110 protein-coding genes, 1 tRNA gene and 1 other RNA gene (2 of these 112 cut by a window edge) are annotated in these 110,758 nt (G+C 67.1%); 43 read left to right on the forward strand and 69 right to left on the reverse strand.

Features of this window, described 5'->3' with window-relative positions; genetic code table 11:
- The 4 genes from AC1RPL_RS14950 to AC1RPL_RS14965 form a co-directional block, all read left to right on the forward strand.
- Window positions 1-2,635 carry the 3' portion of a chromosome segregation SMC family protein gene (locus tag AC1RPL_RS14950; RefSeq protein ID WP_493070201.1) on the forward strand. Its footprint begins 773 nt before the window's first position, so only the last 2,635 of its 3,408 coding nucleotides appear in the window; the start codon falls outside the window, past its left edge; the stop codon is at window positions 2,633-2,635.
- Between the two features lie 2 nt (window positions 2,636-2,637).
- Window positions 2,638-2,793: a hypothetical protein gene (locus tag AC1RPL_RS14955; RefSeq protein WP_493070202.1), complete on the forward strand. Its 156-nt coding sequence runs from the start codon at window positions 2,638-2,640 to the stop codon at window positions 2,791-2,793.
- Between the two features lie 106 nt (window positions 2,794-2,899).
- Entirely contained in the window at window positions 2,900-3,376 is a 477-nt protein-coding gene (locus AC1RPL_RS14960) for a hypothetical protein (protein ID WP_493070204.1), read from the forward strand.
- On the forward strand, window positions 3,376-4,374 hold the full coding sequence (locus tag AC1RPL_RS14965; RefSeq protein WP_493070206.1) for a D-cysteine desulfhydrase family protein: 999 nt from the start codon (window positions 3,376-3,378) through the stop codon (window positions 4,372-4,374). The genes AC1RPL_RS14960 and AC1RPL_RS14965 overlap by 1 nt, the downstream gene beginning before the upstream one ends.
- Window positions 4,375-4,404: 30 nt before the next feature.
- Here AC1RPL_RS14965 and AC1RPL_RS14970 read toward each other — a convergent pair whose 3' ends face one another.
- The 5 genes from AC1RPL_RS14970 to AC1RPL_RS14990 form a co-directional block, all read right to left on the reverse strand.
- Window positions 4,405-5,409 carry a glycosyltransferase family 4 protein gene (locus AC1RPL_RS14970; RefSeq protein ID WP_493070207.1) on the reverse strand — a complete coding sequence of 335 codons (1,005 nt, stop codon included), beginning with the start codon at window positions 5,407-5,409 and terminating at the stop codon, window positions 4,405-4,407.
- A complete protein-coding gene (locus tag AC1RPL_RS14975) occupies window positions 5,406-6,983 on the reverse strand; it encodes an alpha-amylase family glycosyl hydrolase (protein WP_493070209.1) in 1,578 nt (525 codons plus the stop codon). The genes AC1RPL_RS14970 and AC1RPL_RS14975 overlap by 4 nt, the downstream gene beginning before the upstream one ends.
- Window positions 6,984-7,098: 115 nt before the next feature.
- Complete coding sequence (locus AC1RPL_RS14980; protein WP_493070211.1) at window positions 7,099-8,220, reverse strand: glycoside hydrolase family 130 protein; 1,122 nt, start codon at window positions 8,218-8,220, stop codon at window positions 7,099-7,101.
- 13 nt (window positions 8,221-8,233) lie between these two features.
- Entirely contained in the window at window positions 8,234-8,935 is a 702-nt protein-coding gene (locus tag AC1RPL_RS14985) for a hypothetical protein (RefSeq protein WP_493070213.1), read from the reverse strand.
- Window positions 8,932-9,216, reverse strand: a complete 285-nt coding sequence (locus AC1RPL_RS14990) for a chorismate mutase (RefSeq protein WP_493070215.1) — start codon at window positions 9,214-9,216, stop codon at window positions 8,932-8,934. The genes AC1RPL_RS14985 and AC1RPL_RS14990 overlap by 4 nt, the downstream gene beginning before the upstream one ends.
- Window positions 9,217-9,293: 77 nt before the next feature.
- Here AC1RPL_RS14990 and AC1RPL_RS14995 point away from each other — a divergent pair, with 77 nt between their 5' ends.
- Window positions 9,294-10,307 (forward strand): polyprenyl synthetase family protein, encoded by a 1,014-nt coding sequence (locus tag AC1RPL_RS14995; RefSeq protein WP_493070217.1) that lies wholly within the window; start codon window positions 9,294-9,296, stop codon window positions 10,305-10,307.
- Window positions 10,308-10,310: 3 nt separating this feature from the next.
- On the opposite strand, the gene AC1RPL_RS15000 is transcribed toward AC1RPL_RS14995, so the two are convergent.
- Window positions 10,311-10,529, reverse strand: a complete 219-nt coding sequence (locus AC1RPL_RS15000; RefSeq protein ID WP_493070219.1) for a hypothetical protein — start codon at window positions 10,527-10,529, stop codon at window positions 10,311-10,313.
- 60 nt (window positions 10,530-10,589) lie between these two features.
- On the opposite strand from AC1RPL_RS15000, the gene hrpB reads away from it, so the two are divergent.
- Both hrpB and AC1RPL_RS15010 read left to right on the forward strand, forming a co-directional pair.
- Window positions 10,590-13,019 carry an ATP-dependent helicase HrpB gene (gene hrpB / locus AC1RPL_RS15005; protein ID WP_493070221.1) on the forward strand — a complete coding sequence of 810 codons (2,430 nt, stop codon included), beginning with the start codon at window positions 10,590-10,592 and terminating at the stop codon, window positions 13,017-13,019.
- An 11-nt stretch (window positions 13,020-13,030) separates the two neighbouring features.
- On the forward strand, window positions 13,031-13,315 hold the full coding sequence (locus AC1RPL_RS15010) for an NADH dehydrogenase ubiquinone Fe-S protein 4 (protein WP_493070223.1): 285 nt from the start codon (window positions 13,031-13,033) through the stop codon (window positions 13,313-13,315).
- Window positions 13,316-13,317: 2 nt separating this feature from the next.
- Here the strand turns inward: AC1RPL_RS15010 and AC1RPL_RS15015 are convergent, their stop codons facing one another.
- The 4 genes from AC1RPL_RS15015 to AC1RPL_RS15030 all read right to left on the reverse strand — a co-directional run bounded on the left by AC1RPL_RS15015 (window position 13,318) and on the right by AC1RPL_RS15030 (window position 16,045).
- Window positions 13,318-13,839, reverse strand: a complete 522-nt coding sequence (locus AC1RPL_RS15015; protein WP_493070225.1) for an NUDIX hydrolase — start codon at window positions 13,837-13,839, stop codon at window positions 13,318-13,320.
- On the reverse strand, window positions 13,836-14,507 hold the full coding sequence (locus AC1RPL_RS15020) for a TPM domain-containing protein (protein ID WP_493070227.1): 672 nt from the start codon (window positions 14,505-14,507) through the stop codon (window positions 13,836-13,838). The genes AC1RPL_RS15015 and AC1RPL_RS15020 overlap by 4 nt, the downstream gene beginning before the upstream one ends.
- 1 nt (window position 14,508) lies before the next feature.
- The gene (locus AC1RPL_RS15025; protein WP_493070228.1) at window positions 14,509-15,363 is read right to left on the reverse strand and encodes a TPM domain-containing protein; all 855 of its coding nucleotides are present in this window, start codon (window positions 15,361-15,363) and stop codon (window positions 14,509-14,511) included.
- Between the two features lie 97 nt (window positions 15,364-15,460).
- Window positions 15,461-16,045 carry a LemA family protein gene (locus AC1RPL_RS15030; RefSeq protein ID WP_493070937.1) on the reverse strand — a complete coding sequence of 195 codons (585 nt, stop codon included), beginning with the start codon at window positions 16,043-16,045 and terminating at the stop codon, window positions 15,461-15,463.
- Between the two features lie 121 nt (window positions 16,046-16,166).
- Between AC1RPL_RS15030 and mscL the strand changes: the two genes are divergently transcribed.
- A complete protein-coding gene (mscL, locus tag AC1RPL_RS15035) occupies window positions 16,167-16,658 on the forward strand; it encodes a large conductance mechanosensitive channel protein MscL (RefSeq protein WP_493070229.1) in 492 nt (163 codons plus the stop codon).
- Between the two features lie 144 nt (window positions 16,659-16,802).
- Here the strand turns inward: mscL and AC1RPL_RS15040 are convergent, their stop codons facing one another.
- Window positions 16,803-17,234, reverse strand: a complete 432-nt coding sequence (locus AC1RPL_RS15040; protein ID WP_180143602.1) for an RrF2 family transcriptional regulator — start codon at window positions 17,232-17,234, stop codon at window positions 16,803-16,805.
- 61 nt (window positions 17,235-17,295) lie between these two features.
- On the opposite strand from AC1RPL_RS15040, the gene ssrA reads away from it, so the two are divergent.
- Window positions 17,296-17,636, forward strand: a transfer-messenger RNA (tmRNA) gene (gene ssrA, locus AC1RPL_RS15045).
- A gap of 338 nt (window positions 17,637-17,974) precedes the next feature.
- On the opposite strand, the gene AC1RPL_RS15050 is transcribed toward ssrA, so the two are convergent.
- From AC1RPL_RS15050 to AC1RPL_RS15065, 4 genes are read right to left on the reverse strand one after another with little or no spacing between them, the layout of a single operon-like run.
- The gene (locus AC1RPL_RS15050; RefSeq protein WP_493070231.1) at window positions 17,975-19,039 is read right to left on the reverse strand and encodes an NAD(P)-dependent alcohol dehydrogenase; all 1,065 of its coding nucleotides are present in this window, start codon (window positions 19,037-19,039) and stop codon (window positions 17,975-17,977) included.
- 25 nt (window positions 19,040-19,064) lie between these two features.
- A complete protein-coding gene (locus AC1RPL_RS15055) occupies window positions 19,065-19,289 on the reverse strand; it encodes a tautomerase family protein (protein ID WP_493070233.1) in 225 nt (74 codons plus the stop codon).
- A complete protein-coding gene (locus AC1RPL_RS15060; protein WP_493070234.1) occupies window positions 19,289-19,783 on the reverse strand; it encodes a (R)-mandelonitrile lyase in 495 nt (164 codons plus the stop codon). The genes AC1RPL_RS15055 and AC1RPL_RS15060 overlap by 1 nt, the downstream gene beginning before the upstream one ends.
- On the reverse strand, window positions 19,780-20,769 hold the full coding sequence (locus AC1RPL_RS15065; RefSeq protein ID WP_493070236.1) for an aldo/keto reductase: 990 nt from the start codon (window positions 20,767-20,769) through the stop codon (window positions 19,780-19,782). The genes AC1RPL_RS15060 and AC1RPL_RS15065 overlap by 4 nt, the downstream gene beginning before the upstream one ends.
- Window positions 20,770-20,877: 108 nt before the next feature.
- Here AC1RPL_RS15065 and AC1RPL_RS15070 point away from each other — a divergent pair, with 108 nt between their 5' ends.
- On the forward strand, window positions 20,878-21,771 hold the full coding sequence (locus AC1RPL_RS15070; RefSeq protein ID WP_493070238.1) for a LysR family transcriptional regulator: 894 nt from the start codon (window positions 20,878-20,880) through the stop codon (window positions 21,769-21,771).
- Here AC1RPL_RS15070 and AC1RPL_RS15075 read toward each other — a convergent pair.
- From AC1RPL_RS15075 to AC1RPL_RS15145, 15 genes are all read right to left on the reverse strand, one after another.
- Window positions 21,759-22,778 (reverse strand): sensor histidine kinase, encoded by a 1,020-nt coding sequence (locus AC1RPL_RS15075; RefSeq protein ID WP_493070240.1) that lies wholly within the window; start codon window positions 22,776-22,778, stop codon window positions 21,759-21,761. The genes AC1RPL_RS15070 and AC1RPL_RS15075 overlap by 13 nt on opposite strands.
- Window positions 22,779-22,949: 171 nt before the next feature.
- Window positions 22,950-23,570 carry an outer membrane beta-barrel protein gene (locus AC1RPL_RS15080; protein WP_493070241.1) on the reverse strand — a complete coding sequence of 207 codons (621 nt, stop codon included), beginning with the start codon at window positions 23,568-23,570 and terminating at the stop codon, window positions 22,950-22,952.
- Between the two features lie 152 nt (window positions 23,571-23,722).
- Window positions 23,723-26,107: a polyribonucleotide nucleotidyltransferase gene (gene pnp / locus AC1RPL_RS15085; protein ID WP_493070243.1), complete on the reverse strand. Its 2,385-nt coding sequence runs from the start codon at window positions 26,105-26,107 to the stop codon at window positions 23,723-23,725.
- A 173-nt stretch (window positions 26,108-26,280) separates the two neighbouring features.
- Entirely contained in the window at window positions 26,281-26,550 is a 270-nt protein-coding gene (gene rpsO, locus AC1RPL_RS15090; protein ID WP_493070244.1) for a 30S ribosomal protein S15, read from the reverse strand.
- Window positions 26,551-26,570: 20 nt separating this feature from the next.
- Window positions 26,571-27,521, reverse strand: a complete 951-nt coding sequence (truB, locus tag AC1RPL_RS15095) for a tRNA pseudouridine(55) synthase TruB (RefSeq protein WP_493070246.1) — start codon at window positions 27,519-27,521, stop codon at window positions 26,571-26,573.
- 39 nt (window positions 27,522-27,560) lie between these two features.
- Window positions 27,561-27,962 (reverse strand): DUF6491 family protein, encoded by a 402-nt coding sequence (locus AC1RPL_RS15100; protein ID WP_493070248.1) that lies wholly within the window; start codon window positions 27,960-27,962, stop codon window positions 27,561-27,563.
- Window positions 27,963-28,020: 58 nt separating this feature from the next.
- Window positions 28,021-28,596 (reverse strand): thymidine kinase, encoded by a 576-nt coding sequence (locus AC1RPL_RS15105; RefSeq protein WP_493070249.1) that lies wholly within the window; start codon window positions 28,594-28,596, stop codon window positions 28,021-28,023.
- Window positions 28,597-28,656: 60 nt separating this feature from the next.
- Window positions 28,657-29,061: a 30S ribosome-binding factor RbfA gene (rbfA, locus tag AC1RPL_RS15110; RefSeq protein WP_493070250.1), complete on the reverse strand. Its 405-nt coding sequence runs from the start codon at window positions 29,059-29,061 to the stop codon at window positions 28,657-28,659.
- A complete protein-coding gene (locus tag AC1RPL_RS15115; RefSeq protein WP_493070251.1) occupies window positions 29,058-29,486 on the reverse strand; it encodes a PaaI family thioesterase in 429 nt (142 codons plus the stop codon). Before AC1RPL_RS15115 ends, rbfA begins: the two co-directional genes overlap by 4 nt.
- 104 nt (window positions 29,487-29,590) lie before the next feature.
- A complete protein-coding gene (gene infB, locus AC1RPL_RS15120) occupies window positions 29,591-32,323 on the reverse strand; it encodes a translation initiation factor IF-2 (RefSeq protein WP_493070253.1) in 2,733 nt (910 codons plus the stop codon).
- A gap of 8 nt (window positions 32,324-32,331) precedes the next feature.
- Window positions 32,332-33,096: a DUF448 domain-containing protein gene (locus tag AC1RPL_RS15125; protein WP_493070255.1), complete on the reverse strand. Its 765-nt coding sequence runs from the start codon at window positions 33,094-33,096 to the stop codon at window positions 32,332-32,334.
- Window positions 33,077-33,304 carry a tautomerase family protein gene (locus AC1RPL_RS15130; RefSeq protein ID WP_280277717.1) on the reverse strand — a complete coding sequence of 76 codons (228 nt, stop codon included), beginning with the start codon at window positions 33,302-33,304 and terminating at the stop codon, window positions 33,077-33,079. The genes AC1RPL_RS15125 and AC1RPL_RS15130 overlap by 20 nt, the downstream gene beginning before the upstream one ends.
- Window positions 33,304-34,956 (reverse strand): transcription termination factor NusA, encoded by a 1,653-nt coding sequence (gene nusA / locus AC1RPL_RS15135; RefSeq protein WP_493070258.1) that lies wholly within the window; start codon window positions 34,954-34,956, stop codon window positions 33,304-33,306. Before nusA ends, AC1RPL_RS15130 begins: the two co-directional genes overlap by 1 nt.
- A complete protein-coding gene (gene rimP, locus AC1RPL_RS15140) occupies window positions 34,956-35,504 on the reverse strand; it encodes a ribosome maturation protein RimP (RefSeq protein WP_493070260.1) in 549 nt (182 codons plus the stop codon). The genes nusA and rimP overlap by 1 nt, the downstream gene beginning before the upstream one ends.
- A gap of 175 nt (window positions 35,505-35,679) precedes the next feature.
- Entirely contained in the window at window positions 35,680-37,551 is a 1,872-nt protein-coding gene (locus AC1RPL_RS15145; RefSeq protein WP_493070262.1) for a S9 family peptidase, read from the reverse strand.
- Window positions 37,552-37,773: 222 nt separating this feature from the next.
- Between AC1RPL_RS15145 and AC1RPL_RS15150 the strand changes: the two genes are divergently transcribed.
- Window positions 37,774-38,997 carry a PQQ-dependent sugar dehydrogenase gene (locus AC1RPL_RS15150; protein ID WP_493070264.1) on the forward strand — a complete coding sequence of 408 codons (1,224 nt, stop codon included), beginning with the start codon at window positions 37,774-37,776 and terminating at the stop codon, window positions 38,995-38,997.
- Window positions 38,998-39,001: 4 nt separating this feature from the next.
- Here the strand turns inward: AC1RPL_RS15150 and AC1RPL_RS15155 are convergent, their stop codons facing one another.
- Together AC1RPL_RS15155 and AC1RPL_RS15160 are read right to left on the reverse strand one after the other, a co-directional pair.
- A complete protein-coding gene (locus AC1RPL_RS15155; protein ID WP_493070266.1) occupies window positions 39,002-39,379 on the reverse strand; it encodes a PaaI family thioesterase in 378 nt (125 codons plus the stop codon).
- Window positions 39,376-39,816 (reverse strand): PaaI family thioesterase, encoded by a 441-nt coding sequence (locus AC1RPL_RS15160; RefSeq protein WP_493070268.1) that lies wholly within the window; start codon window positions 39,814-39,816, stop codon window positions 39,376-39,378. The genes AC1RPL_RS15155 and AC1RPL_RS15160 overlap by 4 nt, the downstream gene beginning before the upstream one ends.
- A gap of 126 nt (window positions 39,817-39,942) precedes the next feature.
- Between AC1RPL_RS15160 and AC1RPL_RS15165 the strand changes: the two genes are divergently transcribed.
- From AC1RPL_RS15165 to AC1RPL_RS15185, 5 genes are read left to right on the forward strand one after another with little or no spacing between them, the layout of a single operon-like run.
- Window positions 39,943-40,104, forward strand: a complete 162-nt coding sequence (locus tag AC1RPL_RS15165) for a hypothetical protein (protein ID WP_493070270.1) — start codon at window positions 39,943-39,945, stop codon at window positions 40,102-40,104.
- Window positions 40,101-41,054 (forward strand): hypothetical protein, encoded by a 954-nt coding sequence (locus AC1RPL_RS15170; RefSeq protein WP_493070272.1) that lies wholly within the window; start codon window positions 40,101-40,103, stop codon window positions 41,052-41,054. The genes AC1RPL_RS15165 and AC1RPL_RS15170 overlap by 4 nt, the downstream gene beginning before the upstream one ends.
- Window positions 41,042-41,920 (forward strand): transposase, encoded by an 879-nt coding sequence (locus AC1RPL_RS15175; RefSeq protein ID WP_493070273.1) that lies wholly within the window; start codon window positions 41,042-41,044, stop codon window positions 41,918-41,920. The genes AC1RPL_RS15170 and AC1RPL_RS15175 overlap by 13 nt, the downstream gene beginning before the upstream one ends.
- 49 nt (window positions 41,921-41,969) lie before the next feature.
- Entirely contained in the window at window positions 41,970-42,569 is a 600-nt protein-coding gene (locus AC1RPL_RS15180; RefSeq protein ID WP_493070275.1) for a response regulator transcription factor, read from the forward strand.
- Window positions 42,570-42,608: 39 nt separating this feature from the next.
- Entirely contained in the window at window positions 42,609-43,397 is a 789-nt protein-coding gene (locus AC1RPL_RS15185) for a crotonase/enoyl-CoA hydratase family protein (protein ID WP_493070277.1), read from the forward strand.
- On the opposite strand, the gene AC1RPL_RS15190 is transcribed toward AC1RPL_RS15185, so the two are convergent.
- Entirely contained in the window at window positions 43,387-43,755 is a 369-nt protein-coding gene (locus AC1RPL_RS15190; protein ID WP_493070279.1) for a DUF427 domain-containing protein, read from the reverse strand. The genes AC1RPL_RS15185 and AC1RPL_RS15190 overlap by 11 nt on opposite strands.
- A 74-nt stretch (window positions 43,756-43,829) precedes the next feature.
- On the opposite strand from AC1RPL_RS15190, the gene AC1RPL_RS15195 reads away from it, so the two are divergent.
- Window positions 43,830-45,023 carry an acetyl-CoA C-acyltransferase gene (locus tag AC1RPL_RS15195; protein WP_493070281.1) on the forward strand — a complete coding sequence of 398 codons (1,194 nt, stop codon included), beginning with the start codon at window positions 43,830-43,832 and terminating at the stop codon, window positions 45,021-45,023.
- 149 nt (window positions 45,024-45,172) lie between these two features.
- Here the strand turns inward: AC1RPL_RS15195 and AC1RPL_RS15200 are convergent, their stop codons facing one another.
- The 5 genes from AC1RPL_RS15200 to rarD form a co-directional block, all read right to left on the reverse strand.
- Window positions 45,173-45,712: an SRPBCC family protein gene (locus tag AC1RPL_RS15200; RefSeq protein ID WP_493070283.1), complete on the reverse strand. Its 540-nt coding sequence runs from the start codon at window positions 45,710-45,712 to the stop codon at window positions 45,173-45,175.
- Window positions 45,705-46,151 (reverse strand): SRPBCC family protein, encoded by a 447-nt coding sequence (locus AC1RPL_RS15205; RefSeq protein ID WP_493070285.1) that lies wholly within the window; start codon window positions 46,149-46,151, stop codon window positions 45,705-45,707. The genes AC1RPL_RS15200 and AC1RPL_RS15205 overlap by 8 nt, the downstream gene beginning before the upstream one ends.
- A complete protein-coding gene (locus tag AC1RPL_RS15210) occupies window positions 46,148-46,543 on the reverse strand; it encodes a VOC family protein (RefSeq protein WP_493070287.1) in 396 nt (131 codons plus the stop codon). Before AC1RPL_RS15210 ends, AC1RPL_RS15205 begins: the two co-directional genes overlap by 4 nt.
- On the reverse strand, window positions 46,540-46,872 hold the full coding sequence (locus AC1RPL_RS15215) for an ArsR/SmtB family transcription factor (RefSeq protein ID WP_493070289.1): 333 nt from the start codon (window positions 46,870-46,872) through the stop codon (window positions 46,540-46,542). Before AC1RPL_RS15215 ends, AC1RPL_RS15210 begins: the two co-directional genes overlap by 4 nt.
- Before the next feature lie 237 nt (window positions 46,873-47,109).
- A complete protein-coding gene (gene rarD, locus AC1RPL_RS15220) occupies window positions 47,110-48,030 on the reverse strand; it encodes an EamA family transporter RarD (RefSeq protein ID WP_493070291.1) in 921 nt (306 codons plus the stop codon).
- A gap of 115 nt (window positions 48,031-48,145) precedes the next feature.
- On the opposite strand from rarD, the gene AC1RPL_RS15225 reads away from it, so the two are divergent.
- Entirely contained in the window at window positions 48,146-49,084 is a 939-nt protein-coding gene (locus AC1RPL_RS15225) for a hypothetical protein (protein WP_493070293.1), read from the forward strand.
- A 204-nt stretch (window positions 49,085-49,288) separates the two neighbouring features.
- Here the strand turns inward: AC1RPL_RS15225 and AC1RPL_RS15230 are convergent, their stop codons facing one another.
- From AC1RPL_RS15230 to AC1RPL_RS15265, 8 genes are all read right to left on the reverse strand, one after another.
- Window positions 49,289-49,588: a YciI-like protein gene (locus AC1RPL_RS15230; RefSeq protein ID WP_493070296.1), complete on the reverse strand. Its 300-nt coding sequence runs from the start codon at window positions 49,586-49,588 to the stop codon at window positions 49,289-49,291.
- Window positions 49,589-49,590: 2 nt separating this feature from the next.
- A complete protein-coding gene (locus AC1RPL_RS15235) occupies window positions 49,591-50,415 on the reverse strand; it encodes a PP2C family serine/threonine-protein phosphatase (RefSeq protein ID WP_493070298.1) in 825 nt (274 codons plus the stop codon).
- A 23-nt stretch (window positions 50,416-50,438) separates the two neighbouring features.
- Window positions 50,439-50,912 carry a GNAT family N-acetyltransferase gene (locus tag AC1RPL_RS15240; protein WP_493070300.1) on the reverse strand — a complete coding sequence of 158 codons (474 nt, stop codon included), beginning with the start codon at window positions 50,910-50,912 and terminating at the stop codon, window positions 50,439-50,441.
- Entirely contained in the window at window positions 50,912-52,201 is a 1,290-nt protein-coding gene (locus AC1RPL_RS15245; protein ID WP_493070301.1) for a dihydrolipoamide acetyltransferase family protein, read from the reverse strand. The genes AC1RPL_RS15240 and AC1RPL_RS15245 overlap by 1 nt, the downstream gene beginning before the upstream one ends.
- Window positions 52,202-52,206: 5 nt before the next feature.
- Window positions 52,207-53,211 (reverse strand): alpha-ketoacid dehydrogenase subunit beta, encoded by a 1,005-nt coding sequence (locus tag AC1RPL_RS15250; RefSeq protein WP_493070939.1) that lies wholly within the window; start codon window positions 53,209-53,211, stop codon window positions 52,207-52,209.
- 35 nt (window positions 53,212-53,246) lie between these two features.
- Complete coding sequence (locus tag AC1RPL_RS15255) at window positions 53,247-54,518, reverse strand: 3-methyl-2-oxobutanoate dehydrogenase (2-methylpropanoyl-transferring) subunit alpha (protein WP_493070303.1); 1,272 nt, start codon at window positions 54,516-54,518, stop codon at window positions 53,247-53,249.
- A gap of 136 nt (window positions 54,519-54,654) precedes the next feature.
- Window positions 54,655-55,308, reverse strand: a complete 654-nt coding sequence (locus AC1RPL_RS15260; protein ID WP_493070305.1) for a hypothetical protein — start codon at window positions 55,306-55,308, stop codon at window positions 54,655-54,657.
- Window positions 55,305-57,443, reverse strand: coding sequence for a M3 family metallopeptidase (locus AC1RPL_RS15265; RefSeq protein ID WP_493070307.1), 2,139 nt, complete (start codon window positions 57,441-57,443; stop codon window positions 55,305-55,307). Before AC1RPL_RS15265 ends, AC1RPL_RS15260 begins: the two co-directional genes overlap by 4 nt.
- 150 nt (window positions 57,444-57,593) lie before the next feature.
- Between AC1RPL_RS15265 and AC1RPL_RS15270 the strand changes: the two genes are divergently transcribed.
- The 4 genes from AC1RPL_RS15270 to AC1RPL_RS15285 are packed head-to-tail and all read left to right on the forward strand — an operon-like array spanning window position 57,594 to window position 64,117.
- Window positions 57,594-58,316, forward strand: coding sequence for an ImuA family protein (locus tag AC1RPL_RS15270; RefSeq protein ID WP_493070308.1), 723 nt, complete (start codon window positions 57,594-57,596; stop codon window positions 58,314-58,316).
- Complete coding sequence (locus tag AC1RPL_RS15275) at window positions 58,231-60,204, forward strand: Y-family DNA polymerase (RefSeq protein ID WP_493070309.1); 1,974 nt, start codon at window positions 58,231-58,233, stop codon at window positions 60,202-60,204. The genes AC1RPL_RS15270 and AC1RPL_RS15275 overlap by 86 nt, the downstream gene beginning before the upstream one ends.
- Complete coding sequence (locus AC1RPL_RS15280; RefSeq protein WP_493070311.1) at window positions 60,201-63,545, forward strand: error-prone DNA polymerase; 3,345 nt, start codon at window positions 60,201-60,203, stop codon at window positions 63,543-63,545. The genes AC1RPL_RS15275 and AC1RPL_RS15280 overlap by 4 nt, the downstream gene beginning before the upstream one ends.
- Window positions 63,546-63,556: 11 nt before the next feature.
- On the forward strand, window positions 63,557-64,117 hold the full coding sequence (locus AC1RPL_RS15285) for a 2'-5' RNA ligase family protein (RefSeq protein ID WP_493070313.1): 561 nt from the start codon (window positions 63,557-63,559) through the stop codon (window positions 64,115-64,117).
- Window positions 64,118-64,212: 95 nt separating this feature from the next.
- On the opposite strand, the gene AC1RPL_RS15290 is transcribed toward AC1RPL_RS15285, so the two are convergent.
- The gene (locus AC1RPL_RS15290; RefSeq protein ID WP_493070315.1) at window positions 64,213-64,785 is read right to left on the reverse strand and encodes a methylated-DNA--[protein]-cysteine S-methyltransferase; all 573 of its coding nucleotides are present in this window, start codon (window positions 64,783-64,785) and stop codon (window positions 64,213-64,215) included.
- Between the two features lie 167 nt (window positions 64,786-64,952).
- Window positions 64,953-65,957 (reverse strand): fumarylacetoacetate hydrolase family protein, encoded by a 1,005-nt coding sequence (locus AC1RPL_RS15295; RefSeq protein WP_493070317.1) that lies wholly within the window; start codon window positions 65,955-65,957, stop codon window positions 64,953-64,955.
- A gap of 218 nt (window positions 65,958-66,175) precedes the next feature.
- Here AC1RPL_RS15295 and AC1RPL_RS15300 point away from each other — a divergent pair, with 218 nt between their 5' ends.
- Entirely contained in the window at window positions 66,176-67,465 is a 1,290-nt protein-coding gene (locus tag AC1RPL_RS15300) for an adenylosuccinate synthase (protein WP_493070319.1), read from the forward strand.
- Between the two features lie 101 nt (window positions 67,466-67,566).
- Here AC1RPL_RS15300 and AC1RPL_RS15305 read toward each other — a convergent pair whose 3' ends face one another.
- From AC1RPL_RS15305 to AC1RPL_RS15340, 8 genes are all read right to left on the reverse strand, one after another.
- On the reverse strand, window positions 67,567-67,830 hold the full coding sequence (locus AC1RPL_RS15305; RefSeq protein ID WP_493070321.1) for a hypothetical protein: 264 nt from the start codon (window positions 67,828-67,830) through the stop codon (window positions 67,567-67,569).
- A gap of 144 nt (window positions 67,831-67,974) precedes the next feature.
- Entirely contained in the window at window positions 67,975-69,045 is a 1,071-nt protein-coding gene (aroC, locus tag AC1RPL_RS15310) for a chorismate synthase (RefSeq protein ID WP_493070323.1), read from the reverse strand.
- Entirely contained in the window at window positions 69,042-69,569 is a 528-nt protein-coding gene (locus tag AC1RPL_RS15315) for a GNAT family N-acetyltransferase (protein WP_493070325.1), read from the reverse strand. The genes aroC and AC1RPL_RS15315 overlap by 4 nt, the downstream gene beginning before the upstream one ends.
- Window position 69,570: 1 nt before the next feature.
- Entirely contained in the window at window positions 69,571-70,374 is an 804-nt protein-coding gene (gene fabI, locus AC1RPL_RS15320; protein WP_493070327.1) for an enoyl-ACP reductase FabI, read from the reverse strand.
- Window positions 70,371-71,246, reverse strand: coding sequence for a YihY/virulence factor BrkB family protein (locus tag AC1RPL_RS15325; protein ID WP_493070329.1), 876 nt, complete (start codon window positions 71,244-71,246; stop codon window positions 70,371-70,373). The genes fabI and AC1RPL_RS15325 overlap by 4 nt, the downstream gene beginning before the upstream one ends.
- 78 nt (window positions 71,247-71,324) lie before the next feature.
- Entirely contained in the window at window positions 71,325-72,272 is a 948-nt protein-coding gene (locus AC1RPL_RS15330) for a DnaJ C-terminal domain-containing protein (RefSeq protein WP_493070331.1), read from the reverse strand.
- Between the two features lie 54 nt (window positions 72,273-72,326).
- A complete protein-coding gene (locus AC1RPL_RS15335; protein ID WP_493070333.1) occupies window positions 72,327-73,229 on the reverse strand; it encodes a transglutaminase family protein in 903 nt (300 codons plus the stop codon).
- Window positions 73,229-75,712 carry a circularly permuted type 2 ATP-grasp protein gene (locus tag AC1RPL_RS15340; protein ID WP_493070335.1) on the reverse strand — a complete coding sequence of 828 codons (2,484 nt, stop codon included), beginning with the start codon at window positions 75,710-75,712 and terminating at the stop codon, window positions 73,229-73,231. Before AC1RPL_RS15340 ends, AC1RPL_RS15335 begins: the two co-directional genes overlap by 1 nt.
- Window positions 75,713-76,115: 403 nt before the next feature.
- Between AC1RPL_RS15340 and AC1RPL_RS15345 the strand changes: the two genes are divergently transcribed.
- From AC1RPL_RS15345 to AC1RPL_RS15355, 3 genes are all read left to right on the forward strand, one after another.
- On the forward strand, window positions 76,116-79,109 hold the full coding sequence (locus AC1RPL_RS15345; RefSeq protein WP_493070337.1) for a TonB-dependent receptor plug domain-containing protein: 2,994 nt from the start codon (window positions 76,116-76,118) through the stop codon (window positions 79,107-79,109).
- A 111-nt stretch (window positions 79,110-79,220) separates the two neighbouring features.
- The gene (locus AC1RPL_RS15350; protein ID WP_493070339.1) at window positions 79,221-79,526 is read left to right on the forward strand and encodes an autorepressor SdpR family transcription factor; all 306 of its coding nucleotides are present in this window, start codon (window positions 79,221-79,223) and stop codon (window positions 79,524-79,526) included.
- Complete coding sequence (locus AC1RPL_RS15355) at window positions 79,523-79,933, forward strand: hypothetical protein (RefSeq protein WP_493070340.1); 411 nt, start codon at window positions 79,523-79,525, stop codon at window positions 79,931-79,933. The genes AC1RPL_RS15350 and AC1RPL_RS15355 overlap by 4 nt, the downstream gene beginning before the upstream one ends.
- Window positions 79,934-79,937: 4 nt before the next feature.
- Here the strand turns inward: AC1RPL_RS15355 and AC1RPL_RS15360 are convergent, their stop codons facing one another.
- Both AC1RPL_RS15360 and AC1RPL_RS15365 read right to left on the reverse strand, forming a co-directional pair.
- The gene (locus tag AC1RPL_RS15360) at window positions 79,938-80,564 is read right to left on the reverse strand and encodes a DUF4198 domain-containing protein (RefSeq protein WP_493070342.1); all 627 of its coding nucleotides are present in this window, start codon (window positions 80,562-80,564) and stop codon (window positions 79,938-79,940) included.
- Between the two features lie 62 nt (window positions 80,565-80,626).
- Entirely contained in the window at window positions 80,627-82,753 is a 2,127-nt protein-coding gene (locus AC1RPL_RS15365; RefSeq protein ID WP_493070344.1) for a TonB-dependent siderophore receptor, read from the reverse strand.
- Between the two features lie 250 nt (window positions 82,754-83,003).
- Between AC1RPL_RS15365 and AC1RPL_RS15370 the strand changes: the two genes are divergently transcribed.
- Window positions 83,004-85,793: a S8 family serine peptidase gene (locus tag AC1RPL_RS15370; RefSeq protein ID WP_493070346.1), complete on the forward strand. Its 2,790-nt coding sequence runs from the start codon at window positions 83,004-83,006 to the stop codon at window positions 85,791-85,793.
- Here the strand turns inward: AC1RPL_RS15370 and ligD are convergent.
- Window positions 85,790-88,207 (reverse strand): DNA ligase D, encoded by a 2,418-nt coding sequence (ligD, locus tag AC1RPL_RS15375; protein ID WP_493070348.1) that lies wholly within the window; start codon window positions 88,205-88,207, stop codon window positions 85,790-85,792. The two genes, AC1RPL_RS15370 and ligD, sit on opposite strands and share 4 nt — an antisense overlap.
- Before the next feature lies 1 nt (window position 88,208).
- The gene (gene ku / locus AC1RPL_RS15380) at window positions 88,209-89,084 is read right to left on the reverse strand and encodes a non-homologous end joining protein Ku (RefSeq protein WP_493070350.1); all 876 of its coding nucleotides are present in this window, start codon (window positions 89,082-89,084) and stop codon (window positions 88,209-88,211) included.
- A gap of 31 nt (window positions 89,085-89,115) precedes the next feature.
- Between ku and pdxH the strand changes: the two genes are divergently transcribed.
- From pdxH to AC1RPL_RS15395, 3 genes are read left to right on the forward strand one after another with little or no spacing between them, the layout of a single operon-like run.
- The gene (gene pdxH, locus AC1RPL_RS15385) at window positions 89,116-89,754 is read left to right on the forward strand and encodes a pyridoxamine 5'-phosphate oxidase (protein ID WP_493070351.1); all 639 of its coding nucleotides are present in this window, start codon (window positions 89,116-89,118) and stop codon (window positions 89,752-89,754) included.
- 10 nt (window positions 89,755-89,764) lie between these two features.
- Window positions 89,765-90,676 (forward strand): cation diffusion facilitator family transporter, encoded by a 912-nt coding sequence (locus AC1RPL_RS15390; protein WP_493070353.1) that lies wholly within the window; start codon window positions 89,765-89,767, stop codon window positions 90,674-90,676.
- Window positions 90,673-91,464 carry a PhzF family phenazine biosynthesis protein gene (locus AC1RPL_RS15395; RefSeq protein WP_493070354.1) on the forward strand — a complete coding sequence of 264 codons (792 nt, stop codon included), beginning with the start codon at window positions 90,673-90,675 and terminating at the stop codon, window positions 91,462-91,464. Before AC1RPL_RS15390 ends, AC1RPL_RS15395 begins: the two co-directional genes overlap by 4 nt.
- 135 nt (window positions 91,465-91,599) lie before the next feature.
- Here the strand turns inward: AC1RPL_RS15395 and AC1RPL_RS15400 are convergent, their stop codons facing one another.
- Window positions 91,600-92,079, reverse strand: a complete 480-nt coding sequence (locus tag AC1RPL_RS15400) for a nuclear transport factor 2 family protein (RefSeq protein ID WP_493070356.1) — start codon at window positions 92,077-92,079, stop codon at window positions 91,600-91,602.
- A gap of 56 nt (window positions 92,080-92,135) precedes the next feature.
- On the opposite strand from AC1RPL_RS15400, the gene AC1RPL_RS15405 reads away from it, so the two are divergent.
- Window positions 92,136-92,933 (forward strand): hypothetical protein, encoded by a 798-nt coding sequence (locus tag AC1RPL_RS15405; protein ID WP_493070358.1) that lies wholly within the window; start codon window positions 92,136-92,138, stop codon window positions 92,931-92,933.
- Window positions 92,934-93,146: 213 nt separating this feature from the next.
- Here the strand turns inward: AC1RPL_RS15405 and mnmA are convergent, their stop codons facing one another.
- Entirely contained in the window at window positions 93,147-94,256 is a 1,110-nt protein-coding gene (mnmA, locus tag AC1RPL_RS15410) for a tRNA 2-thiouridine(34) synthase MnmA (protein ID WP_493070360.1), read from the reverse strand.
- Between the two features lie 193 nt (window positions 94,257-94,449).
- Here mnmA and AC1RPL_RS15415 point away from each other — a divergent pair, with 193 nt between their 5' ends.
- The 3 genes from AC1RPL_RS15415 to AC1RPL_RS15425 all read left to right on the forward strand — a co-directional run bounded on the left by AC1RPL_RS15415 (window position 94,450) and on the right by AC1RPL_RS15425 (window position 95,480).
- Window positions 94,450-94,644 carry a hypothetical protein gene (locus tag AC1RPL_RS15415; protein WP_493070361.1) on the forward strand — a complete coding sequence of 65 codons (195 nt, stop codon included), beginning with the start codon at window positions 94,450-94,452 and terminating at the stop codon, window positions 94,642-94,644.
- Between the two features lie 104 nt (window positions 94,645-94,748).
- Window positions 94,749-95,048 (forward strand): CtrA inhibitor SciP, encoded by a 300-nt coding sequence (sciP, locus tag AC1RPL_RS15420; RefSeq protein WP_116839339.1) that lies wholly within the window; start codon window positions 94,749-94,751, stop codon window positions 95,046-95,048.
- A gap of 177 nt (window positions 95,049-95,225) precedes the next feature.
- Complete coding sequence (locus AC1RPL_RS15425) at window positions 95,226-95,480, forward strand: GlsB/YeaQ/YmgE family stress response membrane protein (protein WP_493070941.1); 255 nt, start codon at window positions 95,226-95,228, stop codon at window positions 95,478-95,480.
- 55 nt (window positions 95,481-95,535) lie between these two features.
- On the opposite strand, the gene AC1RPL_RS15430 is transcribed toward AC1RPL_RS15425, so the two are convergent.
- Together AC1RPL_RS15430 and AC1RPL_RS15435 are read right to left on the reverse strand one after the other, a co-directional pair.
- Window positions 95,536-96,255, reverse strand: a complete 720-nt coding sequence (locus AC1RPL_RS15430; protein WP_493070363.1) for an SIMPL domain-containing protein — start codon at window positions 96,253-96,255, stop codon at window positions 95,536-95,538.
- 80 nt (window positions 96,256-96,335) lie between these two features.
- Window positions 96,336-96,596 carry a GlsB/YeaQ/YmgE family stress response membrane protein gene (locus tag AC1RPL_RS15435; protein WP_493070365.1) on the reverse strand — a complete coding sequence of 87 codons (261 nt, stop codon included), beginning with the start codon at window positions 96,594-96,596 and terminating at the stop codon, window positions 96,336-96,338.
- Window positions 96,597-96,859: 263 nt separating this feature from the next.
- Here AC1RPL_RS15435 and AC1RPL_RS15440 point away from each other — a divergent pair, with 263 nt between their 5' ends.
- The 3 genes from AC1RPL_RS15440 (at window position 96,860) to AC1RPL_RS15450 (ending at window position 102,492) form a co-directional block, all read left to right on the forward strand.
- On the forward strand, window positions 96,860-98,032 hold the full coding sequence (locus AC1RPL_RS15440; protein WP_493070366.1) for an efflux RND transporter periplasmic adaptor subunit: 1,173 nt from the start codon (window positions 96,860-96,862) through the stop codon (window positions 98,030-98,032).
- Window positions 98,033-98,042: 10 nt separating this feature from the next.
- Window positions 98,043-101,198 carry an efflux RND transporter permease subunit gene (locus AC1RPL_RS15445; RefSeq protein WP_493070368.1) on the forward strand — a complete coding sequence of 1,052 codons (3,156 nt, stop codon included), beginning with the start codon at window positions 98,043-98,045 and terminating at the stop codon, window positions 101,196-101,198.
- Window positions 101,199-101,286: 88 nt separating this feature from the next.
- Window positions 101,287-102,492 carry a DUF445 domain-containing protein gene (locus tag AC1RPL_RS15450; RefSeq protein WP_493070942.1) on the forward strand — a complete coding sequence of 402 codons (1,206 nt, stop codon included), beginning with the start codon at window positions 101,287-101,289 and terminating at the stop codon, window positions 102,490-102,492.
- A gap of 97 nt (window positions 102,493-102,589) precedes the next feature.
- On the opposite strand, the gene AC1RPL_RS15455 is transcribed toward AC1RPL_RS15450, so the two are convergent.
- Together AC1RPL_RS15455 and AC1RPL_RS15460 are read right to left on the reverse strand one after the other, a co-directional pair.
- Complete coding sequence (locus AC1RPL_RS15455; protein WP_493070370.1) at window positions 102,590-103,036, reverse strand: pyridoxamine 5'-phosphate oxidase family protein; 447 nt, start codon at window positions 103,034-103,036, stop codon at window positions 102,590-102,592.
- 63 nt (window positions 103,037-103,099) lie between these two features.
- Window positions 103,100-103,771: an HAD family hydrolase gene (locus AC1RPL_RS15460; protein WP_493070372.1), complete on the reverse strand. Its 672-nt coding sequence runs from the start codon at window positions 103,769-103,771 to the stop codon at window positions 103,100-103,102.
- Between the two features lie 61 nt (window positions 103,772-103,832).
- On the opposite strand from AC1RPL_RS15460, the gene AC1RPL_RS15465 reads away from it, so the two are divergent.
- From AC1RPL_RS15465 to AC1RPL_RS15480, 4 genes are read left to right on the forward strand one after another with little or no spacing between them, the layout of a single operon-like run.
- Window positions 103,833-104,945, forward strand: coding sequence for an ABC transporter permease (locus AC1RPL_RS15465; protein WP_493070374.1), 1,113 nt, complete (start codon window positions 103,833-103,835; stop codon window positions 104,943-104,945).
- On the forward strand, window positions 104,942-105,763 hold the full coding sequence (locus AC1RPL_RS15470; RefSeq protein WP_493070376.1) for an ABC transporter ATP-binding protein: 822 nt from the start codon (window positions 104,942-104,944) through the stop codon (window positions 105,761-105,763). Before AC1RPL_RS15465 ends, AC1RPL_RS15470 begins: the two co-directional genes overlap by 4 nt.
- Window positions 105,763-106,728, forward strand: coding sequence for an MlaD family protein (locus tag AC1RPL_RS15475; RefSeq protein ID WP_493070378.1), 966 nt, complete (start codon window positions 105,763-105,765; stop codon window positions 106,726-106,728). Before AC1RPL_RS15470 ends, AC1RPL_RS15475 begins: the two co-directional genes overlap by 1 nt.
- An 8-nt stretch (window positions 106,729-106,736) precedes the next feature.
- Window positions 106,737-107,336: an ABC-type transport auxiliary lipoprotein family protein gene (locus tag AC1RPL_RS15480; RefSeq protein ID WP_493070380.1), complete on the forward strand. Its 600-nt coding sequence runs from the start codon at window positions 106,737-106,739 to the stop codon at window positions 107,334-107,336.
- A gap of 108 nt (window positions 107,337-107,444) precedes the next feature.
- Here AC1RPL_RS15480 and AC1RPL_RS15485 read toward each other — a convergent pair whose 3' ends face one another.
- Window positions 107,445-108,320 (reverse strand): peptidylprolyl isomerase, encoded by an 876-nt coding sequence (locus AC1RPL_RS15485; protein WP_493070381.1) that lies wholly within the window; start codon window positions 108,318-108,320, stop codon window positions 107,445-107,447.
- Between the two features lie 78 nt (window positions 108,321-108,398).
- Here AC1RPL_RS15485 and AC1RPL_RS15490 point away from each other — a divergent pair.
- A tRNA-Ser gene (locus AC1RPL_RS15490) sits at window positions 108,399-108,489 on the forward strand.
- Window positions 108,490-108,501: 12 nt separating this feature from the next.
- On the opposite strand, the gene AC1RPL_RS15495 is transcribed toward AC1RPL_RS15490, so the two are convergent.
- The gene (locus tag AC1RPL_RS15495) at window positions 108,502-108,714 is read right to left on the reverse strand and encodes a hypothetical protein (RefSeq protein ID WP_493070383.1); all 213 of its coding nucleotides are present in this window, start codon (window positions 108,712-108,714) and stop codon (window positions 108,502-108,504) included.
- Window positions 108,702-109,991, reverse strand: coding sequence for an Hsp70 family protein (locus AC1RPL_RS15500; protein ID WP_493070385.1), 1,290 nt, complete (start codon window positions 109,989-109,991; stop codon window positions 108,702-108,704). The genes AC1RPL_RS15495 and AC1RPL_RS15500 overlap by 13 nt, the downstream gene beginning before the upstream one ends.
- Window positions 109,992-110,102: 111 nt before the next feature.
- On the opposite strand from AC1RPL_RS15500, the gene AC1RPL_RS15505 reads away from it, so the two are divergent.
- Window positions 110,103-110,758, forward strand: partial view of a DUF4153 domain-containing protein gene (locus AC1RPL_RS15505; RefSeq protein WP_493070387.1) — the 5' portion only. The gene runs 931 nt beyond the window's last position; the window shows 656 of its 1,587 coding nt (coding positions 1-656); its start codon is at window positions 110,103-110,105; its stop codon lies off the right edge, out of view.

Consider the following 110,758-nt stretch of genomic DNA (forward strand, 5'->3'; position numbering starts at 1 on the left):
TTCGGCAGTGGCGGTGCAGCAGGCCGCGGCGGAGAAGCTCGCCACGTTGCGCGCCGAGGCGCTGAGCGTGCGCGACAAGGCGACCGAGGCGATGCACGGCCTCGCGACTTTGCGCTCCGAACGCGCGACGGTCGAGCGGCGCCTCCAGGAATTGCAGGATTCGGTGCGCCGGCTGGAGGAGGATCGCGGCCGCGAGGGCGCACTCGCCCGCGACGCCGCCGAGGCGCTGGCGCGGCTGGAGGAGGAGACCAAAACGCTCGACCGGCGCATCACCGACGCAGCGGTACGGATGCCCCATCTCGATGCGGCGCTGACCGAGGCCGAGCGCGCCGCGCGCGATGCCGAAGTGGCGCTGGCCCAGGCGCTGGCGGCGCAGGCGAGCGAAGCAGCCGAGGCCCGTGTTGCCGAAGCCGCGCTGGCGGCGGCGCGCACGCGGGCCGAGCGATCGGAGCGCGACCGGGCGCGGATCGATGCCGAGCTGAAGGCGCTGCCCGACCCCGAGCCTTTACACGCCGAGAAGCAGCGCGCCGCCGAGGCGCGGGCCCAGGCGGTCCGCCAGGCGGAGAGTGCGCGCACGGGGCTCGCCCGCGCCGATGCCGAGGAACGCACCGCGATCGAGGCGCGCAACCATGCCCAGGCCGGGCGCGCCACGGCGCATGCCGAGCTGGCCCAGCTCGACAGCGAAGCCGCTGCGCTGGCCAAGGCGACGCGACCTTCGGACAAGGACCGGCTGCTCGACAAATTAAAGGTCGATGCGGGATACGAGCGCGCGCTGGCGGCAGCCTTGGGCGACGATCTCGAGGCCGGGCTCGATACCAGCGCCGAGCGCTATTGGGCCGGGGCCGAGCCTCAGGCCGGCGATCCGGGTGCGCCTGCGGATACTTCGCCGCTCGGCCGGCATGTCCAGGCGCCGGCGGGGCTGGCACGACGGCTGGCGCAAGTGCTGGTTGCCGAGGAGGACAAGGGCCAGATGCTCGCGGTCGGGCAAAGGCTGGTTACGCTTGGCGGAATCCTGCGGCGCTGGGACGGCTATGTCGCCAGATCGGGCGGTGCGGCGGCAGCCGAGCGGCTGGTGCGGGTCAACCGCCTCGCGGCGATCGAGAAGGCGCGGCCGGCGGCAGTGCGCGCGGTCGAGAGCGCCGACAAGGAACTGGCGCGGATCGAGGAGAACATCACCGAGGCGCGCCGCGCGGCCGCGGATTGCCGGCGGGTGCTCGAACATGCCGACAATGCGGACCGCGAGGCGGGGCGCGCCGAGGACCGCGCTACCTCGCAGCTCGAACGGCTCGATTCGCAGCGCGCCGATCTCGACACGCGCATCCGCCGCGTCGCCGCCGAGCAGGACGAGGCCGCCACCGAGAGCAACCGCGCCGAGGCGGCCAAGGCGGCTTTGCCCGACGGCACCGAAACGCGCGCACGGGTGGCATCGCTCTCCGCCGACGCCGAGACCAAGCGCGCCGCCGCCGCTTCCGCCCGCGCCGAGCGCGGCACGCTGGAGCGCGAGATTTCCGCCGCGCGCGAGCGCCATGCCGCGGCGGGCGCCGAGGCCAAGAGCTGGAAGTCGCGTGCCGGCGAAGCGGTGCGGCGCGGGGCCGAGATGGAGAAGCGCGCGGTGCAGCTCGCCGAGGAGAGCGCAGCGCTTGCCGGCCGCCCCGCCCAGCTCGACGCCCAGCTCGCCGAAGCCGAAGCCGCGACCGAGAAGGCGCGGATCGAAAGCGCCGCCGCCCAGGCCGCCGAGCGCGAAGCCGAGATGGCGGTGCGCGAGACCGAGGGCGCGGTGCGCGGCGCCAACGAGATATTGGCCCAGGCCCGCGAAGCGCGCGCCGGTGCGGTCGCTCGCGCCGAGAACCAGGAGATGCGCAGGATCGAGATGGGCCGCATCTCGGGCGAGCGCTTCGAATGCCCCCCTCCCCTCCTCCCCCAGAAAGCCGGATTCGACGAAGCCACGGTGCGTGCGCCCGAGGAGGAGTCGACCGCCCACGAACGGCTCAATGCCGAGCGCGAACGTATCGGGCCGGTCAATCTGGTCGCGGAGACCGAGCTGGCCGAGCTCGAAGCCGCCTTCACCACCAATGCCGCCGAGCGTGACGAGCTGCACCAGGCGGTCAACCAGCTGCGCGGCTCGATCGGCACGCTCAACCGCGAAGGGCGGCAACGATTGCTGGCCGCATTCGAAGCCGTCGACCAGCATTTCCGCCGGCTGTTCTCGACGCTGTTCAATGGTGGCCAGGCGCATCTTGAGCTGATCGATTCGGACGATCCACTGGAAGCCGGGCTCGAGATCATGGCGCAGCCGCCGGGCAAGAAGCTCCAGTCGTTGACCCTGCTTTCGGGCGGCGAGCAGGCGCTGACCGCGGTTGCGCTGATCTTCGCGCTGTTCCTGACCAACCCGGCGCCGATCTGCGTGCTCGACGAAGTCGATGCGCCATTGGACGACGCCAATATCGACCGCTTCTGCGACCTGCTCGAAAAGATGACCGAAGAGACCGCGACCCGCTACCTGATCGTCACCCACAATGCCGCGACGATGAGCCGCATGCACCGGCTGTTCGGCGTGACGATGGTCGAGCGCGGGGTGAGCCGGCTGGTCTCGGTCGATCTCGGCGGCGCGGAGAATCTGCTGGCGGCGGAGTGATCGTGATCGAGTTCGTGTTCGAAGCGATCGTCGAGACCCTGACTTGGCTTGTCTCGGAGCGTTTCGGCCGCCGCGCCGAATGGCTGGTGGTGATTGGCAGCATTTGTTTCGTCGCGCTGTTGCTTGCGCTCCTCTATTGGTGGGCATCGCAACCATGAACGGCTTTCCCCAGATCGCCGTTTCAATGCGCCGAGGCCGATCCAGCGACGCGCCTCGGTCGATCTCGGCGGCGCGGAGAATTTTGCTGGCAGCGGAGTAGACAGGATGCGATCGAATCTTTGGATCGGCTTGGCCTTGGCGGCATTCTCCGCTGGCCCCGCCTTCGCGCAGGACAAGCCGCAATCGACCAGCAAGCAGGCCGAGGATATCGCCGCGCAGCCCGCCAAGGATGTCGGCGTGGTCAAGACCAAGATCCCGCCGGCGCTCCAGCGCGCAGGCGCCGACCCCTATGGCCTTTCCGGCCTGTCGAAATGCCGAGCCATCGCCGGCGCGTTCAATGCACTGAGCGAGGCGCTCGGGCCCGACCTTGTGGCGGACAGCGACCCCAGGAAGAGCCATAAGCTCAAGGTCTCCGGCGACACGGTGGCGGGGCTGATCGTGCCGTTTCGCGGCATCGTCCGCGAAGTGAGCGGCGCGGCATCGGCGCAGCGTCAACTGGAGGCGGCGATCGCGGCGGGCTTTGCGCGGCGCGGCTTCCTGCGCGGGGTCTACCAGACCCGCGGCTGCAAGCCGGCGCTTTGATGGGCCGCCAGCAATTCCCTCGCGTCCCGCTGTTCGATGCGCCGACGCCGATCCAGCGGCTGGAGCGGATCGAACAAGCTTTGGGGCTGAAGGGCGCGCGGCTGTTCGTGAAGCGCGATGACCTGATGGGGCTGGGCGGCGGCGGCAACAAGCTGCGCAAGCTGGAATATCTGCTCGGCGCGGCGATCGAGCAGGGTTGCGATACCTTCATCACCACCGGCGCGCGGCAATCGAACCACGCCCGGCTGAGCGCGGCGGCCGCCGCGCGGATGGGTCTGGCGGTCGAGCTGATGCTGACCGACACGGTGCCGCGCGCGGACGACGCATATCTCCATAACGGCAACCAGCTGCTCGACGCGCTGTTCGGCGCGGCGGTGCATCATTTGCCGCGCGGGAGCGACGCACTCGCGGCGGCGCATATGCGGGCCGAGGAACTGAAGGCTGAGGGCCGCAAACCCTATGTGGTCGGCGCGGGCGGCTCCTCCCCAGTGGGAGCGCTTGGCTATGCTTCGTGCGCAACGGAGATCCGGGCGCAGGAGGCGGGGCTGGGATTTTCCTTCGGGACGATCGTGGTCGCCAATGGCAGCCATGGCACCCATGCCGGGCTGGTCGCGGGCATGGCCGCTGCGGGGGACGATCCGCGGCGCGTGCTGTCGTTCACAGTGCTCGCCGAGCTGGCCGAGGCCGAACGCGGCACGCTCGCGCTCGCCCATCAGACCCACGCGCTGCTCGGCGGCTGGGAGATACGGCCCGAGGCGATCCGGATCGACGGTTCGCAGCGGGGCGAAGCCTATGGCATCCCGACCGAGGCAATGCTCGCCGCGGTGCGGCTGATGGCACGGCAGGAGGGGCTGCTGATCGATCCGGTCTATAGCGGCAAAGCGTTCGCAGGCATGCTCGCCGGCTTGCGCGAAGGGTCGCTGCAGGGCGATGTGCTGTTCGTGATGACGGGCGGGACGCCGGGGTTGTACGCGTACCAGCCGGCGTTTGCCGCCTGATCGTCATCCCGGCGAAGGCCGGGATGACGGTTATTGACCGAGGATCCGCCGGTAGAGCTGGATATAATTCTCCGCCATCGCCTCGACCGAGAAATGCGCCGCCACCCGCGCACGGCAGGCGGCGCGGTCGATGCGCTCGACCTGGCCCAGCGCGGTGATCGCTGCCCCGACCGAATCGACCAACAGGCCAGTCTCAGGCGTGATCAGTTCCGGCATACTCCCCCGATCGATCGCGATCACCGGGGTGCCGCAGGCCATCGCTTCGACCACCGACAGGCCGAAGGGCTCGTCGAAATTGATCAGATGGAGCAGCGCCTGCGCCTTGCCGAGCGCGCGCAGCCGCTCTTCGCCGCCGACGGGGCCGTGATAGACGATGCGCTCGTCCAGATGCGGCGCGACTTCTCGGTCGAAATAGCCCTGGTCCTGGATGATGCCGTAGAGGTTGAGCCGCCGCCCGGTCGAGCGCGCGACCTGGATCGCTTCGGCCGCGCCCTTGTCCGGGTGCATGCGGCCGAAGAACAGCAGATCCTCGCCGCCGTCCGCTTCGAAGGGGAATTCGGCGAGGCGAATGCCGTGATGGATCGTCGCGGCATATTTGAGCGCGGGGTGCCGATCGGCGTCGCTGATCGCGACGAAATGCACGCGATCCTCGAACGGCTTGTACATCGGCAGGATGCGGTCGCTGGAAAAACCGTGGATCGTCGTCACCATCGGCGTGTCGATGAGCGGGGCATAGGCATGGGCCGGGAAGTCGGCCTGGTTGTGGATCAGGTCGAACTTGCCGGCCTGGGCGAACAGATGCGACTGATGGGCATATTCCCAGACCTTGGCATCGACCGACGGGTCTTCCTCATAGCCCGCCGGGACCACGCCATCGAGCGTGGCGGCGGTGATCGAGTCCTTCGTGGCGAACAATGTCACGTCGATCCCGCGCGCGACCAAAGCCTCTGTGAGCAGGCTCGTCACCAATTCCCACGGGCCATAGTGCCGCGGCGGCGTGCGCCACGCGATCGGCGCCAGCATTGCGATTTTCATCCGAGGATAAAGCCTTCGTTCGGGGAGAGCAGCGCGGGATCATTGCCGCCGCGCGCCGAGGCGAGGACAGTGAAACCCTCCGCCCATTCGGGAATGGCGAAGCCCTGGGGCTTGTCGCCGAGATTGAGCACCACCAGCATGCGGTCATGCTCGTGGCGGCGCTCGAATGCGAGCAGGTCGCCGTCGCAATCGACGGCATGATAATCGCCCAGCGCCAGCGCGGGATGCTCGTGGCGCAGGAACAGCAGCTTCTGGGTGAGGCGCCATATCGAGGCGGGGTCGCCGCGCTGCGCCTCGACATTGCGCTCCAGCCAATCGGGATGAATCGGCAGCCACGGGTCGGCGGCGCTGAAGCCGGCGTTATCGGTCGCGTCCCAGGCCATCGGGGTACGCACCGGATCGCGGCCCATACCGATGCCGGGCTCGCGCAGCTCGCGCGGGTCCTGGACCATATCGGCAGGGATGCTCACATCCTGCATCCCGATCTCGTCGCCATAATAGAGCGTCGGCGTGCCGCGCAGGGTGAGGAGCAGCATCATCGCGACGCGGGCCTGCGCGGAGCCGACGCGCGTGGCGATGCGCGGGCGGTCGTGATTGCCGAGCACCCAGTTCGGCCAGCCGTCCGCCGGCAGCGCCCCTTCATAGTCGGCGATCCTAGCGGCGAGGCTGCGCGCGTCCCAGTCGGCACCGATCAGCTGGAAGTTGAAGGGCAGGTGGACGCCCGGCTGCTCGGCGGTGCCGTAATAGCCGACCAGCTTGGGCACCGGCAGGTAGATCTCGCCGATCAGGACGCGTTGCTCACCTTTGGCGCCGTATTCGTCGGCGATGACGCGCATCTCGCCGGCAATGTCGTGCACTTCGGGCTGGTCGGTCGAGTGGAGTTGGTGGACGCGCGTGTAATCGGGCTGGCCCGGCGCCCATTCGTCGTTCGCCGGATTATCCGGCAGGTCGATATGCTTGACCATGTGCCACAGCACGTCGATCCGGAACCCGTCGATCCCGCGCGCGAACCAGAAGCGCAGCACGTCGAGCATCGCCTTTCGCACCGCCGGGTTGCGCCAGTTGAGGTCGGGCTGCTCCTTCAGGAAGGCGTGGTAATAATATTGGCCGGTGGCCTCGTCCCATTCCCAGGCCGAGCCGCCGAAATCGCTGATCCAGTTGTTGGGCGGCGAGCCATCGGGCTTGGGATCGCGCCAGATATACCAGTCGCGCCGCGGATCGTCGCGCGCCGAGCGGCTCTCCTGGAACCAGGGATGCTGGTCCGAGGTGTGGTTGGGCACCAGGTCGAGCAGCAGGCGGATGCCGCGTTCGTGCGCTGCCGCCAGGAGTGCATCGAAATCCTCGAGCGTGCCGAAGCGCGGATCAATCCCGCAATAATCGGCGACGTCATAACCGAAATCCGCCATCGGGCTGGGAAAGATCGGCGAGATCCAGATCGCATCGACGCCGAGCGCCTTGAGGTCGTCGAGCCGGCTCTCGATGCCCTTGAGGTCGCCGATGCCGTCGCCGTTCGAATCCTGGAAGGAGCGCGGATAGATCTGGTAGATGACGGCCGATTTCCACCATTCGGTCATGCCGCGCTTCCTCCTACTTCGTCATCCCGGCGAAAGCCGGGCCCCAAAGCCAAGCAGCGCAGTCCCTTGTGACCCTGGGCCCCGGCTTTCGCCGGGGTGACGGAAGGGAGTGAAGTCACTTGAAACGCTCCTTCGAAATGCGGGTGATCCGACAGGCGAGATCGGCCTCGCCGCTGGCCGCGATATAGTGGTCGCCGGCATCGGCCACGCCGGTGGTGAACACCACGGGGGTGGGCAGATAGAGCTGGTGCGCGATCGGATCGGTGAGCGCGGGGCTGGCCTCGATCAGCGGCACCTCGTCCTCCAACCGGAGGATCTTCGAAGGATCGTCCTTGTCGAGCAGCGCCCAGAAGCTGCGATAGATGCCGACCGCGTCCTTCTTCTCGACGCCGTGATAGATCAGCATCCAGCCTTCGGGGGTGAGCACCGGCTGGCTGCCGCCGCCGATTCGCTGGGTCGAGCTGGTGCCCTTGCGCGCGCGGATTCCCGGCGTGTCGAGCGGCTTCCAGTGGAGGCCGTCGGGCGACTGGGCCATGTTGATCGAGGGGCCGCCGAGCCAGGGCGAATCGTCGGGATAGGCGAAATAGACCTCGCCCAGTGGCCGGGTGAGCGCCATGTACTTGCCGCCCGGCTTGCCCTCGAACAGGATCATGTCCTTGTTCTGGTGGTCGAGCACGACGCCGAGCAGCTTGTAGTCGAGCCCGTTCACCGAATGGTACATGGCGGTGCAGTGGCGCTCGGCCGAGACGCCGCAGACGGTCATCCACCAGCTGCCGCCGACCAGGCTGATCCGCGCATCCTCGACGCCGTAATCCATGAACGAGGCCGAGGGCTGGATCGCCTTGTCGTAATGGACCTTCACGATCCGGCTCGCGTCCTTGCTCAGCTCGACCGGGAGCAGCCAGGACAGCGAGGTGAGGCCGAGCAGGCGCGGGTTGCGGTCCTTCAATGCGAACTGGCGCGGATCGTCCATGTCGATGCCGGCGACGGGGTGGCGATCCAGGACATAGCCCTTGGGTGTCCAGCGGATCGCCCGCGCGCTGTCGCCGTCAATCGGATCGCGCAGCGCCTCGGCGACGCGGACCATCAGCAGGAGATTGCCGCCCGGCAGCCGCGCGAAGCCGGGGTTGAAGGCGCCGAGCACATGCGTCGGCTCGTCCACGCCGTTGCGCAGGGGCGAGCGTGTCAGGTCGACATCGTCGGGGCGGAAGATCAGGAAATCATCGTCCGCCGCCACGTGTCTGCTCCCCTCAACAGGTCGGAATCTGGCTTTCCCCGCCTTCGCGCCGGTACTTGCCGTCTCGCCAAAGGTATCGTTCGGCGAAGGATCGGGTTCCCTCGAATTTCACGGTGAAATCCTGGCCCTTGCGGATCGTCGCGATCTTGCCCCGGATCGACTGGGGCTTGTCCTCCACTGCCCCGCCATCGTCATAGACGGACTGGAAGGACGCGATCTCCCTGGGCCCCTCGGGCAGCAGCTCGACCAGGCTGGTATAGCTGCAGGTGTAACCCTGCCAGGTGCCGCCACCCTCGGCATAGATCACCGGCTGGTCGGCGAACTTGTCGCTGATCGACCATTCGGCGAGATCGCCGAAGCTGCCGCTCTCGGCCGCCTTGGGATAGGATTTGCGCAGCTTGAAGCCTGCGCCGTCGGCCTGGAGATAATGGACCGCGATCGTGCCCGAATCGACATGCGCGGCGTCGGGCACATGGCCATGGCTGACCAGCACCGGGCCGAACGCCGTGTCGATGAGCTTGTTGTCGTCAAAGGTGATCGGGCCCTGTTTCGGCCCCTCGGGATAGACCAGCTTCACTGCGGCGGCGAGGCGCGCGGCGGAGTCTATCATGGGAGACGGGCTCGGGCTTGGCGTCGGCGCGGGCTTCGGCGCCTGGTTGCCGCCGCACCCCGCCAGCAGCAGCGCCGGCAACAGCAGGGCTGCGGGCCGCCTCATTTCTCGTCCCGCATCTGCGTGTGGTGGCGGATCACTTCGTCGATGATGAAGCGCAGGAACTTCTCGGAGAATTCGGGATCGAGATCCGCGGTCTTGGCGAGATCGCGCAGCCGGGCGATCTGGCGATCCTCGCGGCCGGGATCGGCCGGCGGCAGCCCCGACTCCGCCTTGTAGCGCCCCACCGCCTGCGTCACCTTGAAGCGCTCGGCGAGCAGGAACACGAGCGCGGCATCGATATTGTCGATGCTCTGGCGATAGCGGTTGAGCGTGTCGTCGGACATGGCCGCCTCTTTGCGCGGGGACGTAAGGTCACGCAAGCCTTGCCTTTGTGCGCCGCACCCGCCAGAGGCTATGGCATATGAGCGCCACGATCCATCGCCTCGGCGGCGGCCCCGCCCCTTCGCTCGATCCGATGATGGCGCTGGTCGCCCAGGACATGAACCTCGTCAACGCAGTGATCCTCGATCGCATGCAATCCGAGATTCCGCTGATCCCGGAGCTGGCGGGCCATCTGATCGCCGGCGGCGGCAAGCGGATGCGGCCGATGCTGACTCTCGCGAGCGCCAGGCTGCTCGGCTATTCGGGCGCGCGCCACCACAGGCTCGCCGCTGCGGTGGAGTTCATCCACACCGCCACGCTGCTCCACGACGATGTCGTCGACGGATCGGACCTGCGCCGCGGCCGCCGCACCGCCAACATCATCTGGGGCAACCCGGCGAGCGTGCTGGTCGGCGATTTCCTGTTCAGCCGCTCGTTCGAGCTGATGGTCGAGGATGGCAGCCTGAAGGTGCTCAAGATCCTGAGCAACGCCAGCGCCGTGATCGCGGAAGGCGAAGTCAACCAGCTCACCGCCGTGCGCCGGCTCGACCTGAGCGAACAGCGCTATCTCGACATCATCGGCGCCAAGACCGCCGCCCTGTTCGCCGCCGCCTGCAAGATCGCAGCGGTGGTGGCCGAGCGTTCGGAAGCCGACGAAGCCGCGCTCGACGCCTATGGCCGCAACCTCGGCATCGCCTTCCAGCTGGTCGACGACGCGATCGATTACGTCTCGGACGCGAGCACGATGGGCAAGGATGCGGGCGACGATTTCCGCGAGGGCAAGATGACGCTGCCTGTCATCCTGGCCTATGCCCGGGGCGACGAGAGCGCACGCGCCTTCTGGAAGGCGGCGATCAGCGGCCACCGCAATGCGGACGAGGATTTCGCCGAGGCGATCCGGCTGGTTCAGGCCAGCCGCTCGGTCGACGACACCCTCGCCCGCGCCCGCCATTACGGCCAGCGCGCGATCGATGCGCTGGGCGGTTTCGCGGCGGGCGCGGCCAAGGATGCGATGATCGAGGCCGTCGAGTTCGCAGTCGCGCGGGCGTACTGAGCCTTATTCTTCGTCCGACGGCTCGTCGCCGTCGTCATCATCGGCGGTGAGCGCGTCTTCCTCGTCATCGTCGAGCACTTCCTCGATCGCCTCGACGATCAGATCGAGCTGCTCATAGCTGGCGGTGAACTCCAGCGTCTCGCCATCGTCGTCCTCGAGATGCAGGGTGTAGTCGCCATCACTGTCGGGGGTGATGCTGAACTGTGCCAGGGTTCTCGCCATGTCTTCGCTCCTTAGGCTTCGCTTGCGCCAAACCCGGCTTCGGGGAATTGGTTGCGCGCAATGAGTGATACGCTTCCGATCCACGCCGTTTTGCCCGATCTGCTCGCCAGTCTGCGGGCGGGAAGCAATGCCGTGCTCGTCGCACCGCCCGGCGCGGGCAAGACGACGGCGGTGGCACCGGCACTGCTCGGCGAAGCCTGGTGCACCGGCGAAGTGCTGCTACTTTCGCCGCGCAGGCTCGCGGCGCGCGCGGCAGGCGAACGGATGGCGGCGCTGGCGGGCGAGCAAGTCGGCCGGACCTTTGGCTATGCGACGCGGATGGACTCCAAGCGCTCGGCGACGACGCGGGTGACGGTGGTCACCGAGGGGATATTCGTCAACCGAATCCAGGGCGACCCCGAGCTGGCGGGGGTTTCCGCGGTGCTGTTCGACGAAGTCCATGAGCGCAGCCTCGACAGCGATTTCGGACTGGCGCTGGCGCTCGATGCCCAGGCGGCGCTGCGCCCGGATCTGCGGCTGGTGGCGATGTCGGCGACGCTGGATGGCGCGCGCTTCTCCGAGCTGATGGGCGGCGCGCCCGTGGTGGAGAGCGAGGGGCGAAGCTGGCCGCTCGAGCTGCGCCATCTCGGCCGTGCCGCCGAGGCGCGGGTCGAGGATTCGGTGGCCGCCGCGATCCGCACCGCGCTGCGCGAGGCGGACGGCGGGATACTGGCCTTCCTGCCCGGCATCGCCGAGATCGAGCGGACGGCGGAGCGAGTCGGCACGGTGCCGGGCGCGGTGGTGCACAAGCTCCACGGCTCGCTCGAGCCCGCCGCCCAGCGCGCCGCGATCACCGCCGATCCGCAAGGGCGGCGCAAGATCGTTTTGGCGACGTCGATCGCCGAAACTTCGCTGACGCTGGAGGGAATCCGTATCGTGGTTGATTCCGGACTCGCCCGGCGACCGCGCTATGACCGCGCCGCCGGCATGACTCGGCTGGTCACCGAGCGGGCGAGCCAGGCATCGGTCACCCAGCGCGCCGGCCGCGCCGCGCGCCAGGGGCCGGGGGTGGCCTATCGGCTATGGGAAGAAGCGGCGACCGCCGGCCTGCCGCGTTTCGATCCGCCCGAGATATTGGAGGCGGACCTTTCGGCACTGGTGCTCGATTGCGCGCTATGGGGAGTGAGCGATCCGCGGGACCTCAATTGGCTCGATCCACCGCCCGAGGCCGCGGTTTCCGAAGCCCGCAAGCGGTTGGGCAGCCTGGAGGCGCTGGACGAAGACGGGCGCCCGACCGCGCATGGCAAGGCGATCGCCGGCCTGCCGCTGCCGCCCCGGCTCGGCCATATGCTGGTCCGTGCCGCTGAGCGCGGCATGGCCGGGACGGCGGCGCAGATCGCGGTGCTGCTCGGCGAGCGTGGCCTGGGCGGAACCGACGCCGATCTCGAACTGCGCCTGCGGCGCTGGCGCAGCGAACGCGGGCCGCGGGCGGAGAATGCCCGACGGCTGGCGCAGCGCTGGGCGAAGCTGGTCGGGGATGACGGCCTGGGCGATCCCGCCGCGTGCGTCGCGCTCGCCTTTCCCGACCGCATCGCCAAACGCCGCGACGCCAGCGGCGAGACCTGGGCCTCGGCAGGCGGGCGCGGGTTCAAGCTGGATCCCACTTCCTCGCTCGCCCGCGCCGAATGGCTCGCTGTCGCCGAAACGCAGGGCATGGCGGCAGGCGCGCGCATCCTCTCTGCCGCGCCGATCGATCCCGCCGAAGTCGAATCGCTGTTCGCGGACCGAATCGAGATGCGGCGCAGCGTCCGCTTCGATCCCGCCACCAAGCGGATCGATGCGCTGCGCGAACGCCGGCTCGGCGCGATCCGCCTCTCCAGCGGGCCCGATTCGGCGGCGAGTTCGGCCGAGATCGAAAGGGCACTGCTGGAGGGCGTGCTCCAGCACGGCCTCGACTTGCTGCCCTGGTCCGAAACCGCCCAGGCATTGCGCAACCGCGCCGCTTTCACCGGCAATGATTCGCTTTCCGACGAACGGCTGCTCGCCGAACTGGACGAATGGCTACCGGCGCTCCTTACCGGCAAGCGCCGGCTCGATGCCGTGGAAGGGCTCACCAACGCGCTGAACAATCTGCTCGGCTGGGACGGGCAAAAGGCGCTCGACCGGCTCGCGCCAGCGCGGTTCGAGACGCCCGAAGGCTCGACCTATGCGATCGACTATGCCGCCGAGGCCGGGCCGACCGTCGAGGTGCGCGTCCAGGCGCTGTACGGGCTGGCCACGCATCCGGTGCTCGGCGACGGTACGCCGCTCGTCCTCAGCCTCACCTCCCCCGCCGGCCGGCCGATCCAGACGACGCGCGACTTGCCGGGCTTCTGGAAGGGCAGCTGGGCCGCGGTCGCCAAGGAAATGCGCGGGCGCTACCCCCGCCATCCCTGGCCCGAGGACCCGGCCGCAGCTTCGGCGACGCTTCGGACGAAAAAGGCAGATGCAAGGGGCGCCGGGCCGCGTTAAAGGGACTGACCATGACCAAGACCGCTCGCATCTATCAGAAGCCCAAGAACGCCATGCAGTCGGGGCGCGCGCGCACGACCAGCTGGATCCTCGAGTTCGAGCCGGTGCGCCAGCAACAGGCCGATCCGCTGACCGGCTGGGCCGGCGGCGACGCGACCGCGACGCAGCTGCGCATGAGCTTTCCGACGCTGGAAGCAGCCACTGCCTATGCCGAGCGTGAGGGCGTTGCCTTCCATGTGATCGCGGCACCCGAGCGCAAGCTCAAGCTCCAGGCCTACGCCGACAATTTCCGGTAAGCTCAGCCGAGCAGGCTGTCGCTGAGCAGCAGCAACAGCTTCACGTCGATCCCTAGCCCTTCGGCGCGCTTGGCGGCGACGAAATCGGCGATCTCGGCGCGCGGCACCCGGTGGACGATGATGTCCTCATCCTCCAGCCCGCCGCCTTCGCCGACCTTGGTCAGGCCGGTGGCGCGGACCAGTGTGAAGCTTTCGGTGACCAGGCCGGGCGACGAGTAGAACTCGCCCAGGCTTTCGGCATGCGCGCAGTCATGGCCGGTTTCCTCGATCAACTCGCGACGCGCCGCACCCAGCACAGTGTCGTCTTCATGCTCGTCGCCGATCAGCCCGGCGGGCAGCTCGAGGCAGCGCTTGCCCAGCGGCACGCGATACTGGTCGACGAGCAGGACATGATCCTCCTCGTCGATCGCGACGATCACCGCGGCGCGGAGGCCCTTGCGCCGGGAGACATATTCCCACTTCCCCCGGCGCTTGGCGGTGATCCATTTGCCGGCCCAGGCGACCTCCTCCGCCTCATCGCTCACAGCTCGATCAGCCGGTCGGGGAGTTCGTTCACGTCATCGTCGCTCCGCGGGAAATGTTCGGACAGGACGATGCCGATCTGGCGGACTGCCTCGGCCATGCCCTCGCCGGCGCGCTTGTCCTTCACGCCCTGGATCAGCGCCGCCATTGCGGCACCCCAGACATCGGCGGTGACCTTGGAGTGGATCGCCTCGTCGGCGATGATCTCGGCGCGGTGCTCGGCCAGGCTCAGATAGACGAGCACGCCGGTGGCGCCGCGGGTGCGCTTCTCGGCGGCCGTGCGGAACAGCGCCAGCGCGCGGCGGTGCACGCGGCGGTTCTTGGTGGCGCTGGGCGTGAGGAACAGGCGCAGCGCATCGAGCGCGAGCGCGACGCGCGCTACTAGGAACGTGACCGCCATCAGTATCAGCGCAATGGTGAGGTACCAGCGCGCCGGCACGACTTGCGCCCAGCTGTCGATGAGGCGGGTGTGGAGCCACTCGGCCGGCCAGGGCTGCCAGGCGAGCAGTGCGAGGACGAGCAGCATCGCCAGCACCGCCCAGTGCAGCGCGACGTCATGATAGGGGTCCGAGCGCCCCGCGACGACGGTGACGATCTCGCCATTGGTGGTGAGCTCGGCCGCGGTCACGGCATCGCTGACGGCCTGGCGGTCCTGATCGGTCAATTGCATCTCACCAGCTCCCCGAGGCGCCGCCGCCCCCACCCGATCCGCCGCCGCCCGAGAAGCCGCCCCCTCCGCCGCCCCAACCGGAGCCGCCTCCGCCGCCCCAGCTGCTGCCGCCGCCACGGCTCGCTTCGCGGCCGATCTCGTTGGCGATCGACCACAGGATGATCGGCAGCGCGCCGCCGTCATTGCTGCGGTAGCGCGATCCCCAGGGTCCCCGCCGGCTGCGGCGGCCGAGCCCGAGCATCGGCACGATCACGAAGAGCAGGATGATGCCCCAGAACACCAGGCCGATCGGGAAGCCGCCGCTGCCATGGCTCTTCTGGCGCTTCTGGGTCATCTTGGCCTGAGTCTGCTGGGCGCGCTGCTCTGCCGCTTCGAGGGGAAGCTTCATCTGCTCGGCGATCGCCTGCGCGCCGGCGACGATGCCGCCCGGCATGTCGCCCGCCTTGAACCTGGGGATGATCGTCTCGTTGATGATCTGGCTCGACATGCCGTCGGTCATGATCGGCTCGAGGCCGTAACCGACTTCGATACGCACCTTTCGATCCTTGGGTGCTACGATCAGGATGATACCGTTATTGGCACCCTTCTGCCCAATCCCCCAGGTGCGCAGAAGCTGGTAGCCATAGTCGGCGATATCATAGCCCTGGAGATCGGGGATCGTCGCGACGACGAACTGGCGGGTCGAGGCAGCCTCCACCTGCTCCGAAAGCTGGGTGAGCTCCGCCACCTGGGTGACCGACAGCAGATGCGCATCATCGACCACGCGGCCGGTGAGCTTGGGGAAAGCCGGCTGCGCCTGGGCCGTTATCGGCACCAGGACGAGCAGGAACGCGAGCAGGCTACGCAACAGGGTCATTGAGTGATCTCGCGAATGATGGCTTCGCTGCCGGCAGCGATACCGCCCGGCATGTCGCCGGCCGCGAGCGCTCCCAGAATAAGGAGCGCCCTCAGGATCAGTTGCTGTTCCCGCCGAAATCGACCTTGGGCGCATTCTCCGCGCCCGCCTTGGCCTGGAACGGGGTCATCGGCTTGGCGCCGTAGAAGATCTTGGCGCCGATCGCGTCCGGGAAGGTGCGGATACGGGTGTTATAGGCCTGGACCGCGGTGTTGTAGTCGCGGATCGAGATCGCGATGCGGTTCTCGGTGCCTTCGAGCTGGTCCATCAGCGTCTTGAAATTACCCTGGCTCTGGATCTGCGGATAGGCTTCCTGCAGGTGCTGCAGCGAGAGCGACAGGCCGTTCTGCGCCTGGTTGAACGCCGAGACCTTGGCCGGATCGGTGAGATCGTCGCCGCTCACCTGGATCGAGGTCGCCTTGGCACGGGCATTGACCACGTCGGTGAGGATCTTGCCCTCCGAGCCCGCGGCGCCCTTCACCGTCGCGACCAGATTGGGAATCAGGTCGGCGCGGCGCTGGTAGTTGGTCTGGACATCGGCCCAGCGCGCCTTCGCATTCTCTTCCGCGGTGGGCACGCTGTTGAGCCCGCAGCCTGCGAGCATGGCGGCAGCGGCAAGCGCGATAACGGCACGAAACTTCATCACTGGCATGATCCTCCGGATCTGGTTCGAAGTGTCTTATACAGCGGCAACACTGGAGCCCGAAAGCGAAATCGGACATGCTTCCCCTCGACCAGCCCAACTGGAGAGAGGTAAGCTGCCCATGCTCAAGGAATTCCGGACTTTCATCGCTCGCGGCAACGTGCTCGATCTCGCCGTCGGCGTGATCATCGGCGCGGCGTTCGGCACGATCACCAAATCGCTGACCGACGACCTGATCATGCCGCTGATCGGCGCGATCTTCGGCGGGTTCGACTTTTCGAGCTATTTCATCCGGCTCGCGCCGATCCCGGCGACCTATCACGGCTCGCCCGACAGCTATGCCGCGCTGAAGGCGGCCGGCGTGCCGCTGTTCGGCTATGGCGAGTTCATCACCGTGGTGATCAACTTCCTGATCCTGGCCTTCATGGTCTTCCTGCTGGTGCGCACCGTCAACAAGGTGATCGCAGGGGTCGAGAAGGAAGAGGCTGCGGGCGATACCGCGCCGGCACCCGAGCCCGAGGACGTGAAGCTGCTCCGCGAGATCCGCGACGCGCTGACCGTGAAGTCCGCCCCCGCGCCGCGCGTGAAGAAGGCGCCGGACGGAGACGGCTGAGCCCAAAGTGAAGGGAGTCGCGGCAAATCGTTTCACTTTGGCCGCGACTGCCCTCACCGGTTTCGAAACCAGCGAAGAATGCGCGGATGCCATCAGGCGACCGCAGCAGACGAAATCCAACATTACAAGCGATTTGCGCCGCCCTCAGGCCGCGGCGAGATCCTCGGCGACGGCATCGGCAAGGCTGGTGCCGTCGAGGATGCGCGCAGTTTCGTCGCGCACGCGCGCCATGGCGTGGCGGATCGCGCAGCTCGCCTCGTCCTTGCAGTCGTTGCACGGGCGATAGGCAGTGCGGCTGACACAGGGGACCAATGCCAGCGGCCCCTCGATCACCCGGATGATCTCGCCCAGCGAGATCAGGTGTTTCGGCCGGGCCAGGCGATAGCCGCCGGCCTTGCCGCGGGTCGAGCCGAGGAAGCCCGCCTCGCGCAGGTCGGCCAGGATCAGCTCGAGGAACTTGCGCGGCACGTTCGCTTCGGCGGCGATGCGGTTCATCGGCGTCGGCGCACCGGCGGCCGGCTGGCCGGCTAGGAAGAGCATCGCGCGAAGGGCGTAGCGGGAACGTTGAGTCAACATGGGTTAGGAACATCCATGCCAAGTGTTTGCGGCAGTGTGAAGGCCTTAGGGAATTCCACCTGACCTTTTCATTAATCGATTCCGCCCCTATATGGGTCCTGCCGGCTTCGGTCGGCTATGGGGATAAACGAAGGCGTGCAATAGGCGCAGCGGACGCGGGGGCAGTACCCGCCGGCTCCACCATAAACCTCGGGCAACCGAGGCTCATGACGGGGCCGAACTAGGATCGACGTGTGTTGAAAAGCGCTATCTATCTCTCAGCTTGGGCCACTGTGACGGTCTGAAACACAAGTGCCAACGATAACGAAGCACTCGCTATTGCGGCGTAACCCCAAGGCTTAACGGCCTAAGGTTATTCTAAAATGCGCGGTTGGACCGCACCGGGCAACAGAAGCGGATTCCAGCGGCCACCAGGGGGGCCGGGCAACAGAACCCCCTGGACCTTCTCAAAAGCTCGGGAGCACCCGGCGACAGAAGCTCCCCACTTCCCCTTTGTTAAGGATGAATCCGGAACGGCGATCTCCCGGATTTCGGGCGCGCCGGCATTGCGCTCTTACGCCGGGATGGACCGGCAAGCCCATAAGGTGACGGCGCTCATCGCGTTCGGCATGATCGCCTCGGCGATGATGGCCTAGGGCACGCGACCGCCGCGGCTCCCCCGCAGGGAAGCTACCGCGCCGGTGCCCGCCGGCAGCCGGTGCCGTCGAAATGGCCCCGGCCCCAAGCGACGCCAGGCGCCCTCAGCCTTCCTGCAGTGACGCCATGTCGATGACGAAGCGATACTTCACGTCGCTCTTCGCCATCCGATCATAGGCCGTCTCGATCTCGTCCATCCGGATCATCTCGATATCGGCGGTCAGCCCGTGCTGGTGGCAGAAATCGAGCATCTCCTGCGTCTCGGCGATGCCGCCGATCAGCGAGCCGGCGATCGAGCGGCGCTTGAACACCAGGTTCATCACCGAAGGCGACGGATGGGCATGCTCGGGCACGCCGACCAGGGTGAGCGTGCCGTCGCGCTTCAGCAGGCCGGTCAGCGCATCGAGGTCGTGGCTCGCCGCCACCGTATCCAGGATGAAGTCGAAGCTGTTGGCGTGCGCCGCCATCTCGTCGGCATTGCGCGAGACGATAACCTCGTGCGCACCGAGCTTCCTGGCATCCTCGATCTTGGCAGGCGAAGTGGTGAAGGCGACGACATGCGCCCCCATCGCCGCAGCGATCTTGATGCCCATGTGACCCAGGCCGCCGATACCGACGATGCCAACCTTCTTGCCGGGTCCGGCATTCCAATGCTTGAGCGGCGAGTAGGTAGTGATGCCCGCGCAGAGCAACGGCGCGACCGCGGCAAGGTCCTTCTCGTCATGGCCGACCTTGAGGACGAAGGCCTCCTTGACGACGATGTGATCGGAATAGCCGCCAAAGGTATGGCCGCCGAGCTGCGCGTCCGGGCCGTTATAGGTGCCGACGAAGCCGGTGGTCTCGCAATATTGCTCCTCGCTCTCCTGGCAGGACGGGCAATGGCCGCAGCTGTCGACCATGCAGCCGACGCCGACCACGTCGCCGACCGCGAACCTGGTCACGTCGCCACCGACAGCGCTGACCCGGCCGACGATCTCGTGGCCGGGGACGCAGGGGAAGAGCGTGCCGTCCCATTCGCTACGCGCGGTGTGCAGGTCCGAATGGCAGACGCCGCAGAACAGGATGTCGATCGAGACATCGTCGGCCAGCAGGTCGCGGCGTTCGAAGCTGAAGGGCGCGAGCGGGGTGGTCGCCGACTGGGCGGCATAGGCCTTGGCTTGGCTGGTCATGGGAAGTCCTCTGTTCTTCGGGAAGTTAAAGCGTGTAGCCCGGCTGCCTGAACAGCAGTTCGGGCCGCGCCACGATCTCGCGGCGATAGAAAAGCGGCCAGTCGTCCGGCGCGACATCCTCGATCGAGACCGAGATGCTGTCCGCCGGCGCTCCGATCGCGGCGGTCACGGCATCGGCAAGCGCCTGGGCCAGCCGGTGTTTGTCCTCATCCGATCGGCCCGAGGCGAGCCGGAGCGCGACGTGCGGCATCAGCGATCCAGGGCCGGGCCGGCGAGATATTCGACATCGGTCACATGCTCCATCCACTCGACCATCTTGCCGTCCATCGCTTCCTGGATGGCGATATGCGTCATCGCCGTGGTGGGGCTGGCGCCGTGCCAGTGGCGATGGCCGGGCGGGCACCAGACCACGTCGCCGGGACGGATCTCGACGATCGGTTCCCCTTCGCACTGAGTCCAGCCCATGCCGGACGTGACGATCAGCGTCTGGCCCAGCGGGTGCGTATGCCAGGCGGTGCGGGCCCCGGGCTCGAAGGTGACGCTCGCCACCCCGTAATGGGGATCGGGCGCGATGGTGAGCGGATCGATGCGCACCGATCCGGTGAACCATTCCGCAGGTCCCTTCTGCGAAGGCTGCGCGCCGCTGCGATTGAGCTTCATTGTCGATTTCTCCTGTGACACGGACTGGCCGCTCGCCGGCCCGGCAATCAGCGCGAGCGCGGCGAGTGCCAGTGCAGGCTTCATCGGCCGACGGCTGACATCAGCTGCTCGGGATAGCGCTCGCCCTCGATATCGATCTCGGCGAGCGCGGCGGCGATGCCGGCCAGGTCCGCGGGATCGAGCGAGAGGTCGGCGCCGCCGAGATTCTCCTCAAGCCGGTGCAGCTTGGTAGTGCCGGGGATCGGCACGATCCAGGGCTTTTGCGCAAGGATCCAGGCGAGCGCGACCTGCGCCGGCGTGCCCTGCTTGTCGGCGGCGATGCGCTTGAGCAGATCGACCAGCGCCTGGTTCTTCGCCAGCGCCTCGGGGGTGAAACGCGGCAGATTGCTGCGGAAATCGCCTGCGCCGAACGCCGTATCCTGGCTCATCGCGCCGGTGAGGAAGCCACGCCCGAGCGGGCTGTACGGCACCAGGCCGATGCCCAGCTCCTCGCAGACCGAGAGGATGCCGTTGGTCTCCACGCCGCGCGTCCATAGCGAATATTCGTTCTGGATCGCGCTGACAGGCTGGACGGCATGGGCGCGGCGCACCGTCTCCACACCCGGCTCGGACAGGCCGAAATGCTTGACCTTGCCCTCGGCGATCAGGTCGCGGACCGCGCCGGCGACATCCTCGATCGCCACATCGGGATCGACGCGGTGCTGGTAGAACAGGTCGATCTGCTCAATCCCCAGCCGCTGGAGCGAGGCATCGGCGACCGCGCGGATATGCTCCGGGCGGCTGTTCAGTCCCGGCTGCTGCACGCCGCCTTCGATGTTGAAGCCGAATTTGGTGGCGATCACCACCTGGTCGCGCACCGGGCGCAGCGCCTCGCCGACCAGCACTTCGTTGGTCAGGGGACCATAGACTTCGGCGGTGTCGAAGAAGGTCACGCCCCGTTCGACCGCGGCGCGCAGCAGCGCATTGGCCTCCGCCGTGCTCAGCCTGGTGCCATAGGCATGGTCGAGCCCCATGCAGCCATAGCCGATGGCCGAGACTTCAAGCCCGCTGCCGAGAGTGCGCTTCTGCATGTCGTGTGTTCCTGCGAATTGGGGTGCCCCGTGCACAAGAGAGATAAGCCGGATCGCCCCCGCGATTAGTGGCTGTAATCTGAATGCGTTTATGAGTATTTTTCAGTAATGAACCGACAGGACCTAGCGGACCTATCCGCCTTTGTCTCAGTGGCGCGCGAACGCAGCTTCACGCGGGCGGCGGCGCAGTTGGGCGTGACGCCCTCGGCGCTCAGCCATTGCATGCGCGGGCTGGAGGAACGGCTGGGCGTGCGGCTGCTCAACCGCACCACCCGCAGCGTGACCCCCACCGAGGCGGGCGAGCGAATGCTCCGATCGGTCGCCTTCCATCTCGACGAGATCGAGACGCATGTGACCTCGCTCAACGACCTGCGCGCGCGGCCCGCAGGCAATATCCGCATCACCGCCGACGAATTCTCGTTGCAGACGGTGCTCTGGCCCCGGCTGCGCGGCACGCTGGCCGAATATCCGGACATCAAGGTGGAGATCGAGACCGACTACCGCCTGACCGATATCGTCGCCGAACGCTTCGATGCCGGGGTACGGCTGGGCGACATCATCGACAAGGACATGATCGCAGTGCCGATCAGCCCGCCGATGCGGATGCTGGCCGTGGCGACGCCGGGCTATTTCGCGCAAGCCGGGAGGCCGCGCGTGCCGCAGGAGCTGGCCGGCCATCGCTGCATCAATTTGCGCCTGCCCACGCTGCGCGGCCTCTATGCCTGGGAGTTCGAACGAAACGGCCGCGCCCAGCGCGTCCGGGTGGAAGGTCAGCTGACCTTCAACAGCATCTTCCATATCCGCGAAGCGGCGCTGGCGGGGTTCGGGATCGGCTATCTGATGGAGAGCCTGGTCCGCGCCGACCTCGACAGCGGAGCGCTGGAGACCGTGCTGGAGGACTGGTCGCCGCCCTTTGCCGGCTATCACCTCTATTATCCCAGCCGCCGCCAGCCGACCCCGGCGTTCGCGACGATCGTCGAGGCGCTGCGCTACCGCGCCTGATCGGTGTGGGCGACGAGGCGCGCGATCGCGCCGCCGGGGTGCGGCTCCATCTCGAAATGGCCACCCAGCTGGCCGGCGAGCGTGGCGGCGATGTGCAGGCCCAGGCTGGCATGGCGGGTCAGCTCGAAGCCTTCGCGCAGCCCCTGCCCGTCATCCTCGATCTCGATGGTGAAGCCCGCCTCGCCGCGCGCGCAGCGGATGGCGATGTGTCCGCCTGCGCGGCTCGCGAAGCCATGCTCGATCGCATTGGCCACCGCCTCGGCCACGATCAGCGCCACCGGCACCGCCGCATCGGAGGCCAGGCGCAGCGTGTCGCAATCGCCGATCTCGAAAGTCACCGGCTTGCCCGCCGCTTCGATCACGTTCGCGATCAGCGGTTCGAACAGCTCGCGCACTCCCTGCGCCTCGCCATTGGGGCGATAGAGCTGGCGGCTGATCCGCCCGATCGTCGCGATCCGCCGCACCGCCTCGTCGAGTGCGTGCTGGGCGCCGGCATCGGCAACGTGGCGCTTCTGGAGCGAGAGCAGCCCGGCCGCGACCTGGAGATTGTTCGACACCCGGTGCTGGAGCTCGTGAAACAGGAGCGTGCGCGTCTCGGCCAGCCGGTGGTTGTGCTCGCGCTGCTCGACGAGATGCGCAGTGGTGGTCTGCATCCAGTGGAACAGCAGCAGGATCAGCACGTCCGCGATGACATAGAGAAACACCGACGGCGCCGTGCCGGGCATCGGAGCAGCCAGCGGATCATGGACGAAGAACACCCAGCCGAGCACTCCGCCGAGCACCGCGGCAAGCAGCCCGGGCAGCGCCCCGAACAGGAAGGCGACCACGATCACCGCGGGAAAGAAAGTGGCATAGGGCAGGCCCGGCGGCAGATGCGGCCCGAGCGCAAACCGGGCGAGCAGCGCCAGGCCGGTGATCGCCAGGGTGTAGCCGAGCTTCAGCCATGGCTTGTCCTGGAGAAGCGGCAGCCTCTCCAGCCAGCGGATATCGCCATAGGCCTCAGTCATTACCCCAACCCCTGCTGCCCCGGTGATAGCATGTCGCAAGGCTTGGCACGATGATCCGCATCATGAAATGCGGGTATATTCCCAGTCAGGTCTAGGAAAAGCCGATAAAAAAAGGGGCGCCCGACCGGCGAGCGCCCCTACTTTTTCCTTGGCCTTACTGACACCGGTTGGTCAGAAGCGGATGCCGATACCGCCCGCGACCTGACGGCGCTGCAGGTTGATGCCGTAGAAATCGCCATAGTCGGCATAGCTGGCATCGAGGAAGGCATAGGCCTTCTTGCCCATGCCGATCTCGAAGCCGATCGCGCCCTGGATGCCATCCCTGCTTTGCGAGTCCGACAGGTTGCCCGACTTGCCCTCGAGCGTGATGCTCGCATAGCCGGCCTTCACATAGACGAGCGACTTGGTGCCGACGATCACGCCCAGGCGGCCGCCGACGCTGAGGTTGCCGGTCTCTTCCAGGCAGATCCCGCCATCGCACAGCGAGACGCTGGAGAATTCGTAATTGGCATAGGGGCCGACCACGATGTTCTTGCCCGCGCGCACATCGGCGCCGATCTCGCCGCCATAGGAAACGGCGCTGCCGATCTTCCACACGCCGCCGCTACCGTCGCTGATCGTCGGCGTTTCATAGCCCAGGCGCGCCTCGATGCGCGGGCCGGCGAAGTCGTGCGCGGGCTCCGCATCCTGCGCAAAGGCCGAAATCGGCGCGAGCAGAAGCGTGGCAGCCGCAGCCGCGAAAAAACTTGGGCATGGAAAGCCCCCTTTTAATTCTCGAACTATTCTAAGCACTAATGCCGCACTTCTTCTGGGGAAGGCGGTCGTTGCGGAATAGAAACGACCCTGGTGGGGTTCCAGAGGATTTTCGGCGCAATTTGGACCGAAATGGAAAAAGGGGCCCGGTTTCCCGGACCCCTATTTTCTTTAGCCAGACTGGCCGGCGATCAATCGTCGCTGCCGGTGAGGAACGCCGGCAGGCCGATATTCTCGCCGCCTTCGTCCTTCGACTCCGAACGCTCGCGGCGCGGGCCGCGATCGCCGGTGCGGGGGCCGCGATCGCCACCCTCGCTGCGGGGACCACGATCACCGCCGCCTTCGCGACGCGGCCCACGGTCACGATCACCGCCACGGCCACCGCCGCCTTCGCGACGACGGTCACCACGGTCACCGCGATCCCCACGGTCACCGCGCGGTTCACGCGGCTCGCGGGCCGGACGGGTATCTTCGAGCTCTTCGCCAGTCTCCTGGTCGACGACGCGCATCGACAGGCGAACCTTGCCGCGCGGATCGATCTCGAGGACCTTGACCTTGACTTCCTGGCCTTCGCTCAGGGCATCCGAGACCTTCTCGACGCGCTCGTTCTTGATCTCAGAGACGTGGACGAGACCGTCCTTGCCGCCCATGAAGTTCACGAACGCACCGAAATCGACCAGGTTGACGACCTTGCCGTCATAGACCTTGCCGACTTCGGCTTCCTCGACGAGGCCCTTGATCCACTTGATCGCTGCCTCGATCTGCGTCGGATCCGACGACGAAACCTTGATCACGCCCTCGTCGTCGATATCGACCTTGGCACCGGTCGTGGCGACGATCTCGCGGATCACCTTGCCGCCAGTACCGATGACTTCACGGATCTTCGACTTGTCGATCGTGAAGCTCTCGATGCGCGGAGCGTGCGCCGAGAGCTCGGTGCGGGCTTCGCCCAGCGCCTTGTTCATCTCGCCGAGGATGTGCGCGCGGCCTTCCTTGGCCTGGTTGAGCGCTGCCTCGAAGATCTCCTTGGTGATGCCGGCGATCTTGATGTCCATCTGCATCGTGGTGATGCCTTCGGACGTGCCCGCCACCTTGAAGTCCATGTCGCCAAGGTGATCTTCGTCACCCAGGATGTCCGACAGGATCGCGTAGTTCTTGCCTTCGAGGATCAGGCCCATGGCGATGCCCGAGACCGGGCGCTTGATCGGCACGCCGGCGTCCATCATCGCGAGGCTGCCGCCGCAGACCGACGCCATCGACGACGAGCCGTTCGACTCGGTGATGTCGCTGGTCAGGCGGATCGTGTAGGGGAACTCTTCCTTGGTCGGCAGCACCGGGTGCAGCGCGCGCCATGCCAGCTTGCCGTGACCGACTTCGCGACGGCCAGGCGCACCGAAGCGGCCCACTTCGCCGACCGAATAGGGCGGGAAGTTATAGTGCAGCATGAAGTGCTGGTACGATAGACCGCCCAGGCCGTCGATCATCTGCTCCGCATCGCGGGTGCCCAGGGTTGCCGTGGCAATCGTCTGGGTCTCTCCGCGGGTGAACAGCGCCGAGCCGTGCGCACGCGGCAGGAAGTGCGTCTCCGCCTCGATCGGACGGATCTGCGTGGTCGAGCGACCGTCGATGCGCTTGCCGGTCTTGAGGATGTCGCCGCGGACGATCTCGGCTTCCAGTTTCTTGGTCAGCTTGATACCGGCCATGACTTCCTGGGGAGCCAGGCCGTCGGCGGTGAACTGCGCCTTCGCCTTGGCGCGCGCTTCGTTAAGCGCGCTCGAGCGGGCCGACTTGTCGGTCAGCTTGTAGGCGGCGGCGATGTCCTTGCCGATCAGCTTCTTCAGCTTGTCCTTGATCGCCGAATTGTCGTCCGAAGACGCCATTTCCCACGGATCCTTGGCGGCCTGCTCGGCGAGCTTGACGATCGCCTTGACGATGTCGCGGCACGCGTCGTGCGCGAACAGCACGGCGCCGAGCATGATCTCTTCCGAAAGCTCCTTGGCTTCCGATTCGACCATCATCACGGCGTCATAGGTAGCGGCGACGACGAGATCGAGCTCGCCCTCGGCAACCTGTGCGTCGGTCGGGTTCAGGATGTACTCGCCATCGACATAGCCGACGCGCGCGGCGCCGATCGGGCCCATGAAGGGCACGCCCGAAATCGTGAGAGCCGCTGACGCGGCGACGATCGCGAGGATGTCGGGCTCGTTCTCGCCGTCATAGCTCAGCACCTGAGCGATGGCGTTGATCTCGTTGTAGAAGCCCTCGGGGAAGAGCGGGCGGATCGGACGGTCGATGAGACGCGAGACCAGGGTCTCCTTCTCGGTGGCGCCGCGCTCGCGCTTGAAGAAGCCGCCGGGGATACGACCCGCGGACGAGAACTTTTCCTGATAGTGCACGGTCAGCGGGAAGAAGTCCTGGCCTTCCTTCACCGACTTGGCGGCGGTTACCGCGCAGAGCACCACGGTTTCGCCGAGCGTCGCGATCACCGCGCCGTCGGCCTGACGGGCAACCTTGCCCGTTTCGAGAGTCAGCGTCTTGCCGCCCCACTCGATCGATACAGTCTTCTTGTCGAACATTGGATTTCCTTCACTCCCGCTGCCCGATGCAGCGGGGGCCTATGAGTGTGAGCCTGTTGTGGCTCCGCGGGACTGGCCGGATTGCCGATCCCCTTCGCCTCCGCCTGGGAGGCAGCCCGGCGGTGCTAGCCTGCCGGGATGACAAAAAGGCGACCCGAAGGCCGCCTTTCCGGTTACTTGCGAAGACCGAGCTTCGCGATGAGATCAGCGTAACGGGCCTCGTCCTTCTTCTTCAGATAGTCGAGGAGGCTACGGCGCTTGTTGACCAGCATGAGCAGGCCGCGGCGCGAATGATTGTCCTTGGCATGCGTCTTAAAGTGCTCGGTGAGGTTCGAGATGCGCTCCGAGAGGATCGCGACCTGCACTTCGGGGCTGCCGGTGTCGGTGCCGCCGCGAGCATGTTCCTTGATGAGCGCTTCCTTGCGCTCTGCAGTGATCGACATATGCTTTCCTTCGACATCGCTTAGATATTGAAGCCGCGGACAACCCGGATTTGACCGGATAGAGCCTCTACCAGCGCGATCGGAGTGTCCTCCAGGCACGCGAAATATTGGCCGTCTTCCTTGGCGATCCCGGCCAGAACCTGTCCCTGTCGGAGCAGCCCTGCCTGGTCGGGGGTGAGGGATAGAGCCGGGATGTCGTCCAGCCCCGCCCTCAATGGCAGGAGGAGGTGTTCAAGGGCGCGGTCCTTAGCGGCATCCGCCAATTTGTCCAGCGAAATCGCGGAATCCAGGGTGAAGGGCCCGGCCTTCACCCGGCGCAGCATGGTGACATGCCCGACCGTACCGAGCGCCAGGGCGATGTCGCGGGCGAGGCTGCGAATATAGGTGCCCTTGGAGACGTGGGCGCGCAGGGTGACCTCGCCGACTTCGTCACCCCGGCCTTGAGCCGGGGTCCCGCTATCGCTGCCCGCCTCAAAGAAGCGGGACCCCGGCTCAAAGCCGGGGTGACGGGAAAGACTGTGTATGACGACAGAGCGTGAGGCCAGCACCACTTCCTCGCCGGCCCGCGCCAGGTCATAGGCGCGCTCGCCGTCCACCTTGAGCGCCGAATAGGCCGGCGGCACCTGCTCGATCAGCCCGGTGAAGCGCGACAGCACCGCCTCGATCTGTGCACAGGTCGGGCGCACATCGGACGTCGCAACCACCTTGCCCTCGAGATCGAGCGTGCCGGTCTCCACGCCGAAGCCGATCGTGAAGTCATACACCTTTTCGCTGTCGAGCATGCGTCCGGCGAGCTTGGTCGCCTCGCCGATCGCGATCGGCAGCACGCCGGTGGCCAGCGGATCGAGCGTGCCGCCATGCCCGACCTTGAACTTGCCGTACTTGCCGTCGCGTAGCGCACGCTTGACGGCGCTCACGCCCTGGGTCGAGCCGAGGCCCAGGGGTTTGTCGAGGATGATCCAGCCATGCATCCGGCGGCCCCTAGCCGAGGCCGGCCGCCGGAGCCAGCGTCACGCCTTGGGCGTCTTTGCCGTCTTCACCTTGGCCGGCGGCGGGCCGCTATGGACGATGCTGGCGATCGTGCAGCGGTCACGCCCGGCGAGGATCGTGTCGCCGCGCTCGAGCGAAGGACCGCCGCCAAAGGTCTTGAAGCCGATCGCGTTGGCCCAGGGCAGCTCGGTGCAGCGCGCGGAGAAACGCACATAATACCAGTCGCGCTGGCTGTTCTGGATGAACACGCCGTCGCCATTGTCGGTCGCGGCGAAGGTACGCACCGTGCCGCGCGTGATGAACGGGATCGAGCTTTCCTTGCCCGATTGCGGGCCCGGCGTGGGGCCCGCCTGCTGGGCGGAGGCAGCAGTGGCGGCGAGCAGCATGGGCAGCGCGCATGCTAGGGCAGTCTTGCGAAACATGGGTCTTCTCCTTCCGGAGAGAGAAATGGGGAACTCCAGTGCCCGCCGGTATAATACTTCAGGCTGTACGCTGCATGAAGTGGCGGCGGCACAGGGCGACATAGCGCTCGTTCCCGCCCACTTCGCGCTGCTCGCCCTCACGCACCGCATTGCCTGCGCCATCGACGCGCAGGTTCATCGTCGCCTTGCGCCCGCATTCGCACACCGACTTGATCTCGACGAGCGAGTCGGCGAGCGCGAGCAGCTCGGCCGAGCCCGGGAAGAGCCGGCCCTGGAAATCTGTGCGCAGGCCGTAGCAGAGCACCGGGATGCCCACTTCGTCGGCCAGGTGCGCGAGCTGGCGGACCTGGCCGGCGCCCAGGAACTGGGCCTCGTCAATCAGGATACAGGCAAGCGGCGAGGCATAATGCTCGTCCTCGGCGATGCGGCGCAGGTCGGTGTCGCCATCGAACGGCGTCGCGCTGACCTTGATCCCCAGCCGCGAATCGATCACGCCCTTGCCGCCGCGGTCATGGATGCCGGCAGTGAACAGCAAGGTGCGCATGCCGCGCTCGCGATAGTTGAAATCGGTCTGGAGCAGCGTGGTCGATTTCCCCGCGTTCATCGAGGCATAGTAGAAATAGAGCTTGGCCATGGCGCGATCTGCGCCCGGCGACGGCGCGCGGTCAATCGCCGCGCGGGCCAATCTTGTGGATCAGCCTGCCGGGTCCTCATTGCCCAGGTCCCGCGCCACCTTGGGATCGCGCAGCAGCTTGTCGATATGACTGCCCTCGTCGAAACTCTCGTCCGCGAGGAATTTGAGCTTGGCGGCGTATTTCATCTTCACGCGGGTGGCGACGGCGCGCTGGAGATAGGCGGTGTTGGTACGCAGCGCCTTGATCACCACGGCCTCGTCCTTGCCGAGCAGCGGCTTCACGAACACGGTGGCGTGGCGCAGATCGGGCGACATGCGCACCTCGGTGACCGAAACCATGTGCTTGGCGAGCACGTCGTCGTGCACGTCGCCGCGCTGGAGGATCTCGCTCAGCACGTGGCGCATCTGCTCGCCGACGCGCAGCAGGCGTACGGAACGCTCTTCGGTGGTGGTCGTGGTCTTCATTTTCTTCCTCGGAGCGCGATCGCGCCTTCCATCACCCGGCCCGTGAAGGTGCCGCGGGCGACCAGATGGCCGCCTTCGTCGAACAATTCGGCTTCGGTCACCGCGATCGTCTTGCCAAGGCTCACTACCCGCGCCTTGCCGGTGAAGCGACCGGGCATTGCGGGGCGCAGGCACACGACATGGAAGTCGATCGTCGGCGCATAGACCGCGCCCCGCGTCGCGGAGAACAGCACCGGGCCCTGCGTGTCGTCGAGCATGGCGCCAAGAAAGCCGCCCTGCACCGTGCCCGCAGGATTGAGGAACCGATCGTCGATGGCGAAGCCGATCTCGATCGTCTTCGCCGCGACATCGACCGCCAGCACTTCCCAGCCCATCAGCCGGGCGGAGGAAGGCACCGGGAAGTCGTCGAAGATCGATGCGGCCATTCTCCCTCTCCCCTCCGGGGAGAGGGCCGGGGAGAGGGGAAGTGCAACGGCTACCCTCTCATGCCCCTCTCCCAACCCTCTCCCCGGAGGAGAGAGGGCCAAGATTACAGCGTGCGTTCGCGCATCTCGACTTCGAAGGTTTCGAGATAGTCGCCCGCCTTGATGTCGGTGAAGTTCTGCGTGAACGTCACACCGCACTCCAGGCCCGCGCGGACTTCGGGGACATCGTCCTTGAAGCGGCGCAGCGAGGCGATCTCGCCCTGGTAGATGATGACATCGTCCCGGGTGATACGCGCCTTGAGCGCCTTGCGGATCGAGCCCTCGGTGACGAGCAGACCGGCAGCCTTGCCGTGCTTGCCCGCGGAGAAGACTTCCTTGATCTCGGCGCGGCCGACGACGGTTTCGAACGCCTCCGGACCGAGCTGCCCAGCCATGCCGGCGCGGATCTCGTCGGTCAGGTCGTAGATCACGTCATAATATTTGAACGCGACCTTGTTGCGCTCGGCGATCTCGCGCGCCTTGGCGTTCGGGCGTACGTTGAAGCCGATGATCGGCGCACCGGCAGCCCCGGCGAGCGACACGTCGCTCTCAGTGATGCCGCCGACGCCGGCATGGAGCACGCGCGCCTTGATGTCGTCGGTGGAGATCTTGTTGATCGCCGCGACGATAGCCTCGACCGTACCCTGGGTATCCGCCTTTACGACCAGCGGATATTCCATCGCCTGCTTTTCCTTGAGCGCCGAGAACATGCTCTCGAGGCTGGCCGGTGCATTGGTCGTGCGCTTCTGGAGCGCGACGCCCGAGCGGTACTCGGCGACTTCGCGGGCACGTGCCTCGTTCTCGACGACCTGGAGCGGATCGCCCGCCATCGGCACGCCGGAGAGACCGAGGATCTCGACCGGAACCGAGGGACCGGCTTCCTTGACCTGCTGACCCTTGTCGTTGACCAGCGCGCGGACCTTGCCGCTCTCGGCGCCGACGACGAACACGTCGCCGACCTTCAGCGTGCCGCGGTTCACCAGGACAGTCGCGACCGGACCACGCCCCTTGTCGAGCTTGGCTTCGATCACCGTGCCTTCGGCCTCGCGGTCCGGATTGGCCTTGAGGTCGAGCAGTTCGGCCTGGATCTGGATCTTCTCGATCAGCGCGTCCAGGCCGATCTTCTTGAGTGCGGAAACTTCGACGTCCTGCGTCTCACCGCCCATTTCCTCGACCTGCACGTCATGCTCGAGCAGACGCTCGCGCACGCGCTGCGGATTGGCGCTGTCGAGGTCGACCTTGTTGATCGCCACGATCATCGGCACGCCAGCCGCCTTGGTGTGGTTGATCGCTTCGATCGTCTGCGGCATCAGCCCATCATTCGCGGCGACCACCAGCACGACGATGTCGGTGATGTCGGCACCGCGGGCGCGCATCTGGGTGAACGCCTCATGGCCCGGCGTGTCGAGGAAGGTGATCTTCGACTTGTCCTTCAGCGTGACCTGATAGGCACCGATATGCTGCGTGATGCCGCCGGCCTCGCCCTTCACCACATCGGTGCCGCGCAGGGCATCGAGCAGAGACGTCTTGCCGTGATCGACGTGACCCATGATCGTGACGACCGGCGCGCGCGGCTGCAGCGTTTCGACTGCGTCGGCATCCGCTTCGACCAGATCGACGTCGCTCTCGCTGACGCGCTGGAGGTTGTGGCCGAACTCGGTGACCAGCAGCTCGGCAGTGTCCTGGTCGATCGTCTGGGTGATCGTGACCGGCATGCCCATCTTGAACAGCGCCTTGACCAGGTCACTGCCCTTCTCGGCCATACGATTGGCGAGTTCCTGCACGGTGATCGCTTCGGGGACGACCACGTCGCGGACCTGCTTCTCGCGCTGGACCGAGCCGCTACCATAGGAGCGGCGATGTTCCTTCTCGCGGGCACGCTTCAGCGCGGCGAGCGAACGCGCACGCGCGCCGTCTTCGCCGCCCAGGGCGCGATTGACGGTGAGCTTGCCCGACTGGCGGCGATCGTCGCCCTTGCGGTCACGCTGCTGCGGACGCGCAGGCTCGGGGCCACGCCGCACCGGCGCACCGCCCGTGGGGGCGGGACGCGATGCGGGCGCACCACCGGCCGGACGTGCTGCGGCGGGCGCCGGCGAAGCCGAGGGCGCTGCCGCTTCGGGCTGCGGCTCGGGCTTGGGCTGCGGCTTGGGGATTTCGGGACGCTGCACCGGCGTGAACAGACGCGGTGCCGGACGGTTCGGATCGAGTCCAAACGCGACCGGCGCCGGCGGCGGGGCCGGAGTCGGTGCGGGCTTGGGGGCTGGTGCGGGCGCCGGAGTCGGCGCAGCAGCCGCGGCGGGAGCAGGTGCCGGCTCGGCAGGCTTCTCGGCCTTGGGCTCGGACGGCGGCGGAGCCTTGGCGGCTTCGGCGGCTTGCGCCTCGGCACGCGCCTTCTCCTCCACGCGGCGCGCTTCGGCTTCGATCGCCTCGGCACGGGCGCGCTCCTCGCGGCGGCGCGCTTCCTCGTTCGCCTGCATGCGCTGGTCTTCAGCCTCGCGCAGCATGCGGGCCTGGCGCTCCTGCGCAGTCTCGTTCGAGACCGGAGGGCGCGGGACCGGAGCGGGAGCAGGGGCAGCGGCGGGCGCCGGTGCGGGCGCGGCGACGGGCTCGGCAGCCTGCGCCTCTTCCTGCGGAGTGCCGTGCGGACCAAGGACCCGGCGGCGCTTTACTTCCACCACCACGGTGTTCGAGCGGCCATGGCTGAAGCTCTGCTTCACCTTGCCCGTCTCGACAGTGCGCTTCAGCCCCAGCGGCGCGCGCATGCCCAGTTTCGGCTTTTCGTTATCGGTGTCGCTCATGCGGCTGCCTAAAGTCCTTCAGTCTGTCGTTCGTCTACGGACGCTTCCGACGGAAGCGCCGATGCGCCTTGCGAAGCGGTTTCGCAAGGGCGGGAGGTGGAATCGGGTCCGATAAAGTGCAGCCACCGATCGAGTGCTTCGCTCGTCCGGGCGGCCGCTTTGGCGTCGGTCAGGCCCGCATGTACCACATTTTCGCGGCCGAGCGCCAAGGACAATATGGTGCGCGATAGTGGCAATGTTAAGCCCTTGAGCCCGCTGCCTTCGCGATCGCTGCCCACGCGCCAGGCCTGGGCCAGCTTGCGCGCACCATCTTGGCTCGCGTCGCTCGCATGGAGCAGCAGGTGGAGTCGGCCACTGCGCGCGGCTTCCTGGATACGGTCCCCGCCGATCGCGATGTTGCCGGCCTTGAACTCCAGGCCGAGTCGGTCGAGCAGGTTGCGCTGCAATTGCTCGGCGATCCGCGCGCCGAGATCCTCGGGGATGCGCAGGTCGGTCGTCTTGAAGGCGCGGGAAAGCACGCCCTTCAATTTCTTGCCGCTCGCTTCCAGCTCGGCGCGCGTCACGCCGATCCACGCCCCGCGGCCCGGCGCCTTGGCGCGGACATCGGGCAGCACATCGCCATCGGGTGAAAGCGCGAGTCGAACAAGGCCATCGCGCGGGGATTCCTCGCGCGACAGGATGCAGGTGCGGACGGGATCGCTCCCCTCCCGCGCCGCGGAAAGGGTGGCAGGCCTGGCCTTTAGCCGTGCGGTATCATTGTGAGGGTTCCGCATGTGCGTCTCCCTGCACAGGCGCGTTGCGGTCAGCGATCAGCTGGCCCCCCGCGCCGTAATTCTCGAGGCTCAGCTCGGTGATGTTGACCTGCACGGCACCCGCCGGCTTGCCCAGGCGCGCGACCATCGAGGCCGTGACATCGGCGACGATGCCAGCCTTCTGCTCGCGGGTGGCCGGGCCGGCCAGACGGATGTCGATAAAGGGCATCAGGCCTCGCTCTCCTCCGAGGTCTCGGCCGGGGCCGGGGCGTCCTCGTCGATGGCCCCCTCAGGGCCGGCGGCAGCCGGCTCGTCCTCGAACCAATGCGCGCGGGCAGCCATGATGATCTCGTTGCCCTGCTCGTCGCTGAGCCCGTATTCGGCGAGAATGCCGCCCTTGTCCTCTGCGCGCTTCGGCGCGTCCTCGTTGCGTCGGCGCGGTTCCTGGCGCTTCTTCTGGACCAGCTCGTCGGTGGCGAGATCGGCCAGGTCGTCGAGCGTCTTGATGCCCGCCTTGCCGAGCGTGACCAACATCGCTTCGGTCATGTACGGCATGGTCGCCAGATCGTCCTCGACTCCCAAGTCGCGGCGCAGCTGGCGATTGGCTTCCTCGCGGCGATCGAGCGCTTCCTGCGCACGGCTCTGCAGCTCCTGGCCGAGCTCCTCATCGAAACCTTCGATCCCGGCGATCTCATCGAGCTCGACATAGGCGACTTCTTCGAGGCTCGAGAAGCCTTCGGCGACCAGCAGCTGGGCCAGCGTCTCGTCGACGTCGAGCTCGTTCTGGAAGGTCTCGCTGTTCGCGACGAACTCGGCCTGGCGCTTCTCGCTGGCGTCGGTCTCGGTCAGGATGTCGATCGCCTTGGCAGTGAGCTGCGAGGCGAGGCGAACATTCTGGCCGCGGCGGCCGATGGCGAGGCTCAGCTGATCGTCGGGAACGACGACTTCGATGCGGTCCTCTTCCTCGTCGATCACGACGCGGCTGACATTGGCCGGCTGCAGTGCGTTGACGACGAAGGTCGCGGTGTCGGGCGACCACGGGATGATGTCGATCTTCTCGCCCTGCATTTCCTGCACGACGGCCTGGACGCGGCTGCCCTTCATGCCGACGCAGGCGCCGACCGGGTCGATCGACGAATCATGCGAGATGACGCCGATCTTGGCGCGCGAGCCCGGATCGCGGGCAGCGGCCTTGATCTCGATGATGCCGTCGTAGATCTCGGGCACTTCCTGCGCGAACAGCTTCTTCATGAACTCGGGGTGCGCGCGGCTCAGGAAGATCTGCGGCCCGCGATTCTCGCGGCGGACGTTGAGGATGATCGAGCGGACGCGATCGCCGACGCGGACGACTTCGCGCGGGATCTGCTGGTCGCGGCGGATCACGCCCTCGGCGCGGCCCAGATCGACCACGACGTGGCCGAACTCGACGCGCTTCACCACGCCGGTGATGATCTCGTTCTGGCGATCCTTGAACTCTTCGAACTGGCGCTCGCGCTCTGCGTCGCGGACCTTCTGGAAGATGATCTGCTTCGAAGCCTGGGCCTGGATGCGGCCGAACTCGATCGGGGGCAGCGGATCGACGATGAAGTCACCGATGGCCGCGCCCTTCTGGAGCTTCTGTGCCTGGTTGACGTCGACCTGCTTGAAATAATCGTCGACCGCCTCGACCACTTCGACGACGCGCCACAGGCGCAGGTCGCCCGAATTGGGGTCGAGCTTCGCGCGGATGTCGTTCTCGATGCCATAGCGATTCTTCGCGGCACGCTGGATCGCGTCTTCCATCGCCTCGATGACGATGGCCTTGTCGATCAGCTTTTCCTTCGCGACCGAATCGGCGATGGCGATCAGCTCGGCCTTGTTCGCGGAAATGGCAGTGGCCATCAGTCGTTTTCCTCTGCTTCGTATTCGTCTGCGCCCTCGGTGGAGAGCGGCGCGGTTGCGGCAATGAGCCTGTCGGTCATCAGCAGCTTGGCGTCGGCGATGGCGCCGAACGGAACGCTGACCACCTTGTACTTGCGGACATCGATCGAAATCATGTCACCTTCGGCGCCGATAAGGTCGCCGGTCAATTGCTTGCGCCCGTCCTCGAGCGGCTCGACCAGGTTGAGCCGCGCCTCGTGCGTCTTCCAGTCCTCATAGTCCTGGGCGCGAGTCAGCGGCCGGTCGATGCCGGGCGAGCTGACCTCGAGTCGATAGGCATGGTCGAATGGATCCTTGCCCGCCTCTTCCAGCGCATCGAACACGTCCGAGATGCGGCGCGACAGATCGGCGCAATCGTCGATCGTCAGCTGGCGGGTGTCGGGGCGCTCGGCCATCACCTGCAGCGTCGGATCGCTGGTGCCGCCGAACATCTTGACGCGCACCAGCGCGAGCCCGAGCGCCTGGGCTTCGGGTTCGATCAGCTTGGTGATGTCAGCGATATTCGCCACGCAGGCACTCCGGATATGGTCAAGCAGCTTCAGCGCCGGAGCCCTGCGGGCCCCGACCTCGGCATGTGTGACGATGTCGAGAAAGCACGTGCGATATACGCACTAGGGGTCGGCCCGGCAAGTGCAAACGGATTCGGGCGTGGTGTAGGCTAGCTCGTGCCGGGCCCGCCCGCGATCAGCTCGGGTTATGCGCGTCGAGGAATCGGCCCACCCGCGCCAGGAAGTCCGCTTCGTTGGCCGGATCGCGCATCGTGTGGTCTTCGCCCCGATACTCGACGAACTCGTGCGCCTTGCCTGCCCGCATAAGCGCATCGTGCAGCCGCTCGGACTGGTCGGCCGGCACGGTCTGGTCGGCGGTGCCGTGCGCGATCAGGATCGGCATGGTCATCCCGGCGGCATAGGTGACCGGCGAGATCGATTCGAGCGAGGCGGCCGTGCCCTGGATGCGCTGGCGCCAGGCGCGGAAGGCGCGCTCGTCGAAGGTCTCGTGGTCGAAATCGAGCTGGGCGCGGACGTCGGAGATGCCGGCATAGCTGATCGCGCAGCGATAGAGGTGCTTGTCGCGCGCCGCCGCCCACATCGCGGCATAGCCCCCGTAAGAGGCACCCATGATGCAGACGCGCTTCGAGTCGATCGTGCCGCGCCTGGCCAGCCAGGCGACGCCGTCGTCGACATCGTCCTGCATGCCGCGGCCCCATTCGCCGTCCCCACGCGCGATCATGGCGCGGCCGAAACCGGTCGATCCGCGATAATTGGGCTGGAGCACGGCATAGCCCTTGCCCGCGAGATACTGGACCCAGGGATCATAGTCCCAGCCGTCCCGCGCGAACGGCCCGCCATGCGGCATCACGATCAGCGGCAGGTCCTGGGCCGCCCGCCCCGCCGGCAGCGTCAGATAGCCGTCGATTCGCAGACCGTCGCGCGCGGCATAGCTGATCGTCGTCACGGCGGAGAGCGGCTTGCCGTCCAGCGCCGGATTGATCGCGGCGAATCGGCGTGCACGGCCGTTCTCGAACAGATAATAGGCGCCGGGATCGCTCGCCGTGGCGCTGTAGACCAGCATCCGGCCGCGATCGTCGCTCGTCGAGATCACCCGGTTGGTGCGGCCGGGTAGCGCCGAGTCGATCGCCGCCTGACGCGCGCGCATCGCGGGATCGAACCACAGCATCCGGTCGCGGTCGTCGGTATAGGCGACGCCCGCCGGCTTGCCGTCCGGCCCCAGCTCGAACCCGTCGAGATCGGCCTTGCCGTTCTCATAGACCAGCGCACCGAGCCGGCCTTTGCGGAAGTCATAGCCATAGAGCGCGATCCGGCCCGACGGCGCCTCGGCCAGCGCATAGCCATGGTCGCTGCCCTGGACGGGTGCGAACTGTAGCGCGTCGGGATCGGTGCCGGTGGCGCCGTTGCTGGCCTTGCTGAACCGGTCGCCTTCGCCGCGGCGATAGACCAACCAGGACTTGTCGTTCTTCTCGCCCATGCCGGCACGGACCACACCGGCGCCATCGACCACCCAGTCACGGACATGCGGCTGTGCGGCGACGACCTGGGTAGAGACGCCGGTGGCAAGGTCGATGCGCCAGATCGCCGGCGTGTCGTGGTGATGGTCGTGCGCCTTTAGGAGCAGGAAGCCGGCCTTGCGGTCGACATGGACCAGCTCCCCCGCCAAGCCGGCGTGTCCTAACTGGCTGACACGGCCATCGGCCGGCGTGATCTCGACGAGCCGCGCGCTGGCCGCGTGCGTCAGGCTCGCCAGCAGGCGGCCCGGGGCGAGCCAGAGATACCAGTCCAGCCGCTCACCGGGCGGCAGCGCGACGGTGCGCGGGGCAAGGTCGGGGTGTAGCGGATCGAACAGCGCCAGCCGGCCCTCCAGGCCGATCCGCGCCGCGATGCTGGCACCGTTGGGCGAAAGCTGGGGCTCCTCGATCGCCGGTGCGGCGAGCAGCTCGGCGGCAGTTGGCGGCGCGTGGTCGGGATCCGCCCGAACCGGCGCCGAGAAAGCAAGGATGCCCGCCAGCGCCGCAGCGCCTGCCCAGTGAAGATACGTCAATCCAAGTCCCCACCCGATTCCCTGGCGAGGATGCTTCGAGATCGAAAGTTGCGCAATACCGTAGATTCGCGCAACTTATTGAAACGGGGCCGTTATGATTCGAGAGGCACCGTAACCTGCCTGCTTGGCAAGCAGGCTTGCCCGACGCAGGATCGGCGGCGAACGACGGAGCCGCGGCACGCTCCGCGCGTTTCGCCACGAACTTGGAAAGAGAGGATTCCGATGCGATCGCATTTCCGCATGGCGCTGCCCGCGCTCGCACTGCTCGCCGCGTGCAATGGCACGGACGTTTCCGCACAGCAGACCGCGGGTGCGAGCGGCGACACGCCCTTCACTCTCACCCAGGTCGCCGATTTCGACACGCCTTGGGCAATGGCCTTCCTGCCCGATGGACGCATGCTGGTGACGGAGAAGGCGGGCAAGATCCTGCTTGTCTCGGCCAACGGCAAGACGCAGCGAACCATCGCCGATGTGGATGTGGTGTTCCAGGGTCAGGGCGGCCTGCTCGATGTGATCCCCGCGCCCGATTTCGCGAAGAGCCACCTGGTCTATTACACCTATGCCGAGCCGCGTCCCGAAGGATCGAGCCTGGCCATGGCCCGCGCCACCTTCGTCGATGGCGCCGCGCCGGCGCTGGCCAATCCGCAGGTGCTGTGGCGTGCCGGATCGGACGGCAAGGGCGGCCAGTTCGGCGCGATCATCGCCTTTGCGCCCGACGGCAAGTCGCTGTTCCTCACCTCGGGCGAGCGCCAGCGCTTCACTCCGGCTCAGGATCCCAACCAGGCGCTGGGCAAGATCCTGCACCTGACCCTCGACGGCAAGCCGGCGCCCGGCAATCCCTGGGCAGGCAAGACCGGCACGGCCACGGTGACGGTCACCGATCCGCCCAAGAATACCGAGCTCGCCAAGACTGCCGAGAGCCGCACCCAGAAGGTCGAGGGCACCAACCTCGTCCCCGCCGAGACCTGGAGCCTTGGCCATCGCAATCCCTATGGCCTGGTGTTCGATGTCGGCGGGCGGCTGTGGGAGAACGAGATGGGCCCCAAGGGCGGCGACGAGGTCAACCTGATCGCCAAGGGCAGGAACTATGGGTGGCCCAATGTCTCGAACGGCGACAATTACGACGGCACGCCGATCCCCGATCATGCGCCGGGCGACGGCTTCCAGGCACCCTCGGTCTATTGGAACCCGTCGATCTCGCCGGGCGGGATGATCTATTATTCGGGCAGTCTGTTCCCGGCCTGGAAGGGCTCGCTGCTGATCGGCGCGCTTTCGGGGCGCGGGCTGATCCGCGTGGCGCTGAACGGCGACAAGGCGAGCAAGGCCGAGCAGTGGAACCTGGGCATGCGCATCCGCGACGTGGTCCAGGGGCCGGACGGCGCGGTGTGGCTGCTCGAGGATGCCGGCAAGAGCAACGGGCGGCTGTTCAAGCTCACCCCGAAGTGAGCAGCTACGCCCGCACGATCAGATAGTTGATCCGCGCAGCGGCGATCGGTCGGTCGGGCTCGTCCTGCCAGGCGATCGCCTCGACATTGGCGACGCGCGTGCCGAGCCGGGTGACCGACCCGCGCGCCCGCGTCGGCTTGTCGCGGCCGCCCCGCATGTAATCCACGGTGATGTTGATGGGCTTGACCTGCGCCTCTTCGCCGCCGAGCGCCTGCCACAGCGCGCCCACCGCGGCCATCTCGAGCAGCCCACCGATCGCGCCGCCGTGGAGGAAGCCTGGGCGCCCCAGCACATCCTCGCCGAACGGCATCACCAGCACCGGCGCCTCCTCGCCCGGCTCGACGGTCAGGCCGAGCAGTTCGCCATAGGGGGGCAGGATCATCGATAGCCCTCGGTCGCCATGAAGGTGCCCGCGACATGGGCGAGCGGATCGTCCGGATCGCCGTCATGCGCCTGGCCGCGCACGAACGCGATCGAGCGCGTCAGCCGATAGCATTCGCCGCGGCCGATCACCGTGCGGCCCGGCGTGGCGGGGCGCAGATAATCGATGCGCAGGTCCAGCGTCGCCTGGGGCACGAAGGCGCCGGCACGCAGCCACACCGAAGTGGCCGTCGCCATGTCCATCAGCGCCAGGATCGGCCCCGAGGCGAGCACGCCCGAGGCCGGATCGCCGATCATGTCCTCGCGATACGGTAGCTCGAGTTCGGCCCAATCGGGGCCATGTGCGCGGTAGCCGACGCCCAGCCTGCTGCCATGGCTGGCATAGCGCAGCGAGAAGAAGCGCCGGACATCGAAGCCGGAAGGGGCGGTTTCGCTCATCCACGCGGCCCTAGCGCGCTGGCGGAAAGCACGCAAATGGCGGCAATTACATCGTTGTAACATGCGCCACCCGACACACCCGGCCTAGCCTTCCGGCATCGAAACGCCTTTGCATTAGGGGGCAGCATGGGACTGATCGGAATCAATCTGGGCGAGATCGTCGAGCTGGGCACCAGCGTCACGACCTATGGTGCGCTGCGCACCGCATTCGTCGATGGAGACGATCTGTTCGAACTGGTCGTCGGCATCGCCATCCTGATCTACGAGATCGCGCCCGACTTCGCATGAACGGCGTGGATGGCGCGACGCGCGCGGCGATCCTCGCGGCGCAGGTGACGGCGCGTGATACTGTCCTGGCTTGGCGTGGCGGTGCCGCGTTCCGGACACTCGAGGCGGTCTTCGCGGATTGCCCCGCTGGCGACCCGAGGGCCGCGATGGCCCGGGCGACGGAACTGCTCGGCAATGGCGACTGGGCCGGTGCGCTGATCGAGCCGCTGGCGGATGCACTCGCCGCCAGTCCACTGTTCGAGCCGCCGCTCAAGGTGAACCGCGATGCGACCCGGATCGGAGCGGTGCTGTTCGAATGCCCCGCCGCCTCGATCACCGCCTGCCGCACCAGCGCGGCGGCGATGCGGCGATTGCCCGCGCCCATGACCATCGCCTTTTCGGGCCGGCTGGCAGTGACGCGATACGTCCGCGCAGGCGGCGCCACGCTGCGGCGCTGGCACACCGATCCCGCCGGGCCCGCCTTCCGCTCCGAAACCGCGCCGAATTGCCGGGAGGACGATGCACGCGCCCTCACCGATGGTGACGTCCACGCGATCGACGGACGTCGCGAGGCACAGCTGCTCGTCGGCGCGCAGAGCGATGTCGTCACCTTGGTCGCCACAATCCGCGCGGGCGCCGCGCCGCTGATGCGCGAGCATGCGATCGCCGACGGGCGGCTGCTCCGTGTCGGCAGCGGCGACGACGGTGCTTCGCGCACCGAGATGCTGCTCGCCTTTCTCCGCCTCGCCGGCCGCGCCGATGCGGGCGGCCGGTTCGAGGAAGCGACGCGCGATTCGGCCTTCCACTTGCGCTGGGCCGCGATGCGCGAATGGCTGGCACTCGATGCCCGCAGCGCCCTGCCCCGGCTCGAGGCAATGGCGGCGCGTGATCCGCATGCGGAAGTGCGCGACGCCGCACTGCGCATGCTGGCGGTGGTGCGGCCGCGACTGGAGGCCGGATGCCCCGCCTGATCGATCCCGGACCAGGGGCGGCGATCGGCGTGGACGAGCTCGTCGAGGCGCTGGAAGCCAATCCGCTCGATGTCCGCGATGAAGACGCGTTCGCCAGCTGGGGCCCGCTGCTCGCCCGGCTGGGCCGCAACCCGGACTTCCTCGCCGAGCTTGCGATCGAGGAGCTCAAGACGCGCTGCGCCGGGCAAAGCACCGCCAATGGCTATGGCGCGCAGGTCTTCCTGCTTCGCCCGCCCAATGGCCGCTATGTGCTGCGCGCCAATTTCTGGCCGGCCCACCAAGACCCGGTGACCCGCGCCAGCGGCCCGGCAGCATTCTTCTACGACCTGCCGCACGACCATAATTTCCCGTTCCTCACCTATGGCTATCTGGGCCCGGGCTATTGGAGCGACTATTACGAATATGACGTCGCGGCGCTGGCCGGCCTGCCCGGAGAGGCGGTGGAGCTGCGCTTCGTCGAGCGGGCACGGCTCGATCAGGGCAAGCTGATGCTCTACAGGATGCGCCGCGACATCCATGTTCAGTTGCCGCCGGACAGCATGTCGGTCTCGCTCAACATCCTCGGCTCCGATCCGGCCCAACCCTGGCTCGACCAATATCGCTTCGATATCGCGCGCGGCACGATCGCCGAGGGGCTGACGTTGACCGCCGCCGAGGCGCTGGTCGCCATCGCGGTGCATCTCGGCAACGGGCTGGACCTGGCCGAGCGATTCGCCCGGCATCACCCCTGCCCCCGGATGCGCATGACCGCGCTCGATGCGCTCGCCTCTGCCCTGCCCCACACGGCACCTGCGCTGTTCGCCCAGGCAGCAGGCGATTCCGATCGCCGTGTCGCCGGACATGCGCGGGCACGACTGTCTCCGTAACGGATACGGTTTCCGCCGGAACGGTGCAATCGCCCCTACGCTTCGCCCAGTGACTGTCCTCGTCGCCTGCACCTTTGAGATTCCACACCTTGCCGAAGCGGTTGCGGCGCGTGGACTGGGCCTGGTCCCCTTCACGCCGGACGTGCGGGCGGGGGCGGCGCTGTTCGCCGGCGGGATCGAAAGCATCGCGCGGATTCGCGCACAGGGCTGGTCCAGGCCGCTGCTGCTCATGCTGCCCGAGGGCGGCAGCGTCGTACGGGCGCTCGATGCCGGCGCGGACGACGCGATGCTCTGCCCCGCGGCGCCCGACGAAATCGCCGCCCGCCTTGCCGCCCGCGTTCGCCGGCGGCCCGAGATCGTGCTCGGCGAGCTTCGCATTGATCCGGTGGAGCGCAGCGTAACGCGCGCAGGCCAGGCCATCGCGCTGCTGCCGCGGGAATATGCGCTGCTTCTTCACCTGATCCGCCAGGGCGAGCGCCCGGCCGGGCGTACCGAACTGCTCGCCGCCGTCTGGGGACTGGGCTTCGATCCGGGCACCAACGTCGTCGAGGTCCATGTCTCGCGGCTCCGCGCCAAGCTCGACCGCGGTTTCGGCAAACCGATGCTCGTCACCGACAAGGGCCGCGGCTATCGGCTGTGCGCGGCGTGATCCCGCGCTATCAAGACACCGGACATGAGGAGAGAAGCCATGGAAGCGCGCGTCACGGTTCAGATCGGCGAGGGCATCGCGGACGTGCGGCTGGCGCGTCCGGACAAGATGAATGCGCTCGACCCGGCAATGTTCGCCGGGATCATCGATGCGATCGCCCGGCTGGAGGGCGAGGCGGGCCTGCGCGCCGTCGTGCTTTCGGGCGCGGGGCGCGGCTTTTGCGCAGGCCTCGACATGGCGAGCATGGCCCAGAGCGGGTTGGGCAGCGGATCGGATCTGGACATCGCTGCGCGCACCCACGGTTTCGCCAATGATTTCCAGCAGGTCGCCTGGGGTTGGCGGACCCTGCCGGTGCCGGTGATCGCCGCGGTCCACGGCGTGGCGTTCGGCGGTGGGCTGCAGATTGCCAGCGGTGCCGATGTGCGGATCGCCGCGCCGGGCACGCGGCTTTCGGTGATGGAGATGAAATGGGGCATCGTCCCCGACATGGCCGGCTATGCACTGTGGCGCGGCAATGTCCGCGACGATGTGCTGCGCGAACTCGCCTATACCGCGCGGGAATTCGACGCGGCGGAAGCCCAGGCGCTCGGCTTCGTCACGCGCATCGCCGAGGACACGCATGCCGAGGCAATGGCGCTTGCCCGGGCGATTGCGGGGCGCAACCCGCATGCGATCCGTGCCGCCAAGCGGCTCGCCAATCTCGAGGGGGATAGTGCCGGGACGCTGCTCGCCGAGAGCCGCGAGCAGGCGGCGCTGCTGCGCACCCCCAATCAGATCGAGGCGGTGATGGCCAACATGCAGAAGCGTCCGCCGGCGTTCAGCGACTGACCTGGATCTCGTCGACGCGGTCCGGATAGAAAGCGAGGTGGTCGCGGATCTCGGCGACCGCATCGTACGGCGCCTCATAGCTCCACACCGCATTCTCGGTGCCGGCGACCACCGAATAGTAGGACGCCTCGCCCTTGTACGGGCAATAGCTGGCATGCGCGGTCCGTTCGAGCAGCGTCATGTCGGCGTCCTCGCGCGGGATATAGAAGACCGGCGGGTAGTTCGCCTCGCGCAGCTCCAGCGCGCGGCTTGTGTCGGCGATCACCTTGCCGGCGGCGCGGACTACGACATGTGCGCCCGACAGTGTGATCGTGATGGGATGATCGGGTCCCGGAACCAGTATCTGCCTGCTTGCCATGCGGCGACGGGCCATTGCAATCGCGCCGCCACCGCGCCATACCGCATCCTCGAAAAATGGAGAAGGATGCCGGAATGCGTGAAGCTGTAATCGTCTCGACCGCACGTACCGGTATCGGCAAGGCGGGCCGGGGCTATTTCAACGACACCGAGGCGCCGGTGCTCGCCGGGCATGTGATGAATGCCGCGGTGGAACGTGCCGGCATCGACCCGGCGCGGATCGACGATGTCTTTTACGGGATGGGAAATCAATGGGGCACGCAAGGCGGCAACATGGCGCGGATGGCGCTGTTCGCCGCAGGCCTGCCGCATAGCGTCCCCGCCTTCAGCCTCGACCGGAAATGCGGATCGGGGCTGACCGCCATCGCGCTCGCCGCCCGCTCCATCATGACCGACGAGATCGACGTGGCGCTGGCCGGCGGCATGGAGTCGATCAGCCTGACGATGAAGAACGCGCCGCGCTATGTGAACCAGTCGGTGACCGACAAGGTGCCGGCGGCCTATGTCCCCATGATCGAGACCGCCGAGATCGTCGCCGAGCGCTATGGCATCAGCCGGGCGGCGCAGGACGAATTCGCGGCGCGGAGCCAGCAGCGCGCATCGGCGGGGCTGGAGAATGGGGCCTTTGCCGAGGAGATCGTGCCGATCACCGTCACCAAGGCGCTGTTCGACAAGGAAGGCAACCGCATCGGCAGCGAGACCGTCACCGTCACCCAGGACGAAGGCATCCGCGCCGGCACCACCGCCGAAACGCTCGCCGGGCTCAAGGCCGTGTGGAAGGACGGCCAGTTCGTCCAGCAAGGCCAGCACGTCACCGCCGGCAATGCCAGCCAGCTTTCCGACGGCGCCGCCGCGCAGATCCTGATGGACCGCAAGACGGCACAGGCCGAGGGCAAGCAGATCCTCGGCATCTATCGCGGCTTCCAGGTCGCCGGCTGCGAGCCCGAAGAGATGGGCATCGGCCCGATCTTTGCCGTGCCCAAGCTGCTCAAGCGCGCCGGGCTCCGGGTAGAGGATATCGGCCTTTGGGAAATCAACGAGGCCTTTGCCAGCCAGTGCCTCTATTGCCGCGACACGCTGGGCATCGATCCCGACAAGCTCAACGTCAATGGCGGCGCCATCGCCATCGGCCACCCGTTCGGGATGAGCGGATCGCGGCTGGTCGGCCATGCCCTGATCGAGGGACGCAAGCGCGGGGTGCGCTATGTCGTCGTCTCGATGTGCACGGCCGGAGGCATGGGCGCGGCGGGGTTGTTCGAGATTGTGTGACAACGCCCCCTCCCTTCCTCGTCACCCCGGCCTTGTGCCGGGGTCCATGGTGCGGCGCCCGCTGACCCTGAGCCTCTTGTCCAAGGCTCGCCTCCTGGTGGACCCCGGCACAAGGCCGGGGTGACGGTTGGGAGCTTCGGCGCCTGCGCTCAGGCCAATCCCACCGCTTCCGCCGCGCGCTTTTCGGCGGCGGCGTGCAGGTCCCAGAAATTCGCCACCGGCTCGCCGGCCAGGCGCTTCTGCAGCACTTCGAGATGCGCGCCCCAGCCGCCGCCGAAGTTGCGGGCGTCCGCAGCACCGCGCAGGCGGCTATGCGTCAGCACCAGCCGGGTGCGGGTGGGCGAGAAGGCGAACAGCTCGATGCTCACTTCGCCGGCATCGCCATTGTCCCAGGTGAAGCCGAGGAAATGCGGCGGCTCGATCCGGGTGATCTCCTCCGACCAACTCTTGCCCTGGTTCTTCGCATAGCGCTCCGGATTGGGCACATCGCCGTCGGACAGGTTCTGGTGGGCGAAGGTCATGCCGAGCTTGCCGCCCACGCACGGCTCGGTCGGCCCGCCCATGAACCAGCGCGCGCGCAGTTCCGGATCGACCAGATATTGCCAGACGGTCTCGATCGGCGCGGCGAGGTCGCGCTCGAAGCGGAGCATCTGCGGGGTGATCGTATCGGCAGCAAGCGTATCAACCATCGTGCTTCTCCGTGATGCGGCCCAGGCTTTCGAGGATGGTCGTCCAGCCCTTGCGGGTCTGGTCCTCGTAAGCGGCCCAGGCGGGGTCCATTGCATGGGTGAGGGTGAGCGTGCAGCCGGCCGGCGTTGCCGCGATGTCGAGTGTGACGCGCGTCCATTCGCCTTCCTCCGCCGGATCGGCGGAGAAGAGGAAGACGAGGCGGTGCGGGCGGTCGATTTCCTCGAACCGGATGCGGTGCCGGGCATCGCCAGAGGCGCGCCGCTCGACGATCAGCCCGCGCCCGCCGACACGTGGGTCGATCTCGCAGGTGAGCATCTCGCCACCCGGCGTGGCGAAGAGGAAGCGGCATGCGTCCTTCGGATCGAGCCAGGCATCGAACACGCGTTCGGGGCCCGCGGCGAAGTCCCGGCGGACGGTGAGGACCACCGGCGCGCTCATGCCAGATTGACCTGCCAGGAGATGCCGAACCTGTCCGAGCACCAGCCGAAGCGGCTGCTCCAGCCATAATCGCCGGGCGGCATCAGCACGGCGCCGTCGGCCGACAGTGCCTCGAACAGCCGGTCAAACTCGGCCTGATCCGCGACATCAAGGAAGAAGGACCAGCTCGGCGTGAAATCGAAGCCGTGCCGCACGAAGCTGTCATGGACCATCACCTTCTGCCCGGCGATCACGGCATAAGCGCGCAGGATCGTGCCTTCGGGGCCCGGCCCCTCGGCACCGAACCGCTCCAGCTTCTCGATGCGGCTGCCGGGCACGGTCTCGACATAGAAATCGAGCGCGGCCTGGCCCTTGCCGTGCTGGAACATCAGGAAGGGGGTGGCGCTGGTCACGGCTTCTTCTCCTGGTCGGCGGCGATGAGCGCTTCGAGCGCGTCGAGGCGCATCGTCCAGAACCTCTCCCACTGCTTGAGCCATTGCTCGGCCTCGGCCAGCGGGGTGGGCTTCAAGGCGCACATATAGCTGCGTCCCACCTTGCGGCGGGCGACCAGCCCCGCGCCCTCGAGCACCTTGAGGTGCTTGGCAGCGCCGGCGAAAGTCATCGAGAAAGGCTCGGCGAGATCGCCGATCGATTTCTCTCCCTGTGCCAGATGGGCGAGCATGCCGCGCCGCGTGGGATCGGCGAGGGCGTGGAAGGTGGCGTCGAGTCGATATTCAACCATGTGGTTTAATATTCCCGCGGCGGCAGGAATAGTCAACCGATTGGTTGAATAATTTTCGGGAGATTTCTGCGGTTCCGTCTCGGGAAATCTTGAATCCCTTGATAGTCCACGCATGCGCTCGAACCACGCATCTCGTGCGGCTTCCGCGGCTGCGCGGGCTTCGGGTTGCGGGGATTCGAGATCGGCCATGGACCGACCCCAGCACGCGGAATCCCATTTTAAAAGCAGAATTCGAACCTATTCGGTTACAGGCCGGGGCGCGCGGGCGGCGCGCAGGCTGTCCCAGGCATAGAGCGCGCAGCCGGCCCAGATCAGGGGGAAAGTGACCAGATGGATGGGGCGAAGCGGCTCGCCCAGCGACAATGCGACGAAGAACTGGATCGTCGGCGCGATATATTGGAGCAGCCCCATCATCGACAGCGGCAGCAGCCGGGCGGCGGCGGCGAACATCAGCAGCGGCGTGGCGGTGATAACCCCGGCGGCGAGCAGCAGCGCATTCTGCCCGGCGGAGACGCCGAAGCCGCTGGCCCCCTGGCTAGCGGTGTAGAGCAGCCAGCCCGTGGCGAGCGGCACCAGCAGCAAGGTCTCCACCGTCAGGCCGCCCAGCGAATCGATCGCCACCACCTTGCGGACCAGTCCGTAGAGCCCGAAGCTGAACGCCAGCGACAGCGAGATCAGGATCGCCCCGCCGCCGCTGACCGCCATCACCAGCACGCCCGCGCCGGCAACGCCGATCGCCACGCCCTGCCAGCGCCGCAGCCGCTCGCCGAGCACGAGCATGCCGAGCGCGACATTGACCAGCGGGTTGATGAAATAACCCAGGCTCGCCTCGAGCACATGGCCGGTCTCGACCGACCAGATATAGACATACCAGTTGATCGCGATCAGCCCGGCGCTGGCGCAGAGCAGCAGCAGCGTACGTCCCCGCGCCGCGCGCCAGATGCTCCCCGCCCGGCCGAGCGCGAAGACCAGCACGCCGAGGAACAGCACCGACCAGACCACGCGGTGGGCGAGGATCTGCAGCGCCGGCACCTGCGCCAGCACATGGAAATAGATCGGCAGGACACCCCAGATGCCATAGGCGCCGATGGCGAGCGCGAGTCCCCGGCGCTCGGAGGCACGCCCGGTGGCGTCGGCGGTCACGGTGCTGCTGGTCATGGCCGCTCCTTGCGCGGCCCCTGCGCGACAAGCAAGCAAGCCCCACTTTGGCGCAGCAAAGCGATTGCACGGAAACGCTTCCTCGCTAGGTTTGCCACCGACAAGAGGGGGAATCATGTCCGAACATTGGGAAGAGGAAGGTCCGTACGGCCATCCGCTGATCGCGACGCTGGCCGGTGGGGCCGTGCTGGTGCTGGCCGCGCTGATCGGGCCGCATATCTCCGGGCCGCTGCCGCTGCCCGCGCTGCTGATCGGCGGTGCCGCGGCGGGACTGGTGCTGTGGCTGATCGGCTTCCTGATCACGACGCGGCACGCCGGCCTGCCCTGGAAGCTCGGCTCGCTGGTGCTGCTGATCGGCGCCGGGGCGGGCGCCGCGATGGTTGCGCACGGCCAGTTCCAGACGCGCTCGCGCGCCGATGCGAGCAGCTTTGCCGAGATCGACCTGGCGTCGGACGGCTCGGTGATCCTGCCCAGCGGCATCACCGGGCGCGGGCCGGTCTCCGCGCTCTATGCCGAGGCGGTGCAGGCCGAGGCGGCGGACAAGCACGCCTTCAACGACGCGCTGGGCAAGTTCGGCGCGCCGGCGCTCAACAGCCCGTATCTGCTCGAGCAGAATCCCAAGCCGATCCAGGATTGCGCCGCGCTCGACAATGTCCGCGCGCTCGCCGTGGCGCAGAGTGCCAAGCGGCTCGCGCGGCGTGCGGCGCTGGCGCGGGCGATCGGCAGCGCCAGCCTGCCGGTGGCGGCGAAGCAGGGCATCAACCAGATCGTCGGCGATGCGAAGAGCGATCCGACGCTGGCAAACCAGCAGGCATTGCTCGACGCGACCGGCGAGCTCTGCACGCTGCTCGCGCGCAAGACCTGGTTCAACGCCAATGCCTATTTCGGCTTCCGCAGCGGTGCCGACCAGGCGGCGTTCCGGGCGAGCGGCGAGAAAAGGCGGGCGCTGGCCGGCGAAAGCGACGCGATCGACCGCGCGGTGCGCGCGCGGATCCTGGCCGGCCGCGAGCAGGTGCGCGATACGCTGAGCCGCTCGATCTACACCAAGGAGTGAGGGGCGTGAGCTTGCGTTGAGGGCAGCAAGCGTTGAAATACCTTCCGTCATTCCCGCGAAGGCGGGGGTCGAGGGTAGCGCGATACGAGCGATTCAATCGCACGTGCGCTCGCCGGAGCCGACCAAACGCGCCGCACGTGCTTTGCTTGTGATTCTGGATCCCCGCCTTCGCGGGGATGACGATGGAGATATTGAGTCCGAGTACTAAGCGGCGGGCCGCACCGGGTTCGCCGCCGCCTCCCCGACCACGGTGTTCCAGGGCTGCACGTCCCAACGCGCGACCAGGCCGTTCGCGACATAGGGATCGGCTTCGGCAAAGGCGCGGGCGGCGGCTTCGTTGGCGAACAGCAGCAGCGCGCTTGCCGGCGGATCGCCCACCGCGCCGCCCAACAGGAGATCGCCGCTCTCCACGCTGGTCCAGGCGAGCTTCAGATGCGCCTCGCGAAAGCCGGCGCGGCGCTCGAGATAGTCGGGCGTGGTGGTGTAGCGCAGGATCCAGTGCATCCTCAGCCTCCGATGCGCAGGTATAGCGCAGTGGCGTCGTCCGATATCTTGAAGCGCGCGAAGCGAGTGCAGGCCTCGTCCGCGTGCTCGATGTCGCGCAGCTCCCCGGCGACGGCGGCGAGGCCGCGGGCGCGGACCGCCTCGAACAGGGACGTGTCGTCATAGGCACCATAGCTGTCGATCAGCGCGCCATAGCCGTCGCTCATCAGCAGGATCTCGTCGCCGGGCGCGCAGGCGATGCGGGCGCTGTCGACCACTGCCATATGGTCGGGATCGACGCTGAGCACGCGCATGCCGGGGCGGCCGCGGGTCGAGCGGAGATTGGCGAGGATCGGGGCGGAGCGCTTGGGCTTGCCCAGGCCATGCCCGGCCATGCTGGCGGCGCGCTCGGCTTCGGAATTGCGGATTTCCTTCTCCGGGCCGAGCCGGGTGACGGTGCCGGCGGACCAGAGGAAGGCGACGCAATCGCCGAGCCAGCCGGTCTCCAGGCCTTCCTTGTCGATGCGGACCGCGAGCGCGGAGGCGAGCGGATATTCCCAGCGATCCTCGGGATCGCGCGTGCGGTCGCGTTCCCAGGCGGCGAGGATCTGCGCGGCGACGCCGGCATAGAGCGTGCCGATCGTCTCGGCAGCGGACGCGGTGAAGGCGGCTTGCGCGATACTGGCGAGCCAGGCCGCACCGCCCTGGGCGCCGACCAGCCCGGGCGGGCCGAGATCGGTTGCGCCGTCGATCACCCAGGCGTGTTGCCGGGCGCTGCCTGCGCGGTCGTCATTGGGAACGGAGATATCGCCGGCGAGGCTGATCGACTGGAGGAGATCGAAGTGCATGGCCCGGGTCTAGCCCGGCTTTGTTACGCCCGCACCATGTAACGTGCATCCGGGCCATAACTGGAAAGCTTGGCCTTCAGCGCGGGGCTGTCCTGCGGTTCGAAGCCCTGGGCCTGCCAGAAACCGGCGGAGTCGTTGACCGAGACGAGCGCGATCGGGGCCATCACCTGTTCGAACAGCTGCGCGAGGCCCGCGCGGGCATTGCCGCCGCCGCGCGCTTCGGGGAGCAGGGCAAGGTCGTGGAGATACCAGCTGTCGCGGCTGTCGGGCAGCGAGCCCAGCAGCGTGTCGAGCGGCGGGATCGCCTCCAGCGGCCAGGGATAGGCGATGAGGTAGCCGGCGATGTGGTGGTCGTCGGCCAGCACGAAGCAGGTGCCGGGCGCGAGCGCCAGCCGCTCGGCGAAGCAGGCGCGGCCCTCGGGATGGTCCGGGAAGGCGATGCGGGCGACCGCGACGACGCCGTCGAGATCGCCCGAAGTCATCGCCCGCCAGCGCATCAGTCGGCGAACAGCAGCACGGGGGTCTCGAGCAGCTTCCTGACCGCCTGGACGAAGCTCGCCGCATCCCAGCCATCGACGACGCGGTGGTCGCAGCTGATCGACAGGTTCATCAGCTTGGCGCGGACGATCTCGTCGCCCTGGAACACCGGGCGCTCGATGATCTTGTTGGGGCCGATGATCGCCACTTCGGGGCGGTTGATGACCGGCGTGGTGGCGATGCCGCCGAGCGGCCCGAGCGACGTGACGGTGAGGGTGGAGCCGGACAGCTCCTCGCTCTTCGCCTTGCCGGTGCGCGCGGCCTCGGCGAGGCGGGTGATCTCGGCGGCGAGCTGCCAGACATTCCTGTCCTGCGCGTCGCGGATCACCGGGACCATGAGTCCAGCGTCCGTCTGCGCCGCCATGCCGAGATGGACGCGGCCGTGGCGGGTGACCACGCCGGCCTCGTCGTCATAGCGGGCGTTGATCATCGGGAAATCAGGCAACGCCCGGCAGATCGCGACGATCAGGAAGGGGAGCATGGTCAGCTTGGGGCGGTTCCCGCGATTGTCGTTGAGGTCGCCGCGCATCGCTTCGAGCGCGGTCACGTCGATCTCGTCGACATAAGTGAAGTGCGGGATCTGACGCTTGGAGGCGGCCATGTTCTCGGCGATGCGGCGGCGCATGCCGATGACCTTGATGGGCTCGTCCTCGCGGGCGCGGCTGGCGTGCGGGGCGTGATAGCCCTGTGCCGAGCCGTAGCGGAGGTACGCGTCGAGGTCGGCGTGGCGGATATGGTTGCCGTCGGACTTCACCTGGGCGAGGTCGAGGCCGAGATCCTTGGCGCGGGCGCGGACTGCGGGCGACGCGAGGATTTTCTCTTCTCCCCTTCCGCTTGCGGGAGGGGTCGGGGGAGGGGCCGGAATCGAGGCGGTGTCGCTGGAGGCACTGCCCTCCCCCGACCCCTCCCCTGCGGGGAGTGGAGCGCTGGAGGCGGGTTCGACCACTTCCTCGACGCCTGGATTTTCGGCCTCGACCTGCTCCTCGACCGGGGTCTCGGTTTCCTCGCCCTCGACTTCGATCACCATCAGCGCCGAGCCGATCGCGACCTGGTCGCCGACTTCGCCGGCCAGCTCGACGACGATGCCGGTGACCGGCGATTCCATCTCGACCGTGGCCTTGTCGGTCATCATGTCGGCGACCTGCTGGTCCTCCGACACCTTGTCGCCGAGCTTGACGTGCCAGGCGACGATCTCGGCCTCGGCAATGCCTTCGCCGATATCGGGGAGGCGGAAGGTGAAACGAGCCATCGCGGTCAGTCCTTCAGGATTTTCTTGAGCGCCGTGCCGATACGCACCGGGCCGGGGAAATAGGCCCATTCCAGGCTATGCGGATAGGGCGTGTCGAAGCCGGTAACGCGTTCGATCGGGGCTTCGAGATGGTAGAAGCAGCGCTCCTGCACCTGCGCCGAAAGCTCGGCGCCGAAGCCCGAGGTGCGCGTCGCCTCGTGGACGATCATACAGCGGCCGGTCTTCTTCACCGACGCCTCGATCGTCTCGATGTCGAGCGGCACGAGCGTGCGCAGGTCGACGATCTCGGCGTCGATGCCCATTTCCTCGACCGTGTTGGCAACGACATGGACCATCGTGCCGTAGCAAAGGATCGTCACCGCTTCGCCGGGGCGCACGACCGCGGCCTTACCGAGTTCGACGCGGTAATAGCCCTCCGGCACCTGCGCACCGGGGTGATCGGCCCAGGTCTTGGCCGGGCGGTCGTAATGGCCGTGGAACGGGCCGTTGTAGATGCGCTTGGGCTCGAGGAAGAGGACGGGGTCATTGTCCTCGATCGCGGCGATCAGCAAGCCCTTGGCGTCGTACGGCGTCGAGGCGATCACCGTCTTCATGCCCGATACGTGCGTGAAGATGCCCTCGGGGCTCTGCGAGTGGGTCTGCCCGCCGAAGATGCCGCCGCCATAAGGCGAGCGGATCGTGATCGGCGCGATGAAGTCCGCCGCCGAGCGATAGCGCAGGCGCGCGGCTTCGGAGACGAGCTGGTCGAGTGCCGGATAGATGTAATCGGCGAACTGGATCTCGGGAACGGGGCGCAGGCCATAGGCGCCCATGCCGATCGCGACGCCCATGATGCCGATCTCGGTGATCGGCGTGTCGAAGGCGCGGGTCTTGCCGTACTTCGCCTGCAGGCCCGCAGTGGCGCGGAAGACGCCGCCGAAATAGCCGACATCCTCGCCCATCACGATGACGTTGGGATCGCGCGCCATCATCACGTCCATGGCCGAGTTGATCGCCTGGATCATGTTCATGTGGACGCTGGCGCCCTGTTCCTGGGTCAGGTCGCTCACAGGCCCGCCGCCTTCTGCTCGTCGAGCATCTGCTGCTGCTGTTCCTTCAAATGCCAGGGGATGGTCTCGAACACCCCCTCGAACATCGATTCGAAGGGCTGGTGCATGCCGTGGCCGAGGATGCCGTTCTTCTCGGCTTCCTTCTGGGCGACCTTGACCAGCTCGGCGAGTTCGAGGTCCTGCGCGGCGTGGTGCTCTTCATCCCATTCGCCGAGCGCGATGAGATGCTCCTTCAAGCGCCGGATCGGATCGCCGAGCGGCCAGGCATTGGGCTCGCCGGCCGAGCGATAGGCGGTGGGATCGTCCGAGGTCGAATGGCCTTCGGCGCGATAGGTGAAATGCTCGATCAGCGTCGGGCCCTGGTTGGTCCGCGCGCGCTCGGCGGCCCATTGGGTAGCCGCGTACACTGCCAGCGCGTCATTGCCGTCGACGCGCAGCCCGGCGATGCCATAGCCGATCGCGCGCGCCGCGAAGGTGGTCGCCTCGGCCCCGGCGAAGCCCGAGAAGCTCGAAATCGCCCATTGGTTGTTGACGACGTTGAAGATGACCGGCGCCTTGTAGACCGTCGCGAAGGTCAGCGCCGAGTGGAAATCCCCTTCGGCGGTGCTGCCTTCGCCGCACCAGGTGGCGGAGATGCGGGTGTCGCCCTTGGCCGCGCTCGCCATCGCCCAGCCCACGGCCTGCGGGTATTGCGTGGCGAGGTTTCCGGAGATCGAGAAGAAGCCATATTCCTTCGAGGAATACATGATCGGCAGCTGGCGGCCTTCGAGCGGGTCGGCCTTGTTCGAATAGATCTGGTTCATCATCTGCACGATCGGATAACCGCGCGTGATCAGGATGCCCTGCTGGCGATAGGAGGGGAAGCACATGTCGTCGCCGGCCAGCGCCATCGCCGCGGCGATCGACACCGCCTCCTCGCCGGTGGACTTCATGTAGAAGCTGGTCTTGCCCTGGCGCTGGGCGCGGAACATGCGCTCGTCGAAGGCGCGGGTGAGCGCCATGTTGCGCAGCATGCGGCGCTTGGCGTCTGCGTCGAGCCGCGGATCCCAGGGGCCGACTGCCTGGCCCGAATCATCGAGCACGCGGACGAGGCCGTACGCCAGCTCATGGAAGCTGGAGGCGGCATCGGCGGTGTCGGGGCGGCGGGTGGCGCCGGCGGGCGGCACGTCGACATCGCTGAAGTCCGCCTCGTCGCCCGGCCGGAATCGCGGCTCGGGCACGTGCAGCGCAAGCGGGGGCAAATTGGCGCGATCGCGTTCGATCGACATGGGCTCTCCGGACAAAGATTCCCGTCACCAAACGCGCGGGACTCGTGTTTGGCACCTTGTTATAAAATTTCAAAGCGCTGCGCAATAAGGTCAGTCATACTGACCTGAAATGCCGCCCGTTCCGATGGGAATTCCCTCAAGGATCGGGGTCGCCGCGCAGCGGATCCGGCACGATCTCCGCTGCGTGCAGGGTCGCCGCTGCGAGCGCGCGCGTCGGGACGTCGAGGCTGCACTCGTGGCGGGTGATGACGTGATGGCCCGTGCCGTCAAGCAGCTCGAAGACGAGTTGCGTGCCGTCCAGGCAGCCGATCATGTCGTCGCGTCGCCCCGCGCCGGCGAACTCATAGCCGCCCCGGTTGTCGGGCAGGCGTTCGGCAAAGCGGGCGGCGGCAAGCGCCGCGGTCACCCGCGTGAACGAATCGGCGGCTAGCGTGCCGGTCCGCCATTCATCGATTGAACCGCCGCCATAGCCGCCGCGGCCCTTGGTACGCGTGTAGCGCACCGCAAGCCGGCCATCGGTGGGCTGGTCGATGCCGATCACATAGGGCTGGTCGAAGGTCGGCAGCACCAGCATGCGGAAGCGACTGCGATAGCCATCCAGCGCATGCGGCGCCCACAGCACCGGCTCTTCCATGTTGGCGAGATGCAGGCCGAACCAGGATTCGAGGAAGCCGTCCTTGTTGGGCGCGAAACCGGGCGGGAGATAATGGGTCTTGGGCGGCGGCGCGTCCTGCGCCCGGGCGATGCCCGGCGCGAGGAGCAACAGCGCGGCGGCAAGCGCGGCCCTCACGCCACCGGAAACCCGCGCCGCTTGAACAGCGCCGACACGTCGGGATCCCTCCCCCGGAACGCGCGATAGGCCAGCTTGCGGTCGGTTTCGTTGCCGGTGGAAAGCAGGGTGGCGCGGAAGCGGTCGGCCGTCTTCTTGTCCCAGACATCGCCGGTTTCCTGGAACGCCGCCCAGGTGTCCGCGTCCATCGTCTCCGACCAGAGGTACGAATAATAGCCCGCCGAATAGGCGTCCGACGAGAAGAGATGGCTGAACTGGGGCAGCCGGTGGCGCAGCGCGATCTCCCTGGGCATACCGAGCGCGGCCAATGCTTCCTTCTCGAACGCAGCGATATCGGTGACCGGCGTCTCGCGATCGTGCAACTGCATGTCGAGGATCGCGCAGGCGAGATATTCGACCGTGTCGAAGCCCTGGTTGAAGGTGGACGACTTCTCGATCTTGTCGACCAGCGCCTGGGGCATCGGCGCGCCGGTCTTGTAGTGCTTCGCATATTTGTCGAGCACGTCGCGGGTGAGCAGCCAATTCTCGTTCACCTGGCTGGGATATTCGACGAAGTCGCGCGGCGTGCCGGCGAGCCCGGGATAGGTGATGTTCTGGAGCAGGCTGTGGATCGCGTGGCCGAACTCGTGGAACAGCGTGGTGGCATCGTCGAGGCTGATCAAAGTCGGCTCGCCGGCGCCGCCTCGCACGAAATTGTTGTTGTTCGAGGCCAGCGTGTTGCGCACGCCGCCGAACTTCTGCTGGCCGCGATAGCGCGTGGCCCAGGCGCCCGAGCGTTTTCCGGAACGGGCATAGCCGTCGAAATAGAAGATGCCGATGTTCTTGCCGGTGCGCGTGTCGGTCACTTCGAAGGTGCGCACGGCCGGATCGAACACCGGCACGTCCTTCACTTCCTTGAAGCCAAGATCGTAGAGCCGGCCGGCGGCGTAGAAGGCGCCCTGGAGGATGTTGGTGAGCTCGAGATAGGGCTTCACTTCGCTCTCATCGAGGTCGTACTTCGCCTTGCGCACTTTCTCGGCATAGAAGCGATAGTCCCAGGGCTCGATGGTGATCTTGGCGCCTTCCTTGTCGGCGAGCGCCTGCATGTCGGCGACCTCTTCGGCCACGCGGGCGCGGGCGGCGGGCCATACCGCCATCATCAGCTTCATCGCATTGGCCGGGGTCTCGGCCATGGTGTCGTCCATGCGGAACCAGGCATGGTTCTTGAAGCCGAGCAGCCTGGCGCGCTGCTGGCGCAGCTTGAGGATCTCGGCGATGCCGGCCTTGTTGTCGTTCGCATTGCCATTGTCGCCGCGCATCACGAAGGCGCGCCAGACCTTTTCGCGCAAGGACCGGTCGATGGCATAGGTCAGGAAGGGCGCGACCGAGGAGCGGGTGTTGACCACCGCCCACTTCCCCGCGAGCCCGCGCTCGGCGGCGGCGCTGGCGAGCGAGGCCTTGAAGCTGTCGGGCAGGCCGGCGAGCTGCGCCTCGCTGTCGAGGACGGTCCAGGTCTCCTCGTCCGCCAGCAGCTTGCGGCCGAAATCGGAGAAGGCGCTGGCAAGCGCCTGGTTGAGACGGGTCACTTCCGCGCGCTCGGCGTCGGAGAGCGCGGCGCCGCGGCGGACGAAGCCGCGATAGGTGCGCTCGAGCAGGCGCGTCTGCTGGGCGTCGAGCTTCTGGCTGGCGCGCGTGTCGTAGGCGCCCTTCACGCGGGCGAAGAGCAGCGGATCGAGGAACAGCTCGTCGCTCGCCTTGGCAAGCTTCGGGCTCCATTCGCGGTCGATCGCCTGGACCTGCTTGTCTGCGAGGTTGCTGGTGTAGACACCCCAGGCGGCCTGGACCCGGTCCATCGTCTCGCCGGCATTCTGCATCGGTTCGATCACGCTGTGGAAGGTCGAGGCGTTGCGCCTGTCGCGGATCGCATGGATCTCCTGGCGCTGCGCGGCGATGCCGGCCTCGAAGGCGGCGGGGAACATGTCCGCGCGGAACTTGTCCCAGGGGGGCACGCCGCCATAATTGCCGGGCCAGGGCGCGAGCAGGGGGGAGGCATCTACGGTGTCGGCGGCTTGGGCCATCAGGCTCCCCAGGAATGGTGTTGCGAGCATTGCACTGGTGCCGAGAAGCGCCTGACGGCGGCTGAGGTTGCGGATCAAGGTCCGGGATCTCCCTGAAATCGGTGAATGGAGCCGAGCTTAGGGGCGTGCCGCGGAATGGCAATTGACTCTGGGGCGATAAGGAACAGAATAGGAACATTCTTTTCCCGAGTCGTGAGCATAGTGGCCGATCCTGCCGTTCTGAAGCAATTGCGCGAGACCCTGAGCGGTCTGGAAACTGGCGGTTTTCGCCGGCGCCCGGCCTTGCCCTTCGGGATCGAGGCGATCGATTCGCGGCTTGCGGATGGAGGCCTGCGGCTCGATGCGCTGCACGAAGTCGCGGGGGGCACCAGCGACATGGCCGATGATTGCGCGGCGACGCTTTTCCTTGCCGGACTGGCGGCGCGCGCCTGGGGGCCGGTGCTGTGGGTGGTGCGGCGGCGCGACCTGTTCGCGCCGGGGCTGGCCCAGTCGGGGCTCGATCCCAAGCGGCTGATCTATGCCGAGGCGAAGGACGATGCCGAGCTGCTGGCGGTGATGGAGGAAGGGCTGCGCCACCGCGGGCTCGGCGCGGTGATCGGCGAGGCCAAGCGGGCGGACATGACCGCGACGCGGCGGCTGCAGCTGGCGGCCGAGGGCGGGCGGACGATCGCGCTGCTGCTCAAGCGTGCGGCGCGCGAGGGCAGCGATCCGATCGGCATGCCCTCGGCGGCTGTGACGCGCTGGCGGGTGGCCTGCGCGCCGTCGACGCCGCTGCCGGTGGAGGGCGTCGGGCGGCCGCGCTGGAAGCTCGAACTGGCGCGGCAAAAGGGGGGCGAAGGTTTCGAACTGACAGTGGAGGCATGCGATGCAACGGGTCGCTGCGCTCTTCCTCCCGCTATGGCCCATCGAAAGGCTGTGGCGGGCGGAAGCGCGCCCCGGCGCGCGGCCTGAGCCGCCGCGCCCGCAAGCCTCGCTCGATCCGCTGCGCGACGCCGTGGCGAAGGAGCAGGAACATGCCTGTTCGGTCCCGCGCGGCGGCGGATGGCGCCCCGGTGCGCGCTGGGCGCGCGAGGACGAACTCGGCAAGGCCGCGCTACCGCCGGTCGAGCGGCGCAAGGCGAAGCATGAGGTAGGGCGGCGCGACGAGGCGGCGGCGAACCCGTTTCGCGCGATGCGGCCGGATGACGGGGGTGCGCCCGCTAAATTCCTCCCCGAGCTCGCTCGGGGAGGGGGACCGCGTCCGAAGGACGTGGTGGAGGAGCCGGCGCAACGCGCCGGTGCCCGGCGCGCGCCTCCACCATTGCTGCGCAATGGTCCCCCTCCCCCAGACAAGCTGGGGGAGGAATTAGGCCCCCTCATCACCTCGCTCCGCAACGGCAGCCGCGTCGAGATCGCCGCCGCCTGCCCTGCCGCGCAGGCACTGGGCCTGCGCCCCGGCATGGCGGTTACCCAGGCGCGGGCGCAGGTGCCGGGGCTCGATATCCGTCCGGCCGACCTCGAAGGCGATATCGCCTCGCTCCGGAGCCTTGCCATCCTCGCGGCGCGGCGCTGGTCGCCGGTGGTCGCGCTGTCGGGCAGCGACGGGCTGTTGCTCGACCTGAGCGGCACCGCGCATCTGTTCGGTGGCGAGGAGAAGATGGCGCGGCACCTGATCCGCCTGCTCGCGCGCGCTGGCTTCACCGCGCGGATCGCGATCGCCGATACGGTGGGCGCGGCCTGGGCGCTGGCACGCTTCCACGGCAATTGCATCTGCCCGCCCGGCGCGCAGGCACGTGCGCTCGCCGAGCTGCCCACCCCGGCGCTGCGCATCGACGAAGCGGCGGTGGAATTGCTCAAGCGGCTGGGCATCGACCGGATCGGCCAGCTCGCCGCCCTACCCCGCGCGCCTTTGGTCCGGCGTTTCGGTGCCGGCACGGTCCTGCGGCTCGACCAGGCCTTGGGCCGGATCGCCGAGCCGCTCGATCCCGTCATCCCGCCGGAAAGCATCGCCGTCCAGCAGCGCTTCGCCGAGCCGATCGCGACGGCCGAGGCGATCGCGCATTGGCTGGGCGTGCTCACCCCGCGCCTGGCGGCCGCGCTCGAGGCCGAGGGGCTTGGCGTGCAGGCGCTGGAATGCATTGCCGAGCGGATCGACGGCGTGCCGCAGCGCATCCGCATCGGCCTGGCCCGGCCGAACCGCGACCCCGCGCACCTGCTTCGCCTGCTCACGCGCCGCATCGAGGATGTCGAGCCGGGATACGGCATCGACGCGATCACGCTGCATGTCCGCCGTGCCGGGGTTCTGGGGCCGGAGCCGGTGGTCGAGCGGCTCGACGAAGAGGCGGCACCCGACCTCGCCACCCTGGTCGATACGCTGGCGACGCGGATCGGGTTGGCGGCAATGTGGCGGATGCGGCCGGTCGAGAGCGACGTGCCCGAGCGGTCGACGGCGCGGATGGCCGTGCTCGATCCGCCGACACGCGGCGCCGTGCGCGCGAAGATCGACGATATCCGCCAGCTCGACCGTAATCCTGCGCTCCATCCCTGGCACCCCGAATGGCCCAAGCCGGCGCGGCTGCTCGCCCGGCCCGAGCGGCTGGACCATGTCATGGCCGAGCTGCCCGACCATGCCCCGCGCCGCTTCACCTGGCGCGGATGCGCGCACCGCGTCGTCCATGCCGACGGGCCCGAACGCATCCAGGGCGAATGGTGGAAGCGCGATGCCGAGCGGATGAGCGTGCGCGACTATTTCCGCGTCGAGGACGAGGCGGGCCGGCGCTACTGGCTGTTCCGCTCGGGCGACGGCGAGCGCGCCGTGACCGGCGACCTCAGCTGGTATCTCCACGGGGTGTTCGGATGACCTATTCGGAGCTCCAGGTGACGACGCATTTCTCGTTCCTGCGCGGGGCGTCCTCGCCCGAGGAGCTGTTCCGCCAGGCGGCGCTGCTCGGCCTTCCCGCGCTCGGTATCGTCGACCGCAATTCGGTGGGCGGGGTGGTGCGCGCGCTGGTCGCCGCCGAGCAGTTCAGCCAACTCGGCATCCCGATCCGGATGATCGCCGGCTGCCGGCTCGACCTGGTCGATGGCTCTTCGGTGCTGGTCTGGCCCGAGGACCGCGCCGCCTGGTCGCGGTTCACCCGGCTGCTCACGCTCGGCAAGGGTCGCGCCGATGCGCAGAAGGGCGAGAAGGGCCAGTGCTTCCTCCATTGGGAGGATCTGGCCGGCGCGGCTGAGGGCATGGTCGGCGCGCTCGTCCCCGGGCTGGCCGATACCGGCGATCCACTGGCGTTGCGCTGGATGGCGGATGTGTTCGAAAAGCGCGGCCATGTCTGCCTGACCCAGCACCGCCGGCCGAACGATGCGATGCGGCTGCACGAACTGAACCTCGCCGCCCAGCGCTTCGGCCTGACATCGCTCGCCACCGGCGACGTGCTCTACGACACGCCCGACCGGCGCATGCTCCAGGATGTGGTCACGGCGATCCGTGAGAAATGCACGATCGACGAGCTCGGCTTCCGCCGCGAGCGCAGCGCCGACCGGCATCTCAAGTCTCCGCAAGAAATGGCGCGGCGCTTCCGCGACTATCCGCAAGCGATCGCGGCTTCCGAAGCGATCGCCGAGCGCTGCACCTTCAGCTTGCGCGACCTGGAACACCAATATCCCGAAGAGGAAGTCATCCATGGCCGCAGCGCGCAGGAGGCGCTGTCCGCGCTCGCCTGGAACGGGCTCAAGCAGCGCTTCGCCGGCAAGCCGTCCCAGGCGCACCAGGACCTGCTCAAACACGAGCTCGGGCTGGTCGCGGAAATGCAGTACGCGCCCTATTTCCTGACGGTAAATTCGATCGTCCAGTTCGCGCTCAGCCAGCACATCCTCTGCCAGGGGCGCGGCAGTGCCGCCAATTCGGTGATCTGCTTCGCGCTCGGCATCACTTCGATCGATCCGATCAAGCACCAACTGCTGTTCGAGCGCTTCATCTCGACCGAGCGCAAGGAGCCGCCCGACATCGATGTCGATTTCGAGCATGAGCGGCGCGAGGAAGTGATCCAGTGGATCTACGAGAATTACGGCCAGGACCATGCCGCGCTGACCGCGGTGGTCAGCCGCTTCCGCTCGCGAGGCGCATTGCGCGAAGTCGGCAAGGCGATGGGGTTGCCGGAGGACCTGACCGCGGCGCTCTCCTCGCAGGTCTGGGGCTGGTCGAACGATGTCGACGACAAGCATGCCGATGCGCTGAATCTCGACCGCAGCGATCCGCGCCTGGCGCTGACGCTGCAACTTGCGCGCGAGCTGATCGGCACGCCGCGCCACCTTTCCCAGCATCCCGGCGGCTTCGTGCTGACCCGCGACAAGCTGCACGACCTGATCCCGGTCGAGCCCGCGGCGATGGTCGATCGCCGGGTCATCGAATGGGAAAAGCTCGATATCGAGGAGCTGGGCTTCATGAAGGTCGATATCCTGGGCCTCGGCATGCTCGGCTGCATGCGGCGCACCTTCGACCTGCTCGCCGCGCACAAGCAGATGCATCTCACCATGGCGTCGCCCCTGATGCAGGAGGACGATCCGCGTACCTATGAGATGATCCAGCAGGCGGACACGCTCGGCGTGTTCCAGATCGAAAGCCGCGCGCAGATGTCGATGCTGCCTCGGATGAAGCCGGTGAATTTTTACGACATCGCGATCCAGGTCGCGATCGTGCGGCCGGGGCCGATCCAGGGCAACATGGTCCATCCCTATCTGAAGCGCCGGCAGGACCCGAAGCTGGTCGACTATCCCTCGCCGGCGCTCAAGGAAGTGCTGGAAAAGACGCTGGGCGTGCCGCTGTTCCAGGAACAGGCGATGCAGGTGGCGATCAAGGGCGCAGGCTTCACGGCCAGCGAGGCCGACCGGTTGCGGCGCGCGATGGCGACGTTCAAGTCGAGCGGCGATATCGGCGAGTTCGGCCCCAAGCTGATCAGCGGCATGCTCGAACGCGGGATCAGCCAGGATTTCGCCGAGCGGCTGGTCGAGCAGATCAAGGGCTTCAGCAATTACGGCTTCCCCGAGAGCCACGCCGCCAGCTTCGCCAAGATCGCCTACGCTTCCAGCTGGATGAAATGCCATCACCCCGACGTGTTCTGCACCGCGCTGCTCAACGCGCAGCCGATGGGCTTCTATGCGCCCGCCCAGCTGATCCGCGATGCGCGCAGCCACGGGGTCGAGGCGCGTGCCGTCTGCATCAACGACAGCGACTGGGACACGCGGATGGTGTCCGAGGGCGCGAACCCGCGCGCCCGACACAAAGCTTTCTGCGGCACCGACGCGGATTGGGCGAGCATGCGGCCGATGCGGCTGGGCATGCGGATCGTGCAGGGGCTGGCGCAGGTCGATGCCGAGGCGATCCTGCGCGCCCGTGCTCAGGCGCCCTTCACCTCGATCGAAGACGTGTGGCGCCGATCGCGGGTGAAGCCCGCCGCGCTGGAGCGGCTGGCGCGGGCGGACGCCTTCCAGGCGCTGGGCCTCAACCGGCGCCAGGCGCTATGGGCGATCAAGGGGCTGGGCCAGGCGCCGCTCGACCTGTTCAGCGCCGCCGATGCCCGCGAAGGCGCGACCGTGGCGGAGGCGACCGAGCCCGAAGTCGCGCTGCTGCCGCTCAGCGCGGGGCGCGAAGTGGTGGAGGATTACCGCGCCACGCAATTGTCGCTGCGCGCGCATCCCTTGAGCTTCCTGCGCGACCGGCTGGCGGCGCGGCGGATTCGGCCGTGCGGCGATCTGCTCAACATGAAGGACGGCGCGCGGGTGGAAGTCGCCGGCCTCATCCTCGTCCGCCAGCGGCCGGGCAGTGCCAAGGGCGTGGTGTTCGTCACGCTGGAGGACGAGACCGGCATCGCCAATGCCGTGCTCTGGGCCGACCGGTTCGAGGCGAACCGGCGCACCGTGATGTCGGCGACGATGCTGGCGATCCGCGGGAAGGTGCAGCGCGAGGGGATCGTGATCCACCTCGTGGCGGAGCAGATCACCGATCTCACGCCCTGGCTGCGCGAAGTCGGCGAGCTCGACCTGCCACGGATGACCATGCCCGGCGACGGGGCGACGCATGGCGGCACGATCGACCCGCGCGAGCGCCTCAAGCTGCCCCGCCAGCGCGCGCTCGAAAGCTGGCCGCCGCGCCGCAGCCTCAAGGCGCCGGACCTGATCCCGGTGCGCTCAAGGGACTTTCATTAGGAGCATAACCGATGATGATACCGACCACGCACGGCGCCGTATTCGAGCAACAGCTACGGCGAGACGATCAGCTGCTTTATTTCATGATCAAGCCGTATCCCGAGCAGGCGGCAGCCATGGATGGATTGCGGCGTCGATTTGAGTTTTCGCGGCGATATGCCGCCGAGCGTTTCCACATCACGCTGCTGCCGTTCGGGGATATTCGGATGATTTCGCCGGATGAACTCGATCTAATCTGCCGCGCAGCCGCGTCCTTGCAGGCTGAACCGTTCGAAGTGACGCTTAACCGGATCAGCGGAAATGCGCTCGTCGGAAACAGGATGCAGGCGCTGCTTGAACTGCAGCGCCTGCTAGTAGCACGGCTGGAAACCTTCGGGGTCGATGTTCTCGACTATGAATTCAAGCCGCATTCCTCGCTGACTTATGAGGAATGGCAGCAACGCAATATTCCGGTCCAGCCGATCAGCTGGCGCGTCGATCAGCTGCTGCTGATCAACAGCATCCATGGCAAAGGCCATCAGGTGCTGGGCTGCTGGAATCTCGAGACTCGCCAGGGATCGCTCGGCTTCTAGCGCTAGCTCTGTTCCCCGGCGAAAGTCGGGACGCAGAGTTTCTCTGCCGGATCGCTTGTGACCCTGGGCCCCGGCTTTCGCCGGGGGACATGCCGCTAGAAACCTAGCCCGAGCTGCGGCAGGTCGCGCGTGACGACACCATCGCGCACCTCCACGCCCTCAAGTCCGAGCATATGCGCCTTGGAATGCGAGCCGCCTGGCGCCGAGAAGCCGCCGATCCGCCCATTCGCGGCGGTCACGCGGTGGCAGGGGATGATCAGCGGCACCGGGTTGCCCGCCATTGCCTGGCCGACGTCGCGAGCGAACTCCGGCCCCGCCTCGAGCATCCTGGCGATCGCGCCATAAGTCGCCGTCTCGCCCCAACCGAGCTGGCGCACCGCGCCATAGACACGGTCGAAGAAAGGCTGTTGCGGGCCGAGATCGACAGGCACGTGCGCGAAGTCGACGCGCTCGCCGGCGAAGTAGCGCCGCGCATCGTCGATCACGGCCTGCACCGGCGTGGGTGGGGCTGCCGGTTTCGCATTCGGCAAGCGCCGAAGCAACGCCCGCTCCGCTTCCCGCGCGGCACCCGCCGGCAACCGGAAGCTGTTGATGCCCCTTGCGTTCCAGCCGATCGCGGCGAAGCCGGCCCGGGTCTCGCACAGGGTGTAGCTGGTCTCGTCGATCATGGTGCTTGCCTGCCTGTTTCAGGCTGGAGATCGGAGTACCACCACAGGTTCGCAACCCGTTTCCGGTGGCGATTTGGGCTGTTCCCCGGCGAAGGCCGGGGCCCAGAGCCAAGCAGGACGTAGCTTTATAACCCTGGCCCCGGCCTTCGCCGGGGAACCAGAGGAAATCAGCCTCCGACGGTCTGCTCGATCACGCCGAAGATCGGGTGGTGCCTGTCGTCCTCCGCCCAGATACGCACCGTGTCCCCGGCCTTGAGGAAGGGGGTCTCCGGCTTGCCGCCGCGGATCGTCTCGATCGTGCGGATCTCGGCGAGGCAGGAATAGCCCACGCCGCCTTCGCTCACCGGCTTGCCCGGACCACCATCCTCGCCGCGATTCGAGACGGTGCCCGAGCCGATGATCGTGCCGGCACCGAGCGCACGGGTCTTGGCGGCATGGGCGATCAGCGTGCCGAAATCGAAGGTCATGTCCTCGCCGGCTTCGGCCCGACCGAACGGCTTACCGTTCACATCGACCATCAGCTTGCGGTGGAGCTTGCCGTCCTGCCACCAGTCGCCCAGCGAATCGGGCGTGACGAACACAGGCGAGAAGGCACTGGCCGGCTTGGACTGGAAGAAGCCGAAGCCCTTGGCGAGCTCGCCGGGGATCAGGTTGCGCAGGGACACGTCGTTGGTGAGGCCGACCAGGCGGATCGCGGCGAGCGCCTGTTCGCGACTCGCGCCCAAAGGCACGTCACCGGTGACGACCACCACTTCGCCTTCCAGGTCGCAGCCCCAGCTCTCATCGGCGAGCGGGATCGGATCGCGGGCGCCGAGGAAGCCGTCGCTGCCGCCCTGGTACATCAGCGGATCGTGCCAGAAGCTGTCGGGCATCTCGGCGGCGCGCGCCTGGCGGACAAGGGCGACGTGGTTCACATAGGCCGAGCCGTCCGCCCATTGATAGGCGCGCGGCAGCGGCGCGGCGGCGAAACGCTCATGGAAGCGCTCGCGCGGGATCGCTTCATGATCGAGATCGGTGGCGAGATTGCGCAGATCGCCTTCCACCCGATCCCAATTGTCGAGCGCCGCCTGCAACGTCGGCGCGATCATGTCGGCGCCGGCATACCAGGCCAGGTCGCTCGATACGACGACCAGCTTGCCGTCGCGGCCGCTCTTCAGGCTTGCGAGCTTCATATGTCTCTCTCCTTTGCGCCGACCATAGACCCCGGCGCGCGGGCAAGTCGAGGCGACTTGTCGGCCATCCGGGGCGCATAAACGCTTGACCTTGCCGCCTGCCCGCGCCATTCGCGCCGCGGCTTCGGGCCCTGCCCCCAAGCCACACGTAAAGCCCGGTCGCCGAGCCCTGTCGAAGGGCGGCCAGGGTCCGCCCCGGCAGGCGGAGACGCGTATCCATGGCAAATGTAGCGGTTATCGGCGCCCAATGGGGTGACGAAGGCAAGGGCAAGATCGTCGACTGGCTCGCCGAGCGTGCCGATGTCGTGGTGCGCTTCCAGGGCGGGCACAATGCCGGCCATACGCTGGTCGTCGGCGAGAAGGTCTACAAGCTGTCGCTGCTCCCCTCGGGGATCGTGCGCGGCACCCCTTCGGTGATTGGCAACGGCGTGGTGCTCGACCCCTGGGCGCTTAAGGCCGAAGTGGAGAAGCTGCGCGGCCAGGGCGTAGAGATCACGCCGGACACGCTCAAGATCGCCGATACCTGCCCACTGATCCTGCCCTTCCACCGCGACCTGGACGGCCTGCGCGAGGATGCCAGCGGCGCCGGCAAGATCGGCACGACGCGGCGCGGCATCGGCCCGGCCTATGAGGACAAGGTCGGCCGCCGCGCGATCCGCGTGTGCGACCTGGCGCATCTCGACGATCTCGGCCCGCAGTTCGACCGCATCGCCGCGCATCACGACGCGCTGCGCGCCGGCTTCGGCGAGGCGCCGATCGACCGCGACGCGCTGCTCGCCGAGCTGCGCGAGATCGCCGGCTTCGTGCTGCCCTTTGCCGAGCCGGTGTGGCGGATGCTCCACGAAGCGCGCAGCCGCGGCCGCCGCATCCTGTTCGAAGGCGCGCAGGGCGTGCTGCTCGACATCGATCACGGCACCTACCCGTTCGTGACGTCGTCCAACACCGTGGCGGGCACCGCGGCGGCGGGCACCGGGCTCGGACCCAATGCCGTCGGCTTCGTGCTCGGCATCGCCAAGGCTTATACCACCCGCGTCGGATCGGGCCCCTTCCCGACCGAGCAGGACAATGACGTGGGCGAGCGGCTCGGCACGCGCGGGCACGAGTTCGGCACCGTCACCGGGCGCAAACGCCGTTGCGGCTGGCTCGATGCGGTGCTGCTGCGCCAGTCGGCGGCGGTCTCGGGAATCACCGGCATCGCACTGACCAAGATCGACGTGCTCGACGGGTTCGACGAAGTCGCGATCTGCACCGGCTACCGCCTGCGCGGCGAAACGCTCGATTATTATCCCTCGAACGCCGCCGACCAGGCCGCAGTCGAGCCGATCTACGAGACGATGCCCGGCTGGCAGGAATCGACTGCCGGCGCGCGCAGCTGGGCGCAGCTGCCGGCCCAGGCGATCAAATATATCCGCCGCGTCGAGGAGCTGATCCAGTGCCCGGTGGCTTTGGTCTCGACCAGCCCCGAGCGCGAGGACACGATCCTGGTCCGCGACCCCTTCGCGGACTGATTTGGCCTGGTCCGCGATCCCTTCGCGGACTGACGCAAAAAAGCGCGCTGTCCCTCCGGCCACGGAATTGGGACAGCGCGCTTCTCTATATTTAGCCCTGCTTAGTGGGGCTTCTTCTTGCCCTTCCTGGCGTCGGCCTTGTCCGCTTCGGCCGTGGTCGGATCCGGGTTCGGCGTTGCCACATCGGGCGCCGGCGCATTCGGCGCGGTCGCGTCCGGCGAAGGTGCCGGGGCGGGATCGGGTTCGGGCGCGGGGGCAGGCGCCGTCGTCGTCGCCGACGGGTCAGTGGGGGTTGTGGTTGTCTGTGCGAAGGCCGCCGGAGCGGCCAGCAGCGCCGCGGCGCCGATCAGGGTTTTCAGCAACATACAGGGCAATCCTCCTCGGTTTTTGCCGAAGTCCCTTCGAGACGCTGCACGTGTCTGGCTTGTTTCCAAGCGATTCCGCCAACCCCGCCGCGCGCACGCCTCGGCAGCGAGGCGAGCCGGCAAAGGGACGGGCCGAAGTCGGGCTCAGCCGACTTGGGCGCGGTGGAGCAGCTTCTGGTCGGCGAGGACCAGCGCGACCATCGCCTCGACCACCGGCACGCCGCGGATGCCGACGCATGGATCGTGGCGGCCCTTGGTCATGATCTCGGTCGCTTCGCCTTCCCGCGTCACCGTCTCGACCGGGGTGAGGATCGAGCTGGTCGGCTTGAACGCCACGCGCACGCGCACTGGCTGGCCGGTCGAGATGCCGCCGGCGATGCCGCCGGCGTGGTTGGCGAGGAAATGTGGGCGCCCGTCGTTGCCCGGGCGCATCGCATCGGCATTCTCTTCGCCGGTGAGCGCGGCGGCCGCGAAGCCGTCGCCGATCTCGACGCCCTTCACTGCGTTGATCGACATGCAGGCGGCGGCCAGCTCGCTGTCGAGCTTGGCATAGAGCGGCGCCCCCCAGCCCGGCGGCACGGCCGTAGCTTCGCAGGCGACCACCGCGCCGAGCGACGAGCCCGACTTGCGCGCGCCATCGACCAAGGCTTCCCAGCGCTTTGCCGCCTCGGCATCGGGGCAGAAGAACGGGTTGTTGCCGATCTCGGCGGCATCGAAGTTCGCATAGTCGATCGCGTCGCCGCCGATCGCCTCGACCCAGGCGAGGATCGCCACTTCGGGGATCACCGCCCGCGCCACCGCGCCCGCCGCGACCCGCGCCGCGGTCTCGCGCGCCGAGCTCCGCCCGCCGCCGCGATAGTCGCGAAAGCCGTATTTGGCGTCATAGGCGTAATCGGCATGGCCGGGGCGATAGGCCTTGGCGACGTCCGAATAATCCTTGGAGCGCTGATCGACATTGTCGATGTGGAGCGCGATTGGAGTCCCAGTCGTGCGGCCCTCGAAAATGCCCGAGAGGATGCGGACCTGGTCCGGCTCCTGGCGCTGGGTCGTGAAGCGCGACTGGCCCGGGCGGCGCTTGTCGAGGAAAGGCTGGATATCGTCCTCGGACAGGGTCAGCCCCGGCGGGCAGCCGTCGACGACCGCGCCGAGCGCCGGGCCGTGGCTCTCGCCCCAGGTGGTGAACCGGAAGACGCGTCCGAAGGTGTTGAAGCTCACTGTTCCCCGCCCAGTTGCGCGAACGCCGGTGCGTGCGTCGCGGCGCCGCGCATCCCGCACGGCATGGCGCCGCCCTGGAGCGGCAGCGCCATCAGATACTCACCCGCATAGGGGGAGGCAAATCCCTGCGCCCATTCGGCCGCGAAGCCGAAGCGCTCATAATAGCCGGGCTCGCCGAGCACGAAGCACAGCATCGCCCCGGCATGCTCGAGATGCGCGATCCCGGCCTGGACCAGGGCCTCGCCGACACCCTGCTTGCGCCAGGCCTTGTCCACCGCGAGCGGCGCCATCGCCACGGCGGCCACGGCCAAGCCGGCGATCTCCGCCTCCATCCGGCTGAACGCGATCATGCCGGCGAGCGCGCCGCTCTCCTCGTCATCGGCGACCAGAGTCAGCACCATGTCGCCATCGATGCAGAGCCGCTGGACCAGCTTCGCCTCGTCCTCCGCCGGGAAGACGCGACGGAGCAGCGCGTCGATCGCCGCCACATCCCCGCCATGGGCGGGGCGAATCGCAATGCTCATGTCAGACGAGCGAGATGTCGGGCGCGTCCTCGGCCTTCATGCCAATGACGTTGTAGCCGGCATCGACATGGTGGATCTCGCCGGTCACGCCCGAGGCGAGATCGGAGAGCAGATAGACGCCGGCGCCGCCGACATCCTCGATCGTCACGTTGCGCTTCAGCGGCGCGTTGAGCTCGTTCCACTTCAGGATCAGGCGGAAGTCGCCGATGCCGCTGGCGGCGAGCGTCTTGATCGGGCCGGCCGAGATCGCGTTGACTCGGATATTCTCGCGCCCGAGATCGACGGCGAGATACTGGACGCTGGTCTCCAGCGCGGCCTTGGCGACGCCCATCACGTTATAGTGCGGGATCACCTTCTCGGCGCCGTAATAGCTGAGCGTCAGCAGGCTGCCGCCGTTCGGCATCATCTTCTGCGCGCGCTGCGCCACCGCGACGAAGGAATAGACGCTGATATTCATCGTCATCAGGAAATTGTCGAGGCTGGTATCGACATAGCCGCCGCGCAGCTCGTTCTTGTCGGAGAAGCCGATCGCGTGGACGACGAAGTCGATCGTCGGCCAATGCTCGGCGAGCTCGGCAAAGGTACGGTCGAGCGAGGCCATGTCGGACACGTCGCATTCGATCAGCTTGCCCGCGCCGATCTGGTCGGCGAGCGGGCGCACGCGCTTCTCCAGCGCCTCGCCCTGATAGCTGAACGCCATTTCGGCGCCCTGTTCGTGCAGCTGCTTGGCGATGCCCCACGCCAGCGAACGATCATTTGCCAGGCCCATGATCAGCCCGCGCTTGCCCTGCATCAATCCGGTCACGACGCAATATTCTCCTGCTTATCCGGCTCCTCTAGACCCGATTCGGGCGTCTCCGCCAGAGCCGCGTTCAACTCGGTGCCGACGACGAGCCCCAGCCCGACCAGGAAGAAGAAGATCAGCGCGATCATCACGCCGGCTAGGCTGCCATAGGTCAGGTCATAGCTGCCGAGCGTACCGAGGATCCTCGGCAACAGCGCCGTGACCAGTAGCCACCACACCGCGGTGAACAGCGCGCCCGGCCATTTCGGGCATTTGCTCTTCCGGTATTTGCTGGGCGTCAGCGAGTAGAACAGGATGTAGAGCGCGCCGAACAGCGCGATCGCCGGCGCGATCTTGGTCAGCGAGACGATGCGCTGCGCCTCCGATGCCCAGGGGAAGATCGTGTAGAGGAACTGCTCGACGCCGGTCAGGATAACCTGGAAGCTGAACGCCGCCATGACCAGGATCACCGAGCCGATGATCATCCCGATCGCGCCGAGCCGATAGCGCCAGAACGGCGTACGGGACGAGGTGCCATAGGCGGCGCGCAATATGCCGCGGATCGTCTCGATGAAGCCCGCCACCGTCCACAGCCCGACGATCGCGCCGAACCAGAGCAGGTTGCCGGTGCGCGCCATCAGCACGTCCGACACCGGCTTGCGCAGCAGATCTGCCACGTCGGGCGGCACGGTGTGGAGGAACGCCTCCAGCGTGTGGATCCCCTCCGAGCTGCGCCCGAACAATTGCGCGACCGCAGCGGCGACGATGAAGAAGGGGAAGAGCGTGACCAGGCTGAGATAGGCAAGGTTGCCGGCATAGGTGAAGCCGTCATTGAACGTGCCGATCGCCACCCGTTTCAGCACCGTCCAGAATTTGGGGCCGCCGATTCGCACGAGCGCGCCACGAAAGCGGGAGCCAAGACCCGGTTTCGCTTCCGCAGCGCCTTCGTTTTCTCCCGTGTTCACAAGGCGTCAGACGCCCATGCGGCCACGCGGGTTCCCCTTGTCGGTCCAGCCCTGGGCGAACTCGATCAGCGCATCGTCATCCACCGGCAGCTCGACCATCAGCGTAACGAGCAGATCGCCGCGCCCGCCGCTCGTCCCTGGCGCCTTCTTGTGGAAGCCGCGGCCCTTGAGGCGCAGCGTCTTTCCGGAGGAGGAGCCCTTGGGCACCTTGAGCATCACCGGGCCATCGGGGGTGGGCACGCGCACCTCGGCACCGAGCACCGCTTCGGACAGGGTGACGGGCAGCTCGAGGCGGATGTCGTCGCCCTGGCGCTCGAAGAAGCGGTGCGGCTGGATCTCGATCGTCACGATCGCATCGCCGGCGCCGCCCGGCCCTTCCTCGCCCCTGCGGGCAAGGCGCATCTGGGTGCCGGTCTCGACCCCGGCGGGGAGCTTGAGGTCGAGCGTCTTGCCGTCGCGCAGCGTGATCCGTTGCGGCGCGAGCTTCGCCGCGTCCTCGAATGACACCGCCAGGCGATAGGCGACATTGGCGCCCTTGGGTGCGGGACCGCGCCGGCCGAAATCGCCGAAGCCGCCCGAAAAGCCGCCGCCGCGCCGCCCGGCCATGCCGCCGAACAGCCCCTCGAAGATATCACCGAAGCCGCCGGCCTCGCCGCCGCCACCGTTGAAATCGGGACGAAAGCCGGCCTGGTTGTTGCCGCCGCCAAAGCCGCCGAACGGATTGGTCGGGTTGCCCTCGCCATCGATCTCGCCGCGATCGAAGCGGGCGCGCTTGTCCTTGTCGGTCAGCAGGTCATAGGCCTGGGTGACCTGGCTGAACTTCTCCGACGCCTTTGGATTGTCCTTGTTGCGGTCGGGGTGCAGCTCCTTGGCGAGCTTGCGATAGGCCTTTTTGATATCGGCCTCGCTCGCGCCCCGCGCGACATTCAGAACGGAATACGGATCAGCAGCCATCAAAACCCCTTTGAACGCGCCGTATTTCGGCGCGTCCGGGCCTTAACGCAAGGGTCAGGCTGCGGGTTCTTGCATCGGCTCCTCGAGTGGCTCGACATCGACGGACACTTCCATCTTCTGCGCCCCCGATCCCAGGACGATGCCGTCGATCGGCGCGATCTCCGCATAATCGCGTCCGATCGCCATCACGACATGGTCCTCCGCCATCCAGATGCCGTTGGTCGGGTCGACTCCGACCCAGCCGAGATCGGGCCCCGCCCAGACCAGCACCCAGGCATGCGTGGCATCGGCGCCGACCAGCCGCGGCTGGCCCGGCGGCGGCAGCGTACGGAGGTAACCGGAGACATAGGCAGCGGGCAGGCCGGCCGCGCGCAGTCCGGAGATCATGATCTGCGCGAAATCCTGGCAAACGCCCCTTCGCTTGTCGAAGGCGTCGCGCGGTGGTGTGTCGACCAAAGTGGCGCTGGGGTCGAAATCGAATTCGCGCTGGATCCGGCTCGCCAGCGCATAGGCGGCGTCGAGCACGCCGCGGCCCTGCGCCAGATCGGGCGCGCACCAGGCGGCGATCGCAGGGTCGAGCGGGATCTGCGGCGAAGGGAAGAGATAGGCGGCGGGCCCGGCGGGCGAGGCATCGTAGCTCGCGCGGGCACGGTGCGCGATCTCGGCGACGCTCGGGTCGCTCGGCATCGGCACCGGGATCTGCCGGATCACCCGGACCGTGGCACTGCTTTCGATCGTCAGGCTGCTCGCCGCATTCTCGACCACCAGCCGCAGCACATTGGCGAGCCCGGCCTCGGCACGTGCCGGGTGGGTGCGCCCGCCCGGCTCGACCGACAGGGCATAGTCGAGCACTTCCTGCCCGGACCACAGGATCGGCTTGAGCCGCAGGTTGCAGCGCGCGAAGCCGACCGGCTGGGCATAGTCGAACCGCGTCACATGGCGGATGCGGTAGAGCATCAGGCGAGGACGAGCCCGGCGGCACGCAGCGGCTCGGCGCCCTGCAGGAAATAACGGCGCGCGATCGCGGTGGAGAGCACGCCCAGCCGCAGCTCAAGCCCACCCAGCATGACATCGTCGATCCGTGTGGCATGCGCCGTCACCAGGATCGCGGCGAGCTCGCGCGCCTGCTCCTGCTGCGGCTCGGCCAGGCCGTCGTCGGAGAGCAAGGGCAGCTTGTTGAGATGCGCCGAGATCGCCGCGATCTGATAGGCGATGCCGCGCGGATTGCCCGGATCGAGCGTGACCAGGTCGAGCACCGGCACCCGGGCGATACCCGTCAGGTAACGCTGGCGATAGCTGATCTGGCTGTCGGCGAGATCGAGCAAAGTGCCGAGATCGTCGCCGGTCGCGTCGACGCGCCCAAAGGCGCGCAGGAAGCGCAGGGTCTGCACCGCGCGCTCGATCCGCCGGCCCATGTCGTGGAAGCGCCAGGCATCGGTGCGTCCCATATGCTCGGCGGCAAGGCCGGCCAGCGCCGAATAGCGCCGCTGGAGCGATCCGGCCTTGTCGAGCAGCCCGCCGCGCGTCGGGAAGGGCGCGTCGAGCAGCCGGACCATGTCCGCCGCCAACCGGTCGCGCGAGACTTCGCCGATCCCCTTGGCCTGGGCGTTGATCGCAGCGACGCTGTACCAGCCCTCCATATCCTCGAGCGCGGTACGGGCGAGATGGGTGAGGTCGGCGCGCTTCAGCGCCTTGGGCAGGGGCGCGGCACCGCTGGCGACGAGGATATCCGACAGGCGCCGTACGGTATCGGCGGCGAGCGCCGCGCCGGTATCCGCGCTGATCGAATTGCCGAGCAGCGCGCGGATCACGCCGAGTTGCGCCTCACCGCGCTCGAGATATCGGCCGAGCCAAAAGAGATTGTCGGCGACGCGGCTGGGCAAGGTGCCCGGGTTGCGCCGCAGCTGGGTCGAATCGCCGGACGGGAGCAGCGACACCGGCTCGACCGGATCGGGGCCGTGGACGCAGACATCGGCGGACCACATGCCCTCGCCCATCACCGCGGCGCGGGCATCGGCATGCTCCCCGATCCGGGCGAAACCGCCGGGGAGCACCGCCCAGCTGCCATCCGCGCCGCGCGCCGCGAACACCCGCAAGGTGAAGGGCCGGGCGGCGAGCCTGTCCTCCGTCACCACCGGCATGGTCGAGAGGTGGACGACTTCCTGGCCGACATAATCCTGCGGCCGCCGGGCGAGGTCCTCGATCAGCGCGGCGCGCGCCTCGCCGGCCAGCGAAGCGCCGAGCACCGGCACACCACCGGGCAGGCCGAGCGGCGCTACGCCGAAGGCAGGCGCGATCAGCAGCTGGTCGAGATTGGCCTCGACATGCGCGCGCGCACCGTCCTGCCCGCACCACCAGGTGGCGATATTGGGCAGCTTGAGTCCCTCGCCGGTCAGTAGCTCGGCAAGCCGCGGCAGGAAGGCGGAAAAAGCCGGAGCCTCGATCAGCCCGGCGCCCGGCGCGTTGGCGATCACGACATTGCCGGCGACCATCGCATCGACCAGCCCCGGTACGCCGATCGTCGAATGGCTGTCGAGCGCCAGCGGATCGAGCAGCCGCGGATCGAGCCGGCGCCACAACGCATCGACGCGCTTGAGACCGGCGATGGTGCGAACATAGAGGCGGTCGTCGAGCACCGCGAGATCGGCGCCCTCGACCAGCAGCCAGCCGAGATAGCGCGCGAGATGCGCCTGTTCGGCATAGCTCGGGTTGAGCCGGCCGGGCGTGAGCAGCGCGATGCGCGGCTCGGCGCGGCGGCAGCGCTCGGCCAGGCCCTCGCGGAAGGCAGCGAAGAACGGCGCATGGCGCGCGATGTTGAGCCGGCCCTGCAGCCCGTCCAGCGTCTGCCCCATCGCCAGCCGGTTCTCGAGCGCATAGCCGGCACCCGCGGGCGCGCGCAGCTGATCGGAGAGCACGCGCCAGCCGCCGTCCGGCCCCCGGCACAGGTCGAAGGCGACGGCCTGGAGATGATAGCCGCCCGGCGGCACAAGGTTGGTCAGCGGGCGCAGGAAGAAGGGGCTGCCGGTGACGACCGCGGCGGGGACATGCCCCTCGCTGACCAGCCTGCCCGCGCCATAGATGTCGGCGAGCACCTGCTCCATCACTTCGGCGCGCTGGGCGATGCCGGCGGCGATGGCGTTCCACTCGGCCTCGGCGATCAGCAGCGGGATCGGCGACAGCGGCCAGGGGCGCTCGTCGCCTTCGCCGGCGATGCGGAAGCCGGTGCCGATATCCTCGGCCTGGCGATGCGCGCGTTCGCGCGCGGTTTCGAGATTGTCGCCGGCAAGCACGGCCAGCTCTTCGAACACGGCGGACCAGGCCGGATCGGCCCTGGTGCGGGCGCAGAGCACGTCGGCGGTGCTGCCCGAGGCGCAATAGTCCGCGATCCACCGGTCGGCGATCACTCCCGCGTCAAACAGAGATGCGGCGCTGCTCGCCAAAACTACGTCCCCAGCTATCCGGGGGACTAGTGAGCCAATCCCTGCTGCATGGCAACATGGGATGCATACGGATGTGCGCGGGAATCAGGCGCGGGCAACAGCACCGGTGCGAGGTGGATCCCGCATCTCAGCACCTTGCCGTGCCGCAACAAGGTTTCAGAAACCGCTGTCTTGATTGCAATGATCCGAAATATCCCGAGATGTTCGTTGCATTTATAATACAGTCACTCAAATTATTGATCCAAAAGCCTTTCCTGGAAACGGCCGCGCTTTACAGCCGCGCCGGTCGCCGCTCATCTCGCGTTCAGGAACTGCCCGATCGCTTGTTCGCAAGCGCAGCAGGCAGTGCCTGAGTTTCCCGGTGCCGGCCTTGCCGGACGACCGGAACAGCGAAGGAAAAATCATGAACGGGACGCAAATCACTTTGCGTGCCAGCACCGCTATGTCGGCGCTGGCACTCCTTGGCGCGACCGCGGCGTTCGCGCCGTCGGCCTATGCCCAGACCAGCACAGTCACGACCGACCAGACGGCCCCGGCCGCAGACGAGAAAGCGCCCGAGGAGACGATCGTCGTCACCGGCTCGCGCATTCGCCGCGACAATTTCTCCTCGTCCGAGCCGCTCACCGTCATCACCCGCGACGAGATGACCGCCGCCGGCTTCAGCTCGGTCTCGGATGCGCTACAGAGCACCGCGGTCACCCAGGGCTCTTCGCAGATCAACAATTACTATGGCGGCTATGTCGTCGACGGCGGCACCGGCGTGAACACGATCGGCCTGCGCGGCCTCGGCGCCACGCGCACGCTCGTCCTGCTGAACGGCCACCGCCTGTCGCCCGCCGGCACGCGGGGCTCGGTCGGCTCGGTCGATCTCAATTCGATCCCCAGCTCGATCGTGAAGCGCATCGAAGTGCTCAAGGCCGGCGCTTCGTCGATCTACGGCTCGGACGCCGTCGCAGGTGTGGTCAACATCCTGACCGACGATGACCTTAAGGGCGTGGTCCTCGAAGCGCAGACCAACGTTCCGCAGATCGGCTCCGGCACCGCGAATCGCATCTCGGCCTCGTTCGGCGCGCATGGCGATCGATGGCACCTGATCGGCTCGGTCGACTATTACAACCGAAGCCGCATCACGCTGGGCGACACCAACTTCGGCAAGTGCCCGATCGGCGGATATCTGAGCGGCGAAGGCACCGCGATGGGATCGGGCGACCATATCGATCCGGCCACCGGCCAGCCCGCCTGCTGGAGCCTCGACAATGGCGGCGTGACGATCAACACGCTCGGCGTGCCGACCCGCGCCGCGACGCCGGCGGCGGGCGAGACCGCGGCAACCTATAACCGCCTGCGTCCCAATGCCGCGATCACCACCGGCAACACGCCCGGGTACGAGGGCGTCGGCTATTACACCCGCACGACCTATGATCCGAACATGCAGGGCGAGGAAGTGGTCACGCCGCTCAGCACGCTCACCGGCTTCCTGGCCGGCAGCTATGAGCTGCATGCGCTCGGCGATGCGGAAGTCTATGTCGAGGCGCTCGGCAATCGCCGTCAGTCCTCGAACCGGCTCTATCGCCAGCTGACGCTCGATTACGCCACCGGCAGCCTGCTGGTTCCCACCCAGTTCCGAAACGGCGTCTTCTCGGCGGCGACCGTGCTGTCGAACGGCCGGACCGTCGCGGCGCGCTCGTTCATCGGCTATGGCCTCACCGACAACAGCCAGGACGTCTACACCTATCGCACCTCGGGCGGCCTGCGCGGAAATCTGGGCCTCGGTGACTGGCGCTACGATGCCTATGGCTCCTATTCGTGGATGCGCTCGACCTATTCGACCGAGACCTTCGTCACGAGCAAGATCGCCCAGTCGCTCAATGTCGTGCAGAATACCGATGGCAGCTTCAGCTGCGTCGATACGTCGAACGGCTGCGTCGCGGCGCCGGCGATCAGCGCGGCTTCGATCGGCGGCAACCTGTCCCAGGCCTATCGCGACTTCATCACCGACACTGTCGTCGGCCACACTAAGTTCGACGAGATCGCCGGATCGTTCAACGTCAACGGTTCGCTGTTCGGCTTGCCCGGCGGCAACGCCAAGGCAGCGCTCGGTGTCGAATATCGCCATGACCATTTGAACGACCAGCCGGCGGCCGACAGTGTCAACGGCAACCTCTACAACCTCACCGCGGCCACGCCGACGGTCGGGTCCGACGAGGTCTGGGAAGCCTATGGCGAGCTCTACCTGCCCGTCCTGGCCGACCTGCCGTTCATCAAGTCGCTCTCCTTCGACGGTTCGGGCCGCTACACCCATTACCGCTCCTATGGCGGCCAGTGGACCTACAAGGCCTCGGTCGACTACCAGCCGGTCAAGAGCGTCGGCCTGCGTGCCAGCTATGGCACGTCCTACCGCGCCCCGGCGCTGTTCGAGCAGTATCTCGGCGCGACCAGCGGCTTCCTGTCGAGCTCCTATGACCCGTGCGACAACTATGCCGCGGACTCGAGCCAGATCATCCGCACCAACTGCGCCGCGGCGGGCCTGCCCTCGACCTTCACCCAGACCAGCGGCGTGACCGTGCTCACCGCCGGTGGCGCGACGACGGGCCTCAAGGCGGAAACCTCGAAGAACTTCTCCGCCGGTGCCGTCATCAACCCGACGCTGCCCTGGGGCCTGGGCAAGCTTTCCGCCTCGCTCGATTACTTCAACATCGAGGTCGACAATGAAGTCTCGCGCCTCGGGGCCGCCAGCCTGCTGAACCTCTGCTATGGCTCGGCGAGCTTCGATCCGGAAGCCGGCTATTGCCGCTATGTCGCGCGCGACGCCAATGGCGTGCTCACGGTGCAGGACAATTACATCAACATCTCGACCGACAAGCGGAAGGGCTGGGAGTTCAACCTGCGCTACCAGCACGGCCTGTTCGGCGGCGGGCTCACCCTCGACGCGATGCTGACCAAGTACACCGAGCAATCCTCACGCCTGTTCGCGGACGAGGCGCTGATCGATTCGAACGGCACGATCATGTCGCCGGACTGGTCGGGCTCGTTCAACGCGACCTACCGCATCCATGACGTGACGCTCCACTGGGGCATGGACTGGATCAAGGGTTCGTCGAACGACCGCGTGGCGCGCTACATCGCCACGGGCAGCGACGGCACCGTCGACCAGGCGACCTATGAGCTGCTAAAGGAAAACTATTATATCGGGACGCCGGATTACTTCCTGCACAACGCCTCGATCCAGTATGACCTCGGCAAGTACGAGCTGACCGCCGGCGTGCGGAACCTGTTCGACACCGCGCCGCCGTCGATCACCGCGGGCGTCTACAGCCTGACCGGCAACTCGCCGCTCTACTCCGGCTACGACTATATGGGCCGCACCTTCTATCTGAACGTCACCGCACGCTTCTGATCGAAGACCGACCTTTGGGGGGCGGGAGGGGCACGCGTTCCTCCCGCCCTTTTTGTTCGGCGCACGAAGCGACGCTTGACACATTTCGATGTTTAGCTAAATATAATTCCCATGAGCAATGTCTTCAAAGCCCTGGCAGATCCGACCCGCCGAAAGGTGCTCGAACTGCTGCGCCAGGGCCCGATGACGGCGGGCGAGCTAAGTGACCGCTTTCCGGTCTCGCGGCCGACCATGTCCGCCCATTTCAACGTGATCAAGGAAGCCGGGCTGATCGCAGCACATAAGGACGGCAAGTCGATCGTTTACCGGCTTCAGCTTTCGGTGCTCGAAGACGCGCTGCTGAGCTTCGGCCAGCTGTTCGGCATCGGCGGTGCCGCGTCCGATTCCAGCAAACCCCATGAAGGAGCGCCCACATGAAGATCGGTGTCCGTACTGCCCTCATCGCCGCCCTGTTCATCCTTGGCGGCACGCTGGCGCTGCGCGAGCTGGTCCATGCCGGCATGCTCGACGGCAATGTCGGCACCCGCGCCGCGATGCTGGCCAACGGTGTGATCGTCGCCTTGTTCGGCAACCTCATCCCCAAGACACTCAAGGCGCCGCGCCATTCGATCGAAGCCGAGCGGCGCGTCCAGGCGGCGCTGCGCCGGGCGGGGCAGGCGATGACGCTTGGCGGGCTGGTCTATGCCGGGCTGTGGCTGGCCGCGCCCGAAGGCTTCGCCCAGCCGGTATCGCTGGGCGTGCTCGGGCTCACCACGCTCTACACCTTCGGCCTCGCCGCGCGCTGCAAGCTGCGTGGCGACGCTGCCGCCGCCACGCAGGGCTGAACGATCAGCGGACGAAGGTGAGCGTGGAGATGTGCATCACGCTCGCCACGTCCTGCCCGCCGAGCTTGGCCGGCGCTTCCTCGGTGTGCGAGGCGCTGACCAGATAGCGGCCGGCGCCGAGCTGCGGCACGGTAAGCCGCCCCTGCGCATCGGTGACGAAGCCCTTCTGCCAGCGATCGGGCGTTAGGATCGACAGCTTGGCGTTGGCGAGCGGCTTGCCGCGGAAGAACAGCGTGAAACTGTCGCTATTCGCTGCCACCGGCACCAACTCCAGGTCGAGCTGGTGGCTGGTCTCGGTGCGGCCGGCGCGGGCATAGAAGATCGCCCCCTGCTTGGCCGTGCCCGACTGCCAGGGCTCGAACACCGCATCGTCGCGCACCCGCACATCGCCGGCACCGGCAACCGCCGCTTCGATATGGTTGGTGCGGCGGGTCAGCGTAACCGTGGTGCCGACCAGCTGCGGCTTCTGCAGGTGATGGAACTCGGGATCGCCCGCCGCCGGCACCGCCTCGTTCGGCTCGCCCAGATAGATGCGCGCCGGCCCCTTGCCGTCATGCTCCACCCAAATCTCGTGGGCGGCGACGGGGGCCGCGATCAGCATCGCAGCGGCGGCAAGCAGAAGCTTCTTCATGCACTCTCTCCCTGTGTTGGGCGGGAGAAAGCGTGGCAACCGCCCTCTCCCGCCCGATCGGATCAGAACTTGTAGGTCGCACCCACCGTGAAGTTGCGCGGGTCGCCATAGCGATACTGGCTGTAGAAGCCGACTTGGCTGTAATAGGTCTTGTCGAGCAGATTCTCGACATTGGCCTGGAGCTGGAGCCGATCGGTGACCGCGAAGCGCGCCATCAGGTTCACCAGCGCATAGCCCTCCTGCAGGAAGGTGTAAGGCGCGGCGGTGACCGGGTTGGTGCCGGTCGAATAGGCCTTGCTGCGATAATTGACGCCACCGCCAATCGTGAAGCGGTCGACCGTATAGGTGGTGAACAGCTTGAGTAGCCGGCGCGGCTGATCGGTGTTCGCGGGCGCGTCACTGGCGTCCTCGGCCTTGAACTGGCTGTAGCCGAAATTGATGTTCCAGCCCGGCAGCGGCCGGCCGGTGGCCTCGATCTCGAAGCCCTGGCTGACCACGCCGTCGGCGGCGCGATAGGGCTGGAGGGTCTGGCCGCCGGCGATCGGGATCGGCGCGCCGTCGACCTGGCCGACATTGTCCTGCTCGATTCGGAACAGCGCGACCGAGGTCTGCAGCGCTTCGTTGAAGAAGGCGCTCTTCAGGCCGACTTCATAGGCCTTGCCTTGGAGCGGATCGAGCAGGTCGAGATTGCGATCGAACAGGTTCTGCGGCTGGAAGATCTTGGTGTAGCTCGCATAGAGCCGGTGGTTCGATGTCACGTCGAGCAGCGCACCGACATAGGGGATGAACACATCGTCATCGCCATAGTCGCTCGGCCCGCTCCACGCGAAACCGGTCTGGTGCCAGCTGGCGATGCGCCCGCCCGCGATGATCTTGAACGGATCGGCAATGTTCAGCCGCACCGCGCCGTAATAGCCGTTCTGCTCGATCCGCTCCTGCTCGTTGCGGACCGGGGTGGTGCCCCAGACCGGCTCGGGGAAAGTCGCGCCGCCGGCGCCGACCAGCGGCACATCGGTCGCCCAGGGCAGCGGTGCCACGAAATTGTCGGTGTGGCGGTTGAGGATGCTGTGCAGCGCGCCCAGCACGACTTCGTGGTCGCGGCCGAACAGCGTGACTTCACCCTTGATCTGCCCGTCGAAGCTGTCCTGGGTGCTCTCGCCCTTCGACTTGTAGGGGTTGCTGTACGCGACCGTGCCCGTCGCCTTGTTCACTTCGCCATAGAGATAGAGCAGCTGCGTATCGCTCGCGTTGCGCAGGCGGTTGTAGTTGAGGGTGACGCTCCACTTCTCGCCGATCCGCTGCCGGACGCTCGCGAAGATGTTGAGGTTGGTGCTGTTCCAGCGGGTCCAGTCCGCCGCGGTGCTCTGCGAGCGGTCGAAGCGGGTGGTTGTGCCGTCGGTGTAGAAGGTCGGCAGCGCACCCCACAGCGCACCCTGCGGCTTGGTGTCCTGATAGCTGATGCCGGCGCGGACGAGCGTGCTGTCGGTCACGTCGGCATCGACGACGCCGTACAGCACGTACTTCTTGTTGTGGTAGAGGTCGATATAGCTGTCGCCCTGCTCGTAGCGGCCGACGACGCGGGCGCGCACGCGGCCATTGGCGGTCAGCGCGCCGCCGATATCGCCCGAGACACGCCAGGTGTTCCAGCTGCCGATGCTGGCATTGACATAGCCGGTCCAGTCGGTGGCATCGGCGTGCTTGCGCACCAGATTGACCGAAGCCGAGGGGTCGCCGGCGCCCGAAAGCAGGCCGGTCGCGCCGCGCACGATCTCGACCCGCTCATAGACCGAGACGTCCATGCTGGTCTCGCCGTTGCCGCCCGCCAGCGTCCAGGCGGCGGGAACGCCGTCGATCTGGGTATTCCGGATCTCGAAACCGCGCGCATAGAAGGAATTGCGCACGTCATCGACTTCGTTGACCGCGACGCCCACGCCGTTCGCGATCACATCGGCAACGGTGATCAGATTCTGGTCGAGGATGCGCTGCGCCGTGACGATGCTCACCGATTGCGGAGTCTCACGCACGGTAAGACCCAGGCCGGTCGCGGTGTCGATCTTGTCGGGGAGCGTATAGCGGCCGCTGACGACGATCTCTTCGCCCTCCGCCGGTGCCGGGGCCTCCTGCGCCTGGGCAAAGGCAGGCGTGGCAAGCGCGGACAGTGCCACGCCGAGGCAGAGAGAAAGCTTCAACGTCACTTGGGAACCCCGATGTTCGAATGAATGGGCCGCACTTGGCGGGCATGGCCGGCGCATTAGTGCTATTGCGAACGGTTTGCAACTATTGGGGGTAGGAAACCTGGGAGCACGCCCGTGGATTGGCCGTCACGCGCGCCACGGTATCGGTGAAGTTGCGCCTGCCGATGCAAAATCATCCCCTGTCTTTCTCCGCCGCGATGTGCCTAAATCGAAAGAATTCCGGGCATGCTCGAAGGGGGGAAGCATGGTTCTCGACACGCTGCGCCGCGCACATCTTGCAATCCAGAACGGCATCGGAGGGGCACGGCCGCTCCACTTCGCATTGCTGGCGGGCATGGCCAGCCTGGCGATTGGCGCAAGCGCGCCGCAGGACCAGGATGCAACCCGGCAGGAAAAGCACGCCACCAGGCTGCGGGCGCAAGGCTATGCTCCAAAAGCCGCGCGAATCGAGGGCGCCGCGCTGGTCGACCGCGCCGAAAAGGGCGCCGTGCTGTGGGAAAGCGAGCAGGGCGAGGCGTTGCTGCTCTATCGGGCCAAGGATACCGACCGGCCCATCGCCGTCGTGGCGAGCCAGGTGATCGTGACGCTGGAAGCGGGCGCCCCGCCGATCGACACGGCGCGGCTGCAAGCCGCCGGCCTCGAGATACTCGACCGCTCCGCCGATGGCTGCATCCTGCTCGTCCGGGCGACGGCGGCGACGCGCCTCGCGCCCGCCGACGTGCTCGCACTGTTCACCCGCGCGAGCGGCGTACGGCCGGTGGGGGCGGAGGGCAATCAGGTCGGTCTTTTCGACGATGCGCAGGACCGGCAATATGAGCGGCTGACCCAGCCCTGGCCGCACCGCAACCGCGGCAGCTCGAGCAGCAAGGCCGATGCCGATATCGACGGCAACGAGGCGCTTGCCCGCTATCCGCTCTCGATTCCACCTTCGAACACGGTGCGCATCCCGGTCATCATGGTAATCGATACGGGCATGGACACCATGCATCCCGCGCTTGCCGGCGTCCTGTGGCGCAACAGTGCCGAGACTGCCGGCGACAGCGTCGATAATGACGGCAACGGCTATCGCGACGACGTCAATGGCTGGAACTTCGCCGACAATAACGGCCTAGTCTTCGATCCCAACGGGCATGGCACGCATGTCGCCGGGATCATCGCCGCAAATCCGGGCGCCAATAGCGGCGCGGTGCGCGGCAGCGCCCCGGGCGCCAGGTTGATGATCGGCAAGGTTTCGCCCGCACCGCAGATGATGCAGGTGATCAAGGCGATCGGCTATGCCACCGACAAGCAGGCATCGGTGGTCAGCATGTCGCTGTCGTTCACCGCCAATTCGCCCACGCTCAACCAGGCGCTGCTCGCCTATGAGGCCAGTGGCGGGATCGCCGTCGCCTCCGCCGACAATGACGGCAAGGATCTGCGCGAGGCACCCGTCTATCCCTGCATGTTCGGCACCGTCGTCTGCGTCGGCGCGTCCGACATGAACGATGCGATGGCGAGCTTCTCCAACTATGGCGCGAGCTTCGATGCGCTGGGCCAGCCGGGCGTCGCGATCCTGGCGCCGGGCGTCGCGATCCGATCAACCTGGCCGGGCGGGATGTACAAGGATCTAGACGGCACTTCGATGGCCGCCCCCTTCGTCGCGGCGGCAATGGCAGGCACCTGGCGCCTCTATCCCACCGCCACCCATTCCGAGATCCGCAACCGCGTGCTCCAGACCAGCGACCGGATCGCCACGCTCGACGTGAGCAAGGTGGAGGAAGGGCGGCGCCTGAACCTCTACCAGGCCTTTTACGCGCGCAATCCGCGCCGCGAATTCGCGACGGACGGCTATTGCAACCAGGTCGTGTTCGATCCCACGACCAACCAGCAGCATCCGCGGCATACCAATTATCCGTTCGCCAATAGCGGCGAGCCGGGCATCGACGGCGCTTCGTTCGCGGGCGCCTATACGATCTGCACAGTGGCGCAGCTCGCCGCGATTCAGGGCGTCCATCTCAACCGCTTCTTCGAACTGAAGTCCAATTTGCGTTGGCGCAGCGACATCACCGGCGCCTGGCAGCGCGCCGTGGGCGACGCGGTTTCGCCCGCCGGCCAGTTCAACGGCGTGTTCGACGGCGGGGGCTTCACGATCGAAGGGTTCGACCAGGGAGTCCGCGCCAATAGCGGCCTTTTCGCCCGTATCGGCGCACGCGGCCATGTCACCAATTTGCGCTTCGTCGGTGCCAAGGTCCGGGCGAACGGCGCCGCCGGAGTGGTCGCGACGACGATGGAGGGCGGCAGCATCGTCAATGTCCAGGTGGACGGGAGCATCGATGCCGGCTCGGGCGGCGGGCTGGTCGGCGGCATGACCGGCGGCGAGATCCGCGACAGCTATTTCGAAGGCACGATCGATACGCGCGCCGGCGGCGGCGGGATCGTCGGCACCGCCAATGGCGAGGGCGCGCTGCTCCGCAACGTCTATTTCTCGGGCACGATCAACACGCCGTTCCAGGCGGGCGGGATCGCGGGGACGCTGGGCTACAAGGCGCGGATCGAGCGCAGCCATGCCAATCTGCTCGTACCCCGGCCCGCGTCCGGAACCCGCAAGATCGCGGGCGGGCTGGTAGGCTATCTCCTTTGCCGCGGCACGATCGCCGACAGCTATGCCGAGGGCGACATCGCCGCGGACGAGATGGCGGGCGGGATCGCCGGGCGCGTCACCAACGGCGATATCGTGCGCAGCTATGCCAGCGTCTTCTTCTCCTCGGACCTTGCCACCACGGGCGGCGCGGTCGGCCGGGTCGCCGACGGGCTGCGCGGCGACAATGGGCGCTATATGTGCACCGAGAGCGAGGTGAAGCCGCCCGTCACCACCCGGCTGGATGATTTCTTCGACTCCTTCCAGGGCGGCACCGGTGTGGGCACGCCGAAGAGTCCGCAGGCGCTGCGCACGCTCGCGACCTTCGCCGGCTGGTCCAACGACATCTGGGACATGGCCGCTGGTGCAGCGCCGCGGATCAAGGCGCTGCCGCGCAGCACCCGCAGCGACTATTAGACGTCCGGCAATTCCTGCTCCGCCACGCCCCAGCCCTGCAATGCGCGGCTGGTCGCGCGCTCGATCAGTTCGGCGGCGTCGCGGATCGTGAAGTGCTTGGCGCTGTCGATATCGCGCAGCTCGGTCCAGGTGACCGGCGCGGCCACCGGCGCGCCTTCGCGGGCGCGGGCGACATAGGGCAGCACCGCCGTCGCGCCGCGCTGGTTGCGCAGGTAATCGATGAAGATCTTGTCCTTGCGGTTGACCTTCTTGAGATTGGCGGTGAACCGCTCGGGCTCCGCCTCGCTGAGCGCCCGGGCGAAGCGCTCGCAGAAACTGCGCGCCTCGAGCCATTCGGCCTTGGGCACCAGCGGCACCACGACATGCACGCCCTTGCCGCCCGACAGCAAAGGCCAGCTGGTCAGCCCGATATCGGCGAGATGGTCCTTCAAATCGGCGGCGGCCTTCTTCACCGTCTCGAAGTCGAGGCCCTCGTCGGGATCGAGGTCGAACACCAGCCGGTCGGGCTTCTCGATATCGGCGACCAGGCTGCCCCAGCCATGGAACTCGATCGTGCCCATCTGGACACAGGCCATCATCCCGTCGGCATCGTCGATATAGAGATAGGGTTCGACCGAGCCGTCCTTCTCCTTGACATCGACATGGTGGACTTCCTCGCCGAACGACCCGGCGTCGTGCTTCTGGAAGAAGCATTGCCGCGCCCGGCCCTGGGGGCAGCGGACCAGGCTGATCGGCCGGTTGCCGAGCCAGGGCAGCGCGATCGGCGCGACCGACAGATAATAGTCGGCCAGGTCGCCCTTGGTCAGCTCGTCGCCGGGAAAGATCACCCGGTCGCGGCTGCTGATCTTGATCGCGGATTGCGGCGCTTCCGGCAGCTTGGCCGGTTTCTCCACCACCACGTCCTTCGCTTTCTTGTCCTTGCGCAGGCCGATGAAACTGGCGTGGCGGACGACATTGTCGGCGGTGAACTCGGCGAAGGCGACTTCCGCGACCAGGCTCGGCTTTACCCAATGCGCGCCGCGCGCTTCGGCCCGGGGCACGGCGGCTGCGGGCTTGTCGGCGGCGATCTTCTCGAAGCGTTCGCGCAGGTCGTGCAGCGTCTGCGTGTTGAACCCGGTGCCGACCCTGCCGGCATAGACCAGCCCGTCCGGCCCGTTCAGCCCGAGCAGCAGCGAGCGGAAGCCGCGCCCCTTGGCCGAGGAGGGCGACCAGCCGAGGATCACGAACTCCTGGCGGCGGATGCATTTGGTCTTGAGCCAGGACTTGGAGCGCGTGCCGCGATAGGGCGCGTCGGCGCGCTTGGAGACGACGCCCTCATAGCCTTCGCGGCACATCGTCTCGAACAGCTTCTCGCCGGCGCCGAGGACGTGTTCGGAGAACTGGATGCGCACATCCGCGCCGGCCAACAGCGCGCGCAGCTTCTCCTTGCGGGCGAGCTGGGGCTGACCGGTCAGGTCCTCGCCATCGGCCTCGAGCAAGTCGAAGGCGAACATCGTCAGCCCCTGGCCGCCGTTCGACAGCGCGTCCTGCAGCGAGGAGAAATCGGGCTTGCCGTCCTTGAACGCGACGATCTCGCCGTCGATCAGCGCCGGGCCGGTCAGCTCCTTCGTCGCCTCGGCCACGCCGGGAAAGCGGTCGGTCCAGTCGAGCCCGGTACGCGTGTAGATCTTGGGGCCGCTCGCGCCGAGGCTGAGCAGCGCGCGATAGCCGTCATATTTGACTTCATGAAGCCACTGGTTGCCCGTCGGCACGGTGTCGACCAACGTGGCGAGCTGGGGCTTCTGGAACGCCGGGTTCTTGGCCGTTACCGCCTTCTGCTTCGCCGCGGACTTGGCCGGCTTCACCCCTTCCGCGATCTCCTGCATCGTCCGCCCGGTCTTCACGCTGGTCAGCGCCGTCTCGACCAGCGCATCGGTCGCGCCGGCATATTGATCGTCGATCTTGCGGAGCAGCCAGTTCTCGCCCTTCTCCTTGCCGCGCGGCTTGAGGCGGATCAGCAGCCACTCGCCCTTCATCCGCTCGCCTTCGAGGGTGAAGTGGAGATGCCCCTTCTCCAGGTCCTTGGCGCTCTTGCCCGGGATCGGCGCCCATTGGCCGTCGTCCCACAGCATCACGGTGCCGCCGCCATATTGGCCCTTGGGGATCGTGCCCTCGAAATCGGCATAGGAGAGCGGATGATCCTCGGTGCGCACCGCCAGCCGCTTCTCGGCGGGATCGAGGCTCGGCCCGCGCGTCACCGCCCAGCTCTTGAGCACCCCGTCGATCTCCAGCCGGAAATCCCAGTGCAGCCGGGTCGCGTCATGCTTCTGGACCATGAAGCGATGCCCCGAGCCCTTGGCGATCTTGCCCGCCGGCTCCTGCGTCTTCGCGAAGTCGCGCTTGGCGTTATATTTGGCGAGCGGATCGACGGCCATCTTATGCCCGCTTCTTCGCCGGCGGCTTCTTGGCCGGCGCCGCTTCCTTGACCGGCTTGGTCTTCACCGCGGCACTCGTCTTGGCCCCGGGCTTCTCCAGCGACTTCTTGAGCGCCGCCATCAGGTCGACCACGTTCGAGCCGCGGCTCGGCTTGCCGTCGTCCTTGTCCTCGATGATCTTCTTGCCCTTGGCCTTCTTCTTGCGCTCGATCAGCTCGTGCAGCGCATCGACATAGCGATCGTGAAAGCCCTTGGGATCGAACTTCGCGACCTTCTTCTCGATCAGCGTCTCGGCCAGACCGAGCAGCTCGGGATCGGGATCGCTGTCCGGGATGTCGCGGAAATAACCCTGCGCCTTGTTGACCTCATCGGCATAGCGCAGCGTCTCCAGCACCATGCCGCGCCCGCACGGCTTCAGGCTGACGACATATTCGCGCCCGCGCATCGCCAGCTGGCCCAGCCCGACCTTGCGGGTGCGCTTCAACGCCTCGCGCAGCACGATGAACGCCTCTTCCGCCAGGTCGTCCGCCGGCACGACGAAATAGGGCCGCTCATAATAGAGCACGTCGATCTCGTCGGCATCGACGAACTGGGTGAGCTCGAGCGTCTTCTTCGATTCTAGCTTCACTGCGTCGATCTCGTCCTGCTCGAGCAGGACATATTCGCCCTTCTCGACCTCGAACCCCTTGACGATCTCGTCGGGATCGACCGCGCCCACGCCGGGCGCGGTCTTCTCATATTTGATCCGCTGGCCGGAAGGCTCGTGGATCTGGTGGAAGCTGATCTGCGCGCCCGATTTGGTCGCGGTGTAGATTTCCACCGGGATCGAGACCAGCGCCAGCCTTATCTGTCCCTGCCAATAGGCGCGCGCCGCCATTTGCCAATTCCCTCGTTGCGAAGCCGATTCAATGTGCCAGCAACGGACTCGTTCCTCGACACCTCTTTGGGGTGGAGTTAGAGCGCGGCGCATGCGCACCGATCCCTTCGAATTGTTCGACGCCTGGTATCAGGAAGCCCGGGCCAGCGAGCCCAACGACTCCAATGCGATGGCGCTGGCCACGGTAAATGCCGCGCTCCAGCCCTCGGTGCGGATGGTACTGCTCAAGGGCCATGGCCCGGATGGCTTCGTCTTCTACACCAACCGCGAGAGCCGCAAGGCGCAGGACCTGGGCGAAGGCGCCAAGGTCGCCTTGCTGTTCCACTGGAAGTCGCTGCGCCGTCAGATCCGCATCGAGGGCCCGGTGAGCTTCGCGACCGATGCCGAAAGCGACGCCTATTTCGCCAGCCGCGCCCACGATTCGCAGCTCGGCGCCTGGGCCTCCGACCAGTCGCGCCCGCTCGATTCCCGTGAGACCTTCGAGACGCGCTTCGAGGAAGTGAAGGCACGCTTCGAAGGCGGCGACGTGCCCCGCCCGCCGCATTGGGGCGGCTACCGGGTGACCCCGAGCCGTATCGAATTCTGGCAGGACCGAGCCCATCGCCTCCACGAGCGCCGGCTGTTCACCCGCACCGGCGCAGGCTGGAGCGAGGGCCTGCTATATCCATGAGTCTCCGGCCGTGACCAACCTCGCCCGCCGCGCCGCCATTGCCAGCGTGTGCAGCGCGCTGCTGCTCGGCGCGCTCAAGGCCTGGGCGGCGGTGCAGACCGGCTCGGTGGCGATGCTCGCCAGCCTGGCCGATTCGGGGCTCGACCTGTTCGCTTCGCTGGTCACTTTGGGCGGCGTCCATTGGGCCGCGCAGCCGGCGGACGAGAATCACCGCTTCGGCCACGGCAAGGCCGAGGCGCTCGCTGCGCTGTTCCAGGTGGTGGTGATCGCCGTCTCCGCGCTCGCCATACTGGTTCGCGCGATCGACCGGTTCCAGAGCGGCGACATCGCCGCCTCGCCCGAATCGGGCATCGCGGTCAGCCTGGTGGCGATCGCCGTCACCCTCGCGCTCACGCGGTACCAGGCACACGTCATCAAGCAGACCGGATCGGTCGCGATCGGTGCCGACCGCATCCACTATACCTCGGACCTGATGCTCAACGCCGCGGTGATCGCCGCGCTCGGGCTCGATGCCTGGGGCGTGCGCGGCGCCGATCCGGTGTTCGGCATTGCCATCGCCTTCTGGCTGCTGTTCGGCGCCTGGCGCGCCAGCGAAGTGGCGATCGACCAGCTGATGGACAAGGAATGGCCCGAGGAAAAGCGCGCCGCCTTTGTCGAAGTCGCCGCGCGCAACCCGGCGCTCAAGAGCCTGCACGATCTGCGCACCCGCTCCAGCGGCAATCGCGACTTCGTCCAGTTCCACATCGCGATGCGCCCGAGCATGACGATCCTCGAGGCGCATGACGTGGTCGAGGCGCTGGAGAAGGAGCTGTGCGAGGCCTTTCCGGGCACCGAGATCCTGATCCATGTTGATCCCGAGGGCCATATCGACGAGCCCGAAAACCCGATGATCGAAGCCAATCTGCTGAAGGACGCGCCGTGAACCTGCCTTTCGCCCAGATCGACGCCTTCGCCGACCGTCCCTTCACCGGCAACCAGGCAGCGGTGATGCCGCTCACCGAATGGCTGCCCGACGAGATTCTCCAGGCGATCGCCGAGGAGAACAACGTCGCCGAGACCGCTTTCATCCTTCCCGATGCCAGCGGCGAGGCGGACTTCGAGCTGCGCTGGTTCACTCCCGCGGTGGAGGTCGCGCTATGCGGCCATGCCACGCTGGCGAGCGGCCATTTCGTGCTCTCGACCGATCCGGGGCGCGACGGCGTGACCTTCCGCACCCGCAAGGCCGGCGTCCTCGAAGTGCGCCGCGACGGTGCCTCCTATGCGATGGCGCTCCCCGCCTATCCACCCGAGCCCACCGAAGTGCCGGGGCTGCTCGACGCGCTCGGCATCGATCTCGGCGAGACCTTCTACCACCCCAATGGCTATGACCTGACCGTGCTGGAAAGCGCCGAAGCGGTGCTCGCCTGCCAGCCCGATTTCAAGGCACTTGCCGCGATCGGCCACACGCTCAACATCGTCACCGCGCCGGGCACCGGCACCGACGTGATCAGCCGCGTCTTCGCCCCCGCCGCCGGGATCGACGAGGACCCGGTCACCGGCTCGGCCCATTCGGTGCTGACCCCCTATTGGGCGAAGCGCCTGGGCCGCGATACCTTCACGGCGTTCCAGGCCTCGAGGCGCGGCGGCCATATCGCCTGCGGCCTGGCCGGCGACCGGGTGATCCTGGGCGGCAAGTGCGTGACGGTGATCGTCGGGGAGTTCGCTATCTAACTTCCGCTCCCTTTGGGAGCGGGAACGGGCCCACGGGGCAAAGCCGAGTGGGAAGGGTGAGGGCAGCCTCACCTTCGACCCTCACCCTTCCGCCGACTGTGTCGGCTCCCTCCCTCTTCATTGGGAGAGAGAGGCTTACTTCACCGCCTGATGCGCGTAACTGAGGATGCGCGCCACGCGCCAGCCATCCGGCGCCTTCTTCCACAGCTGGACGAAATGGGCGCGGCCGACCAGCTTCTCCGGTCCGCCGCCCTTGCGCTCGTAGAAGACATGGTCGCCTTCCTCAATCGCGCCATAGCCAGGCACCGGATCGACGCGCAGCGTCTCGGGCAGCAGCGCGCGGCGGCTGCGCCACGCATCGGGCGCCTTCTTCGCCTCGCACCCCTTGGCATAGAGTGCCACGAATGCCTCTCCGCTCGTCGCCACCACACCGTCCTTGTCGTGGTACATCTCGAAATCCGGGGTCACCAACGTGGCGAGGCGTGCCGGATCGCACTTCTCGAAGAAGGTTTCGAACAGCGCCGTATCGGACGCCTTCACTGCGGCGAGCAGCGCAGGATCAGGCGAAGCGGGAGCGGACTGGAACGTCAACAGGAGTGCAGTGGCCAGGATCATGCGTGTCTCCGATGTGTGGTATTCGTATAATACAGGACTGAGGACCTTTGTACAGCGTGCTGATGATGCCCGGCTTCCAACTCGACGCCGACTGCATAGACTATGCCCGCGAGCCGGTAGGTATATCGCAAAGGGGGACGACGATGTCGGATGTGGATGCTGCGCATATAACCAACGGCTGGACCGCCGCCTGGGTGGTCGCGCTGCCCTTGGCGGGCTTTGTCGGTCGCAATGTCTTCGATGCCTTCATGCGGCGACGCCAGAAAAGACGCCTGGCGAGAACCATTGCCGCGGAACTGCAAGGCATCTCCGACCATCACATCGCCAATTACAGCGCACTCGCACGCGTCGCTGAGCCCAAGGCCGATACGCCGCGAAAACTGGCCTTCGAGAAGATGATCTATTGCGAGGATGAGTTCTACGCGATCTCGATCCCGGACATCGGCCAGATTTCCCCCGATATCGCCCGGCGCCTGCTAAAATTCAGGATGATGCTGCGAAATAACGCGCTCGAGCTGCGCAATGCAGTCGATACTTGGTCTTCGGTCGATCAGAAGTCGCGCAAGGCAGATTTGGAAGCATTGAAGAGCCGTATGCAGGCCACTGCATTGCGGGCCGAGGACATCCTGCGGGAGGTAAAGGCCTATATCAAAACACCGGCCGATGAAGACGGCGACCCGATCGACAGAATGTGGCCCGATTGGAAATCGTTCGAGAGCGCGAGAGAGGCAGTACTCGACGGCGCTCCCCAGCTTCGGCCCACGCCGCGGGGCCTGCTGGCGCACATGCGGAATGCGATCGCCAAGGATTGGCGCGGGCGAAAAATATCCGGAGGTGCCGATGATGGGGATTGAGCGCAGGCCGGGCTGGCAAACTAGGATTTCGTCTGATCCATACTGGCGGATGCCGGCCTGCCGCCTTTCCCATCCGATAACGACGCACTCATGCGCGGATAAAATGCGCGCCGCGACGCCGCTTTTCGGAAAGCCCGGTGCACGCGCGTAGGTGTCGTGACTTTTGTGACTCTCCGGGTCGAATCGGGCCGCGCCGACTCGGACCGGCGCGAATCAGGCCGGCGCCAGCTCCGCCCGCTCGGTCTCGGCGATCCAGCCGCCGCCGAGAACGCGTTCGCCGGCATAGAGCACTGCGGCCTGGCCCGGTGCGACGCCATATTCGGGCGTCTCGAATATCACCCGGCCATCCTCCAGCCGCGCTGCCACCGGCTTGGCGAGGCTGCGCACCTTGGCCGTGACCGGGCCCGCATAGTCGCCGCCCAGCCAGTTGATACCCTCGATCCGCGCGGCACGTACCGCGAGCGCGCGCTTGGGGCCGACGATCACCTGCCTGGTCGCGGGATCGAGGCGCAGTACATAATAGGGCTCGGCGGCGCCGCCGATCTCGAGCCCGCGGCGCTGGCCGACGGTGAAGTGGATCAGCCCCTTGTGGCGGCCGAGCACCTGGCCGGCCTCGTCGACGATCTCGCCCTGGGTCTCCGCCTCGGGGCGCAGCTTCTTGACGAGGCTGGCATAGTCGCCATCGGGGACGAAGCAGATGTCCTGGCTGTCGGGCTTGCCGGCGACGCCCAGCCCGAGTTCGGCAGCGAGCTCGCGCACCAGCTTCTTGGGCATGCCGCCCAGCGGGAAGCGCAGGAAATCGAGTTGCGCGGCGGTGGTGGCGAACAGGAAATAGCTCTGGTCGCGCGCCGGATCATGCGCGCGGTGCAGCTCGGCACCCTGTGTCCCCATCACGCGCTGGACATAATGCCCGGTCGCCAGGCAGTCCGCCCCCAGGTCGCGGGCGAGCGCGAACAGGTCGGTGAACTTGGGCCCCATATTGCACTTCACGCAGGGAATCGGCGTGCGGCCGGCCAGATATTCGTCGGCGAAATCGTCGATCACGTCGGTCTTGAAGCTCGAGGCGTGGTCGAAGACATAATGCGCGATGCCGAGCTTGTCGCAGACGGCACGGGCGTCACGGATGTCGCGGCCAGCGCAGCACGATCCGGCACGGCCCACCGCTTCGCCGTGATCGTAGAGCTGCAAGGTCACCCCGATCGTCTCGGCGCCGGTGGCGGCGGCGAGGGCGGCCACGACCGACGAATCGACGCCGCCGGACATGGCGACGACGATGCGCCTGGCCTGCATCGGCCCCTCGAGCTGGAAGTCTCCTGCGATCATGATCGCGCGCATTTAGGCGCTCGTGCTTCTCCGCGCCAGTCTTGGTGGGATTCCGGTAACCCTGGTTAAGCGCACGTTTTCACCTGCTTTACGGACCCTTCAACTCTCTTGCGTACAAGCAGTCATCCGAAGTGATTTATTTGTCGGATGGGTAAACAGCGTGGACCTGAGTTTCGCCAGACTGGAGCGTGATGTGGCGGTTACCGCCATGCCGACCGAACTGGCGGTATTGCTGGTCGGCGTGGCGGCGCGCCAGGCGGCGAGCCCCACGGCCCGCGCGCAGGCCCGATTGGCGCTGGTCGCGCCGGTCGAGCAACTGCTCGCGCCGATCCACGGGGCCTTCCACCGCTCCGCGGCGGCTGCCCTTACCCGATGGCACAAGGAATGAATCGCACGTTTACCGAGCTGTTTTAGCCCCGGTTCAAGTGCGGCGAATATGGGTCGTTTTGTTGAGTTGCGTAGCGGGGGCCCCCCGCCCCGAAAGGCGAGTAGATGATTGAGAACCAGAAGATCCGTCCGGCGAAAGTGATTGGCCCGCTTGGCGAGCCGCTTACGCTGGATACCCTTCCGCCGCCCGAGACGACTCGCTGGGTCGTGCGCCGCAAGGCGGAAGTGGTCGCGGCCGTGAATGGCGGTCTGCTCAGCGTCGATGAAGTCTGCGAGCGATACGGCCTGACCGTCGAGGAATTCGCCGGCTGGCAGCGCGCGATCGACCGTTCGGGCATGCCCGGCCTGCGCGTCACGCGCATCCAGCATTACCGCTCGCTCTACGAGCGCCAGCAGAAGTACTGAGCTCCTTCCTCAAGGAGCAATTGGTCCGTTCCGGCACCCGGGACGGGCCATTTTATTTGATGGCAATCCGAAAAGTTCCCGATCCGGTGCAAAATATCGGTACGGAACCAATACGACCAGCCGCTCATTTTCCCCTCGTCGCCCGATCAACGGGCCGTAACAACGGAGGGACTTATGGTGAGTCTGATCGTTTGGCTGGTCATCGGCGGCGTCGTCGGCTGGCTTGCTAGCATTGTGATGCGTACCGATGCCCAGCAGGGTATTTTCCTGAACATCATCGTCGGCATCGTCGGCGCATTCATCGGCGGCTGGCTGTTCGGCACCGGTGACATCAACGGCGCAATCAATCCGACGACGTTCCTGGTATCGCTGGTCGGCGCGATCATTCTGCTCGCGCTGGTCAATCTGGTTCGCCGCGGCTCGCTGCGCTAACCGGGATCGGATCTATAAAAGGGGCCGCTCCGTAAGGGACGGCCCCTTTTTCATGTCATTTGAGCAGGAAGCGGACCGACACGCTGACATTGAGCTCGCGCTCGCCGGCAACTACTTCGAGCTTGTCGGCTACCATGCCGGCTTGGGCGCGCATCATCACCGGCATCGGCGATGGCGGCAGCGCACCGCTCTCCGAAATCGCCAGGATACGATCGACCTTGAGCCCCGCCGCGCGGGCATAGAGCTCGGCCCGGGCCCGCGCCTGCCTGATCGCATCCATCCGCGCCTCGTCGAGCGCGCCCTCGGGCTTGTCGATCGTCAGATTGGGACCCGAAATATCGTTGGCACCGACCTGGACCAGCGCGTCGAGGATCGTGCCGCTCTTCGCCACGTCGCGGAAGCGGATCGAGACCTGATTCGTCGCCTGATAGCCGGTGATCACCGGCGGCTTGTTGTCGGCATAGCGATATTGCGGGCTCAGGCTGATCCGCGCGGTCTGGATGTCGCGCTCAGCGACCCCCGCACCGCGCAGCGCCGCGAGCACGCGGGTCATCTGCGCGTTGTTCTGCTGCATCGCCTGTGCCGCGGTCAGCGCCTGGGTGACCACCCCCGCCTGGATCACCGCGAGATCGGGCACGCGCGTGCTGGTGCCGGTCGCGCTTACATCCAGCACGGTGCCGTCGAGCAGCACGGGGTGCGCCTCCTGCTGCGCGGCGGCGGGCAGCGCGGCCACGGTGAGCAGCGCGGCGGAGGCGGCAAGAGCTGTGCGAATCATCGATACGTTCCCAAAATGATTTGTCCCGCACACAGCCATGCCGTGCGCGGGACAAATGCAACCTGAACGGAAATGGGGCTTTACGCCCGCCGAACCATGATCAGCCGATACAGCGCAAGCAACACCACTGCGCCCGCCGTTGCCGCGGCATAGGCCTGCCAGGTGCTGTCACGCACCTCCAGGCCGAGCATCGGCGTCAGGTAAAAGGCCAATAGCGCGCCTGCGATACCGATGAGGATCGTGACGATCACGCCGCCCGGATCCTTGCCCGGCATGATCAGCTTGCCCAGCGCACCGGCAACCAGGCCAATGAGCAGCCACCCAATAATCCCATGAGGCATTTACTTCCTCCTCGATTCGGCCCGTCTCCCCCGGACCGAGCGCGAGCGTCGCCCCGACGGGCCGGCATTGCAACCGTTTCTTGTCGGAAACGGTGCCAGAAACAATCCAGATACTTGCGGAAAATGGCCGAAACGGGCATTCGCGCCGCACTTGCGAAACGGCTCTTGTAGCCGGTGCCTTATTCATATAATACAGTGCGATCTATTGGGGGCACCGGTCATTTCGACCGGATCGGATCTCGCACACGAATTACGAGGCAGGGATGTTCGGACGACAGGATCGGCTGCAATATACGGGTGACGACGCGCCGAAGTCGCGGCGCTGGTTGTGGATCACCCTGGCCGTGGTGGCGGTCATCGCCATCGCCGCCTTCTTCATGATGGGCAATCGGGACGGTGCCGCGACCAAGAAGGGTCCTGCGGCCGCGGCCAAGAACGATTCGCAGATCCCGACCGTCACGGTCGCGGTTCCCGGGCGCCAGTCGATCCAGACCGTGATCAGCGGCACCGGCAGCCTTGCCGCCAAGCGCGAGATGCCCGTGGGCGTCGCCGGCGAAGGCGGCCTGGTCACGCGCGTGCTGGTCGAGCCGGGCACCTGGGTGGGCAAGGGCCAGATCCTCGCCACCGTCGACCGCTCGGTCCAGGCGCAGACCGCCAGCTCGCTTTCGGCCTCGGTTCGCGTCGCCGAAGCCGATGCCAAGCTCGCCCAGGCGAACCTGGACCGCGCACAGAGCCTCGTCTCCAACGGTTTCGTCTCCAAGGCGGACATCGACCGGCTCACCGCGGCTCGCGACCAGGCCTCGGCCCGCGTCCGCGTCGCCCGCGCCCAACTCGCCGAGACCAATGCACGCAACGGCCGCCTCGACATCCGCGCGCCGGAAGCCGGCCTGGTGCTCACCCGCCAGGTCGAGCCCGGCCAGATCGTCAGTGCCGGTTCGGGCGTGCTCTTCCGCATGGCGATGGGCGGCCAGATGGAGCTGCGCACGCAGCTCGCCGAGGCCGATCTCCAGCGCACCCGCGTCGGCTCGACCGCGCAGGTCACGCCCACCGGCAGCACCCAGATGTTCAGCGGCACGGTGTGGCAGGTCTCGCCGGTGATCGATCCGAACACCCGCCAGGGCATCGCCCGCGTCCAGCTCAGCTACAATCCGGCGCTGCGCCCCGGCGGCTTCGCCTCCGCGCAGATCATCGTCGGCTCGAGCAATGCGGTGATCCTGCCCCAGTCGGCGATCCAGACCGATGCGCAGGGCAATTACGTCTACACGCTCGATGGACAGGACAAGGCAGTCCGCACCCCCGTCGTCACCGGCGAGGTGACCGATGCCGGCGTGTCGATCACCCAGGGCCTGAGCGGCAGCGAGCGCGTGGTGCTGACGGCGGGCGCCTTCCTCAACCCGGGGCAGAAGGTCATCCCCCAGGCCCTCAAGAAGCAGTAAGGGACGCGTCATGAGCTTCCGGAATATCTCCGCCTGGGCGATCCGGAATCCGGTTCCGCCGATCGTCCTGTTCCTGTTCCTCACGGTGGCTGGCCTCGTCAGCTTCAACCGGATGGACGTAAACAACAATCCGGACATCGATTTCCCGATCGTCTGGATCTCGATCAGCCAGCCGGGCGCTGCGCCCAGCGAGCTCGAGACGCAGATCACCCAGCAGGTCGAAAGCGCCGTGCGCAGCCTGCAGGGCATCGACGAGATCAACTCGACGGTGACAGAGGGCCAATCGACCACGGTCGTCCAGCTCGCGATCGGCACCCCGATCGACCGCGCGGTCGAGGATGTGCGCAGCGCGATCCAGCAGGTCCGCGGCAACTTGCCCGACGGCATCCTGGAGCCGCAGATCGGCCGCGTCGATTCGGCCAGCGACAACGACATCGCCAGCTTCACCGCGATCGCGCCCGACATGACCGTCGAGCAGCTCAGCTGGTACATCGACAATACGGTCGCCAAGAGCCTGCTCTCGATCGAGGGCATGTCGGCAGTGAACCGCAATGGCGGCGTCAACCGCGAGATCCGCGTCCAGATCAATCCGGCCAAGCTCCAGGCGTACGGCCTCACCGCCAGCCAGGTGAACCAGCAGCTGCGCCAGGTGAACATGAACGCCGCCGGCGGCCGCGCCGAAATCTCCGGCTACGAGCAGTCGGTGCGCGTCCTCGGCAACGCCAAGGACGCCTATGCGCTGGGCCAGAGCCAGATCTCGCTGGGCGGCGGGCGCACCGTGCGTCTGGCCGATATCGCCACCGTGCAGGACAGCTATGCCGAACTGCGCAGCACCGCGCGGTTCAACGGCCATTCGGTGATCTCGTTCGACATCCAGCGCGCCAAGGGCGCATCGGACGTGACGATCTATCACGATGCCCAGAAGGCGCTCGAGAAGCTCCAGAAGAACAACGACAAAGTCCGGTTCGAGCTGCTCGCCAACTGGAGCAAATACGCCGAGCAGCAATATCACTCGGCGATGGAAGCGATGATCGAAGGCGCCGTGCTCGCCGTCATCGTGGTGCTGATCTTCCTGCGCGACTGGCGTGCGACCGTGATCTCGGCGCTGGCGATCCCGCTCTCGTCGATCCCGGCGTTCTGGTTCATGGACCTGCTGGGCTTCACGCTGAACCAGATGACCCTGCTCGCGCTCTCGCTGGTGGCCGGTGTGCTGGTCGACGATGCGATCGTGGAGATCGAGAATATCGTCCGGCACATGCGCATGGGCAAATCGGCCTATCAGGCATCGATCGACGCGGCGGACGAGATCGGCATCGCCGTGCTCGCCACCACCATGTCGATCGTCGCAGTGTTCCTGCCGGTCGGCCTGATGCCGGGCATCTCGGGCCAGTTCTTCAAGAATTTCGGCCTGACCGTGGTCGCCTCGGTACTGATGAGCCTTGCCGTGGCGCGTCTCGTCACGCCGATGATCGCGGCGTATTTCCTCAAGGCGCATGGCGAGGCCAAGCACGGCGACAACTGGCTGATGAACGCCTATGTGAAGCTGCTGCGCTGGACGCTGCGGCATCGCTGGGCGGCGATCGTCGGCTTCTTCGTCTCGCTGGCGATGACAGTGGGCATGTTCTTCATCCTGCCGATGACCTTCCAGCCTACGCAGGACGAGGACCAGGTCACCGTCAATGTCGAGATGGTGCCGGGCACCACGCTCGAACAGACCGACCGCGTCGTCCATCAGGTCGCCGATCGCCTGCGCACCGAGCCGATCGTCGAGAATCTCTACGAGCGCGCCAGTGTCGGCAATGGCCGCGTGATGGTGAAGCTCAAGGACGACCGCAAGGAGACGAGCGACGAGTTCACCCGCCGCCTCGCGCCCGACCTGCTCAAGATCCCCGATGCCCGCGTCGGCTTCCGCTCGCAGGGCGGCTGGGGTTCGAGCGGCCGCGCGCTGACGGTCACGCTGGGCGGCGAGGATCCCGCCTTGCTCACCGCCACGGCGCTCAAGCTGGTCGAGCAGATGTCGAAGATGCCGGAGCTGGTGGCGCCGCGTATCGCGGGCGACCTCAACCGGCCGGAGATCGTGATCAAGCCGCGGCTCGATCTGGCGGCGAACCTCGGTGTCACCACCGCGGCGCTGTCCAGCGCGATCCGCATCGCGACCCTGGGCGACATCGATCAGAACAGCGCGAAATTCTCCCTGTCCGATCGCCAGATCCCGATCCGCGTGGCGCTGGAGGAGAATGCCCGCGCCAAGCTCGACACGATCAAGAACCTGCCGGTGCAGACGCAGAGCGGCGGATCGGTCCAGCTCGGTACCGTGGCGGATATCGCCTTCGGTACCGGCCCCACCAAGATCGAGCGCCTGAACCTGCAGCGCCGCGTCGTCGTCGGCGCCGATCTGGCGACCGACCCCAAGACCGGCAAGGCGATCGTCTCGGGCGTCGCGCTCCAGAAGATCCACGAGCTGCCGGTCATGAAGAACCTGCCCATCGGTGTCGCGGAAATGACCGTCGGCAACCAGAAATGGCAGGCGGAGATGGTCAAGAACTTCGTCATCGCGCTGATGTCGGGCGTGTTCCTGGTCTTCGCGGTGCTGGTGCTGCTCTATCGCCGCTTCATGTCGCCGCTGGTCAACATGGGCTCGCTGCTCAACGCGCCGCTGGGCGGTTTGCTCGCACTTTGGATTGCCGGCCAGCCGATCTCGATGCCCGTGCTGATCGGCGCGCTGATGCTGTTCGGCATCGTCGCGAAGAACTCGATCCTGCTCGTCGACTTCGCGCTGGAGGAGATGGCCAAGGGCGTCGATAAGTTCACGGCAATCGTCGACGCCGGGCACAAGCGCGCCCAGCCGATCGTGATGACCACGGTGGCGATGGTCGCGGGCATGGTGCCGACGGCGCTCTCGCTCTCGGGCGACAGCTCGTGGCGCGCGCCGATGGGCATCACCGTGATCGGCGGCCTGATCCTCTCGACGCTGCTCACGCTGGTGATGGTGCCTGCCTTGTTCAGCCTGGCAGTTGGCCTCGAACATTGGCTCGGGCCGCGCCTGTCGCGCCGCCTGCTCACCTTCCGGCCAGGCGACGATGGCGCCCGGGTGATCGGTCCGAAGCACGACACCGGGACGATCGAACACAAGCCCGGGGACGATTCGCCGCAGCCCGCGGAGTGAACTTGATCCCGTCTGATGTATTGGGGAGTGCGTGACCTTGTTGCGCACTCCCCTTTCGTCTGAGCCGGTCTCTCCCGGCCTTCGCCAGATGCGCCTGGTGGCGACCGGGCTGCTGGTGGCGATGGCCGCGCTGTTCCTGCTCGCCCGCGCCTTCGATCCTGTGCACCCGGCGATCGGCTATGTCCGCGCCTTTGCCGAAGCGGCGATGGTCGGCGGGCTCGCCGACTGGTTCGCGGTGACGGCGCTGTTCCGCCATCCGCTCCATTTGCCGATCCCCCACACCGCGATCATCCCGCGCAACAAGGACCGGATCGCCAGCACCCTCGCCCAGTTCCTGCGCGACAATTTCCTGACGCCCAAGGTCGTCGCCCGCCGGATGCAGCGGCTGGACATTGCCGGTGCCGCCGGCCGCTGGCTCGCCAGCCCGGAGGCAGGACGCGGCCGGCTACGCGCCGGGCTCGGCCGCCTGGCCGCAGACATATTGGAGGCGCTCGACCAGGAGCGGCTGGGCGGCATGGTCAAGCACACCTTGGCGGGACGGTTGCGCGCCCTGGAGATCGCGCCGCTGCTCGGCCGGGCGCTCGAGGCCGCGATGCAGGAGAGCCGGCACCGCCCGCTGCTGGACGGCATCATCCGCTGGGCGGCTAAGGTGCTCGACGCCAACGAGCACCTGATCCGCCAGATGGTGCATGACCGCTCGGGCTCCGTGATGCGATGGACCGGCCTCGACGAGACGCTGGCCAACAAGATCATCGAGGGCCTTGGCAAGTTGATCGGCGACATGGCCAATGATCTAGATCATCCGCTGCGCACCAAGGCCGAGGAAGGCATGGCGCAACTGGCGCACGACCTGCAGACCGATCCGGTACGCCGAGCGCAGGTCGAAGCGTTCAAGAATGAGCTGCTCGACAATCCCGCCCTGGCCGATTGGTGGATGGGTATCTGGGAAACAGGCCGCGCGGCGCTGCTGCGCGTGGCACGCAATCCGGATGCGCTGCGCACCGGAGCGTTCGGCGACGCGATGCGTCAGCTGGGGCAGACGCTGCAAACCGACCGCAGGCTGGCCGACACGATCAACCGCTTCGCCCGGCGCACCGCGGTCGGCGCGGCGACGGATTATGGCGACGGCATCGTTCGCCTGGTCTCGGACACGATTCGGGGCTGGGACGCGCAGACGATCGCCGGCCGGCTGGAAAATGCCGTGGGCCGCGACCTCCAATATATCCGGATCAACGGCACCCTGGTGGGCGGGCTGGTCGGCGTGGCGATCCACACCGTGGACGCGCTGCTCTAGTCGTCGTCATCCCGGCGAAAGCCGGGATCTCAGGCGATGGCGCGGGACCAAGGCCGTACGAGATCCCGGCTTCCGCCGGGATGACGCTTGTTGAGTCTCAGGCTGCCACACCCTCCAGCAATATCTCGCCCTGGTCCTCGCCGTCCCAATAATGCGCGCGGGTGCCATGCACCCTGATCAGCACCAGGCCGGGCGTGTCGACGCCCTGCTTGAACCACATCGACAGTCCCTTGGTCCAATGCGCCTCGAACGCCGCCTTGTCGCGGATCAGCTCGGCCTGGCCTTCGATATGGACGAAGACGGGCTTCATGCCGAGCAACCCGGATTTCGCCTGGAAGGCGAGGCCGACATTGGCGTCCGCGACGATATCCGCGATCAGCCGCGTGTCCTCGCAAGCGAAGAACCAATTGTCGCCGTCATAATCGACATCGCGGTTGTTGCTCATCGGCCGCGCCGCGATCGCGCCATTGTCGGTATGGGTGGAGAGCATCGCGAAATCGACGTCCTTCATCAATTCGGCGAGCTCTTTCAGGGTCTTGGCCATATATCCTCTCCGCATGAATTGCGGGGGAGAGAACGTTCGCCGCGCAGATTATCTCCAGTCGCGCTATTTCCAGTTCAAAAGGGGCCAGCCCTTTTCGGCGGCAAGCTTCTGCAGCGGCCCGTGCGCGTTGACTGCGAACCCCGCGTCCGCCCAGTCGAGCAAGGGCGCATCGGAGACATGATCCGAATAGGCGCGGACATGCGCGCTGCCTCGCGGGATCGACTGCCCCGCCATCCAGCTTTCGATCCGATGGAGCTTTACGGGTCCGTAACAGTTATCCCCCTCGATCAGGGAGAGAATCCGGCCTTGCCCATCGCGTTTCGCCTCGGTGGCGATCACATCGTCGAAGCCCAGCAGGCGCCCGATCGCGGCGGCGTAATAGCCGTGCGAGGCAGTCGCCATGACCAGGCGATAGCCATCGGCCCGGTCCGCCGCGATCCGCTCGCGCGCGCCGTGGAGCACGCCGTGGGCGACTTCATGCTCGGCAAAGGCTTGAGCGACCCGAGTCATCTCGTCGGGCGTCAGCGCGTGCCCGAGCAGCAGCTTCTGCGAGAATTGCTTCAATCCGGCACGATCGACCAGCTTGAGCATATAGCCGATTCCGGCCACGCCCACCGCCGGGAACAGCGCCAGCCGCCAGGGCGCACGCGCCTTTGCCGCAGCGATCAGGAAGCGCGTCCAGGTCGGCGCGGCGGTGATCGTCTTGTCCATGTCGTAGATTGCGAGTTTGTGCATTGAGGCATCTACGAGCGGGGACGCTTGCCGATCCAGTCCGAATCGCGGAAAGGTGCGCGTGATGAGCGCAGCTGCCGATTTCGAACGAGTTGATTCCGATGGCGGTGGCGCAGTCCTCCGCTTCACCGGCAATTTGTCGCTCGCCGCACTTGGCGACCTGCCCGACCGGCTGAGCGCCGTCGATTGCACGGTCAGCACGATCGACCTGTCGGGCGTCGATCGGATCGACACGGTCGGCGCCTGGGTGGTCCACCGCTTCGCCCGCGAAAAGGAAGCCAAGGTCGAGGGGCTGCGCGCCGAAAGCCAGCACCTGTTCGACCAGGTCGTCGCCGCCGAGCATCCGATCGAGCTGCCACGCCAGCCGGCATCGCCCTTCGTCCACCTGCTCGGCGAAGTCGGCGATGCGGTGGTCACCGCCGGCACCACGCTCTACGGCCTGCTCGGCTTCTTCGGCGCCACGATCGTCGCCTTCTGGAATGTCGCGACCCACCCCCAGCGCTTCCGCTACCACGCCACCGTCCATCGCTTCGAAGTGGTCGGCGTCTCGGCGCTCGGCATCATCGGGCTGATGAGCTTCCTGATCGGCATCGTCATTGCCCAGCAAGGCGCGGTGCAGCTCCGCCAGTTCGGTGCAGAGGTCTATACGATCAACCTGCTCGGCCGAATCACTCTGCGCGAACTCGGCATCCTGATGACGGCGATCATGGTCGCCGGCCGTTCGGGATCGGCCTTCGCCGCCCAGCTCGGCACGATGAAGCTGACCGAGGAAATCGATGCGATGCGCACGATCGGCGTCTCGCCGATGGAGGCTTTGGTCGTCCCGCGCGTGCTGTCGGTGGTGCTGATGCTGCCGCTGCTCGGCTTCTATTCGGCGCTGATCGGTATCATCGGCGGCGGCTTGCTCTGCTGGATCCAGCTCGACATCCCGCCGATCACCTTCGTCCAGCGCATCCGCGAAGTCGTGCCGCTCACCGACCTTTGGGTAGGGCTGGTCAAGGCGCCGGTATTCGGCGCGATCATCGCCATCGCCGGCTGCTTCCAGGGCATGCAGGTCGAAGCGGATGCCGAGCAGGTCGGCCGTCGCACCACGATCGCAGTGGTCCAGGCGATCTTCCTGGTGATCGTGCTCGACGCCTTCTTCGCAGTGTTCTTCACCCAGGTGGGCTGGATATGAGCGGCGACACGCCCCCGGATGACGACATCGTCATCAGCGTCCGCGGCCTGAAGAACGGCTTCGGCGACCAACTCGTCCATGACGGCCTCGATCTCGACGTGCATCGCGGCGAGATCCTTGGCGTGGTCGGCGGATCGGGCACCGGCAAATCGGTGCTGATGCGCTCGATCATCGGGCTGCAGACGCCGATCGAAGGCGAGATCGAAGTGTTCGGCGAGAATACGATCGGCCGCGACGAAACCGAGGCGACGGCGATCCGCAAGCGCTGGGGCATCCTCTTCCAGGGCGGCGCGCTCTTCTCCACGCTCACCGTGTCGGAGAATGTCCAGGTCCCGCTCAAGGAATTCTACCCCAATCTCGACCAGGCGCTGCTCGACGAGATCGCGGCGTACAAGGTAGTGATGACCGGCTTGCCGCCCGACGCGGCGCCCAAATTCCCGGCCGAGCTTTCCGGCGGCATGAAGAAGCGCGCCGGCCTGGCCCGCGCGCTCGCGCTCGATCCCGAGCTGCTGTTCCTCGACGAGCCCACCGCCGGGCTCGATCCGATCGGCGCCGCCGCGTTCGACGAGCTCACCGCCTCGCTCCAGGAGACCCTGGGGCTCACCGTATTCCTGATCACGCACGATCTGGATACGCTCTATGCGATCTGCGACCGGGTCGCGGTGCTGGCGGACAAGAAGGTTATCGCGGTCGGGACGATTCCCGAGCTGCTCGCCTTGGACCATCCGTGGATCCAGGAATATTTCAACGGACCGCGCGGACGCAACGCGGTGGCCAGCGCCAAGGTGCAGACGGCCGAAAACGGGGCTGAGGGCTGATGGAAACTCGATCGAATCACGTGCTGGTGGGCGCCGTCGTGCTGATCCTGCTGGCGGTGCTTGCCCTGTTCATCGTCTGGCTGGCGCGGCTCAGCGGCGGCAATGAGCGCGAATATGACATCTTCTTCCGCCAGGCGGTCGACGGGCTCAACCCCGGCTCGGCCGTGGCCTTTTCCGGCGTGCCTTCCGGCCAGGTCAAGACGATCGAGTTCTGGAAGCCCGATCCCCAGCTCGTCCGCGTGCGCATCACGGTGAAGGACGAAGTGCCGATCCTCGAAGGCACTACCGCGACGATCCAGAGCAGCTTCACCGGCCCGAGCACCGTCCAGCTCGAAGGCGCCGTGAAGGGTGCCCCGCCGATTCGCTGCCCGCACGAGAACCCCCGCGCCGCCTGCCCGCTCGGCGTGCCGGTGATCCCCACCAAGGTCGGCGGCCTCGGCGCGCTCTTCTCCTCGGCACCGAAGCTGCTCGAGCGACTGACCACGCTGACCGAGCGGCTGACCGAAATGCTCAGCGACAAGAACCAGGCCTCGATCGCCGGCATCCTGCAGAACACCAACCGGCTGACCGACGCGCTCGCCGATCGCGGGCCGGAAATCGCCGCCACGCTCGCCGAGACGCGGATCGCGGTCCAGAAGTTCGGCGTCGCCACCGAGCAGATCGGCAAGCTGGCCGAGACCGCCAACGGCACGCTCGCCGACGACGTGAAGCCTACGATCGCCAACCTCAACAAGACGATCGCCTCGGCCAAGAAGAGCATGGACACGCTCGACCTGCTGTTCAACGACGCTCGGCCGGGCGCCCAGGCCTTCTCGAAGAAGACCATCCCCGAGGTCGGCCAGCTGATCCAGGACCTGCGCCAGATGGCGCAGTCGCTTTCCTCGGTCGCCGAGAAGCTCGACCAGGGCGGCGCCTCCAGCCTGGTCGGCAGTCCGAAGCTCCCTGACTACAAGCCCAAGAAGTGAGACCCGCGATGAAGAAGCTCGTCCTGCTCCTGCTCGCCGCCCCGCTCGCGGCCACGCTTTCCGGGTGCATCTCGTTCGGCGGCAAGCCTCCCAAGGTGCCGTTCATGACGATCCAGGCGGCCGAGCAGGTCAAGCCCGGCGAGGTGCAGACGCCCGCCTCGGGATCGACCGTCACCGTGCTGTTCCCGACCGTGCCGCACGAGCTGGCGACGACGCGGGTGCCGGTCCATCAGGGCGAGAATGCCGTCGCCTATGTGAAGGATGCGCAGTGGGTGGAGGCGCCGCCGCGCCTGTTCGCCCGCCTCGTCGGCGACACCATCTCGGCGCGCACCGGCCGCCCGGTGCTCAGCTATCGCCAGACCCAGGTCGATCCGGGCGCTGTGCTTTCGGGCGAGCTGCGCCGCTTCGGTATCGATGGCGATACCAACGAAGCGGTGGTCCAGTTCGACGCGGTGCTGGTCCAGAGCGACGACCCCGCCAAGTTCCAGAAGCGCCGCTTCGAAGCCCGCGCCCCGCTGACCGAAGTGAAGCCCGACCTCGTCGCCGCGGCGCTCAATACGGCAGCGAACCAGGTTGCAGTCGAAGTCTCGGACTGGGTAGGCAAGTAAGGCGCGAACCCGGAAACGGGGCCGTCTCCCGGCGAAAGCCGGATCCCGTGCGGCTCTTTCCCGCCATCGCCTGAGATACCGGCTTTTGGCCGGGATGACGAACCGATCCTACTGCGCCCGCCGCACCGCCGGCAGCGCATTGCACACATCGACCCCGCCCATCGGCACGGTGAAGAAGGCCCCGTCGCGATTCTCGCGCGCCTTGATCCAGGCGGCGAAGCGGACATTGTCGGTCGCGCGGTACTGGAAGTGCGGGCGCTCGTCCTCGGGCAGCTGGCTGGCGAGACGCACCGAGAGGATCGGCGTGGCCATCTGGTCCTTGGCATAGACACCGAGCTGCGCGGTGCCGCGTGGCAGGCTCGACAGCCATTGCATGCCTTCCACGATCCGGCCGACAATCGCGATATTGCGGTCGAGCGCGCGCGGGGCGTGGCCGATCACCGTATAGAGCTCGGCGCCGCTGCCGGTGGAAGGCGCCAGGTCGCGCGCCACGCCGACCATCGAATAGCAATGCGTCAGCGCGCTCACCGCGCCGTAATTGGCGAGCGGCCAGCCATCGGCGCTGATCCCGGTCTTGGCGGCGTAGGAGTCCGGCTTGGCGAAGGCGAAACCCTTCACCGCATCGAAGCCCGGCCATTCATATTCGGCCGGCGGATTCTCGATCACGCCCGGCGGCAGCGCGGTCTTGTCGTCACCGCCACCCCATTGCGTGACGTAATTGTCCTGCACCCGGTAGACGCTGGTCCCATCCCACCAGCGCGCCTCGGCAAGCTTGCGGATATTTGCGACGTGCACGGGGGCATAGCGCGGGGCGAGGCGAATGAAGACTTGGTGGCCGCCCTGCAGCGTCATCACCAGCATCTCGTTGTCGGGTATCGCCTTCCAGTCCTCGGGCAGCGGATCGGCCGGCGTCGGCGCTGCGGTCTGGGCAATTGCAGGGAGGGCGGCGGCGAGCGCGGCAAGCGCAAGGATCGGCTTCAGCATGGGGACGAGACTGGCACGCCGTCCCCCGCTTGCCTAGGGCTTCGCCAATCGCTAGGGCACGCAACTTCCGGGACATGCGGAGCGGTGGCCGAGTGGTCGAAGGCGCTCGCCTGGAAAGTGAGTATACGCCAAAAGCGTATCGAGGGTTCGAATCCCTCCCGCTCCGCCACTTCAATATAAATCATTCAAATGAATGGATCTCTTCGGAGATCTTTGTACGGCCGACTGGGCTTGCAATGTAGGATTCACCAGCTTCGCTGAAGCGGTCCGGACTCGGGTTCGGCCGCTCCTCCTCATCGCGAATAGTGCCAGGGCCTGCTTGTCCCGGCGTGGGCAAATCCCGCAAATTCAAGCCTTTCAAAGCCTTGGCGGAAATCGAGTTCAGGCGGTCCACGCCGCGACGTCGTCCTGCTGGCCGATCAGCGCCAGACCATGCGCGATGGACGTGAGTTCGCCGCCGGTGGCGAGCTTGTCCGCGCCGAATCGCTCGGCGAACAGCTGCCGCACGCGCGGCGTGAGCGACGTGCCGCCGGTCAGGAACACGCGATCAATCGCCGCCGCGTCGGTGCCGGCCCGCTCCAGCGCGTGGTCCACCGCCGCTTCGATCCGCACCATATCGGGCGCGATCCAGCCTTCGAACTCGGTGCGCGTCACATCCGCCTCGATCGCGAGGTTGCCGCCGGCGAAATGGAAATGCGCGGCGTCCTCCCCCGACAGCGCCCGCTTGAGCGCGCCCACCGCATGATAGAGCTGATAGCCGAGTTCGCCTTCGATCACGGCGATCATCCGGGCGATCGCGTCGGGGTCGAGCGCGGCGCGCTTCAGTTTCTCCAGCTCGGCGAGCGTCTTGCGGTTACGCATAAGCGCAAGGCGCGACCAATCGGAGAAATCGGTGAACCAGCCGGCCGGGATGTCGAGGACCTTGTCGAACGAGCGATAGCTGCCGCCCTTGCCGAGCAGCGGCAGGACGAGGTGCTCGACGATGCGCTGGTCGAACCGGTCGCCGGCGATGCCGACGCCGGCATGGGCGAGCGGAGTGCAGCGATGCGCGGCGCCCGGCGCCTCGATCCGCACCACCGAGAAATCGCTGGTGCCGCCGCCGAAATCGGCGACCAGCACCGTCGCCGGATCCTCGATCCGCGAGGCGTAGCTGAATGCGGCGCCGAGCGGCTCATAGACATAATGGATCTCGGCGCCGAAGCCGGCGAACATCATGTCGTAGCGCTCGCGGGCGAGCGCCGCGTCGGGGCGGCTGCCGGCATATTCGACCGGGCGGCCAACCACGACGCGCTGTGCGCCGCCGTCCAGCGCGCCCTTTGCCCGCGCCGCCATCAACCCAAGGAAACGGCGCCCCAGTTCCTCGAAGCGAAAGCGCTTCTCGAAGACCGCAGCATGCTCGAAGCTGGCACTGGCGGCGACCGATTTGAACGACTGGAGGAAACGGCTGCCTTCGGGGAATTCCAGATATTCGGCGATCGCCCAGAGCCCTGCCGCCGCGCCCAACCCGCCGCGCTCGTCTTCGTCCTGCCAGAAGCACAGGGCCGATCGAAACACCGGATCGGCGCGATCGGGGCCGTCGAGCTGCACGAGCTCCGAGCCCGCATCGCCCGCAAGCGCCGCGACCGAATTGGTGGTGCCGAAATCGAATCCGAGGGCGGGGAGCAAAGTCATGGTCGGGCGCCTCTATCGCCCTGCACCGTTTCTGCACAACCTCTCCTTGGCCTTTGGCGGTTCGGCTGGACGGCGCCGGCCCATCAGCGCTCCCGAACCTGGGAGATCCGCATGGCCCGCACTGCACGCTTCAGCTTCCTCCTCAAGATAGTCGCCGCGCTCGCGCTGATCGTCGCCGCGGATCATCTTTTCCTCGACGGCTATGTCGGATCGTGGGTCGGCGCGCTCGCGCTGGCATGGATCGCCGTGCTGCTGATCGCGCGCCCGGCGCTGCGCCGGCGGCCAAGCCTGGTGGCGCTGGCCATCGCCACCGGCTTCGCCCTGGCGCTGGCACATGACCCAGGCCTGCTCGGATGGATCCTGTTCTGGACCGCCCTTTCGATCGCCGCGCTGATGCCGCGCATTGGCCGGTTCGACGATGCATGGCGCTGGAGCCTGCGTCTGCTCGCCCACGGGTTGAGCGGCCCACTCACGCCGGTGCTTGATATGATCCGCCTCTCCCGCATGCGCCCAAGACGCGGCGGACACACCGCGTCGGGGCTTGCCGTGTTGCTCGCGCTGCCGCTGGCGATGACCGCATTGTTCGTCGCGCTGTTCGCTGCGGCCAATCCGCTCATCGCTCAGGCGCTCGGCCAGGTCCGCCTGCCCTGGTTCGGCGAGGTCATGTTCTGGGGGATGACGCTGGCAGTGGTCTGGCCGAGTCTGCGCCCCACGCGCTGGGCGACACGCGCCGCCAGCCTGTTTCCGCGTGCGGAGATCGTCCTGCC

This window comes from Sphingomonas sp. GW821-FHT12D09 (genome assembly GCF_058807215.1).

Excerpts from the sequence above, each read along its gene's own strand:
- AC1RPL_RS15370 (WP_493070346.1), top strand. The coding sequence starts at position 83,004 with ATGGTTCTCGACACGCTGCGCCGCGCACATCTTGCAATCCAGAACGGC.
- AC1RPL_RS15335 (WP_493070333.1), bottom strand. The coding sequence starts at position 73,229 with ATGCTCTACCGCATCCGCCATGTGACGCGGTTCGACTATGCCCAGCCG.
- AC1RPL_RS15160 (WP_493070268.1), bottom strand. The coding sequence starts at position 39,816 with ATGAGCGAAACCGCCCCTTCCGGCTTCGATGTCCGGCGCTTCTTCTCG.
- AC1RPL_RS15455 (WP_493070370.1), bottom strand. The coding sequence starts at position 103,036 with ATGGCCAAGACCCTGAAAGAGCTCGCCGAATTGATGAAGGACGTCGAT.
- rbfA (WP_493070250.1), bottom strand. The coding sequence starts at position 29,061 with ATGAAGACCACGACCACCACCGAAGAGCGTTCCGTACGCCTGCTGCGC.
- AC1RPL_RS15355 (WP_493070340.1), top strand. The coding sequence starts at position 79,523 with ATGAAGATCGGTGTCCGTACTGCCCTCATCGCCGCCCTGTTCATCCTT.
- AC1RPL_RS15360 (WP_493070342.1), bottom strand. The coding sequence starts at position 80,564 with ATGAAGAAGCTTCTGCTTGCCGCCGCTGCGATGCTGATCGCGGCCCCC.
- nusA (WP_493070258.1), bottom strand. The coding sequence starts at position 34,956 with ATGGCCACTGCCATTTCCGCGAACAAGGCCGAGCTGATCGCCATCGCC.
- AC1RPL_RS15435 (WP_493070365.1), bottom strand. The coding sequence starts at position 96,596 with ATGCCTCATGGGATTATTGGGTGGCTGCTCATTGGCCTGGTTGCCGGT.
- AC1RPL_RS15440 (WP_493070366.1), top strand. The coding sequence starts at position 96,860 with ATGTTCGGACGACAGGATCGGCTGCAATATACGGGTGACGACGCGCCG.
- AC1RPL_RS15200 (WP_493070283.1), bottom strand. The coding sequence starts at position 45,712 with ATGGTTGATACGCTTGCTGCCGATACGATCACCCCGCAGATGCTCCGC.
- AC1RPL_RS15105 (WP_493070249.1), bottom strand. The coding sequence starts at position 28,596 with ATGGCCAAGCTCTATTTCTACTATGCCTCGATGAACGCGGGGAAATCG.
- AC1RPL_RS15190 (WP_493070279.1), bottom strand. The coding sequence starts at position 43,755 with ATGGCAAGCAGGCAGATACTGGTTCCGGGACCCGATCATCCCATCACG.
- AC1RPL_RS15245 (WP_493070301.1), bottom strand. The coding sequence starts at position 52,201 with ATGGCTCGTTTCACCTTCCGCCTCCCCGATATCGGCGAAGGCATTGCC.
- AC1RPL_RS15480 (WP_493070380.1), top strand. The coding sequence starts at position 106,737 with ATGAAGAAGCTCGTCCTGCTCCTGCTCGCCGCCCCGCTCGCGGCCACG.
- AC1RPL_RS15275 (WP_493070309.1), top strand. The coding sequence starts at position 58,231 with ATGCAACGGGTCGCTGCGCTCTTCCTCCCGCTATGGCCCATCGAAAGG.
- AC1RPL_RS15010 (WP_493070223.1), top strand. The coding sequence starts at position 13,031 with ATGACCAAGACCGCTCGCATCTATCAGAAGCCCAAGAACGCCATGCAG.
- AC1RPL_RS15040 (WP_180143602.1), bottom strand. The coding sequence starts at position 17,234 with ATGTTGACTCAACGTTCCCGCTACGCCCTTCGCGCGATGCTCTTCCTA.
- AC1RPL_RS14970 (WP_493070207.1), bottom strand. The coding sequence starts at position 5,409 with ATGAAAATCGCAATGCTGGCGCCGATCGCGTGGCGCACGCCGCCGCGG.
- AC1RPL_RS15255 (WP_493070303.1), bottom strand. The coding sequence starts at position 54,518 with ATGTCGATCGAACGCGATCGCGCCAATTTGCCCCCGCTTGCGCTGCAC.
- AC1RPL_RS15070 (WP_493070238.1), top strand. The coding sequence starts at position 20,878 with ATGAACCGACAGGACCTAGCGGACCTATCCGCCTTTGTCTCAGTGGCG.
- sciP (WP_116839339.1), top strand. The coding sequence starts at position 94,749 with ATGATTGAGAACCAGAAGATCCGTCCGGCGAAAGTGATTGGCCCGCTT.
- truB (WP_493070246.1), bottom strand. The coding sequence starts at position 27,521 with ATGCATGGCTGGATCATCCTCGACAAACCCCTGGGCCTCGGCTCGACC.
- rpsO (WP_493070244.1), bottom strand. The coding sequence starts at position 26,550 with ATGTCGATCACTGCAGAGCGCAAGGAAGCGCTCATCAAGGAACATGCT.
- AC1RPL_RS15175 (WP_493070273.1), top strand. The coding sequence starts at position 41,042 with ATGCCCCGCCTGATCGATCCCGGACCAGGGGCGGCGATCGGCGTGGAC.
- AC1RPL_RS15240 (WP_493070300.1), bottom strand. The coding sequence starts at position 50,912 with ATGCGCTGGCGGGCGATGACTTCGGGCGATCTCGACGGCGTCGTCGCG.
- AC1RPL_RS15025 (WP_493070228.1), bottom strand. The coding sequence starts at position 15,363 with ATGACCCTGTTGCGTAGCCTGCTCGCGTTCCTGCTCGTCCTGGTGCCG.
- AC1RPL_RS14995 (WP_493070217.1), top strand. The coding sequence starts at position 9,294 with ATGAGCGCCACGATCCATCGCCTCGGCGGCGGCCCCGCCCCTTCGCTC.
- AC1RPL_RS14990 (WP_493070215.1), bottom strand. The coding sequence starts at position 9,216 with ATGTCCGACGACACGCTCAACCGCTATCGCCAGAGCATCGACAATATC.
- AC1RPL_RS15165 (WP_493070270.1), top strand. The coding sequence starts at position 39,943 with ATGGGACTGATCGGAATCAATCTGGGCGAGATCGTCGAGCTGGGCACC.
- AC1RPL_RS15305 (WP_493070321.1), bottom strand. The coding sequence starts at position 67,830 with ATGTTGCTGAAAACCCTGATCGGCGCCGCGGCGCTGCTGGCCGCTCCG.
- AC1RPL_RS15400 (WP_493070356.1), bottom strand. The coding sequence starts at position 92,079 with ATGATCCTGGCCACTGCACTCCTGTTGACGTTCCAGTCCGCTCCCGCT.
- AC1RPL_RS15230 (WP_493070296.1), bottom strand. The coding sequence starts at position 49,588 with ATGCACTGGATCCTGCGCTACACCACCACGCCCGACTATCTCGAGCGC.
- mscL (WP_493070229.1), top strand. The coding sequence starts at position 16,167 with ATGCTCAAGGAATTCCGGACTTTCATCGCTCGCGGCAACGTGCTCGAT.
- AC1RPL_RS15065 (WP_493070236.1), bottom strand. The coding sequence starts at position 20,769 with ATGCAGAAGCGCACTCTCGGCAGCGGGCTTGAAGTCTCGGCCATCGGC.
- ku (WP_493070350.1), bottom strand. The coding sequence starts at position 89,084 with ATGGCGGCGCGCGCCTATTGGCAGGGACAGATAAGGCTGGCGCTGGTC.
- AC1RPL_RS15170 (WP_493070272.1), top strand. The coding sequence starts at position 40,101 with ATGAACGGCGTGGATGGCGCGACGCGCGCGGCGATCCTCGCGGCGCAG.
- AC1RPL_RS15195 (WP_493070281.1), top strand. The coding sequence starts at position 43,830 with ATGCGTGAAGCTGTAATCGTCTCGACCGCACGTACCGGTATCGGCAAG.
- AC1RPL_RS15465 (WP_493070374.1), top strand. The coding sequence starts at position 103,833 with ATGAGCGCAGCTGCCGATTTCGAACGAGTTGATTCCGATGGCGGTGGC.
- pnp (WP_493070243.1), bottom strand. The coding sequence starts at position 26,107 with ATGTTCGACAAGAAGACTGTATCGATCGAGTGGGGCGGCAAGACGCTG.
- AC1RPL_RS15250 (WP_493070939.1), bottom strand. The coding sequence starts at position 53,211 with ATGAACATGATCCAGGCGATCAACTCGGCCATGGACGTGATGATGGCG.
- AC1RPL_RS15295 (WP_493070317.1), bottom strand. The coding sequence starts at position 65,957 with ATGAAGCTCGCAAGCCTGAAGAGCGGCCGCGACGGCAAGCTGGTCGTC.
- AC1RPL_RS15055 (WP_493070233.1), bottom strand. The coding sequence starts at position 19,289 with ATGCCGCACGTCGCGCTCCGGCTCGCCTCGGGCCGATCGGATGAGGAC.
- AC1RPL_RS15460 (WP_493070372.1), bottom strand. The coding sequence starts at position 103,771 with ATGCACAAACTCGCAATCTACGACATGGACAAGACGATCACCGCCGCG.
- AC1RPL_RS15280 (WP_493070311.1), top strand. The coding sequence starts at position 60,201 with ATGACCTATTCGGAGCTCCAGGTGACGACGCATTTCTCGTTCCTGCGC.
- AC1RPL_RS15330 (WP_493070331.1), bottom strand. The coding sequence starts at position 72,272 with ATGGCTGCTGATCCGTATTCCGTTCTGAATGTCGCGCGGGGCGCGAGC.
- AC1RPL_RS15100 (WP_493070248.1), bottom strand. The coding sequence starts at position 27,962 with ATGTTTCGCAAGACTGCCCTAGCATGCGCGCTGCCCATGCTGCTCGCC.
- AC1RPL_RS15445 (WP_493070368.1), top strand. The coding sequence starts at position 98,043 with ATGAGCTTCCGGAATATCTCCGCCTGGGCGATCCGGAATCCGGTTCCG.
- AC1RPL_RS15130 (WP_280277717.1), bottom strand. The coding sequence starts at position 33,304 with ATGCCCTTTATCGACATCCGTCTGGCCGGCCCGGCCACCCGCGAGCAG.
- AC1RPL_RS15030 (WP_493070937.1), bottom strand. The coding sequence starts at position 16,045 with ATGAAGTTTCGTGCCGTTATCGCGCTTGCCGCTGCCGCCATGCTCGCA.
- AC1RPL_RS15315 (WP_493070325.1), bottom strand. The coding sequence starts at position 69,569 with ATGAGCATTGCGATTCGCCCCGCCCATGGCGGGGATGTGGCGGCGATC.
- ligD (WP_493070348.1), bottom strand. The coding sequence starts at position 88,207 with ATGGCCGTCGATCCGCTCGCCAAATATAACGCCAAGCGCGACTTCGCG.
- AC1RPL_RS15125 (WP_493070255.1), bottom strand. The coding sequence starts at position 33,096 with ATGCGGAACCCTCACAATGATACCGCACGGCTAAAGGCCAGGCCTGCC.
- AC1RPL_RS15345 (WP_493070337.1), top strand. The coding sequence starts at position 76,116 with ATGAACGGGACGCAAATCACTTTGCGTGCCAGCACCGCTATGTCGGCG.
- AC1RPL_RS15450 (WP_493070942.1), top strand. The coding sequence starts at position 101,287 with ATGCGCCTGGTGGCGACCGGGCTGCTGGTGGCGATGGCCGCGCTGTTC.
- AC1RPL_RS14960 (WP_493070204.1), top strand. The coding sequence starts at position 2,900 with ATGCGATCGAATCTTTGGATCGGCTTGGCCTTGGCGGCATTCTCCGCT.
- AC1RPL_RS15155 (WP_493070266.1), bottom strand. The coding sequence starts at position 39,379 with ATGATCCTGCCCCCCTATGGCGAACTGCTCGGCCTGACCGTCGAGCCG.
- hrpB (WP_493070221.1), top strand. The coding sequence starts at position 10,590 with ATGAGTGATACGCTTCCGATCCACGCCGTTTTGCCCGATCTGCTCGCC.
- AC1RPL_RS15075 (WP_493070240.1), bottom strand. The coding sequence starts at position 22,778 with ATGACTGAGGCCTATGGCGATATCCGCTGGCTGGAGAGGCTGCCGCTT.
- infB (WP_493070253.1), bottom strand. The coding sequence starts at position 32,323 with ATGAGCGACACCGATAACGAAAAGCCGAAACTGGGCATGCGCGCGCCG.
- AC1RPL_RS15350 (WP_493070339.1), top strand. The coding sequence starts at position 79,221 with ATGAGCAATGTCTTCAAAGCCCTGGCAGATCCGACCCGCCGAAAGGTG.
- AC1RPL_RS15205 (WP_493070285.1), bottom strand. The coding sequence starts at position 46,151 with ATGAGCGCGCCGGTGGTCCTCACCGTCCGCCGGGACTTCGCCGCGGGC.
- AC1RPL_RS15050 (WP_493070231.1), bottom strand. The coding sequence starts at position 19,039 with ATGACCAGCCAAGCCAAGGCCTATGCCGCCCAGTCGGCGACCACCCCG.
- AC1RPL_RS15500 (WP_493070385.1), bottom strand. The coding sequence starts at position 109,991 with ATGACTTTGCTCCCCGCCCTCGGATTCGATTTCGGCACCACCAATTCG.
- rarD (WP_493070291.1), bottom strand. The coding sequence starts at position 48,030 with ATGACCAGCAGCACCGTGACCGCCGACGCCACCGGGCGTGCCTCCGAG.
- AC1RPL_RS15285 (WP_493070313.1), top strand. The coding sequence starts at position 63,557 with ATGATGATACCGACCACGCACGGCGCCGTATTCGAGCAACAGCTACGG.
- AC1RPL_RS15290 (WP_493070315.1), bottom strand. The coding sequence starts at position 64,785 with ATGATCGACGAGACCAGCTACACCCTGTGCGAGACCCGGGCCGGCTTC.
- AC1RPL_RS15430 (WP_493070363.1), bottom strand. The coding sequence starts at position 96,255 with ATGATTCGCACAGCTCTTGCCGCCTCCGCCGCGCTGCTCACCGTGGCC.
- AC1RPL_RS15235 (WP_493070298.1), bottom strand. The coding sequence starts at position 50,415 with ATGCACTTCGATCTCCTCCAGTCGATCAGCCTCGCCGGCGATATCTCC.
- pdxH (WP_493070351.1), top strand. The coding sequence starts at position 89,116 with ATGTGCCAGCAACGGACTCGTTCCTCGACACCTCTTTGGGGTGGAGTT.
- mnmA (WP_493070360.1), bottom strand. The coding sequence starts at position 94,256 with ATGATCGCAGGAGACTTCCAGCTCGAGGGGCCGATGCAGGCCAGGCGC.
- AC1RPL_RS15150 (WP_493070264.1), top strand. The coding sequence starts at position 37,774 with ATGCGATCGCATTTCCGCATGGCGCTGCCCGCGCTCGCACTGCTCGCC.
- AC1RPL_RS15060 (WP_493070234.1), bottom strand. The coding sequence starts at position 19,783 with ATGAAGCCTGCACTGGCACTCGCCGCGCTCGCGCTGATTGCCGGGCCG.
- AC1RPL_RS15000 (WP_493070219.1), bottom strand. The coding sequence starts at position 10,529 with ATGGCGAGAACCCTGGCACAGTTCAGCATCACCCCCGACAGTGATGGC.
- AC1RPL_RS14965 (WP_493070206.1), top strand. The coding sequence starts at position 3,376 with ATGGGCCGCCAGCAATTCCCTCGCGTCCCGCTGTTCGATGCGCCGACG.
- AC1RPL_RS15020 (WP_493070227.1), bottom strand. The coding sequence starts at position 14,507 with ATGCAATTGACCGATCAGGACCGCCAGGCCGTCAGCGATGCCGTGACC.
- AC1RPL_RS15215 (WP_493070289.1), bottom strand. The coding sequence starts at position 46,872 with ATGGTTGAATATCGACTCGACGCCACCTTCCACGCCCTCGCCGATCCC.
- AC1RPL_RS15485 (WP_493070381.1), bottom strand. The coding sequence starts at position 108,320 with ATGCTGAAGCCGATCCTTGCGCTTGCCGCGCTCGCCGCCGCCCTCCCT.
- AC1RPL_RS15185 (WP_493070277.1), top strand. The coding sequence starts at position 42,609 with ATGGAAGCGCGCGTCACGGTTCAGATCGGCGAGGGCATCGCGGACGTG.
- AC1RPL_RS15225 (WP_493070293.1), top strand. The coding sequence starts at position 48,146 with ATGTCCGAACATTGGGAAGAGGAAGGTCCGTACGGCCATCCGCTGATC.
- AC1RPL_RS15470 (WP_493070376.1), top strand. The coding sequence starts at position 104,942 with ATGAGCGGCGACACGCCCCCGGATGACGACATCGTCATCAGCGTCCGC.
- AC1RPL_RS15300 (WP_493070319.1), top strand. The coding sequence starts at position 66,176 with ATGGCAAATGTAGCGGTTATCGGCGCCCAATGGGGTGACGAAGGCAAG.
- AC1RPL_RS15115 (WP_493070251.1), bottom strand. The coding sequence starts at position 29,486 with ATGGCCGCATCGATCTTCGACGACTTCCCGGTGCCTTCCTCCGCCCGG.
- AC1RPL_RS14975 (WP_493070209.1), bottom strand. The coding sequence starts at position 6,983 with ATGACCGAATGGTGGAAATCGGCCGTCATCTACCAGATCTATCCGCGC.
- AC1RPL_RS14985 (WP_493070213.1), bottom strand. The coding sequence starts at position 8,935 with ATGAGGCGGCCCGCAGCCCTGCTGTTGCCGGCGCTGCTGCTGGCGGGG.
- AC1RPL_RS15475 (WP_493070378.1), top strand. The coding sequence starts at position 105,763 with ATGGAAACTCGATCGAATCACGTGCTGGTGGGCGCCGTCGTGCTGATC.